Source organism: Legionella sainthelensi (assembly GCF_900637685.1).
Lineage (GTDB): Bacteria > Pseudomonadota > Gammaproteobacteria > Legionellales > Legionellaceae > Legionella > Legionella sainthelensi.
In genome coordinates this window covers 1,819,557-1,934,899 of the sequence record NZ_LR134388.1, presented here as the reverse complement: position 1 = coordinate 1,934,899, position 115,343 = coordinate 1,819,557, and the positions used below count along the sequence as shown (strand labels likewise).

Here is a 115,343-nt window from a genome sequence, read left to right as displayed (position 1 = left end):
TATTGATTTAAGGCATCTTTATAAATATCAGTAATTAATTGTAAGTTTTTTGTATCTGGATTTTTAAGATAAATCATGTCTCCTTTAACAAGCGTCCTTTGTATGTTTAAGGCATTAATGCGATTTTGAACAACAGCAATATTTTGATTGTTAATGAGGAGTTTTGCTTCATAATCAGATGAAGATAAAGGGACTTGCTTAGATCGTTTATCAGACTGATTATTAATATTTTCATAAAGATCAAGTAATTGTCTATTAAGCTTTTCCTTTAAAGTCTTTATTTGTACTAATTTTTGCTCAAGAACAAAATTTGAATGCCAAAACTCTAAATTCTTTATTTCATCAGTCAAAGCAGCTTGATAATCATTTGCCAGTTTTAAATTATCAGTAGTTAGCTGTATCGTTTGTTTATTGATTAAAAGTAAATTTTCTACCCTTGCAACTCGTTCAGGAATCGTTGTGTCTTCTTTAATAATAGGTAATTGCTGAAGGAGTTTTAAACGCTGATTCAAGTAATTTTGTTCTTTATTTTCGTGTTCAAGAAAGCCCTCTAAGCTTTTTATTTTAACATCTATCATTGTAAGTATTGAGGAAACTTGCTTCATTTTAGCCGCGTATTCTTTTCATTTTTAAGAGTTATCGGTTGCGTTGTTTCCTGAATTGCTGTAATTAAATGTGTTTTTTCTTGGGTTAGATATTCAATGAATGAAGTAGGATTCTTTGCAGGTGCTGAAGTAGCAGCCGCATACAATGAACAACCAAAAAACAAAAAAATGCAAAAGTAGCGAATTTTCGACTTATTAACATTATTTGCAAAGCGAGTTGCTTAAAGAAAAAAAACACGTAGCGCATGGAGGAAGGACATCTGTTATTGGTTTTCATCGCCAACAGACATCCTATTCCTAATATGTTATTTAGTTTGCGTAGTTGGAGCAAGTCTTATTCCCAATTCTGTTAGTTGTGCACTACCCGTAGGTGATGGTGCACTCGTTAAAGGACACGATGCCGTTTGAGTTTTAGGAAAAGCAATAACATCTCTAATTGATGTTGAATCGGTTAATAACATAGCTAAACGATCGATGCCAAGCGCAATTCCTCCATGTGGTGGAGCTCCATACTGTAAAGCATCTAGTAAGAAACCAAATTTTTCCTGAGCTTCTTGTTCATTAATTCCCAGTAATTCAAACACTGTTTTTTGTAACTCTGATTGATGAATACGGATGGATCCACCACCAATTTCGTAACCATTAATCACTATATCATAAGCTTTGGCTAACGTATGGGTGGGGTTGGAACGCAAATTATTAGGGTCTAAATTTTTGGGTGAAGTAAAAGGATGATGCATAGGACTTAACTTGTTGCTTTCATAATCCAGTTCGAACATTGGCCAATCAATAACCCATAACAGTTCCCAACCCTCTCTGAGCAACTTTTTATCATGCCCCAATTTAATTCGCAATGCCCCCATAGATTCATTGACAATATGATTTTATCAGCACCAAAGAAAATAACATCACCTGTTTGAGCTTCAGTACGATGCAAAATGGAGTTAACAGCATCTTCTGAAAGAAATTTCAAAATTGGTGACTGCAGTCCTGCCATCCCTTCAGCAAGATTATTTACTTTAATGTAAGCAAGTCCTTTAGCCCCGTAAATAGAAACAAAACGTCCATAGTCATCTAAATCTTTTCTACTTAGCTCGCAACCTCCGGGTAATCTTAAAGCAACAACTCTTGAGTTTGCATCATTAGCTGCGGCTGAAAATACTTTTAAATCAGATTCTTTTACTAAATCCGCTACATCAACAAGCTCTAAAGGATTACGCAAGTCTGGTTTATCACTACCAAAGCGCCTCATTGCCTCATGGTAAGACATTCTGTTTAATTTTTCAGGTAAATCCACATTTAGGATTTGCTTAAATACGGCTTTTAGCAAACCCTCAATAAGATTTAAAATGGACTCTTCATCAATAAAGGCCATTTCGATATCAAGCTGAGTAAATTCAGGTTGTCTATCAGCGCGCAAGTCTTCATCACGAAAACAACGAACAATCTGATAGTATTTATCAAAACCTGAAATCATTAATAATTGTTTGAATAGTTGCGGGGATTGCGGTAACGCATAAAATTGACCAGGGTGCACTCTTGAAGGTACTAAATAATCGCGTGCGCCTTCAGGGGTAGCCTTCGTTAACATGGGGGTTTCAATATCAAGAAAATTTTGCTCGTTAAGATAGGTACGAATACAACTATTTAACTGATGACGCACCATTAACTTATGTTTCATAGCTGGACGTCGCAAATCAATGTAACGGTATTTATAGCGTAAATCTTCATTAACCATCTGAAAATCATCAGGTAAGAATGGAGGTGTGGGTGATTGATTTAGAATTTCCAGCTGCGTACCAACTACCTCAATTTTTCCAGTTGCCATTGATTCATTAATCATACCAGCCGGTCGTTGACGCACAAGCCCCGTCACTTTTACTACGAATTCTGAACGAAGCTTTTCTGCATCTGTAAAAGCCTTTACATTTTCCGGCTCATACACCACTTGCAATAAGCCTGAGCTGTCACGAATATCCAGAAATATTACTCCACCATGGTCACGACGATTATGAATCCAGCCGCATACAATCACTTCTTTCCCTAAACTTAATTCATTAACCTCTAAACAATGGTGTGTACGCATATAAAAATCGCCTATATAAATATTCATTAACTTGTTGCTAGTAATGCTGCACTTGGTGTCGGTGGCATTACTCCTAGTGAAATTATAAATTTTAATGCTTCATCAATACTCATATCTAATTCCACAACATCTCGCTTAGGAATCATCATCAAAAAACCCGAAGTTGGATTAGGTGTAGTAGGTATAAATACAGAAATTAGTGTATCTTTTATTTTATCATTAACTTGGCTATTTGCCGTTCCAGTTTGAAAAGCAATACTCCATAATCCTTTGCGCGGGTATTCAATGATGACCACCTTACGGAAGGCCTCACTGTTTGTTGAGACAACCGCATTAATCACTTGCTTGACTGTTTTATAAATCGAACGAACCAATGGAATTTTTGAAAGAATCGATTCGCCCCAGGCAACAAGTCTTTGACCAAAATAATTGGTAGCAACTACCCCTGTAATGAGCAATATTAATAATGATAAAATAACGCCCAGACCAGGAATATGATGTCCAATCAATTGTTCAGGTTGATACACTTTAGGAATTAAAGCTAATGTATTATCAAGCAAGTCAATAATAAATCGTAACACGCCAATGGTAATAAGTATGGGTAACCATACCACCAATCCAGCAAGCAAATAGCGTCTTAGTGACAGTGTTCTCACTTGGTATCACCATCTTGTGTTGTTTTAGATGCAGTCGTTTCTTTAGCTTGAACTGGGGAAGAAGAGTCATCATTTTTAGCCCCTTCTTGCTTTGATTTACTACTTTTGTTTTTAAAGTCAGTAGCATACCATCCAGTACCCTTCAATTGAAAACCAGCAGCAGAAACCAATTTAATTACAGTATCCTTATAACAAACCGGACATTGTTTAATGGGATCGTCACTGATTTTTTGCATCAAATCAAAATGGTGATGACAACTTGTACATTGATATTCATAAATTGGCATCTAAAGCAACTCCGTTAACTTCATATTACTTAGTTTAACCCACAATTATAGCTAACTCATAAAGAATGAACAATATGTAAACCTTGATAAGGAATCAATTATCAATAGCCTTTTATATTTTTATAAAAATTTTTCGTCGATATAAAAACACAGCTACTAAAAAATTTAAGACAAGAAACGTTAAAGAATAAAACAACCCCGCATTTTTTGGGCTAAAATTACCGAACAAATATTCTGCAATCACTACTCGCACTATATCTTGCGTCCCATCTGGCAATGGTAATAAGAAAAAAGACTGGATTTTTAATAACATCACATGAAAAATAAAAATAAATAATGCATTCATTCCAAGAATCTTAAATGGCAATGACCATTTGTTATATCCTTTGATATCAATAATAAAATAACAGAAACTAAAAACAATAAGTGAAAATCCGCTACACCATAAAACAAAAGAGCTTGTCCATAAATTTTTATTTATCGGAAAGCTGTAACTCCATAACCATGCCGCTAGAAGAAAGAACAAACCCGTTGCAACCATCAGAATACACTTCTTTTGTTTTTGGATCTTCGCCAGCAATAAATTTCCTGCAATGAGACCAGATAGAGTTGTAGCCACAGAAGGAATAGTACTTAAAAGTCCTTCTGGATCAAAATTTCTAAATAATAAGTGTGGCGGAGAAAGAAGTAACTGATCGATATAACCAACCCAATTTCGGGTTATGGTTAATTGATTTATTCCTGCACCTGGCAAATGAATGTCGACCAGAATGTACCAATAGCCTAATAAGATACCCCCAAAAATAAAAATTTGGGTTCTTATTGTTGTATGTAAATAAATAAACGCACATATCAAGTAGCAAAGCGCGATGCGTTGCAAAATACCATAAATTCGTATTGAGGATATATCAATATTTTTAGGAAAAACATTAAGAAAAATACCTAATAAAAACAATATAATAGTACGCTTAAAAATGCTATAATAAACATCTGTTTTGCTTTCTTCTTTTACATGTCTTTTTAGACTAATAACAGTGGTCATTCCTACTATAAATAAAAAACTTGGAAATACAAAATCAGCCAAAGTACAGCCATTCCATTCCGAATGCAGTAAAATAGGATAAGAAATCCTCGTTCCTAAACTATTTACTAAGACCATAAGCGCCATTGTCAAACCACGAAACACATCTAAAGATAAGATTCGTTCGTTTTGCAGCACATGATTACTCATAAAATAATTTTCTTAAAAAGAAAGCATAATAGCAGGATACTAAATTGTCTTCAAACCTCGCACAGGCACATCCATATGGTATACATAATGTTTAATGATCTGCTCTGCTTGCTCACAAGTTAATGGCTTACTGATTGCGCCCTCCATAAAATAATGCTGACAATCATACTTCACTACATCTGCTTCAAAACCTGTTAAGGCAATAATAGGCACATGATGTTCTGTTTCTCTTTCTTTTTGTCGCAACTGCTTTGCTACTATATAACCAGAAGAATCCTCCAAGCCTATATCCATCAGCACCAAATCATACTTTCCCGGCTTGAACAATTTCACAGCATTATCCGCTGAATTTGCAATATCCACCTGACAATTTAGGGCCGTCAATAGTGCCTTTTCAACATTCTGTGCGATAACATTATCTTCCACCATAAGAACTTTAGGCAAATAGTTTGCTGTTGCAGCATGCTCGTTGTTTTGAACATTTTTTATATAATTTTTGTATGTACTTCAATATCGTTACTAGGCGTTAAATTATTGAAAATTACAATCAACCCAATTAGGTCTTTATTACGATTATGCATTGGTATGCGAGAGGATTGAAAATAGTAATTTTTACCTGATCCATCCATTATGGGCTTTTCTTGTACATTGTGTTGTGGAACACCCGAAAAAATGACTTTCATATCATCCAGTTTTAACTCTTTTACTCTATCTTTATCCCAATGGCCAAACTCTTCCATCTGTTGATAAGGGGTGCCATCCAAATCTTTAAGGGTATTTAACCCTAATAATTTTATAAAGTTATTATTACATCCTTTCAAATTACAATCTGTGTCCAACCAATAAACAATATTGGGCATTGAATTAATAATTTCCATGTAGTATTGATGAATGGAATCAATATCCTCTTGTGATTTATTTTTTGCGTAGGAAGACATGCAAATACTCCGATAAATTTAATTTGCATGTAAATTATAGTACAGATTAATTAACGTGAATTTGACACAAAAAAACATTTGTGTGCCTTTTAAATATCGTTGAACGAAAAAATGCACAACATTTGTATAGAATCGGGTTCTAATAGAAAGTCCACTCAAAAAAGAACATTTTTTCACATAGAACTCACATAAGTTACTTTAATTATAAATCATTTTCCAAAATAACCAAAATCGCGACTACACCAGCCCAATGGGGTTGGCCTCTTACTTAATTGAGTCCATATCGTCGCGAAATCAAAATTTTTATTTTCCCAATACTACTTCATTGATTTAAACATTCTTGTGCAGCTATCTTAGGAATAAACGTTATTCCATATTTTCATACTTAACATCCTATTTTTTTAACTACAGAGAGGCTAAACTCAGTGAGTTTGCTATAAAGTAAGGATTCTTTTGAACTGGCTACAGAAAAAAACGGCATTGCCAGCATGATTTTAAACCTGTACTGACTTGCAACGTTCATTCTCTATATTTGTCTTCAGTTGTGGCCCTTCGAAAGAAATAGGATATCTACTAGAACAAGGAGCGTTTATGGATCATTGGCATGCAAAAAAAAGTTTAGCCATTTTAATAGTGACATTATTGTATTCTAACTATTCTTTAGCTGATATTGTCACTCAGTGCACGGCAACAAACACAGGAACTAAGTGTGCTTTTTCTGGAACAGGATCCAACCTGGCAACGTTAATTAGTCAAACTTTAAAAACTTATCCCAACAATTTAACCCTTATAATCAAAGAAAGTAATAATTTATCTCCTATTACCATTTCAAATGCTAATAACATTACCATTCGTTTAGCTGCAAATGTCACTTTAACAGCACCAGTAAGAACAGATACATCCTGGAAAAATCAGAGCGCACTAATCACTGTAGACCAAGTCAATAATTTTGTTCTAAAAGGAGCAAACTCGTCAACCAGTATTATTGATGGTCAAGGAACGACTTGGTGGAATAAAGTGGATACTCGACCAGTACTAGTTGACATAACAGGTACTTCCGGTGTGACTGTTCATTCGATACAGCTTCGTAACTCACCAAAATATAACTTACATTTAGTGAGCACAAATGATATTAATATCAACAACATTGTCATTAATGCCCCTGCGGATTCCCCTAACACTGATGGAGTGAATACTCATAACATCAAGAATATGACAATAGATAGCATTGTGGTCAATAATGGAGATGATGGCATTGCAGTCAATTCTGATACAGGCCCAAGTAGTGATATTAAAATCAATAATGTGACTTTGATTCATGGCCACGGCTTATCTATAGGCAGTCTAGTATACAATCCTGTTTTTGATATGACAGTCACTAATGTGACAATGCAAGATGCTCAGTATGGTTTACGCATTAAAACACGTTGCCCTGGCGAGGATCCTGCAAAATGTTCTCAAACCAAAACAGCGAGTATCTCTAACATATCTTATGAAAATGTAACCATGAGTGGTGTACATTACCCTATATATTTTGATCTTGATTACGGAACAACTGGGCATTTTAGTTATGTTAATTTAAGTAGTATTACTTATAACAATGTAGTATCGACAAACTCAGTACATCCAGCTTCTTTAATTTGCTCTAAAAATAATGGTTGTACTAATCTGCTTTTCAATTCCATTAATATAGATACGAATGGCAATTGCCAAGGTATTAATGGTGGCAGCTATGACAAGGTAGTTCCGTGTCCTTTTAATCACTGAAGTATTGTACACAACCCGGCTCTGAACGTTCTTTACAAAAATGAACCTGATAAATTCTAGGCAGTGAAGAAGCGCAAAAGCTGTCTGCCTAGGATTAAAGCCTTAGAGACAGATGAACTCCACAAAATTTGAATAGATAATAGTTCATCGTTTCTCTTTACTTAAGCTCAGAAATAAATCTCATGGACAAAAACATCAGTGCTAGTATGCGTCGCGAAAATGAATTATCATATTGTTCAATTTTTTTCGTAGAATGCAAAGCGAAAGGTCTACAAAAAACTTAGAATGCTACCTATTATTTTAAAATAGTTATCAATCAATAATCCATTCTATTTGCTTTTTCAAGTCAATTGGTATCTCTGAAAGTTCTTCAAGGTCATAATCCATATATGCATTTTCAGCCGAGCTATTTACTTGATGTTGTAAAATTTTCTTATCACGCTCTTGATGTAACCATAAAATCTGAGGAGTAAATAGATGAAGTATTCCTTCTACCCATTTATCAAGCACTTGCCAATATGGATCATTAATTAAAGTCATTTTATAACGTTTTAGCAAGCGAGCAGTATGTTCAGAACCATACCAAATTTCTGAGGTTACCCATCGATTTACTGTAAATAAACGAATTGGTTGTCCAAATTGATTCATACCAATCGCTACCAAATGCGTCATGGGATTATCGATGTATCTATCCCAATCTGTCAAAGGTGCAGGCTTAATGCTTTTAGGGATATGTTTATAACGTAAAAAACAATGAAAATGACCATGTTCCGTACTTTCGTAATTTTCACGGTGGCAATGATAGAAATATTGCGCTCCAGTTTTATGATCGATGCGATCTCCCTTTGGGTAATGATTCATTCGTTCAAAACGCCGTTTATTTTTTAAGGTGTAATGGAGAATGCTTTTTCCTCTATTAGAGATCATCCATTGTTGTGCTTCTAAAACTTGTTGTGCATAACCTAAATAAGTTTTTTTATGCCATCTACTGAGTTGGGGTAAATTAAATTCCGAGTGAGTCATCATATCTTTACTACATAAGAGAAGACAATATAATGAAGAGGTAGTAGAAACTACCTCTTTACAAAATAAACTACTGATTAGTCACCAGAGCAACCACCGCAGCCTTTGCAACCTTTACAACCTTTGCAACCTTTACAGCCAGTACAACCTTTGCAACCATTGCAACCTTTACAGCCAGTGCAAGAGCTTGAAGTAGCTGGAGTAGAAGCATCTGCATAAGCAACAGAAACTACAGGAGCTGCTAATACAGTTAATAGTGCGGCTACCGCCATTGTTGATTTTTTCATAATTTTTACTTCCTTGATAGTTAATGATTTTTTAACCCAATTAGATATTAGCAAATAAATTAGGATTTTGCTTCTTTTTTTAAGAAAAATTTTGCGTCCTTAATAAGGTTTTTAACAATTTATTCTGCCCCTTACATCTTATATAGATCCAGTTGCTACTTAGAACTATTCAGCCAGAAGACAGGCAAGGGACTCATTGCGAAAACACTATCGTAACAGCACTTCAAACGCTCTCAGGATAAAGCATGCGTTAGAACGCAGAATCAATTACCACCAGCTCCTATATTTTTAAAACTTTCCTTGAGAATTTAGAATAAATTACATTGATATGGATTAAAATTTTATGATAGCTCGTTTTTAGAGGTGAATAAAAGAATTTTATCAAGCATCTTTGTAGGCAAAATCCTTTTTAGTAAAATCATTAAATGAGAAGGAATTGTAACTGGGTATTTTGTTTTAGGCCTTTTAGATTCTATGGCATGGTGCAATTTTTTGATTACTGCATCAGGCTGCCTAGTAAAAATGGAAGCAGTTTTTTTTTGTTTAAATTCCTCTAACATGCGCTCATATTGCTTGCTAAAATAACTATGTTGTTTCTCTATGTAATTCAAAGAATTATCAACACAATTATCCCTAAAACGGCTCTCGATAGGCCCAGGTTCTACAGTAATAACATCAATCCCCGATGATTGTAATTCTAGCCTTAATGTATCGCTGATGCCTTCTACTGCATACTTTGAAGCATTGTATGCACCACGGAAGGGCATACTAATAATACCTAATATTGAACTAATGTTAATGATACGACCATGCCCCTGTTTCCGCATAACAGGAATTGCTAGGTTTGTAAGCTCCACTAATCCGAAAACATTTGTTTCAAACTGAGTACGCAATACTTCACGAGTAATATCCTCCAAAGCACCTGCTTGACCATATCCTGCATTATTGATCAAAACATCTATTCGCCCTTCTGTTTTGGCTAATACCTTTGCAAATGCATTTTGAATCGAAGATGAATCAGAAACATCCAACTGCACGGCTTCAAGTCCAATGTTCAATAGTTTTTCTACATCTTTTTCTTTTCTGCATGAGCCAATTACTCTATGCCCTCTTTTTTTTAAAGCAAACGCAGCATCAAATCCAATACCACTTGAACACCCAGTAATTAGAATTATTTTTTCCTTCATTTATTGATCCGAAATAGTTCATAAAATAATTTATAATCGATAATTCTAAATGGAACAATAGGTTTTGTTGCAATTTGTTGGTGGACTTTACTTTAAAATAATTAAGGTGAAGTTAATAAATATTGCTTAAGTGTAAAATGTAACCAAAGAATCTGTTTCTGCTTTAACTTCTAATGCTAACCTCTGCCTCAATTAATCACGAGGGAGTTATCATGCCTTTTTTTCAAAAGAACACTTACACAACTGCAGTAGAAAAAATTAATGCAGCAAAAAATTTGTTGGTGCAAAAACAACTAGCAGAAGAACAAACAGACTTTTTCTTTGATATGTTGAATGCTCGAATTAATGATTTTGAGACTGCGCTAAAGGAAAAACAGGAATCTTATGAACGAGAACAAATAATAGAGCAATACAACCGTTTCGCTAAAACGCTATTCCAGTGTTTATCCAAACCCCAATCTACTCTTTTTTATACAAACAATTATCATAATCAAAAATATCATCCTGTTGGAATTAATGAGGTAATAAAAAAAGAGCCAATAAAACAAAACATTTCCATTGCAACTGCTGTTTTAGGCGCAGCGCTAATCCTAGCATCTTTAGCTGCCTTTGCATTTAATCCACTTATTGGTGCAATACTTTTACCTTTAGGAATTATGTTATTAGCACCCGCTTGCCTTTACTTATTAACACCAGAGCCACTCAATGCGACGCCTAAAAAGCTTGAAGAGAAAATTATTTTTCAAACAGGCGCAAATTTGATCAATCCATCTGTAAAATTTGAAGAAATGCAAGAGCTTGATGCTTCTGTGGATCCTTTTGATAACCCCGTCTACACTAGGGCAATGTAAAAAGCTCAAGTGAATTTTATAAGATTTCATGGAATTTTCCTAAATTTGAGCTATCATTCAATTTTTGATTTCAGGAGCTTTTTATGAAAGTAGGTCGTGACAGCTTGTCAACAAAATGCGTATTGCAAGTAGATGATAAAACATATCATTATTTTAGTTTAAAAGAAGCTGAGCATAAACATTTTAAAGGCATTAATCGCCTCCCATACTCTCTAAAAGTTCTGCTAGAAAATCTATTACGCTTTGAAGATGACAATACTGTTACTACCAAAGACATTAAAGCCATTGCTGAATGGTTACATCAGAAAACATCTCAGCATGAAATTGCATTTAGACCTGCACGCGTGCTCATGCAGGATTTTACTGGGGTACCCGCGGTAGTAGACCTCGCTGCCATGCGTGCTGCAATTGCGAAAATGGGAGGTAATCCAGATAAAATTTCTCCGCTTTCTCCTGTTGATTTGGTTATTGATCATTCTGTCATGGTAGATAAATTTGGTACTCAGGATGCCCTAACTGTCAATACAGAAATTGAACTAAAACGTAATAAAGAGCGATATGAATTTTTACGTTGGGGACAAAAAGCATTTAATAATTTTCAAGTTGTGCCACCAGGAACAGGTATTTGTCATCAAGTAAACCTTGAGTATCTGGGTAAAACTGTATGGAGCAGCGAGGATAATGGTAACTTATATGCTTATCCTGATACCCTAGTGGGTACTGATTCTCATACGACTATGATTAATGGTCTGGGTATTTTAGGTTGGGGCGTGGGCGGCATCGAAGCGGAAGCAGCAATGTTAGGACAACCTGTATCGATGCTCATACCTGAAGTGATTGGATTTAAATTATCTGGAAAGATGAAAGAAGGGATCACAGCAACTGATCTCGTACTTACAGTAACACAAATGCTTAGAAAAAAAGGTGTGGTTGGCAAGTTTGTTGAATTTTATGGGCCAGGTTTGAGTGATTTACCACTCGCTGATCGAGCAACTATTTCTAATATGGCTCCTGAATATGGAGCAACATGTGGATTTTTCCCAATAGATAAGGAAACGCTTCGTTATCTCGATTTAACTGGACGCGATAAACATACCGTCGCTCTAGTAGAGGCCTATGCTAAAGCTCAAGGCATGTGGTACGACAAAGAGAGCGAAGATCCCGTGTTTACTGATACCTTAGAGCTAGATTTAAGCACTATTGTACCTTCCTTAGCAGGCCCGAAAAGACCTCAGGATAAAGTAACTCTTAGCACATTACCTGTTGAATTTTCTAACTTTCTTAAAGAAGCAGGCAAAGAGGACGAGAAAGATACTTCATTTGCAGTTAAAAATCATGACTTTCAAATGAAACATGGAAATGTAGCCATCGCTGCGATTACTAGTTGCACGAACACCTCCAACCCTAGTGTGCTTATGGCTGCAGGTTTAGTTGCTAAAAAAGCAGTTGAAAAAGGACTTACCCGTAAGCCTTGGGTTAAATCGTCTTTAGCACCAGGCTCCAAAGTGGTTACTGATTATCTCAAACAAGCTGGGTTACAATCTTATTTAGATCAATTGGGTTTTAATTTAGTAGGCTATGGATGCACGACTTGTATCGGTAATTCCGGCCCACTTCCTGATGCAATTTCTCATTGCATCAGTGATCATGATTTGGTTGTTTCTGCTGTCTTATCAGGAAATCGTAATTTTGAAGGACGAGTACATCCTCAAGTTAGAGCAAACTGGTTAGCTTCACCACCTTTAGTTGTTGCTTATGCATTATGCGGAACAACAACGATTGATCTCAGCAAAGAGCCAATAGGCAAAGACAATCATGGTAATGATGTCTATTTGAAAGATATTTGGCCCTCAAATGCAGAAATTGCTGCTGAAGTATCAAAAGTTACAGGCAGTATGTTCCGCAAAGAATATGCCGAAGTATTTCGTGGTGACGAGCATTGGCAAGCAATTAAAACCAGTAGCGGTAAGACTTATGAATGGGATGAGGGCTCGACTTACATCCAACATCCACCATTTTTTGATAACTTACAAGCAAAGCCCGAGCCCATTAAGCCCATTAAAAAGGCTTATGTACTGGCTCTGTTTGGTGATTCGATTACTACTGATCATATCTCCCCCGCTGGCTCAATTAAAGCGAATTCTCCCGCAGGTTTATATTTAAAATCGAAAGGAGTCGATGAAAAAGAATTTAATTCTTATGGTTCCCGACGTGGTAACCATGAAGTGATGATGCGGGGCACTTTTGCCAATATTCGCATTCGTAACGAAATGACTCCTGGCCAAGAAGGAGGAATTACACGTTATATTCCCACAGGCGAAGTGATGCCAATTTATGACGCAGCGATGCTTTATCAGCAACATCATCATGATCTTGTTATCATAGCAGGAAAAGAATACGGTACAGGCTCATCAAGAGATTGGGCTGCAAAAGGCACTAATTTACTCGGGGTCAAAGCAGTAATTACCGAAAGTTTTGAACGCATCCATCGCTCGAATTTAATTGGTATGGGAGTTTTACCTTTACAATTTTGCAATGATACGACACGTAATACTTTGAATCTAAAAGGAGATGAGCGAATTAGTATCGACGTATCTGATTCATTAAAACCTGGTTCAAAGATCTCAGTAACGATAGAGCGGGCGGATGGCCAAGTAGAACAAATTCAAACCCTATGCCGTATCGATACCGCTGATGAATTAGAATACTATAAAAATGGAGGTATTTTACAGTACGTTCTAAGAAATTTATGTGCTTGATGTAAAATTGGGTTGGATTTTAGCTTAGCAGTAATCTGGTTTTTCTAAAAAGAAACTTTGATGTCGAAATACTCAATAAGTATACATCCCTCCTGTAGATATCCCGCAAACACGCGGGATATCAAAACTCTTAAACAGGCATTTGATAAAAACCAACCGATAGTAACTCTACATCCAAGTTATTGGCGGTTTAACCTAAACCGCAATTATTAAGGATTAATCATGAATCACCCCAAAAAGGTTTTAAGCGTCTTCTCTTTGGTAATGATTAACGTAATCGCTGTTGATAGTCTACGCACCCTACCCATCAGTGCTAAATTAGGGCTATCCTTAATCTCTTATTACGTTGTTGCCGCATTCGCTTTTTTTATTCCCGTATCTCTTGTAGCAGCTGAATTAGCAACAGCATTTCCTAATACTGGTGGAATCTATGTGTGGGTTCGTGAAGCGTTTGGCAAACGAGCTGCGTTTATCACTATTTGGCTGCAATGGATATATAATGTAGTTTGGTATCCTACTATACTCGCATTTATAGCAGCTACATTATCTTATTTATTCGCTCCTGAATTAGGAAATAATAAATTTTATTTATTAAGCACCGTGCTCGTATTATTTTGGTTATTCACCATCCTCAATTGTTTCGGGATGAAAATATCTAGCATCATGAGTACTGTTGGAGCAACCGTTGGTACCATATTTCCGATGCTGTTCATTATTGTTCTTGCTGTATTTTGGGGAATGGAGGGGAAGCCCATAGCCGTAGGCTATTCTTCTAATTTATTACCGAACTTTGAATCATTGGGTAATTTATCACTTTTTGCTGTTGTCTTATTTGGTTTACTCGGTATGGAAATGTCTGCTGTACACGCAGAAGAAGTTAAAAACCCTCAACACGATTATCCAAAAGCATTGTTTTATTCAACAATATTGGTTATTTCTACTCTCTCTTTAGGTTCCCTAGCTATTGTTATGGTAGTTCCTAATGCAAATTTAAGTGTCGTATCCGGACTTATTGATGCTTATGCAGTATTTTTTAATGCGTATCATATGCCCTGGATGACTTCTGTGATTGCTGTGTTAATTATTTTAGGTGGACTTAGTGGTGTATCAGCATGGATTATTGGACCAACTAAAGGATTAATGGTCTCTGCACGTGATGGTTCCTTACCCGCCAAGTTTGCAAAAACTAACAAATACGGCGTTCCGACAAACATCCTCTTAGCGCAAGCCATTATTTTTACTATTTTAAGTACTGCTTTTATTTTGTTAGACTCTATCAATGCAGCCTATTGGATGCTCAGCGATTTATGTGCTCAAATGGCATTATTAGTGTATGTCTTCATGTTTGCAGCAGCTATTAAACTAAGATATAGCAAACCACATCAACATCGAACCTATACTATTCCAGGAGGAAACAAAGTCATGTGGCTTGTATCTGGAATAGGTATTTTATGTTGTCTCGTGGCTATTTTGATTGGTTTTGTACCACCCACGCAAATTCCAGTAGGCAATGTAATGGTTTTTGAATCATTCCTCATTGGTGGATTAATTCTATTTGTATTAATTCCATGGTTTTTGGCTAAAAAGCATTGATGATTAAAAATTCATGCTTAATTATTTTAATCTATAATAACCCAGGGAAGTTGCCTGGGTTTAATAGACTAGCCCTCTTGAGAAACCCAATAGCCGTAATTTTCTTAATTCATGCCTAAAGAAAGTAGCCCTCACCTTATAACGACCATTCATATCGTGTTCAACAAGTAGCTAGTAAAAATATCGATCTCCTGATGATGAGTTGTTGTACAAATTTTAAATTATTACTCAAGTAACCTAGCGATGCAACGCATGTTAATTGCATTGAATCATATTTCAAAATTACAAAATCAGAATACCCCCAACACATTCTGATGAGTCACTTTAATTTCCTCATAACCCTGCACTGATTAAATTTAATACAAAAGTATTTCTTTTGAGGAGTGTGTTATGCCTAATATATCTAACAAACCGATTATGATCCTGGCTGTAATCGAACCAGGAACAATGGGGGACTTATCATTTATAGATAAAATGATTGATACTTATCAACGGAATAATAATGATCAATCATTTGTCATTCTACTTAATGATATGGGAGACGAGTCATTAAAGGATAAAAGTCTCGTCCAGGCTTTAAAAAATAAGATTGGTGAAGAAAATGTACGCATTATTCATAGCGAAAGCAAAAGATCTGAAGCAATCGCTCAATCTTGGCAATTAAGAGAAGAAATTGCCAAGATTCAGCCTAAAGGTATTGTTTATGGTCCAATGATAGTTGAAAAAGATTGTGCTGCCTCTAAACGATTAGCAGCTATCAATAATATACCTTTTATTGTTATACCCGAGTATAGCTATAAATATTTTGGTTCTAATTCGATTCCAACTGGGCCTGGACCAGAAGCTAGTGGTATGTTTTTAGGTAACTTTGAAGAAAGCCAAACAATACATGTTGAAGACGAGCAAAAAATTGGAAAGCCATTAATCCAAATGGAAGAGGAAAACCAAATATTTTTTGCTTATCTGAATAATCATGAATCTGGACCTAGAGTAAATCCAGACACATTCAAAAAAGAATTACTAAGTTATTTGTATTTTGTCACCAGTACAATAGTCAATTCAGAGAATCAAAAACCAGCAGAGGTTTTTACTCGAATTACGTCTGACATTTTTGACTCTTATATTAACGAGTTAAAACAAAACAATCCGTATGAGTGTCATTTTAAAATCAAATACAAAGGGGAAACACATAATATTCCCGGTAAAGATGGAATGAATGATAACGTGGTAACAATTAATTTAAACAATCCATTTCCACTTAGAAAAGATACTATGATTACAATGATGCAGGCGTGTAAGCGACAAAAAAATCCTGTTTGCGCGACAGGAGATCAATCCCTTAGCGAAACAATTTCGATAGGAGTACCTTTTTTTTATCAAACCATGCCCTGGAAAAGAGATCTTGCTCTTGATTTAGCTGCAACAGCAAAATCAAATGGACTTGATGGTATAAGTGAAATGAATAAAAAGGGACTTACTTTTAATTGTTTATACGATGCAGATCAATTTGCAAAAAAATACAATGAAAATAAAAATGAATGGGCAACTCAGTATGAAAAATTAAGTAGTTCTATACCTGATTTACATCAAGACCTACCTCAAAGGATTGAAAGTAGCATCCAAAATCACTCCCAATTAGGCTACACCCATAGAAATAGATTTCATGCGTTTCCTGTGGACTCTGAAAAATTTAATGGAGTGTTTAGAGGAGATACACTGAAAGCAAATATATTAGCCGATATTAAAGATAAACTTTTAGGCGCACCAAATGAAGATACCCTAAATATGATAGTCCGTGGATTTAAAGAGTCAAACGAGTATAACATACTAAGAACTGGGCAAAGTGTAAGAACAAGAGTGCTTAATTTAGAAACCAGTTCAATCAAAGAATTCAATAAAATAGTAGAAGAAGCAAAGGAGGCGTTACGATCTAAATCTAATTTATCTATGGAAGGATAAATTAAGTAGTAATAACAGCAATCAATAATATAGAACAAAGAATGTATCGTTCAACCTATGTAGAAAAAGTACATGTTATCTAGAGAGGCCACCGTTGCATAGCCTCTCTAACAAAACTCTGTTTCTGCTTTTTTAAATCTCTGGAGAAGAAAAACTCATTCTAATAGGCAAACATATCAATCACAGATTGATTCCACAAATTGGGTTGTTCAAAGCTAGATAAATGCCCTGCATCAGCTAAAATGACAAGTTGGCTATTTTTAGAAAGAGCATGCATCGCGACACTTTGTTGTGGAGAAATGATCTTATCAAATTCACCTGTTATAATAAGCACAGGTACTGTAGTTGTCGCCAACACGTGCGAAGTCGTTTCACGTAACGCCATACCTCGCAATGCAGAAGCAAGAGCAGTTGGTTTTTGCTGAGTTAAAATATGATAAAGATAAGCTTTAATTTCCTCCGAAGCATTTGGAGAAAGAGACTTTGCCATAAATCCTTTTATTAGACTATCTATCCCGTTTTCTAATACATCAAGAGCCGTAGCTTCTCGCGTAGCTTTCATTTCTTCGCTATCAGCTAGAGTTTGAGTATTGGAAAGCACTAATCCTGCTGTTTTATTTGTATATTTTTGCAGAAATGCAAGAGCAATATAGCCACCCATTGATTCGCCTGCAATAATTGCTTTATCAATGTTTAAGTAATCCAGCAATTGTTTTACTTCATCCGCATATTCACTCATTGAAATTGCCCGTCCATCCCCTCCTGATGATTGGCCAAAGCCCCATAAATCTAAAGTAATAACATGAAAATGTTTTTTTAGCCCTTCCAGTTGGGGTTGCCATAAGCGTTGATCAGTTGGAAATGCATGAATGAGTAGAAGAGGTTTGCCTTGGCCAACTTCGGTGTAGGAAATAAATTGATCAGCATTAGACAGTTTCATTGTTGACGCAAGCAGAGTAGTATTGAAAAAACAAAGACATAGAAGTAAAATTATGTAGCATCGTTTCATCAAAATCACTCCACTAAGCGTTTGTAACTTCCAGTTATTGTGACTATATAGAGAAAAGTATAACCATAGAGGCCTTAGCCTAATTACTAAAATTCAAATTTTACTCATGGCTGGGCCAAGGCCCAACCTGAAACTTATTAATCCGGCAAAGACATTAAGCTTGCATTACCACCCGCAGCGGTAGTATCTACGGTATAAGTTCGTTCATGACAAAGCCTAATTAAATAATTAGGTCCCCCTGCTTTGGGTCCTGTCCCTGATAGTCCCTCTCCTCCAAAAGGTTGTAAGCCTACAACAGCACCTATCATATTGCGGTTCACATAACAATTACCTGCATGGACTCTTTGCCTGATATATTCAACAGTTTCATTAATTCGGCTATGAATTCCTAAAGTTAAACCATAGCCGGTGGCATTGATTTGTTCAATAATGAGATCTAAATCTTTTCTCTTGAATTGAATGACATGCAACACAGGGCCAAATACCTCCTTCTCCAATGCACTTATATGGTCTATTGCAATAGCAGTCGGTGGCATAAAATAGCCTGATTCAAGTGATTCATCTAATGGACATTGATAAATAATTTCAAAACGTTTTTTCATATTATCTACATGATCGCTTAATGTAGATAAAGCGGTTTTATCAATAACGGGTCCCACATCAGTAACTAACCAACGAGGATCACCCACTACTAATTCAGCCATGGCACCTTTTAAAAGTGCTATTGTTCTTGGATAAACTTCCTCTTGTACAAATAACACACGTAGCGCCGAACATCTTTGGCCTGCGCTTCCAAACGCAGAGTTTACCGCATCAACAACTACTTGTTCCAACAGGGCAGAAGAGTCAACAATCATCGCATTTTGTCCCCCGGTTTCAGCAATTAAGGGAATAATTTCCCCACCGCGTGTCGCCAAAGAACGATTGATAAGATGTGCTGTGTCCGTTGATCCAGTAAAGAGAACCGCTTTTATTCTTTTATCCGCCACTAATGCAGCACCAATCGTCTCGCCAGGCCCAGGAAGCAATTGTACTACGCCTTCCGGAACTCCTGCTTGAAGCAGCAATTTAACAGTATATGCAGCAATTAAAGGAGTTTGTTCTGCAGGTTTAGCTATAACGCAATTTCCAGTAGCCAGCGCGGCAACAACTTGGCCTGTAAAAATAGCTAAGGGAAAATTCCATGGGCTAATGCATAATACGGTTCCGCGTGGATGAAGACTTAACTCATTTAACTCACCGGTATAGCCTGATAAGCGTACAGAATGGGTCAATATTTGCTGTGACTGCGCTGCATAATAACGACAAAAATCAATCGCTTCCCGCACCTCAGCGATGCAGTCATTCATTGTTTTACCTGCCTCAAGACACGCTAAAGCCATAAGCTCTGTATCATTTTCTTGCAATAAATCAGCAAAACGATTGAGGCATGCGGCTCTTTCTCGAACAGAGGTACTTGACCATATAGAAAAAGCCTTTGTCGCTTGTGATAAGGCGTACTCTACATCTTCAAGCGTTGCATTTTGAACCGTTCCAATGATATTTTCAATTTGCTGTGGTGACTCTATTTGTTGCTTTTCACCTTTAGAGAGGACACTCCCTGCCACAATAGGCCCTGAAGCCCATTGTTGCAATTTAATTTTTGCCATTTTTTGCTGTAACAAAGTACGTTCAATACGATCAGAAAAATCAAAACCTTTAGAATTTTTTCTAGAGGGTTGAAATATATCTTCTGGCAAAGGAATGTTTTTATTCATTTTATGCAATAAAGACTGAGCTTTTTCAACAGGATCTTCAACTAAAGAATTTATAGGCGCTTTATCATCAACAATACGATTGACAAACGAAGAATTAGCACCATTCTCTAATAGCCTCCTTACTAAATAAGGTAGTAAGTCTTCATGACTTCCTACAGGTGCATAAATACGGCATGGGATACCATAACGCTCCGCGGGTACGATTTGCTGATATAACTCATTCCCCATCCCATGGAGGCATTGAAACTCAAAATCTCGATAATCTCCTGTGATGTTCAAGATCATAGCAACAGAATAAGCATTATGAGTGGCAAACTGTGGGTAAATTGCATCAGTCATAGTTAAAATTTTCTTTGCACAGGCCTGAAAGGAAACATCTGTAAAAACTTTTCGTGTAAACACAGGGTACTCTGCCAATCCTTGCATTTGCGTTTTCTTAATTTCACTATCCCAATATGCACCTTTAATTAAACGCACCATTATACGTCGCTTCTTTCGTCTTGCGAGTGCAGCAATCCAATCTAATACATAAAAGGCTCTTTTTTGATAGGATTGAACTGCTAAGCCGAAGCCATTCCATCCGTCTAAACTTTCATCATCAAAGACACGTTCGATTACATCAAGAGATAGCTCTAAACGCTCAGATTCTTCAGCATCAACCGTTAAAGCAATTCCGTATTCCTTTGCTAAACAAGCCAATGCTAACAGTTTAGGTGTCAATTCAGCCATAACGCGATCGTGTTGACTTTCATTATAACGTGGATGTAATGCGGAAAGTTTGATAGAAATTCCTGGGCGTTTATATACATCGGAGTCTTTTGCGACCTGTTTACCTATAGCCTCTATTGCTCGTTTATAGGCTTCGAAGTAACGCATCGCATCCACAGAAGTAAGTGCTGCTTCACCTAGCATATCGTAAGAATAACGATAACCTTGAGCCTCTTTCTTTTTGGCACGCATGAGCGCTTCATTGATGGTTCGCCCCATCACAAATTGTTTGCTCATAATGCGCATTGCTTTATCTACTGCCTTTCTAACTACAGCCTCACTACTGCGATTAATAAGTTTCATTAATGATTTTGTTAACGTAGTTTGTGCTTTTTCAGGAGTAAGGATCTTTCCAGTTAACATTAATGCCCAGGTTGTTGCATTTACAAAAAATGAATCACTCTGACCAATGTGAGATTTCCAGTCACCGCCAGATAATTTATCTTTAATCAAATTATCAATTGTGGCGCTGTCAGGCACGCGAAGTAATGCTTCAGCAAGACACATCAGTGCAATGCCCTCTTCACTTGATAAAGCATATTGTGTCAAAAATGAATCAATACCAGTACTTTTTTTACGCTCAGTTCGTACTAACTCAACTAATTTAGTTGCACTGTTTCTAATAGCAATCAATTGCTGTTCACCTAGTGTCGCTTTTTCACAAAGCTCTGTTATCAATGATAACTCGTCAACACGATAGGCCTGACTAATGGCAGCTCGTATTCCTTCGGGTAACTGCATGATTTGCTTTTCCAGCATAGTATTCTCCGAAATCAAACTTAGAACTATTCTTTTGACTCTTTCTCTCTAAAACTTAGATGAGATAGGTAGAATCAGGGGTTAGGATAGTTTTAAAAGGAAGAATGAAGTATAGTTTAGTACCCTATAAAATGGAATGCACTTAAACTATTTTTGCTGTAAAAATTACCTTTTTCAGCATGAAATGAAGATAAAGCAACTCATTTTCAGCACAAATTAAGATTTATTTATAATCTAAAAGTACAAATTAATACATGTTTGTTAATTTTTTATACACACAAACAGGTTTAAATTTTTACTTTTAGACTAGTTTTAAGTCAGACTCGGCTTGCAACACCGAATTAAACCTATGAATTGAGTAATATTTCACCCTGATGAACAATTAAGGCCCTTCTAATTTTACAATTACATGATTTGTTAATATAATCACCATTTTTTTGAAGAACAGTAACGGTGAATAAGAAAAACAAAGGAGAAGTATGAATACTTTATTGACTCTAGTCTCAACTTTGATTTTGACCAGTAATATTACAACGAGCACTGCTTCGTTTGCTCAGTCTGAAACTGATATTAATACTAAAGTAGAACACTTAAGCCATAAGGCACCACAGTTAAACAAAAAAGTATTAAAACTTGCTTTAACTGCTTATAAAAATGCGAGCAAAAAAGGTAGTGTTAAAAAGCCTGTATTGACTGTAATTGACTACTCATTACCCTCAAATAAGCAACGTATGTGGATCTTTGATCTTCGTAGAGAACGCCTTCTTTACAATACTTATGTTGCACACGGTAGAAATTCTGGTGTAAATAGAGCAAATCACTTTTCTAATGTCCCTTCCAGCAAACAATCCAGTTTAGGAACTTACATTACAAAAGATACCTATATTGGTAGTAAAGGTTACTCCTTAAACTTACAAGGTTTAGAGAAAGGCATCAACGATAATGCATTAAGTCGACGCGTAGTGATACATGGTGCGTGGTATGTGGAGCCAGACTTTATAAAAAAAGCTGGGCGCGCAGGATTATCTTGGGGCTGTCCAGCAGTCGCACAAACGCTAGCAAAACCAGTAATTAATACCATCAAAAATGGTTCTGTAATTTTTGCTTATTTTCCTGATAGAAAGTTTTTATCGCGTTCTGGCTACTTGGTAGGATAAATAAAGCCAGGGTTCCCACCCTGGCTTCCGCAGTCATCCGTATAAGAACTATAAGTTCTTATTGTCATCCTGACAAAATCACATCCATATGATTGCAATTCCTTTTGTCTGACTTACATCCGTATAAGTCATGTCTTAAATGTAGCAACAGAAAATAGGAAGCGCAAGGCTGTTAAAACTAGAAACGCCTTAATGAGTAACTTGAAACCAAAAGATTAAATTTTAAAAAAAATTTTTAAAACAATCAGTTAGTTTAATATTTATGAAGTTCGACTTAAAATAACGGCAATTGTCTTTAATGAAATTGAGAAATTTCTTACAAGAAATCAAGCAAAAAACTTCCTGTTAATTCTGTAAAAAATAACATACCAATCAATTTCAAAAAGAAATAATCAACGATATACATGTCTAATGCTTGATTCTCTCGAAAGATATGCTAGTTTATTCAGCATCTCGATTTTGCTTTAGAGAAAAATGATGGATAAACAATCGTTAACAACAGTAAAAAAAGACAAGCTCCAAATTATTGACTGGCTTATTGAACATTTTCCCAATGCCTTTTTTAAAAAAGGCAGCCAAATAAAACCCCTAAAGATTGGTATATTTGATGATATCATTGATTTCTATGAGCGGTTGGACTCTCCTCCTTTTAGTAAAAAATCACTTCGTGATGCGTTAAGCTATTACAGCGCCTCCCCTGCTTATTTAAATTGTCAAAAAGAAAATGCTGCACGAATTGACATCTACGGTAATGAAGTTGACGTGGTTACCCAGGAGCAAGCTAAATACGCCTATCAGCGCTATCAAGAACGATATAGCAAAAAGAAAAACTTAGAAAAAAAGAATAAATATACTTTTGTACCCAGGGGGGTTGGCATTTACTACCCCGACGCCGTACTGCTATAAAGTTAAGGAAGAAAGTAGGTTGGGTCGAGACCCAACCTACAATCTGACGCGTATTTTCATTAACTTCAGGGCAGTGCAATGTCACGCTCGGGGAGCAAATGTCGACAGCCCCTTGTATACTCATTCTATTTTGAGCTGCGGTGTTTACATGAAATAAACACCGCTATTGATAACCGGGATAGATGCTGAGACAATTTAAGATGCAGGTATTTATTGAAAGACTTTTACAGGATGTCTTTTTAGATCCCACAGTGAAAAACATTGTCAACAAACCTGATTTTTAATCTAAAATTATTACAAATGGATAATGAAGCAAAGGGATGAATCATGTGTATCAAACTGGCTATTTTTCTCATTTGGACTTTCTCTTATGCTTATGCTACTGATCAATCAACCATTGGAAATTGGACACAAAATTTACTAATAGAAACACTTTCTGCAAGTTATAAAGACACTCCCGAGGAGATCAGCACTGTACAGAAAAACTATCTTCCCTATGCATGGGGCCCAATGCATCAATTTTTACTTGATAAACGCGTTGAAATAAATGAAAAAATGCTAACTTTACATCCAAAGATATTAACCACGCCCCAAATAATAAAAAGCGATAATTGTGAATTAACTCCTTGTTGGCAAGTCATTCAATCGTTTAATATCCCAGAGCTATCACTTAATATTGATTTATCACTGCAAGTCATTCCAGGAAATATCGTTAAAGGCTCTTCCTCCCCTTTTGTTGTTCAAAGCCTCTCAATGATCTTACGTTATTATTGATAACCAAATTATTGCGGAATTTGCACGAGGCCTCATCCTTGTAACGCTAATAAATAATTCACTTTCAAATCAGTTCCCAGGGAAGCTTTTCTTAAAAAAGGGTTATAATCCATTCCTTTCATATCAATTAATTTAAATCCAAACGAACGAGCTATTGCAAGTAATTCGCTGGGTTTTATAAACTTTCCATAATCATGTGTCTGTTTGGGTAATAAATTTAATAAATATTCCGCAGCGATAATTGCACTAACATAAGCTTTGACTGTTCTACTAATCGTGGATAGAAATAAAAAACCCTTTGGTTTAAGCAGCCGTCTGCAATGTTGCAAAACCAGCTCAGGATTCTGTACATGCTCCAGCATTTCCATACAAGTTATTACATCAAAGCGCTGATCGTTATATGCTTCAACAGAAGTACAAAAATAATCAATGTTTAGATGGTTTGTTTTTGCATGCTCTTGCGCAACCAGTATTGTATCAATTTCAGCATCTATACCAGTAACTTTCGCTCCTGAATTCGCCATAGTTTCGCAAAGAATACCACCACCACACCCTACATCTAAAACATTTAAATCCAATAATGGAATATGTTGCTGTATAAAATCAAGACGTATTCCATTAATATCGTGTAATGTTCTCAAAGGGCCTTCAGTATCCCACCATAACTTAGCATGTTGGGCAAACTTATTAATTTCTTCGGGATTCACAGTTGTTTCCGTATTACTCATGGTGTAATAAGTCCAAAGATTTAAAAAAATGAATCACTTGAGGATTCGTAATGAAACTGACATTATAGGGGTGTTCAGCAATAAGACCTACAGGTAATTTATCAAGAGCGGCAGTTTTTGCAATTTTACCTAACAAAATCAATTGGATATCCGGTTTAATTAGGGCTAGCTGAGTAAAAACACTTTGTATAAAAGGCATCCATTTACGTGCATGGTATGGAACCTTCCCTTCACTATAAACTAAGCAGGCGTTGAGTAATAAAATACCTTTTTGCAGCATTTTTTCAAACAATTCATTTGCTGTTTGCACCAATGAATCTTTGTTAATAAGAGCAATACGTGCTTGTGAAGTATCCTCTTTGAGATCGCCACGAGCTTTTAATAACATTTTGATTATATTACGTAAAGAAGTTGCTCTATTAACCGTTTTACTCAGACCATTTAAACTCCATAAACTACCTACCGAATTATCCCAAAATGCATATCCATTCGCCGATTCCTTACGTGGATAAGGCGACTCACCAAGTAAGATATATTGAGTTTTTGTAAGCGGTAAACTGAATGCTGTTAATAATCGCTCTTTTCCTGGCAACCAATTTTCGGTAGTCATAAGCTGGTGTAAATAGTCTTGATCCATGCTTTCTAAAGCATTATTTAGAATCCCCTTCCATTCAGAATGACAATGATGTAAAAAAAATTGATTTTTCACTTTATTATCCAGTAGCGAGGAATCAAAAATCACTTCCATAATGCCCCCTTTTTAATTACAATGATGATTGGTTAAACACTCTTTATGGAAGTCATGAGTACTACAGCAAAACCACGAAGCACCTTCACTAGTGATGCCATCCATAATCGTAACTGTTACGCCTATTTTCTTCAATTAAAACCACTCTTAAATAAAAAAATTAATACTCTATTGCCTGTTTTTACCAAAGTACAATCACTAATGATGCAAGAATATAATGACAACTATCCTTACGGTGATTTATATTCCTCATGTATCGCTTCATTAGAAGAGTTCATCAGCAATAACTCAATTAACAAGATAAAAATTCTGGATGATTTAGTTCAAGCCGTCTATCATAATGACAATCATATTCTTGAAAAACCTTCTGAATGGATAAATGACATAGGTGCAAAAACTCGTCCTCAAAAACCCACAGCGAATAAAATTAAACAAAAAATAAAAGATACATATAATCCGATTAATCAGCGAACACCAAATAATGTTGGTAGCGTCTTTAGCCGTTTGTACTCCTTATTTTCGAAAGATTTTAAACCTCAGTATGAAACGAATCTACCGACAATTAAAAATTACTCTTATAAAAATGGTTTAGATCCCATCGAGTATCGTTTTAGCACCCAAGCTCAACGTCATAATGGCAAAACTAGAGTTAGTCCTCTTTTTAAACGTTGGTTACAGATCAATGCTGAAAAAAGCAGTTCGGCGCAACCAATATGCCATATCTATTTTAATAATCTTGGGCTAGATCGAAGCGATCTGAATATAGCAGGCTCTAAAGAAAGACAGTTTACTCTTGAACTTCATAAACTTGAAAAAAATCCAAGTTATAAAGTTTTGGTGATTACTCTCCCTGCCCATGAAGGTTTAATGGACTCAAACCATTATAAGATAAATAATGATCGGCTACCCATTCTTTCTGTTTTTAATGAGTTTCTTGATGTAGCAAAAGGAAAGCACCATAAAAGCGGTATTTCCGATTTTAAAATAAGTCGTGAAGCACGAAAAAAATTGTTTGGTACCGTTAAAAATGAAGAGCTCATCCTAACACGGTTACTTAAAAAAAGTTTTAAAGCTCAAGGCCTGGAAAAAAATCATTTTATATCTACTGCACAGAAACAAGCTATTTGGTTGCATTTTATCAAATACGAACTAACAAATTATATTATTGGGACAATTCAACCTAATAGTTTCAATTTTTCATGTAAAGACGCTATAGACAGAGGAGCCCTCTCGTCATCCTATTATAATTTGATTCGATCTTTTGAATTAAATACACCTATAACTCGAAAAGAGTTTGAACGTTCTATAGATGCTGCAGCTGCTAGCATCAAAGGGCGAGGAATGAACTTTCATAGGAAAATTATTTGGAATGCATTAAACGTGTATGTTAATGCAAACTACGTCAAGCTACTTGCTCATCCTGAAAAATCGTGGCTGATTTACTGGCGTGATATGAATTGTCCCCATAGTCAGGCTGAAGAACTACTTAAAATCAGGCTCGAACAGACTATGAAACAATTGAAGCAACTACCAGAAGATGAAAAAAGTGAAAACTCCAAAAGACTGGGCTTGCAATTGTTGTCCACAACCCTTAAGTTAAATGAACAAAAAGTTAGTGGCAAACGTCTCTTACTCGAAGTAGTCTCGCGAACCTCGGAGTTAATGCATTTATCCACAAAAAAATCAATAAAAAATTACCAAAACTTAGCAAATGAGCTCAAGATTAACCATCCTGCTTTATATGTGCTTGGTGGTCTCATGGAGTTATTACTCGGTGCAATTTTTTACCTTCCTTCTTTAGGATATTCGCAAAAAATGATTGATCATGGACTGGCTACAGCAAATACTGGCTTTTTTGCATCAGACCGAACAAAATTAAGTGATGAAATGCACCAGTTTTCCTTAATTGAAGCTCATAACTTTAATATTGTATAACTTCAGCCTAGATGCTGAAAATTAGCCTCCAGGTATTGTATTAAATAATTCCAAAAAAACAAATTTTTTACTTGCTTATTCATTCTTTGTGGTTAAAAATAGAATCTACAGGGAGATTATTAAACACAGGGAGTGGTGGGCATGGCTAGTAATGAACTAGAACTTGAAGAAAATTTAAAAAAGGAATCAAATCCGTCTGATAAAAATAGAGTCCTTGTTGAAAAGACATTAGAGCAAATGAATTTTTCAGATGCAGCCAAACAATTATTATTAGATCCAAATAGCCCTACATCAGACATAGATAGCTTGCAAAGTATTGCTCTAACGCAAGAACATTTGACCCAGGTTAAAAAAAGCCTAGGCGCCATTGTAGATAGTTTGCAAGATAATCCCAGCCTTATTTCCCGTGCCGCAAAATTTTGGGGCGAGATCCCCTTATGGCAAAGAATTTTAGGTGGTGTTGCTATATCTGGCCCCACATTTCTCGTAGGGGCTGCTGCACACATTGGTTTTTTGGTAACGATTAGCGGTATAAGTGCCCTAGCCTATACAACCAGTGGTATTATTCTTGATGATCATCATTATCACAGCAAAAGCATTGCGCAAAAATTAAAAGAAGGAATTTTTGGTGTAGCCGAAGTGCTTGAATTAACTATTGGCGCATTAGACTCGATTCGCAAAAAACTAGCGATTGAAGTTGAGCGATTTAAAACTGAAAATGACAGGCTTGCCAAAGAAATTACTCACTTAAATGATGAAGTTGAAACCTTGAGTATGCAGGTCGAATGCTTTCAAAAGACTGAAGCGTTGTTACGAAAACAAAAAACGGATCTTGAAAATATCGCAATAACATTGAAGCAAGATTTAGAAAAAAACAGCAAACTCTTCGAAGCAAATCAATTAGAGCTAGCTAGAGTTAAAGGATGGCATGAAAAAAGCTTGGAACAACTGTCTCAAAAAGCTTCTGAATTATCAGAAGTTAGAAAATCTATGGGGACCGAAGTAGAAAAAGCAAAAAAAATCGCCTCGACTTTAGAGACAACCGTCAAATTTTTGACCAATACAGGAATTAATGACACCAAGCAACGCCAAGTCTTTCAAGAAAAGCTTGATAAGTTTTTATCAGAGCAAACAAATAGTTTTGATGAAATTACAGAACGAATGAGTAATGCTGAAAAAGAACTTTCGGAAGTAAAGTCTGAATTAAAAGAGAGTAATGAGCGATATAAAATATTATTAGACCTCCAGGAAAGACTAATTTGTCGCCTGGAACTTCTTGATCAAAGTGTAGACTCAAGTATCAATCCAGAGCCAACCCCTCAAATTATACAAGCTCCAACTCAAAATCAAGAGCCGGCAAAAACTGGCGGGTTACTCAGTGTTTTTGGATTTATGGCTAAACCCCTATGGCCAAGTAGCGTGCCTAAAATTGACCAGAAGGAACAAGAAATCAGCGAAAATATAGAACCTAATGGAGGAAGAAAATTAACTCAATCGCTATAAAATTGAGGGTTTAATAACAATTAGTTTCCATACCTATGTGTTGCGCTTTATATCTCATTGAAATACTAAAGCCTCTGTCGCTCCTTAGAACCATTCGACCTGAAGAGGGGCAAAAGCCCCGTCGCTAAGGCTCTACGCTAGGCGTTTAGACCTGATATAAGACAGACAATGCGTTGCACTTACTCCATTTATTAGCGCAATTCCCTTGTATCGTAGATCCATGACAGGCAATGGATACAATCACGAGTTACTCTCTTGCAAAGAACCAAACAGATTGTGAACCAGATTAATTTAAGTTATTGTGTATTCTTTAGTTTTAAATCTTATAGCCATGAAAAGCACCTATAAAAAGCTCATAGAAAGAATAACAAATAGCCAAGAAACAATGGTAGAACAACTCCATCAGTTTTGTGAGATCAATTCGAGCACATCCAATTTACCGGGATTGGCACAAATGATGGATGCATTACATGCTGCATATAAACCAATCGCAGACATACTCCAAATACAAAAGTTTTCCCCCATCCCTGTTATTGACATGTCAGGTGATACACAAGTACAAATTAGCGGTGATGCATTATTTATAAGAAAAAGACCTCACTTAAAAAGGCGGGTATTACTCAGTGGACATATGGATACGGTTTATTCTCCAGAAAGCTCATTCCAGAAATTAACTTATATAAATGATAATTGCATTAATGGACCTGGTGTAACCGACATGAAAGGAGGACTTATTGTTATGTTGCATGCCCTATCGGCTTTTGAGCAAGATGAGAGTGCAATAAAGCTAGGATGGGATGTGGTGATCAATGCGGATGAAGAGATTGGATCTCCCGCGTCAAGTGCATTTTTTGATAAATTAGCGACACACTATCAGACCGCATTAGTTTATGAGCCAGCAATGACTGAACACGGCACTTTGGCTAAAAATCGCAAAGGAAGCGGTAAGTTAACTCTCATTGCCTCAGGAAAATCAGCACATGCAGGCCGTGATTTTTCAGCAGGACGTAATGCAATTTGTTATTTAGCCGAAGCGTTATGTGCCATTAATGCACTTAATGGCACACGCGATGGAGTAACCATTAATATCGGTAAAATTGCGGGAGGCCAAGCTCTTAATGTTGTGCCTGATAAAGCTGTGGCCCAATTTGATATCCGCATTAATTTACCTGAAGATGAATTTTGGGTACGAACTGAGTTAGATAAAATCATTCATCAACTCAAACGTCCGGACTACTCTTTAGGTCTCCACGGTGCTTTTGGTAGACCAGTAAAACGTATAAATTCGGGTACAGAACGCTTATTTCATCGCGTGCAACATATAGGAAAAGAACTAGGTATTTCTCTAGATTGGAAAGATAGTGGTGGCTGTTGTGATGGCAACAATCTAGCAAAACACGGAATCCCCGTTTTAGACTCACTTGGAGTTAGAGGAGGTAAGATTCATAGTGAAGAAGAATACATATTATTAGACAGCTTACCAGAACGTAGTGCATTGAGTGCGCTACTTTTACTGGATTTAGCTCAAGGTGGTTTGGAGGATCTAACAAAATGATACTATTTCGAAGCGCTTGTGATAATGATTTAGATGCAATTCATCATTTGGCTGAAGATAGTGGAGTTGGAATCACTACACTTTCTAAAGAAAAAGAAATTTTAAAAAGACGTTTGCGTTGGGCTACTGACTCTTTCAAAAAAGAGATCCAAGAACCAGATAATGAATATTATTTATTTGTATTGGAAAATGAAAACGCAGAAATAGTTGGTGTTTCCGGTATTGAATCGCGTACAGGACATGATACACCTTTTTACTCCTATAAAATCTCCAAACGTACACGTGTCAGTCGCTCATTAAATATTAGAAGTGATTACGAGGTTTTGAGTTTAGTGAATGATAATCAAGGAAGAAGCGAAATTTGTACTTTATTTTTAGAGCCACAGTACAGAAAAAAGCATTACGGGTTATTACTTTCTAAAGCTCGTTTTCTATTTATGGCTCAGCATACTAGGCGCTTTGCCTCTACCGTAATTGCTGACATGCGCGGCATTTCTGATAAAAATGGTATCTCCCCTTTTTGGGAAAACGTAGGGCGGCACTTTTTCCATATGACTTATGCTGAAGCAGATCGTCTCACCATAGCAACAGATAAACAATTCATAGCGGATTTGATGCCACGAAATCCTATATACGTTAAATTGCTCTCACCAGAAGCTCAATCAGTCATTGGCCAACCTCATCCGTCTACTGCAGCAGCCATGAATATCCTGTTAAAAGAAGGTTTTAGATATAACAAATACATTGATATTTTTGATGGCGGCCCTACTCTTGAAGTACCGATCTCGGAAATAAAAACTATAGAGTTAAGTCGCATCGTAACGATTAAGAATATTAGCGATGAAGTGAGCAGTGCTGATTATTTATTGTCTAATACCCAATTAGATTTTCGAGCAACAGTTAATAGTGCTCTGGTTAATAACGAAAATAATACGTGTATTATTAGTAAAAAAACTGCTGAATTATTAAAAGTAACCTGTGGAAATCAGTTACGCATAGCTCCCTTACAATTTGATCATGAGGAATAGGATGTCTAAAACACCAATGATGCAAGGCAAAGGTCAATACATCAATGGACAATGGATAAGAGGTAATGCAACTACTTTGGACTCTATCAATCCAAGTTATGGAACTTTGTTTTGGCAAGGAATGGCGGCTACTGAGCAAGAAATTTCTGTAGCTTGTCATGCAGCACACCAAGCGTTACGCTCCTGGTCAACTCTTAGTGTTGAGCAAAGAGCAAATCATACCCAAAAATTTGCGCAGCAAGTTGAAAACAAGCGCGATCAATTAGCTTACTTAATTGCTTTGGAAACAGGGAAACCAATATGGGAGGCTCAAACTGAAGTTTCTGCGGTCATAGGAAAAATTAATTTATCAATTCAAGCCTATCATGAAAGAACGGGACAAAAAACAAGCCAAACTTCCGAAGCAACCGCTCGTCTTCGTTTTAAACCTCATGGTGTAGTAGTAGTTTTAGGCGCGTTTAATTTCCCTGCCCATCTCAGCAATGGACATATAGTTCCTGCTCTGCTTGCGGGCAATACCATTCTTTATAAACCAAGTGAACTCACACCTGCTGTAGCTGAATTTATCATGCAATGCTGGCATGATAGCGGGCTACCTCCTGGGGTAATTAACTGTTTGCAAGGGGATGCAACTTGTGGAAATGCATTGTTATCCCAAGACATTCAGGGAGTTTATTTCACGGGGAGTTATCAAACTGGTTTACGGATACATCAACAATTTAGCAATAAGCCTGAAGTCATTTTAGCACTTGAGATGGGAGGAAATAATCCTTTAGTGATTGATAAAGTCAATGATTTGACTGCTGCGGTTTATCATACTGTACTCTCTACTTTGATTACTTCCGGTCAACGCTGTACTTGTGCACGTCGAGTCATCATACCTGATTCAATTCAAGGTGATGAGTTTTTAAACTATTTTATTAAAACATGTAGTGCCGTCAACATAGGACCTTTTGATCAACATCCAGAGCCCTTCATGGGTTCCCTAATTGGCCATAAACAAGCAATAAAATACCTAAAAACGCAACAAAAGCTTATTGAATCAGGAGGTAAATCATTATTGTCTATGTCATTACTTGCTGAAAATACTGGTTTACTTTCACCTGGTATTATGGATATGACTCATTACCCTAATCCCCCTGACGAAGAAATTTTTGCACCGTTAGTGCAAATCTATCGCTACAGTCATTTTGAACAGGCAATAGAGATTGCCAATCAAACACGTTATGGCCTAGCAGCAGGATTATTAGGTGATAATGAACGCCATTATCATCAATTTTATCAAGAAGTACGCGCTGGATTAATTAATTGGAATAGGCCGACAACAGGAGCACCAAGCAGTCTTCCGTTTGGTGGAGTTGGTTTAAGTGGAAATCATCGCCCTAGTGCTTATTTTGCAGCTGATTATTGCTCGTACCCCATAGCAAGTATGGAGCAAACTCATTTAACTAAGCCAGACCATATTTTACCTGGTATTGTATTAGAATAAAAAATTATTGATTCTCTTAACTTCACCCGTGAAGAGAAAAAATTGAATATGGGGTATTTAAAATGAATGCTTTTGAATTAAACTTGGACGGATTAGTGGGTCCTACGCACAATTATGCTGGTCTTTCAATTGGAAATATCGCCTCTACTTCTAATGCCCTAAGTGTGTCAAATCCTCAAGCTGCAGCACTCCAAGGATTACAAAAAATGCGCTTGCTTCATGAAATGGGATTAAAACAAGGTTTGTTGCCACCTCATCAGCGCCCTAATCTTGAATTACTTCATCAATTAGGTTTTAACGGCACTCCAAGTGAGCAAATTAATAAAGCGTATAAAACAGCGCCAGAGCTTTTAAGTGCATGTTATTCCGCTTCGAGCATGTGGACTGCTAATGCAGCTACTGTTTCTCCCAGTATAGATACTCAAGATAATAAGCTTCATTTTACAGTAGCAAATCTTATATGCAATTTACACCGCCATCATGAAACTGATTTTTCAAAAAAAATTCTAGAGATTATTTTCTCTAACTCTCGCTATTTTAATCATCATCCAATTTTACCGCGTTCATTGATTACAGGAGATGAAGGTGCTGCAAATCACAGTCGCCTCTGTCAAAGCTATGGGACACCAGGAACTCACCTCTTTGTTTATGGAAAAAAAGCTTTAGGAGTAAACAATATTGGACCAACAAAATATATTGCACGACAAACTAAAGAAGCCTCTGAAGCTATAGCTCGCCAGCATCAACTCTTGCCACAGCAAGTGGTATTTGCTCGCCAAAATCCAGATGCAATTGATCTTGGTGTTTTTCACAATGATGTCATTTCAGTAGCCAATGAATCAGTTTTTCTTGTCCATGAACAAGCGTTTGCGGAACAAGACGCCGTATTAAATGAATTACGTGAAAAAGCTACCTTTCCATTAACGATTATTGAAATATTTCAGGATGAACTTAGCATTCGTGATGCAGTTGAAACTTATTTATTTAACTCACAAATAATTAGTTTAGGCGAGCAAAATTCTATGGTGCTCCTTGCCCCTTATGAGTGCCAAACTAATCTCCGCGCCCATGCCTGTATAGAAAGGATACTCTCTGAGAGCAATAATCCCATCAACTCTGTTCATTTTCTTGATCTGAAGCAAAGTATGAGAAATGGTGGAGGTCCAGCTTGTCTTCGATTACGCGTCCCGATTAATGAGGAAGAACTTCAAGCCATGCATCAGGGAGTTTTAATTAATCATGAATTATTAGATGGTCTCGAAAAATGGGTAGTAAAGCATTATCGTACTGAATTGGCTGCGAACGATTTAGCTGATCCTGACCTGGTCAATGAGGTCTTTTATGCTTTAGACGAATTAACACAAATCCTAAAATTGGGTTCCATCTACCCCTTTCAATTAGAGAAGATACGCTAAATGTGGCAAACAAAGATGGGGACATGCATTTATACCTCTCCTTCTGGTTATAAAGTATATCAAAATTTATTTTATCGATGGTTAACTTTAGGAAGTGATGCATTACAAACAGTAATAAACAGACATTCTCCTCATAAGCCTATTCTATATTACCTTCCTGCCCTAACCCTGATGGCGCGTAACTATCCTGGAACTATCTGTCTTTTAGGACTTGGAGGTGCTGGAATTCCATTGATGTTACACGATAAGCCTTTGGTTGCTGTAGATAATAGCGAAGAAGTTATTGAAATTGCAAAACAGTTTTTTATAACAGATCACTTAAAACACCTAACTATCGTCCATGAAAATGCTATGGACTACGTAGAAAATTGTAAAACAACCTTTTCGCATTTAATTGTTGATCTGTACAATGCGGATCATTTCCCTTCCGAATGTGCTCATGAAGCATTTTTTAGTTCCTGCAAAAAAATAATTACCGAAAATGGTTTTTTTGCGATTAATTTAGCTAATTTAAATGAGCAATATCCTCTTTTTCAGCTGCTTAAAAAGCAGTTTAAAAACACCTTAATTATACCCATAAAAAATAGTGCCAATATGGTCATTTACGCAGTCAAGAGCGACAATATGGAATCATTTATCAATAAAATGGAACAAACAGCCGCATTTAAGCGAATCATTTGGGTCGAATCCTGGGGTTATGTTGGAGATTATAAATAATGTGAATTCGACATAAAAATATTTCTATATGGGAATAAGTTCAATATAAATTTTTTACATCGAATTCACATTAAATAATAACATTACCTCATGCTGGGACTGCTAACATTAAGACAATCCTCTACAGTCTTTAATTGCGCTTCTCTTACCTCTTTTACAGCACTTTTGTAGCGAGAGGCAATAATAACTGCTGGGATAATACCAATAATAGTTGCAGCAAGAGCCACACATGCGTTTCTAGTGAAGGTTGATAAACAGGGTTGTTTTTGTACCTCTTCACGGTACTTTTCATACAACTTTTGTTTTAGATTATCTGGGGAACTTTCTGCTGTTACAATAAATTTTCTGGTTTTTTCCAAGAACATAGCCGGATTATTAAGTAACTTATCAGCTAAAATTGTATTTCTCAACTCTACAAGTTGTTGAGATTTCTCAGGACCTTTTTCTTTTTCATAACGATTAATCAATCCTTGAAAATTACTTTTCGCCACATCCAATGAGTCAAGCTGATGGACAACAGATTTACTACTTAATATATCGGGGGCAAAACTTGCATTTCCAATTTGGCCGTTAAACATGACACAGCAATCCGCGCAAGGATCGGCATGATAAATTCGTTGAATATTATTTTGATTTGTAATACCACTTTTATTTAAGTAATCTACAATTTTTTTTCCTGAATAATTCTCAGGGTTAAATGTAATACCAGGATTATGCACTAATTCCAGGTTATCATTAAAACCCTTATTTCGGCAATATGAAATAAATTGCTCTATATTGTCCTCAGATAATCCACCCCAAAAATGGTGCATCGCAATCTTTGTGATCGCCCCATGATCATCTCTTTCGATCATGGTAAGTGCCTGACAATCCGTCAAACCCTTTGTGTATAATCCTGAAATCCCATCGTCCTTCTTTATAATGACACACGTCGAATCAAATATGGGATTTACATCCATAGACATAGGAACCGACTTAAGACTAAAATCACCTTCCATATTTAAAACCGGAGTTTCCGTATTAGAAAATGACAAACCAGGCAATTGTGTTCCATCTTTTTCTTTAATAAACATTGGCATCGCACTCTCCACTTATTCTCTTTAATAAAATAAATATCTCATGTGGAGATGATGAGAAGATTAGGCTATCTCATCACAATTTGTATAGCCTTTACGCATATCATTCTATTAACTTATTTTTTAAATTTATTGTTGCGAAAATTAAATAAATAGCGCATACAGCAGACACAAAATTAGCAGCAAACAGAAAGAAATCATCGTTTAGTGATTGATAAAGTTAATGATTTGTCTGCTGCCGTCTAACCTATTTATTTGGGCCAACAACAAATTTTCCTTTAAATTGAGATTGGCAAATTTTGAATTACTAATATAGTTGTTACACATAGCATAACAATCCGTACAAGGAGAGGAATGACGAGTTCTTTGATTATTTTCTCGTTAAAATCTTTTTTTGTTATCACATTCCATGAAGTTAAACTATCGCTTTTTAATCTCTCTTGATGGTCAAATAATATTCGCATAGCAGTCTCCACTTATCATCTTTTATAAAATAAATATCTCATATAGAGGTGATAACAAGATTAGTGGAGCTAATCGAACTTTGTATACCCATGATAAAAATCATTTTTATATGCTAAGTTTCAGGATTTATTATCGCGATAAGTGACACAAATAGTACATCCAGAATGCGGAAACATCTAACATTAACAGTTTAAAAAATCATTATGACCAATACCTTTCGATATCGATCTTGACAAGAGCATCATGAGTCATAATAATATTTATTGATTTTTAAATAATCAACATCCTGCAAGGATTGCCGGCCCTAGCTGGAAAAAATATGAATAATAAAAAAGTTATGTTGGCTCTACTCTCTTCATCTATTATTTTTTCTCATAAATCAAATGCTGCCGAATTCCCTATTAAGGGCTTGTCTGCGAGTACTTATTTAGGAGTTTTATCAGGTAAAGCTCAGGAAAATGTTTATTATCCAGGAACAGATAGAAAGTTAAGTCAACTCGATTGGCGTATAAAAAATGCTGCCATACTTAATGGAGAACTAAATTATAATTTTATAGATTGGCTTAGTCTTACTGGTAGAGGCTGGATTACGCTCGCAAAAAATACTGCTGCCATGGATGACTATGACTGGCTTAACCCTTATCAAAAAAACTGGACGCACTGGTCACATCATGAAAATACACATCTTAATTATGCCAATGAGTTTGATCTGAGCCTAAGAGCCTGGTTGCTCCAAAAACAAAATTATAAATTAGGCGTAGCTGCTGGATATCAAAGAAATTCGTTTAGCTGGCAAGCAAATGGAGGATGTTATCAATATGATAATGGAAAAGATATTGGCTGTTTCCCGAGTAATGAACCTGGAATTGGGTACCAACAAAAATTTAGTACGCCTTACGTGGGGCTAACTAGCAAATACTCTATTAGTAATTTTGAATTTAATGCTTTTTTAAAATTTAGCAATTGGGTGTCCGCCCGAGATCATGATGAGCATTATGCCCGTAACTTAACATTCAAAGAATATGGAAATAATCCTAAATATTATGCTGCAACAATTAATTCAGGCTACTTTTTAACAAGAAATGCTAAAGTTTTTATTGAGGCATCCTACGCTCATTACTCTAATACACGAGCTGACAGTGAAATCATAGATAATGACACGGGCCAGCATATTTATGAAAGTGACTCATCTGGTTTATCTAATAAAAACTATATCGTTGCTCTTGGCCTTCAGTATCTTTTTTAGAAAATAAAAGTTATATCCGATTGATTTTATTATCTTTTATATTATTAAGCTGCTCGTATGCTGCTGGGTACGAGCAGGAACTTTTATCACGTAGTTACTGCTCACTTCATAATCTTTTATATTGAAAACAGCAGGGTGTCAATTGTCAATATACCCTAAGCAAAGTTTGGAATAATCTTTTGAACAGCAGATTTAGCCAATAAATATCTTATGTTTAGTATACATTGTTTGCGTTCTTTCGAGGTAGGTACTGTAGCCATTTCCGATTGTTTAGAAAGATAATCATATTGTTTAAAGACATGGAAAGAACTATCTGATGTCCCAGAAAGCTCGCATATAATTTCTTGCATTTCCTCATCACTCACATGCAGCATATCGACGGGCTTTCTTCCTTTATAATCAAGTGCGTCACAATCAGCACCACGCTTTATCAATGCTTTAATCAAGTCGGGACAATCCCCTCTTAAACAGGCAATATGCAATGGAGTCATTCCATTTCTTAAATGAATGCAATTTACTTCAAGAGCTTTTTTATCAAGTAATGCCTCAATAATTGGTTTTTGCGCTAATAAATGTTTTCTAGAATCAACATGATTCCAACCTTTACATAAGGCAAGTAAAATGGGCGTATAACCAAACTCCATACTGTAATCGTTAATATAATCACCATCTTCTATATAATGAAGTGCAGTGTTGGTCCGTGAATTTGCTATATAGTATAAAAGCTCTGTTTGCGAACTTATAAGACCAGCATCTATATTGTCATGTTTAAAACAACGCCTAGGTATCATTAATGAAGAACTACGTATCAACGGTGGATGTACTAGGACCCGGTCATTATAAATCTCACATTCTGGTTGATTGCTATCCACAATACCGTGGAGCCTTATCTTCTTGAAATTTGAATCATAAGTTGTATGGACAATATTTACTTTTTTATGTTCCAATAAATTACAAAAATATAAATAATGCTGATAATCTCTTTTGATAGCTTGATTCAACTTATTCAATGTAGATTTTGGTATGGAATATTCATTAATCTGCCGCATGTAAGGAATCACTTTTTTTATGCGGAGAGCAAACTCCTTTTCATTAAGCGCTTGAGAAAATACATGTAACAATTCAACAGAACGTTGTTCTGCTCTCTCGTTGTATCTAGCCTGAAGTAACTCGCTTTTAATTTCCATTTTTTATTCACCTTAGTAAACAATTAGTTTGATTTAAAAATTTCCGAACTCTTTGATGAATCATATTATGCTCATTGTGGGCACATATTATCCAATTCATTATTTTTATATATCATATTAAACATTCAAATAATTGAATGCTTTCAATAAGTTAATTAATAATCTGCATATCGCGAATTGCTCAAAATAAAAATGGTTCGATTCAAATTTATCAAAAACTCATGATGTATTTTTAGGTTCGTAATTAAAATTTTATCGAATGAATCTTAAGATAAGTTGTCTATAGCACCCTGATTTGGCATAGGGTATACAAATTTGGAATGGTCAGGGTATTTGCTCTAAATCAAAAATGCACTGACAGAATAAACTGCACTTAGGGTAAGCTTGATAAAAAATGCGTGTAAACCAGCAGCAGAATGGAAGGATTAAAAAGAAAGCCCGGTAACAATTCTGCATCCAGGCGACAAAAAAGAAAATCAATACAAACTACAAATAACTATAATCGAATTTCACGATTCCAAGATGACACCTCGGTAGTAAATTCATTAAGTGCATTCATTTCTTTTGATGCCTTAAATAAACCCAACGCAGTGATACCACCAGCGGCAGTACCCATTGCTATGCTTGACGCAGTAACGGCTAGTGCAGCACTATAACCTCCGATAATCCCTGTGACAAAAGCTCCAGGCCCCATCCAACTTCCAAGAAAAAACTTATGCTAAAGCCAATAAATGCAGAGAGAATAGTTACCACTGCAGCAACAGCAACTGAAGTTACAGCTTTAAATACATGCGGATGGTTTCCCTCCAAAATAGTGTTACAATTATTTGTAAAATCGTCAATTGCATCACTTTTGGTTTGTGTAACAACACCAAACTCATCTCCCTTATCTAATATTATTTTTGCTAATTTTTCTAATTCAACTTTTATTAATTGCGCTTTATTCTGTGGCAATTCCTTTAAGCTAACTACTAAATTCTGAACTGCTCTATTCCATAATGATTCATTCAAGCTTTCACAATATTTTGTAATCTCAGCATAAAGTGCATCTACTCCGATACGTTCCTTTGCTGAAGTAATCATACAAGCACTGAACAATTCAATTAGAGAACTTTTTTTAAATGCTTCAATATCAGCATCAGGAGAATCTGACTTTGTTCCTACCAAAATAATGGGTGCATATGGACAAATATCACGAAACAATCGCACCTCATCCTTGATTTGCTTTTCATCTTGTTTCTTAGTTAAATCAATACAAAACAAACCGACTACTGCCCCCATATAGTACGATTGATACAATTTTTTATAAATTTCACTCCCCGAAATATCCCAAAAGTGGAGAATATTTTTCTCATCAATTTTTCGACTTAAAAACTCAATACCCACAGTTGAAAAAGTATTTTCTTCATAATTTTCATTTAAGGCAACCCGATGGCTTAGTTGTGTTTTACCACTACCTTGTTTACCGAACAGCACTATTTTAAATTTTGCCATAATAATCCTCGCACTTAGGTTGCAGTTTAAAATAATTAATGATTAGACTTATAAATTTTATTTTATATATGGAAGAACACCGCCATTTCTAATTCTCATTTATATCTTAAATGCACAAGGAATAAAACAGGGTTTACATATGAGGTAGAAGCACTGGGCATAGCTACACTAGACCCAGTTTCAAGATAGAATAAAATAATTTCTAGAACATAAAAAATACTGGCCAAGGAAAATAAAATATAAAAGTCTACTGATTTAAAATAGGCTTTATAATTTAAACTTCCATCAAGTCTTTTTCTTTTTCAGCTAATAATGCATCAACTTCAAGTATATACTTATCAGTCAATTTTTGAATTGCCTCTGCTGCGCGACGCTCATCATCTTCTGAAATAGATTTGTCTTTAACTAACTCTTTTAATTGAGTATTCGCATCCCGTCTAATATTACGAATAGAAACCTTGCCTTGCTCTCCTTCGTTACGGACCACTTTGATCAATTCTTTTCTGCGTTCTTCTGTCAACGGAGGCATTGGAACACGAATAGCATTACCTGTTGTGGCGGGATTTAAGCCTAAATCAGAGGTTAAAATAGCTTTTTCAATTGCTGATACCATAGATTTTTCCCATGGAGTAACTAATATAGTTCGCGCATCACTCGCTGAAACATTAGCAACTTGACTTAATGGGGTTAAAGTTCCATAGTAATCAACCTGTACGTGGTCAAGCAATCCAACATTCGCCCTACCCGTTCTAATTTTTGACATATCAACCCGCAAAGCTTCAATGGTTTTTTTCATTCGTCTTTCAGAATCTTGGTTAATCTCATTAATCATGATTAGCTCCGACTATAGTTCCTACACGCTCTCCCAATACAATTCTTTTTAATGCATTAGGTGCAGTCATATCAAAAACTTGCAAAGGCATGCCTTGATCCTGGCACAGACAAATAGCAGTAGAGTCCATTACCTCCAAACCTTGGGTCAACACTTCAATATAAGTTAAATAATCATATCGTTTCGCGTTTGGATTTTTTAAAGGGTCCTCGGAATAAACTCCATCTACTTTAGTTGCTTTTAAAACTACATCAGCACCTATTTCTATAGCTCGTAAACAAGCTGCAGTATCTGTTGTAAAAAAAGGATTTCCAGTACCTGCTGCAAAAATAACAACATGGCCAGTACGCAAGTGAGTGATTGCCTTACGCCTATGATAAGAATCAACTACTCCCAGCATAGGGATAGCAGACATAATTCGTGCAGGCATATCAATACGCTCTAAAGCGTCTCTCATTGCCAATGCATTCATTACAGTAGCCAACATCCCCATATGGTCACCAGTAACACGACCAACACCTGCTTGGAAGAGTGCTTTACCACGAAATAAGTTACCACCACCTAACACCAGGCCTACTTCTACGCCCATTTTAATTAATTCTGAAACATCCCTAGCCAATGTATCTAAGACAGAGGGATCGATACCGAATTGTGACTTGCCCATAAGGGCTTCGCCACTGTACTTAAGTAAAATACGTTTATACTTTAATTCAGAGTGACTTTCATTCATCATGTGCGAACCTGAGCCATCACTTCTTCAACAAAATTATCTTCTTTTTTCTCTATACCTTCACCAACTTCATAGCGAATAAAAGAGAGGACTTCTGTATTTTTTTCTTTTAAAAGTTGCCCTACCTTAATATCTGGATTTTTAACGTAAGGTTGCCCTAACAAGCTTACTTCATCAATAAATTTATTGATGCGGCCCTCGATCATTTTATCGATAATATCTTGAGGTTTTCCACTTTCTTTTGCTTGAGCTGTAAAAATCTCGCGCTCATTTTCAATCGCTTCAGCAGACACTTGTTCTCTGCTTACTACAATTGGCTTACTTGCAGCAATATGCATTGCGATATCTTTAGCCAGCTCTTCATTATTGCTTTTTAGAGCTGCCATAACGCCAATTCGTGAGCCATGCAAATAACAACCGATAACACCATTATCACAACTCATACGCTCTAAGCGTCGTAGCTTAATATTTTCACCAATTTTTGCTACTAATTCCTGGCGCGCCTGTTCCACAGAAGTGCTGGAAGTAAAGGGAAGAACAGATAATTCCTCAACAGTACTGACTGAACTATTTAATGCTACTTCTGCAACAGTATTAGCAAAGTTAGTAAAGTTTTCATCACGAGCGACAAAATCAGTCTCACTATTAATTTCTAACATTACAGCAGTACGTCCATCAGCAGAACGAGCAATAATCACAACACCTTCAGCCGCAACTCGATCCGCTTTTTTATCCGCCTTTGCCTGACCTGCTTTGCGCATTTCAGTGATTGCTGCCTCAATATCGCCATTGGTTGCTATTAGAAATTTTTTGCATTCCATCATGCCTGCACCAGTACGCGCACGTAATTCCATGACTAAACTTGCACTAATTGACATTTTTCATTTCTCCGTATAGCAAAAAGGGGGCAAATCAAGGGTTTATACCCCTAGCCCCCCTATATTTTAAATTTAATTATTCGCCTGCTTTTTTTGCATCACTAGCTTGTTCAACTACTTCAACAAACTCAGCATTCGATGAACCCACACCTACGGTGTTACTGCCTTTGGCATCTAAAATCGCATCAGCAACACAACGAACATATATATCTACAGCTCGCATAGAGTCATCATTACCAGGAATAATATAATCGATATTTTTAGGACTATTATTCGTATCAACAATACCAATAACAGGAATTCTTAACCGATGAGCTTCCTCAACAGCAATATGCTCGAATCCAACATCAACAACAAAAAGAGCATCAGGCAAACCACCCATGTTCTCAATACCGCCCAAACCACGCTCTAATTTTTCTAGTTCACGCGTCAGCATTAATGCTTCTTTTTTAATCATGTCATTAAACAATCCTTTTTCTTTCATTTCTTTTAACTCTTTTAAACGAAAGATGGACTGACGTACCGTTTTATAGTTAGTTAACATACCACCTAACCAACGATGATCAACATAAGGCATACCACAGCGTTTCGCATGTTCACGAATGCTTTCTTGAGCGGCTCTTTTTGTGCCTACAAAAAGAATTTTTGCTTTGTTCGATGCTAATCGTCCAACATAGTTTACTACGTCGTTGAGCATCACCATGGTTTTTTCAAGATTAATAATATGTATCTTGTTTCGAGAACCAAATATATATTCACCCATTTCAGGATTCCAAAACCGAGTTCTGTGTCCAAAATGAGCTCCTGCTTCTAGCAATTCACGCATGCTTATATTCATAATCAATCTCCAGGGTTATTCCTCCACATCTCCCATACGAAACCCACAAAGGGACCCTATCATATGTGACGAGACGTGTGTGTATTTAAAGCGCGACATTTATAACATATTAGAGGAGGATCATCAATTAAATTTACTTAAAAATCATTTTTTTTAGATTGTGCTAAGCTTTAATCAAGAGCCATTGATAATTTTATTCCTGGTGACTCTTCCAGTTACTTATTGAACTCAAAATAAAGAATAAAAAATGTATCAATATAACCCAAGATTACATGTTAAAATCTGGCTAAGTAATGATCCAAACGTATTTATGAATTTGGAAAACCAAATTCGTCTTCTTGAAATGCGTGAGAAAAATCCTCATGATACAGTTCACTTAGTCTATGACTCCACATTATTAACACGCGCAGCAGTGCAATCACTTTATGAGTTTAGTAAAGAAAACACTATTAATCTGATTGATGCGCATATGATAAATGACAAACTTGAACTTGAAAATGAAAAAAAATTATTTGGCTTTTATAATGAAGAAATTTCCAATTTAAATTCAGGAGGAAATTTAGGGGTTGCTAGTGATATTTTAAGATGGCTTTCACCAATCTTTAAGCTAGGAACCTATACAGATTTCGATGTCCCCATCGACACCACAAATACTCCTTCGAATATCTCCATAGAAAGCCCCCTATTATTGAATATTGGTAGTTTAAAAATAGGGAAAAAAGAATTCATCCTTGCAAATAATGATTTTGTGGCAATCATTGATGAAGTTGCAGCTAAAAAAGAAATTGAACGTGTTCAAAACGGTCTTTTAGCAACACTGACCCAATATGATACAGATTTTATAGAAAAGACAGAAAAAGAGCTAATGACTGATAGTTTTATCAATCGCTATATTATCAAATTGATGAAAAATCGTTCTGAATCTCTTTATATCTCGAAATCTAAAGAATTTATTTCACCAAATACTCCCAACTCTTCGTTAAAAATTAGAGCTTATATTCACGAAATGATGACTAATAAAGTTGATTATTTAAATTTTAAAAGAATATCGCCTGAAGAATCATCCCAAAATATTATCTATAGATTGAGAAAAGAACTCGAGATGCAATTGAACTTAGTAAAATATCTATTTTTCAGTAAAGAATATTCTTTAATTAAACAGACCCTTGAAGCAAATGATGAGAAGTTTTTAAGCTATTTAATGAAAAAAGAGCATGATCTATACCTAAAATCCATTGTCATTTGTACTACTGGCCCAATACAAATAGCTAATTCACTATTTAATGATTATGTTGTCCCTATAGATAAATTTAGAAGAGAAATTCAGCCCTTATCTTTTAATTACTATGGGTTACAAAATACTTTTCGCTCTCAAAACTCCATTCCATTACATGAAAATGTTTTAGGAATGCTCAAGTTTCTTGGTGTTGAAGATGGTGAATTAAACGACTCATCATGGCTTAATACTGGAAAAGAATTACAAGCATCGCGCATAAAACAGCTCGCTTTGCGCCAGCAAGAACTCGCATCAAGTTTGCCTTTGTCATTTTCTGCATTAAAAAGCAACTTAGAAACACATCTCATTAACTCTTATCACGTTGAAAATGAAATTAATCAAGAAACAATGAAAACGCTTACGCTTATATTAAACTGCTTTCAAGAAAGTGAGTTTGATATTCTTCAGTTTAAAAAAATTTTATTGAGCATCGAACACCAGTCCCAAGACATATATACATATAAATTGATTGAAAATTTAAAAAAGCTGACTCATGAAGCTGTAATATTTAGCATCGCAAAAGGTAAAAAATTAAAATTAGCCCCCCATTCTAGTCAACCCATTCAACCTACATACAATAATATTCGGAGCGTGAAACAATATGTCCACGATCTAATAACTTGGCCAAAATAGAGGAACAAAATAATGAACAAAAAACTTATCTCGTTAGCAGCTTTTACTTTGATAATAACTTTAGGGCAGTCAAGTTTTGCATGTTCTAATGACTCCAAACACTGCAATCACTCTGATAAACTTGCAAAAGAGCTTAATCTTACCCCTGAGCAAGAAGCAAAACTTCAAACTTATAAAGAAAAAGCACAAGCTAACTTTAAAACCAATTATTCACAACTTCGAACACTACGCACTCAAATTAACTCTTTAATTGAATCTGATAAAATTGACGAAACAAAACTGGATTCTTTAATAGATCAAATTGATAAAATAAGAGGCTCCATGTTAAAAACTAAGATTATGATGCAGCATCAGATGTTTACTATTCTGGATGCCAAACAAAAAGCTAAATTTCTTAAATTAAAGAAAAAATGGTATTTAGATCATAATGTCTAACATCAGATAATCCTCTGGATGAGATCTACGGTGTTCCATCGCTTACCCAGAGTCTAGGAATACTGCGCTAAAACAACAAACCTCGCGGACAAGCCGCGAGGTAATCAAAGAAGTAATTAAGAAACAACCTTTTAAGAAAATAGCAATTCGTTGGAAAGTTTAGATTTTTTAATAAACGCATTGCTAAATCCGCCCAAGCTCGGTTTATGATTCGCAAGGTAAATAACACGATTATTTAAATGAATAAAATATCTGATATTTCATGGAAACATTCTCCGTAATATATCATCCTTATTAATAAAATGATGCTTTAACGCTGCGGCTGCATGCATACAGATGGCAGCAATAAGCGCGTATCCTAACCATTGGTGAATCCATTCAAATAATATCCTTTTATTCTCATCTGGGGCAACAAGATTGGGTAAGGTAAATAACCCAAAAAATGATGCGGGTAATCCAGCTGAAGAAGTAATTAACCATCCAGTGATAGGCATAGCAAACATGAATCCATAAAATGCCCAATGCATGCTACGGGCAGCAATTTTTCAAGCCAAGGTAACGCAAGCTCTGGCATTTCATTACTCACACGCCAAATAATTCTAAAAATTGCTAAGAAAAGCACTAAAAAACCATATTCCTTATGCCAACCATAAAATTTTAATTTTTCAGGGCTCCATGGCAGGGGCACCATATACAAACCTAGTGCTAATAGGCCAATTATGAGTAATGCAATAATCCAGTGGAGTACTATAGCAACTATTCCAAATTGTGTTGTGCTGTTTTTTATTTGCATAAACTTAACCTGCTTTTTTATCAAGATAAGCTTCTGCACCGATTTTGATATTTACTGTATCGCTTAAAGCAGGTAAGAAGGCATTGATACCAAAATCTGAACGTTTGATTGAAGTAGTCGCCGTAAATCCAACAGACATTTTATTACTGATTGGGTTCATTCCTTCTTTATTTAAAGTGACTTGCAATATGACAGGTTTACTCACACCGCGTAAAGTTAACGTACCATCAACAGTCGCAGTATCTTTTCCTGTTGGAGTCACTTTGTTACTTACAAAAGTTGCGGTAGGAAATTTTTTTGTATCAAAGAACAATTGACTTTTTAAATGCTCATCAAGTTCTGGGATACCTGTAACCATATCCGCTACATCAATTTTGACATCAACTTTACTTTGACTTGGGTTATCTTGATCCAGAGTGAGCTTGCCCGTTGCATACCACTTTCCATATTGGGTTGAAAAACCAAGATGATCAATGCTCCATAATACATAAGTATGTTTATTGTCTAAGATAAAAGTTTCTGGTACCGCATTAGCTTGAACAGAGCTTATAGAGAATAAGATAAATAATGATAAGTACTTCACTAGTAGTTTCATACTAAAATTCCTTTTTTAATCATAATTAACATTGGTTTAGCAACATAATTTTCTGTATCATTTGAATCAAACTTTACACTGGAAAGTTTATTTTTTTACTGTAAGGCTGCCACCCACAATGCGTTCGCAAATCCCTTTAGGTAACAAAATAAATGCATCTTTTTGCCCATCTTGAGTAGCCGAAGACGCACATGAAGCGGTCGCAGTAGCACAATCATTCATGCCTTTTTTAGCAATTCCATAGCACTTCTCTGTTGTTGTAGTGTCACTACTATCAGCAGCACTGCTTCCAGTTGCAACAAGAATAAAAAAAGCGGTCATTACTGATTGAATGATTTTTTCCTTGGTCATCATGATTTATCCTTAGTGATTTAAATTCTTGTTAACATACAATAGAGAATTTAAATCAACAAGTAGATTTAAGATTATTTTAAAATTCATTGACGGCAAAATAATAATCAGTCGTTTAATTAAGAATATGAGGTTTAACGATATAAAAGGCATTTTTATACCTTTTATATCGATGATGCCGATTAGGCAGTTAAATCACGTGAGCAACGGACTTTGAATTGGTTTAATTTAAAATCATAAAGCTGGAAATTATCTCCACTAGACGAATAATTTTGAAACCATGCATAAAACATCGGCAAATTAGAGTATTCAGTAGCACTCCAGTAATACCCTGAAAAACCACCTATGCCCTTCTCAACTAAATTAGCTTGGATATTTTGTTGAATCGAACCACAGCCACTGCCACAACCGCCATCATGTTTCTCATACCCTAATTCGCAAATAGCCGGCAAATACCAATCTGAATATCCTTCAATATCCATTTTGCAAAGTCCCGCAGCATAATATGCCAACGGATAGGAAGAAACGGGGCTGTAATAATTTAAAACGTGCTTACTATTACATTGTCCATCAGCTCCTCCTCTACAAGGTTTTGAAGATTTTTCATCGATTCCATGAATAGCATAATGCACATCACAGCTGGATCTCCCTAAACCATTAGAGCTCCAAATAATGCCCTCTTTGTAACGCTCGGTCTGATCTGAGCTATTGACTACTTTCCCCCTTATACTGCCATTTCCAATGGTATCATCGATTGAATAAATATACCCACCCTGGTAAATACACCCATAGCCTAATACAAAAACACTCAATTGGGTTGAAAAACCATTATCAGATGTTACGCTTATTTTTCCAGGTAGAGGTTGTGTCCCTGAAGTACAAGGAGTACCCTCTGCACCAGTGCTTGCCACAGAACCAGGAAACACTGTAACCGTACATGAATCGTTAGGTTGAAGTGTCTTCGAACAGGTAGTTGAGATCCTGGTTCCTTGAGGTAACCCAGATGATTCTACTGCAACATTCGTCGCATCAATTGATCCTAGGTTAGTAATGATAAATTGTCGTGATGCCCCAGATAAAGCAGCATTTACATGAGCACAAGAAGGATTAGTAGTCGAACATGCTACTGAGAGTGATAACTGTGATGCATTGGGAGTTAAAGTTGCCTTACCAAAACTTACCTTGACTGCATGACTTGTTGTAATGTTGCTAAGCTGAAAAGTATGTCCTCCTTTTTGTACACGCTTCTCATCAACAAACCAATCACTTACACCATAACCTGCCTCAGGCGTTGCGTTAAACGTTAAAGTGCTTCCCTTTTTAACTTGCTGACCGATATTTGGATTAATTGAGCCATGATCTTCTGCACTGGGTGTTATCAGGTACATTGGGGATGGCTCGGGTTGATTAATTAATTGAATTGAGAGTTGAATTGCAGTCGGTGGTTGACTGCATATAAGAGGAAATAATCGAAAACACAACTCAGGACCTCCTAAAATATCTCCTTTTAATTCGTCTCCTTTAGCTTCTAAAACCAACCTGCATGTTCGCCCTGGTAACAAAAGTATATGAGGCTCACAATCTCCCTTTTCATGATGAACTTGATGAATGCCCGGAATTTCTTTCATAAACATATATTGAGGATCTTTTATTGCTGTATTTTTTACTATGTATTCAATTCTTTTTATTTCAGTTGGTGCTAGGGTAATATTTGTGTGTGTTAAGGGAGTAAACTCTATATTTAGCCTCGTAGCACCTTTTGCTTGAGCTGATACTGAAATAAAAAAAGATGCAGCTACAAAGATTGCCTTGTTAATTAAATTCATTCTTCAACCTCCTAAAAAGCAAGATACATTAGATTTGAAGTCATAAATGTCGCAATTAATAGCCAACGCTTCGTTTCGCTTAAATTTATACGTAAAATAACTAATTAATTGCAACAAAGGGAACTATTTAAAAGTTGAAACAAGGAGAGTTGTCTCGAATGTCCTCTTCCTGACTTAGTGATATCTCATCACACTCCATATGCTGGATTCGCTTAGAGGTTTTAGAAAAGAATGAGACTAGACTTGTCTCATTCTCGTATTCCAGACTATGACGGCTATAAGATTTAAATTCAGCCAAGCAGGCAAAAGATTTGTATGCAGCTGTAAGCATTGCACCAATAATAGTTACTCCCACTGCAACACCTAATATTGGTTGAACGATGAGTATGGGCAAGGCAATACCAAAAACCGCTGCATATAAGGTGGTTGCTGTAGCTGCCCAGAATAATGACTCTGCTGCTTTTGCAACATCATGAAAAATAACGTTTCTTTTTCTAGAATTTATATCACGGCTGATTTGCTTTAATGCCATATCAGGACTGAGTTTCGAATTTTTAATTTGGGTTAGATTATCTACCAATAGCTCATAGCTAGAGGCAATTTGTTCAATAGTTTTTGTACGGGTTGCTTTCCGATAAGATGTATTATAATACTGCTCTATTGCTTGGATCGTTTGGGACATCAGTTGATGAGTCTTCATATAATCCTGAAATAAGGTACGTAACTTTCTGTCACACCTCTTTAAACGTTTTTCTATATCACTATTATACACAACCATTTCCAATTCCTTATGTTATATGTTAACTCAAAATTACATTTTCAATGGACAAAGGTAATTTGTTTCTATATGTAACATATATTTCATCAAATTGTCATTATTTTTTATTAACTTGGTAAAATAATTACATAAATATCTGAATTAATTCAATTATTTTATAGTGAGTTAAGTAGGCAACGTCTCTAATGAATACATGAGAGCACCCAAAATCTCTTAGGCCATCATAAATTTAACGTCACATTTTATTATTTATTCACATCCGACTCAGGCCAAAAATGAATCTGTAGGCGATTGCTTTCAAAAGGAACCGTTGCTAATATAGGAGAGTCTAGTTTATGAATGAGAGTATTAATGTTTTCGGATAATGCTTGCATATTGGGATCGATACAATTAGCAATCCATCCGATACATTCAATTTTATGAGCATTTAAAGCAGCTTCAGTAAGCAAGGCATGGTTAATACAACCTAATTTTATTCCCACAACAAAAACAACAGGAATTCGAGTGAGTTTTAACCAATCAATCCAGGTTTCATTGTTGTTCAAAGGAACCATCAATCCTCCAGCACCTTCGATAAATAATTGTTCAATGCCTTCTAAGTGTAAATTAAGACAATAGTCTGCTATTTCAGTTATTGATAAACACACTCCATCCTTTTCAGCAGCAATATGCGGGGATACAGGCAATTTAAATCGCCAGGGATTAATAAGCTCTAAGTCAAACTTGGTGTTTTTTTGTAATAATTGAGCATCATGACTAATTAATTGATCTTGAATTTCGATACATCCACTTGCGATTGGTTTTATTGCGGCTGCATTTAAAAAATAATCGACTAAACGTGCGGTAACGTATGTTTTACCGCAATCTGTATCAGTACCTGTAATAAAATAACGTCTCATTTAATAAACTCTCTAATTTCGTTTACGAATAAATCCATATGAGATAAAAAAGGCATGTGTGCAGCTCGATTAAAAAGCATGTACTTGAACTCTGGATACTCCCTTTGCATAAAGCGCATGGTTTTAACTGGGACAATAGGATCAAGTCGACCAAACATAAAATATGCAGGTTTAGTAAACTGTTTTAATTCCTCGCGAAAATCCCAAGTTTCTAAAATATTAAGACCAAATCTCAATCCTTCTAAAGAAGGAAGCTTATCAGGTAGGTATTGTGATTTTGTCTGCGTGGCTAACCCATGAAGATCAAGAAACTCACTTAATGTCTTATAGGGATCATCTACTATTTTTTGATAAAATCCCTGGAAAACCTCTTGAGAAATACCTGGCCATGGATCATCAAGCAAAAATTGCGGTGATGATGAAACGCTGATAAAAAAATCTACTCTTTCAGATTCTTCTAGTGCTAAATGCATCGCATAGAGTCCCCCCATAGACCAACCGACTAAAGCAAATTTTTCCGGTAATTGAGTGAGTAAATCTCTTTTGAAAAGCGGCCAATCCATGATTGGACTATGTCCAAATCCGGGTAAGTCGACAAGTATTAATTGATAATATGGATTGAGTTTTGGAAGCAATGCGAACCAAACCTGGCTATCAAATCCCCATCCATGAAAAAAAACAAGAGGGAATCCATCACCATATTTATGGATGTTTATATTCATAAATTCTACTTAGCTTATCAAAAAAGTCATAAATCTGTTCTGCTGTATGATTGTAATTTAAAATAACTCGCAATCCAGATTCTTTAGTGCTAACAGTGGGTTTCCTTATCGCACAACAACTAATACCTTGTTTTTTAAGTTCATTTGCATAATACAATGCTAAATGTGGGCATCCTAATTGCAGTCTTTGAATCGGGCTGGTTGAGTCTGCCCAATTAAGTGGTGACTGTTTAATAAGACTTCGAAATAAAGCAATTAATTGCTTTAATTTTATTCTTCTATCTTCAGCAAGAACCATAATTTCTAAGGATTTGAGTAGACCATAGCTTAAAGCAGGACTAACGGCAGTTGAATAAATAATCGAACGTCCCGCTTGTAATAAAGCATAAATCCAATCTGCTTTTCCAGCAACAATAGCTCCTTGGGCAGCAAAGGCTTTTCCTAAAGGAATTATTCTCAATGGAACTTCTTTTTGAGTTAACCCATGAGAAACAACAGCACCTTTGCCCTGATGACCTAAAATGCCAAAGGAATGGGCTTCATCAACTATGAGCATACTTTGACTCTCACTACAAAAAGAAGAAATATCGGCCAACGGAGCTAATTGGCCACTCATGCTAAAAATTCCTTCGGTGATTACAATACTGCCAGCAAAATCGCTCGTACATTTACGCCTTAAATCATCTATATTATTATGAAAATAACGTACATAGTTTACTTGTGCCAAAGTTAATCCATCATAAATTGAAGCATGGATTTCTTTATCAATAAAACAATGTACTTTTAGCTGGCCCAATAAAGCGGTAACAGCAAGATTTGCAGCATACCCCGAAGAAAATAAGAGACAATCATCTACTGCTAAAAGATTAGCAAACGCTTCTTCAACCGCGCGATGAGTGCTATGGTAGCCACTAAGTAACATGGAACCACCACTACCGCTTGGATACAGGGCATATCCAAGTTGGTATGCTTCAGAAATTCGTTTGTCATTTGTTAATGATAAATAATCATTGCTGTCAAAATGTATTAATGGGGAGTTCTTGGAGATCACTCGTGTTCTTAATAACCCTTTAGCAGCTAACTGATTTGTATAATCTCTAATTTTATTGCTTACAAGCATTTATACCATCTCAGAAAGACCCAGTTTACTAAAAAGAACCTTATCTTTAGCCCGCTGAGGATTATCTTCTGTTAACAACTTATCACCGATAAAAACTGAATTTGCACCAGCAAAATAACAAAGTGCCTGCAATTCATCATTCATTTCAGTTCTTCCAGCCGTCAATCGAATAACACTGTTGGGCATTATTATTCGTGCAGTAGCAATTGTTCGAACCAACTCAATACCCTCAACCTGCTTTGAGTGAGCTAAAGGTGTTCCTTCTACAGGAATTAGACGATTTATTGGCACACTTTCTGGTGGTGTTTCCATATTAGCAAGAGTTAATAGAAATTCTATACGGTCTTCTCGTGTTTCACCTAAACCCAAAATTCCTCCGCAACAAACACCAATTCCTGCTGTTCGAACATGATTTAACGTTTCCAAGCGATCACTAAACTTACGTGTAGTCACTACTTTCTCATAATACGACGGTGAAGTATCAATATTATGGTTATAAAAATCTAAACCTGCCTCTTTTAAGCTAGATGCTTGCTCTGGGGTTAACATACCTAAAGTCATGCAAGTTTCTAAGCCTAAGCTTTTTACGCCCTTGATCATTTCCTGCAACTCATTCATAGCCTTATCAGGAGGGCAACGCCAGGCAGCCCCCATACAAAAACGTTTAGCTCCACCGTCTTTAGCCTCTTGTGCACGTTTTAGTACTTCAGCAACTGACATGAGTTTTTCTTTTTCAACATGGGTTTTATGATGTCCGCTTTGGGAACAATAACCACAATCCTCAGGACAAGCACCAGTTTTAATACTCAATAAAGTAGCAAATTGTAATGAATTAGGCTTATGATGCTCTCTATGCAGCATGTGAGCATGATACAACAAATCATTAAATGGTTGCTCATAAATCGCCGTAATTTCAGATATTGACCAGTGCTTCTTAATTTGAGTCACAATTATACCCCTCTGATATTCTTATTTTATTTATGAAGTGAACATGATAAAGTTCGCATCACGCTTGTCAACCAAAATTTTGTAAATGGTCAACACTCAGCAATTAATTAATCGCGACTTAAAACATGTTTGGCATCCTTGTGCGCAAATGAAAGATTTTGAAATTTGTCCTCCCCTGATTGTTGAAAAAGCTCAAGGATGTTACCTATATACCGATAAGGGGCCATTAATCGATGCAATTTCAAGCTGGTGGTGTAAATCTTTAGGGCATGCTCATCCCAATGTAATTGCGTCAATAACTGATCAACTTCATCGGTTTGAACATGTTATTGCTGCAAATACCACACATCCTTTATTGGTTGAACTAGCAGAAGAATTAGCCAATATTACTCAAAAGCAACATGTTTTCTTTGCGAGTGATGGGGCTAGTGCTGTTGAGATCGCTATGAAATTAGCTATTCATGCAAATCAAATCAAAGGTTTTGCCAACAAAAATCAATTTATCGCATTAAAAAATGGATATCATGGAGAAACACTAGGAACTATGAGCATTAGTGACCTAGGAATCTATAAAGCACCTTACACCTCATTTAATTTAAAATGCCATTTTCTTGACAATATTCCCTATGTTACAGGGAAAACAGATCCATTATGGGCGAATTGTGAAACGTATTGGCCCTCTATAGAAAAGCAATTGGAATCAATAGAAGATAATGTCTGTGCACTAATTGTTGAACCAATAATCCAAGGCGCAGGTGGGATGTTATGCTATAGCCAAGATTTCCTAAAAAAAATAGCGCTATGGGCTAAAAAGAGGAACATTTATCTTATTACTGACGAAATAATGACAGGAATAGGCCGGACTGGTGAATGGCTTGCGACCAATCATGCTGAAATTCAAGCAGATATTATTTGCTTATCTAAAGGATTAACTTCGGGCTCAATACCTCTAAGCTGCGTTATGATCGACCATTCTATTTTTGAGCTCTTTTATGCAGATTATTCAAGTGGTAAATCATTTTTACATTCTCATACCTATAGTGGTAATTCACTTGCTGTAAGTGCTGCTTTGGCAACAATTAGAACCATACGTGAGGAAAAATTAATCACGCATGTGCAAAATATAAGCGAATATATGCTGACAGCCCTAACTGAAGTTGCTCAGCTTTGTGGTAAATTAACAAATATTCGTGGAATAGGTGCTGTAGTCGCAGCAGATCTTGAAGATTCGACGCACCACAGAGTCGGGAATAGAGTTTATCAGCAAGCATTAAGCCATGGCGCTTTGATACGACCGATAGGAAATACCCTTTATTGGCTTCCCCCATTAAATACAAGTCACGAAATAATTGGGAAATTAGCCGAAATCACACTAAAATCTATAAAGGGAGCATATGCGATACCTTAAACATGCGAGAATCACTCAAAAATTTATTATTTTTAATCTATAGACAATTTAAATTGCTATGGATACTGTTGGCAATTTTTTCTTTTTTTATTCTTTCTTATATTAATTGGTATAATAACGACATCCAATCATCGATTTTAGCCTCCAAGGTAGCGAATAAGCTTACGAATGATATAGATAATTTTATTAATAGCATATTTAGGGATATAAATAAGTTACTTATAGATAAAAAACTGCTCATCACAAACAAAGAGATGATTATCTCTTCCCTACAGCATATCAATATAAACCATCCCCGAGTTTCCGGGATAGCTATTTGGGATCCAATTAATCAAATTGTATATTCTACATTGCCGCACAATAAAAGTTTTCTATTAAATATTGATCCAAACCATGTCTTTGTTGGTCCAATCACTTCAGCGTGGTTTGTCCATCCCATTTATGTGATACAAAGAAAAATTGATCATTTTCAAGCTGAAGTCATTATCATGACGTCCATACTTGAAAATATATTAAGCTCTCCGGAATACAGTAACTACTCTATAGTTTTACATGATGAAAATCGAAAAAAAGCTATTATAACAATGGAGCAAAAAGAAAAGTTCCCCTGGCTCGACAATATACTTCTTCAAATCAAATCTCTTTTATTTCCACAACTAGTTGTTTCTAAACGACTAAATAGCATTAGTGGTATTGTGATCACTGTCGTTGAAAATAGGCAAAATATAATTCGTAGTTTTTGGTACAAAGAGATTTTACTTGCTCTTGATATCTTAGTGCTTTCAATTTTGCTATATTTTGTAAGCAAAAAAACTTTCAACAAATATTATTCTTTGCATGGAGCCATTAAGAAAGCGATTAAAAAAGAGCAATTTTATCCTGTTTATCAGCCTTTATTTGATGGAAAAAAAAATGTCTATTCTGGAGCAGAAGTTCTTTTAAGATGGAAATATTATCACGATACAATCATAATGCCCGATCTTTTTATTCAAGAAGCCGAAAATACAGGCTTAATTGTTCCTATAACATTACAAATTGTTGAAACCGTATTTAAAGAAACTAAAGAGATTCTCTATGATTTCTCTTCATTTCATTTAGCATTTAATCTATGTGCTTATCATTTCACTGATCCGCTTTTTTTGATCAATTTTATAAATTAGTTGATCAATATTCTATTTCACCTAACCAAATATTATTAGAAATTACTGAGCGCTATTTGCTTGATGTAAATGATAAGTCTTTTATTAAAAAAATGTTAGAGCTTCGGGAAGCAGGCTATTCTTTAGCTATAGATGATTATGGGACAGGTCACTCAAGCATTAGCTATTTACAATATTATCCTTTCAATTTTATAAAAATTGATAAAATATTTATTCAGGCTATAGGAACAAAGGCGATTACAGAAACTTTGAATGATGCCATTATTAACTTAGCAAAAAAAATAAATTTAACTATTATTGCAGAGGGTGTAGAAACTAAGGAGCAAGTTAATTATTTATTGGAAAATGATGTGCATTTTTTACAAGGATGGCATTTTTCGAAAGCACTTTCAATTGACCAATTGACTAACTTATTAAAAGGAGAAAAAAAATGAATCGGTATATAACTTGCTGTTTTCTAATGCTATGTGGCACATCGATTTCATGCTTTGCAGCCCCCGTCGATCTAAGCGGGAATTATTGGGAATGCAAAACCGATGATGCGACAAATACCTTTTGGACATCCAAAAATATTTATCAGAAAATTGCCCTGAATTTTTCTTACGCTAAATGCAAAAAAAATAGCAAAATGCCTGCTACTTGTCGAACAAGCAAAGCTAACTGCGAAAATTTCATCGCAGGAGTTAATGTCATGCCAAAGTGGGAATGCACTGCATTTGATAGAGAAGCATTTGTTTGGACAAGCAACCGATATCCACATCGTGAAGATGCCGCTTTAGCAGCTCAAGCCTATTGCAAACAAAAAAGTCCTGTACCAGATACATGTTATATTAATTTAGTAACCTGTTTGAATAAGCAGGGACTTTGATAAATGGTTTATTGCATTGGATTAACAGGTGATATAGCAAGTGGTAAAACCACTGTTGCAACCCTTTTCTCTCAATTGGGTATAGAAGTGATCTCCGCGGACAAAATATCGCGAGAACTGACCCAAAAAGAGAAACACATCTACAAAAAAATTGTCGCACATTTTGGAACTAAAATTCTAAACCCAGATAAAGAGCTAAACCGCAGCCAATTAAGAGAAATTATTTTTTCAAATCCAAAAGAACGTGAGTGGCTCGAACAACTTTTACATCCACTTATTCGTCAAGAAATTAAAGAAAAAGTCGATGCGTGTACAACACCGTATTGTATTGTGGAAATACCTTTGCTTATTACAAAGCATAATTACCCCTACATCGATAGAGTATTACTCATCACCACCCCAACAGAAACTCAACTATCACGGGTAATGCAACGAGATAAATGCAGTAAGGAGCAAGCTCAGGCTATTTTATCAGCCCAGCCTAATATGAGCCTACGTCTAAAAAATGCTGATGATGTAGTAGTTAATGATTTGGAAATTGAAGATCTGACAACAACGATAAATAATTTACATCGTCAGTATCTTCAATTGTCAAAAGTTATCTGAATCATGGAGTAACTTTTAAAGAGTCATCTTCAACAACCTCTGGTCTAGACTCGCTGTCGCGCAAATTTTGAATCATTGCTCTAGTATTTTGATAAAACTCTTTTGGTGTTTCACCTGTTCGGCTCATGCATAAATACTCTTTTTTATGAACTGACTCATTAATTATATTCTGTACATTAGTTAATGTGGTATCCCATGTTTGCTTAAAATCTTGAGCATTTTTAATTTCCTTTAGAATTTTAATCATTTCTTTAGGTATCGTATTATGAATTCCACTACTGCTTGAAATTTTTACTGCACTGAAAAAATTATTTTTCCATTGGGTATGCATAATGTCTTTTTGGATGTCCTTTAAAACCTCTTTTGCGATTATTTCTTGAGATAAAAAGGGAATTTGACGCATTTTAAGGTTAAGTACCTCGAATAATTGCTTTTGAAATTCGTCTTTTACTTCTTGACATTCATTAGACGTTTTTAAACTATTTAAAATTATTTCAGCAGGTAGGGTACGAAAGAGCGTTTCATAAAGGTATGCATTGTCTTCGGCCGAATTAGTTTTTGCTCTTCTTGGCGCATGAACGAATTGATAGTGCTCAGCCTCAGCAGGCTCCTTATATCCTGCATCATCATCAATCAAAATAATACTATCGGGTGCTATGTTGAATTTTTTTCCATATAGCTCTAATATCGCATTTTTAGATTGTTCGGTGTTGTGCCCCCGAAGTTGTTTGCCTATTTCTCGGGCAATATCTTCCTCAAGATAAGGCCTTTTCGATCCAAGAAAATGATTAAGAGCCTGATACATGGTAGATACATAGTTTCCATAAAACGGATGATTGTCTGCCATTTGAATACGCTGTGAACCAATAACTGGCAGAATATTGTTTTGATATAAAATCTCCAATGTTAATTTTAAAAAATTCTTATTGGGTACACAAAAATCTTTTGGATCATCTCCCAAATCTAATTCTGGACTTCGGTTATGTCCAGGAAAAATATTCTGTGTACCGCCTGCTGCATTTATAGGTCCATCAACATCGAACACAACAATTTTGCTGGGTTTTTTCATATTTTTTCTCCTATCACATAGAATTTATTTTAACCAAAAAAGACATTTTAAATCCAATTTGATAATTTCATTTGTGATATAAGATTTATAAATAATTCATTGATTTCAAGACGCTGGTGTTAGGCTCACCGTAAAAATTTTCATTTAACACCTTGAAAATTTAGAGTACTTCGATTTCAAATTGACTTACAGGATTAATTTAGAATTACTCATCAACGACATTTTCTCTCGAAAAGTCTTTATGAGAAATGGTGGTGTATCATCGTGATTATCTCTTGATTGGCTGCAGGAAAATTTTGAGAATTCAACTCCTGAAGGTTAACCCATTTCATCCCTAACTGATTTTCCCTACATGAAGGTTCACCAGAAAAATGGGTTACCAGAAAAACGATCAATGTTACCGTCTTATCTGGATACTGATGCTTTACTTCACCTAATAGCTGATATTGGTGCACATCCAGATCAATTTCCTCTTTGATTTCTCTAATCAGTGCAAGTTCAGAAGTCTCATTTTCTTCTAGTTTACCACCTGGAAACTCCCAACATCCTCCATGAGAAGCATGAATAGGACGCTGGGTTATCAAGAAGCGTTGTTGTTTATCAATAATAACTGCTACTGCAACCGTTATTTTCACACTAAACTTCCATGGCACGCTTTAAACTTCTTACCCGATCCACAAGGACAGGGATCATTTCGCCCAATTTTTTTCTCCTGACGCTTATAGGTTTGAGCTTTATCATTTTCTTCATCAGCATCACTAAAGTCACTGTGCTGTAAACTCATTTTACTCACTTGCTCTGCACGTCGTTGTTCTTCAACAGCATTGACATCTGCAGCAGTCTGAACCTCCACAGAGGAAATGAGTCGAATTACATCATACTTCAAATTATCAAGCATTGTAGAAAATAAAGTGAATGCCTCTTTTTTATACTCTTGTTTTGGATCTTTTTGCGCATAACCACGCAAGTGGATACCTTGACGTAATTGATCCATTGCAGCAAGGTGTTCACGCCATTGATTGTCCAGAGTTTGCAAAATAACAGACTTTTCAAACTGCGATATTGTCTCTCTTCCAGCCTGGCTTACTTTTTCGTTATAATGTTTTGCTGCTAAATCAAGAATTTTTTCTTTGATTTGCTCCGGTTGGATATGATGATCTTCCTCAATCCATTCCAATACAGGAATTTTAAGTTTAAATTCATCTGCTAAAACATCACTTAAAGACTTAGGCTCCCATTGATCTTCTAAACTTTGTGGAGGGATATATGTGTCAACGAGATTGGAGATTACTTCTTCCCTCATCATATTTACCGTCTCTTCTGTATCTGTCATTTCCATGATTGAAGCACGCTGGGTATAAATGACTTGTCGTTGATCATTAGCCACATTGTCATAATCTAAAAGCTGTTTTCTTACATCAAAATGATGCCCTTCCAGTTTACGCTGTGCATTCTCAATTGCTTTTGTTACTAAATTATGCTCGATGGGCTCTCCAGGCTGCATTCCTAATCGCCGCATCATTGAAGCAACACGTTCAGAAGCAAATATTCGCATTAAATTATCTTCAAGTGATAAGTAAAAACGGCTGCTTCCGACATCACCTTGACGACCCGAGCGACCTCTCAGCTGGTTATCAATTCGTCGTGACTCATGACGTTCAGATCCAATGATCCTTAATCCACCTGCCGCAATAACCTCATCATGACGTTGCTTCCATAATTTCTTCACCGCTTCTTTTTCTTCTTCGGTAGCAGACTCTGGTAATTGTGCTAAATCTGCAGCTAAACTTCCACCTAAAACAATATCTGTTCCCCGGCCAGCCATATTTGTTGCAATAGTCACAGTTCCTGGTCGGCCTGCTTCAGCAATAATTTGTGCTTCTTTTTCATGAAACTTGGCATTTAAAACTTGATGCTTGATATTTTGCTTTTTTAATAGTTGGCTCAAAAACTCAGAGGCCTCGATAGACACAGTACCCACTAAAACAGGTTGCTTACGGGCAGCACAATCGCGGATATCAGTAATAACCGCTTGAAACTTATCTTTTTGGGTTAAATAAACTAAGTCAGGTTCATCTTTTCGTACCATTGGCTTATTTGTTGGGATAACCACTACATCAAGATTATAAATCTGCTGCAGTTCAAAAGCTTCCGTATCCGCTGTCCCAGTCATTCCCGATAATTTATTGTACATTCTGAAAAAATTCTGGAATGTAATAGAAGCAAGAGTTTGGTTTTCATTTTGAATAGAAACATTTTCTTTTGCTTCAACAGCCTGGTGTAATCCTTCAGACCATCTTCGACCTGGCATAGTGCGACCCGTGTGTTCATCCACAATGATGACCTGGTTATCTTTCACAATATAGTCGATGTCACGATGAAACATAGCATGAGCTTTTAATGCCGCATTAACATGATGCATTAGCATAATATTGCTCGCATGATATAAGCTCTCACCATGATCGAGCAATTTTGCTTTAACAAGTAACTCTTCTATGTGTTGATGGCCTGCATCGGTAAGATGAGCTTGTTTTTGTTTTTCATCAACCGTATAGTCGCCCTCCCCACCCTCTTCCTGTTTTTTTAAATGAGGAATTAAGGTATTAATTTTAATATAGAGTTCTGAACTGTCTTCAGCAGCACCAGAGATTATCAAAGGGGTACGCGCCTCATCAATAAGAATTGAGTCTACCTCGTCTATTATCGCAAAATTAAGCTCTCTTTGTACTTTATCTTCAAGACTAAATGCCATGTTGTCACGCAAATAATCAAAACCATATTCATTATTGGTTCCATAAACAATATCGCATCGATAAGCTTCTTGTTTTGCAGCATGAGACATGTCAGGATAAATAACTCCTACAGATAAACCTAAAAACTCAAATATAGGTTTCATCCATTGGCTGTCGCGTTTGGCAAGATAATCATTAACCGTGACTATATGAACACCTTTTTCAGAAATCGCGTTTAAATATGCAGGAAGTGTAGCAACCAATGTTTTACCTTCCCCAGTCCGCATTTCAGCAACATTACCTTCATGCAACACCATGCCACCAATTAACTGCACATCAAAATGACGCAATCCCAAAGTTCGTACTGAGACCTCTCTCACAGTAGCAAAAGCTTCCGCCAACAATTCATCAAGGGTTTCTCCCTCAGCAAAACGTGCTTTAAAATGCTGGGTTTTTGCAGCTAGCTCAGCATCGGTTAAGGTTTGCATTTGCGCTTCAAACGCATTAATTGCCATTACTGCCTTTTCCATACGCCGTAATGTACGCTCATTTCGGCTTCCAAACATTTTCTTAATCAACGCATTCAGCATGGCCTAAATAATCCTCTGGAGATTTCAAATAACAAATTTGTTAATGTACTAAAAATTCGAAAAAAATACTATGAATACCTTTAATTTAAGTGAATATTGAATGTTTATTTTCAATTTCTAACAAGTACTGGCTTAATTGTTCAAACAAGTGGATATTCTTAGTTTGCAAAATTTCCATTAATTTTCTTTTCCATTGACTCGCCCCAGGTAAGCCAAAACTTAGATTAAATATGGGCTTAATCAGCAAACTAAGAGATGCTCCTTGATAAAACTCATTCAGCAAATACTCTACATAATCATTAAATACTTGACTACGGGATCTATTAGGTACTTCAGGATAGAGTCCATGATGTATTGCTGCGATCTGAAATGGATTATCACAAGCCAAGCGCCCAAGCATCACTCCATCTACATAGGACAGATGCTCTTTAATTTCATTTAAATTCAATATATTGCCATTAATTACAATGGGGATATCGGGAATTTCTTTTTTCAAGCGATAAACATAATCGTAATGAACAGGAGGAATGGTTCGGTTTTGCTTTGGGTTTAAACCTTGCAACCAAGCTTTACGAGCATGCACAATTATCTTTTGTGCACCTGCTTCAATTAATTGATGTACAAAATTACTAAAAAATTCATAGCTGTCTTGGTGGTCTATTCCTATTCGTGTCTTTGCAGTAACAGGTATATTTACTGCCTCTCTCATTGCACGAATACAATCCCCTACTTTTTCTGGTTCTTTCATTAAACATGCACCAAAATTTCCAGCCTGAACTTTGTCACTAGGACAACCTAAATTAATGTTGACTTCATCATAACCTTCTTGGGCTGCTCGTCTGGCACACTCAGCTAAAAGAGTTGGTTCAGAACCGCCTAGTTGCAATGCAATAGGATGTTCCTTTTTATTAAATTGCAATGAGCGGATAGGATTATTGCATACAGCCCCTGTAGTTTGCATTTCCGTATACAAAAGCGCATTAGGTGCAAGCATACGCATCAATACCCGAAAATGTCCGTAAGTCCAGTCAATCATCGGCGCTATAGCTAAAGAAGAAAATAAAATCTGGGACACTATTATATTTAATTAAAAACCATGATTATAACCGATCTTTCAATTTGGTACAAAATTAGGGTGGGGGTCATCGTTTTAGTCTCGGAGATTATTAGATTGCTTAAGTCTCCGCAATTTAAATTGCACTTTTAGATTTCTAGAAAACATCCCTAAATTTTAATAAGCGCTAAAGTGTGTCATAGAATTTATTAATTAGTTCATTCACGCGTGCTTTGGAAACAGGGCACCTGGGTATAACAAGGTACTCAATAAAGCACACCAATTAATTGAAGAACATGATATCTTATCTCTCGCAGAAAATGGGATTAGCCAAATATTAGATGCGTTAAAGAAAATACCTACAGAAAACGAACTGAACACTCTGGAACAAACTTTTCTAAAGAATGAGAACCAAACCCTTCAGAAATTATTAGAGAAAAGTCTTAGCGCAGATATTAATGCGCAAAATAAGTACTCATCTAGACTGTAAAACGTAATAATGTAGAAGCTGTTTCTCTCTTGCTGCAACAGAATCATAAAGAGGCATCTTACTCACTAAAAACCAGTAAGGTCAAACAGGGCTAAAGGCAAGTCCTTAAGAAAATTTACGGGTTGCATTAATCCTTAATATCCAAGAATATATAACATTAGTGCAAACATCGTGCTTCCTTATATAACCTAAAGCAGACAGAATGTCTCTTGCACTGATGTTTTTCAATTTTGTAACAAAAATTATTTTATACAAGCTGAGGCTCGCTTTGCCGTCTCTTGGATTTTGTGAACATAGTAACAAGGATGCATATGAAAAACGCAAAATTATCACAGCGTCGTCTCTTTGTTTTAGATATTGATGAAAATCTCGCAAGCATTCAATTGGATGAAGATGAGCCACACAATTTATCAAAAAGTGCTGAACGATCTTTAAGCCAAAGCGCCTTGGGTATAATCGATAAACCAGAATTGACTCCTGGGTTATTATGGAAAAAAGCAACAGCATTTAGAAGACTTGAATGGAAAACATTTTTTGAAGAAATTATTACCATCAATGAACGCTATAAGAAGCAATCAAATGATGACATTCCATTGATTTCTATTATTTTTTTAACGAATGCCACTTATGATGGTGAAAAATTTATTAACAATGTTTTTAAACACTTTTTTGGCGAAAAAGTGACAAGCCAATTAGTTCCTGATCTTAGTGGATTTTACAATAGACAGAATCAATTACAGGAAATTAAGTATCTTGATAAAAGTGATTACCTGGAATATCTATTTCCTCATTTACAAAATAAATTCGCACTTATTAATCGATCACAAATCGCATTGATTGATGATTCGCAAATAAATATTTATGGTGCTAAAGAATATGGTTTTTCTGCAATTTACCATCCTTCTAATCCAAACCAAAGGCCATCGTTTTTCACTTTTACCCAACATGGTTCTGCGGTGTTTGAAGAGATGCATCGAATTCTAAAAGAAGCTGATGATTTTGTCGCAGAACAAGAATGTACTGTAATTCATCAATAAAAAATTTATTAAATAATGTGAATTCTGAAGCAAAATAGGATTTTAAAGGGTTCCAACATAACATATTAGACAACACTCGCAGGATGATTGACACTATTCATTACCTGAATTAACAATTGTAACCGTGTACGCCCTTGAAAAAAATTAATATCCAATTTATATGCGGCATGAATATATTTTACTCGGTAATTTGGCCACAGTTTGAGATCTATATTAAAAGCAATCGCATCAAACTGCTGCTTACTTTGCGTTTCAATTAAGGTCATTTTTAAATGATTTTTTCCTACTAAACGCTGCTCAAGAACCTCAAAAATATTATCAAAAATAGGCTCAGCAAATTGTTGCCCCCATGGACCAGCCTGCTGTATTAATTGGGCGACCTCAAGAGTCAATTCGTTGGGTTGCAATGGGCCATCAGTGAGTATTTCGCCTTCGCATTGAGATAAATCAACATGCCGCCCCACTTCTAAAACAAATGCCTCACGAAAAGCCCTAAGAGAGTTGGGATGAATGCTTAAACCAGCAGCCATAGCATGCCCCCCAAATTTCTTAATGAGGCCAGGATGATCCTTATCTATTGCAGCGAGTACATCTCTAATATTTAAATCTGAAATAGACCGTGCTGAACCTTTTAATTCATCGTCACTTACTGCAGCAAAAGCAATAACTGGACGGTGATAGCGCTCTTTCATCCGTCCGGCCAAAATACCAATCACTCCTTGATGCCAGGTTTTATCAAAAAGACATAAAGCAATAGGTAAATGAGTACTGTTATAATCAGCATCCAGGGCAAGTTTTTCCAAAACAAGCAGCGCTTGCTCTTTCATTTCGACTTCAATTTGTTTTCTTTCTTCATTGAGTTCATCTAATTGCTGGCAATATTTTCTTGCTTGTTGCTCATCCGTGCTAATTAAGCATTCTATTCCCAAAGCCATATCATCTAATCTTCCAGCAGCATTGAGCCTTGGCGCAATAGCGAACCCTAAATCAGACTCTCTTAATCGTGCATATTCACGCCCCGATACTTCAATTAAGGCTTTAATTCCCACACGACCTAGACCTTGGCGTATTCTTGCCATTCCTTGGTTGACCATAATGCGATTGTTTTGATCAAGTCCAACTACATCAGCAACAGTCCCTAAAGCAACTAAATCCAAAAAACTTGCCATGTTCGGCTCAGCAATATTCATTTTTTGAAACCAATTGGTATTCACCAAATGTCTGCGAAGAGCCAACATGACATAAAAAATAACTCCAACTCCGGCAATGGATTTACTGGGAAATTGGCAACCCGGTTGATTAGGATTCACAATCGCGCAAGCATTAGGAATGCTTTCCGCTGACAAATGATGATCGGTGATTAAAACATCTATGCCTAATTGATTCGCCCTTTCAACCCCATCAAAACTAGCAATGCCATTATCTACAGTAATAATAAGAGCGGGTTTCCACTTGTTAGCCACATCGACGATTTGAGGAGTTAAGCCATAGCCAAACTCAAACCTGTTAGGCACTAAATAATCAATAAACTGGGCACCCATAGCACGTAAAGCAGTAATAGCAAGTGCGGTTGAAGTCGCCCCATCGGCATCAAAATCACCAATAATTATAATACGCTGCTGTTCGCGTAAAGCGGTTTCTAATCGCAAACATGCAGCATCAATTCCCTTTAACGTATCAAAAGGTAATAAAGCTTGTAATTGCTTATCCAATTGTGATATTTCGGTTATGCCTCGAGAAGCAAAAATCCTCTTAAGGACTTCAGGCAAATTAGGGATGCTGAGTGAGTGTTTTGGTTGCACACGCTGTTTAATAAGCATGGATAAGTTTTCTCCACAAATGAACAAGCCAACCACCAGAAAATTGGATATATGCCGCATTATTCCAATACCAATGGACTGTCATTTTTTTTAGTTCTTCTTGATGCAGTTCACTGAGCATAGAATACTCGGTGAGCAATAAAATTTTATAGTCCTTAAGTGCTAACGAAGGGTGATACAAACTCACGTTTGCCCCACAAATTTTTGCCCATGGTAAAAATTGTTCATCAGCACAAATAGCAATCGTTTTTTTATCCTTAAGTTGAGCATTTCCCCAAACCCATAATCCATTAATTAAAGAATGATTAGGTCTAGACGCAAAAAGCATTTGGCATTCAGTTAAAAACTTTTGCCAATACATTGTAGTATCTAATTGTGCTAATTCAGGCATCAATGATTGATTCAATAGATGCTGCACTGGCTTAGAGCGCAATAAATGCTTTTTATCATTATAAAACAACCATGTTTCTGGATTATGATAATGAAGAAGTTTACCTTCCTCAGCAAGATATTGCGACAATAATTCGAACCATAATTTAGCATCGCTCTCTTGAATGTGTAGATCTTTACCACAACCCGTAATCATGGCGTCATTATGGGTTGCTATCCAATGAACGGGACTCAAAACAAGCCACTCACCTTCTAGGTGATGGTACTGTCTTAACAGATCAGCAAAAGGAGGATCAGATGGATCATAATCAAGGCACCGTAAAAAATTAAGTAGTGCATTTCCTTCTGACGTTAATAATGTCGCACGCTCTGGAATAACATTACATTCAGAATCAATCACTACATACATACTTTTGGGGCCTTAGTCAGTCCATCTTTTTTAAATAATGCTTTTATATTTCTTAATGCTTGACGCATACGATCTTTATTTTCTATGAGCCCAAAACGAACATAACCATCTCCTTGTTGACCAAATCCTATTCCAGGTGATACAGCAACATGTGCTTCTTGCAATAAGTACTTACTAAACTCAAGTGAACCCATGTGCTTATAATGTGAAGGAATAGGTGCCCAAACAAACATAGTGGCTTTAGGACGCTCTACTGTCCAGCCCAGTTCATTTAAACCATCACAAAGAATATTACGACGTTTCTCGTAAAGATCTCTAATCTCTCGCACACATTCGTCAGAACCTTCTAATGCGGCAATTGCGGCAACTTGGATTGGTGTAAACGTGCCATAATCTAAATAAGATTTAATTCGAGTAAGTGCTGCAACAAGCTCTTCATTGCCACAAGCAAAGCCGACACGCCAACCTGGCATATTATAAGATTTAGACATTGAATAGGTTTCAATTGCGATATCGGCAGCACCAGGAACTTGTAATATTGAAGGTGCTTTGTAGCCATCAAATACAATATCCGCATAAGCTAAATCATGAATCACCCAAATTTCATGCTTTTTTGCTAAATCGACTATTTGCTCAAAAAAAGCATAATCAACACAATGAGTGCTTGGATTAGCAGGAAAATTAATCACCAAAGCTTTAGGCTTAGGTAAACTTCTATTGATTGTGTCTTCCACAGATGCTAAAAATTGTGTTTCGTTTATGAGTGGAATTTGTTTTACATTGGCCCCTGCAATAATAAATCCATAAGTATGAATAGGGTATGCTGGATCAGGTACTAAAATCGTATCACCAGGGCCACTAATCGCCAATGCTAAATGAGCTAATCCTTCTTTTGAGCCAATAGTTGCCAGTATCTGCGTTTCGCTATTTAAATGTACATTATAATTACGTGCATACCAGGATGCCATTGCTCGCCTTAGTCGCGGAATTCCTTTAGACATTGAGTATCGGTGAGTATCTGGCCGTTGCACTGCTTCAATCAATTTATTCACTATATGGGGAGGTGTTGGTTGATCAGGGTTTCCCATTCCAAAATCAATGATATCCTCTCCACGCGCTCGTGCTTCTGTTTTTAATTGCGTTAATGTGTTAAAAACATAGGGCGGTAAGCGGTTAATTCGTGGAAATTGATTCATAATATCTACCTCTGTAGTATACTCACAGCTACTGTAACTCAATCAACCTTCCAAAACCATGAATATCAATTTAGAAGAATCAGAACTACATGCAGTGCAAGCTTATAGTAATAACAAAATTCAGATTAATTCCATTATTTACGAGAAAAGTTTCATTGTTTCTAAAACAGAAATCATCAGTGAGCTATCCATTAAAAATATCCAAGAGCTTGATGAAGTCTACATGAACTTATTAACGCAATTCAAACCGGAAATTATAATCATTGGCCATGAAAATACCGGAAAACTGCCTCCTCTGTCAATTATGAAACAACTTGCTCAACAACGAATTGGGCTTGAATCGATGTCAATCGGTGCAGCCTGTCGCACTTACAATGTTTTATTAAGCGAACACAGGGCTGTTGTAGCAAGCTTTATTTTTTGAATACGGCCTTGAGGAAGTTATTCGAAACACGGTTTACTGAGTGACTAATGCCCCTATAACCATTCTGCGAAATCGATAGTCGTTTTTTTTCCAACCTTCTCATAATTTTTTTCAATCCAAAGACTGGCTTCCTGTCTTCCTAGGTCCCTCATAGCCACTAAAAACTCCCAATCCGGGGTATAAACAGTTGATAAGGGAAAATCACGCAAGTCTTCATCAGCACGAATACAATGCATAAATATCTTTTTATAGCCCTTTTCGTATTCTTTTTTCAATTGTCCTTGAGTGATCAAACTGCTCACAAAAGCCACGGCTCGCATTTCACGCATTAAAGAAGAATTAAAAGACACTTCTCTTACCCGAGAATCAATTTCTGCTGGAGTTTTTGGAATATTGTTACGGACGATTGGGACTGTATGAAAAATCAAAATATCTCTACAGCTTGTTTGGTATATTAAGGGGAAAATAGCTGGGTTACCGAGATAACCCCCATCCCAATAAAACTCTCCATTGACTTCAATTGATTGATATAATTGGGGTAAACACGCGGAAGCTAAAAGAGTATCTATAGATAACTCGTTATTATCAAAAATACGTATTTTACCGGTTTGAACGTTAGTAGCGCATATAAAAAGCTTAATAGCACTTTTATTTTTGATTTGCTCTACATCAATTATCTTTTCTAAAACATTTCGAATAGGATGAAAATTAAAAGGATTAAATTGATAAGGAGAAAAAAGACTCGCTATTGAATTAAATAAATAAAAATTAAGAGGTGCCTTTAAAAAAGGTTCTATAAAGTAATCAAAAGGAGTTTTTGCTGTGATACCAAACACTTTCCCATAATCACTCATCGCATGCCAAAAATCATACAATGATTGCCTGGCCCCCTCTTCCCTTCCCTGCAAAAAACCATATGCAAGGACAGCTGCATTCATGCTGCCCGCGCTTGTTGCTGAAATACCTTCTATTGTAAACAATTTTGATTCAAGAAATTTATCCAATAAACCCCAAGTAAAAGCGCCATGAGCACCGCCGCCTTGAAGAGCAAGATTTATTTTTTTTCTTTTAGGCATTTCAATCTCCCTATCAATAGCATAAATCTCTCTCTGTCCTAAAGTTCATGCATGCTATCGAATCATTATCTCGGACTATTCGGCCAAGAAATACTGCCATTGACTTAAGGAATCTACTTTTAATTCTACGTCCCAAGACATGTTAGCACGATCCGGAATCCCTTAGTATAATTGAATCTCTCGGACACACTCGGGACATCAATTAAGGGCATCAAGTCAATGCAGTGAACAACATTCTCTCCGCTTCGTTCTATAATCTAACTCAAGTAATCCTCTACTACAGTACCATAAGGTAACGTTAAATCCGTAATAAAATGGACTACTGATACAATTTTTTTAACAGGTAACTCTGCAATAGGAGCCAATGCATGAGGATGGAGTTCCAAACTACCTGGACCAGTCCAGGCACCCTTGACCGTTACATCCTCTAAATAGGTTCGGGTCAATTGATTCACTTGAGGAGTGCCATCAACACCTGGTATATTTTTTAAAAGAAAGGTAGGTTTTTTCAATGAATCCAATACAGTATTTTGATCGATTTCATGATGTTTGTATCCCATAGTTGCTGTAGCAATACGCAAACTACCATAATCTAACAAACCAATAAGCACATCCTCTTCGACAAATAATTTAGGTTTCGCTAGTTTTTTAGGAAAGCCCCAAATTTCTCGACCTCCTGCAATAGGTGCATGACAATCAAGAAACATAGAGATAGTAAAGCCCCCTTCCTCTCCTTTATAGCGGACGGGAATCACTTGCCCCGATTCTGTGTAGTCCCCAAAGCCAGTCGAATCAGGCATCCTGATAAATTCAAACTTAACAAAAGGTTCAAGTAGCTCTAGACCGGGGGGCAGAATATCCTCAAGCAATTCAGGAAAAGTTTCATAGGTAATAATAAAAAACTCGCGGTTAATAAACCGGTAAGGCCCTGCAGGATACGTTCTGATCCAACGTGGCGCAGGCATAGTAAACTCATTGACCATCTTTGACTTTTTCATTGATTTTCTTCCTTTAACGTTTTTTCCCTAACCAAAGTATAATGCTATCTGAGATATTTTATATTTTTAATTCAACTATTTGTTGTTATCAGGGTTACAACTTATCTGCGACACTAAAAAAATTCAAGACAGAATAAACACCTTAACAGACGAACAAGCCGTGGTATTCATCCGTTTCATACCTCAACCCATCATTACCGTGCTATAAATATTTCGTAGTGAAACTCTAAAATCTGATAAACAAACGTAAGAAAAACTTAATGTTATTCATCATACAATGTACCTAAAGACGTTTCAAATTTAGGTTTATTCACATGTTAAAAATCAAAGAAGTCATCTTTTCCAGTAAAACGTCCGGGGAAACTGATTTATCCCTTCATAGGATTACAAATGGAAATCGACCACTTATTATAGATTCAGGGCAATATGATCCTCATCGAGCTAATAGAATGTTAAGCTATATATCAAACTTGATGCAATCGACAGAAATAGAACATTCAAAAAATGTACGAGAAAATAAAGCATTGGGGGATAACAGCGAATTAATTACGCGTGTATCCCTGGATGAATTTAGTTTTTATACTAAAGATAGGCCGCTAACTCTAGAGGAGTATAAGTACCTCATTAGCGAAGTTCATAAACTTGCAAAAAACTTACCCTCAAATATCCATTTTCAGCTGGCCACATTTCCTGTCTACTGGCCTAATGGTGTAGTACAAAATTGTAGTTTGTATGTCCAATCCCCCAAACAAGCTGGTCAAGAACCATTAATTCACCATATGTCAAAAACGAACTCTTCTCACATCGATTTTCAATACGGTTATATGAATAAAGGAATACCATGTCCAATTCCGCTAGCAGGTGATCGACAAGATCTTGATAAAAGGTGCGAACCAGGCCAGGACTGCGATCCCAATTTTCTTTTGCAAGGTACCGGGGTAGCGCTTTATGATATCAATCAGTATAAAAATGCGCTTCGAATCACCTCGGCTAATGGACAAATGGCTCTTCAAGTCGTCGATATATGTCTAGATCATGCTTATGGCATAGGAAAACAACACTTAAGCAGCTTAATTTCTCAATTGGGACAACATCAAGAGCATGTTCCTGTTATTGCGAATCACGTAATTAGCTCTAAATCAATTGAGCAGGTTGATGCTCATGCGGCTGCGACAGTAACCCATGCCGATGTTTTAAAAGGAAAAGTTGGGAAACTCAAACCAATTGTTGCGAAACAAGCGGTTGCAATTGGGGTTGGGGGATTTGGGGCAAACGTTCAATACAATATATATCAATCTAAAGCAGTTGGTTTTTTATCGGGAAATGACTTTGATCAGGCGATACAATATAATTTCCAAGGCCGACCTGTAAATGTAAATCTACTTTACGGCGGTACAACCATGTTGCACGAAATTGTTACAAGTATAAGTTCTAATACTGATTTGAAAAGAACTATTGAGCGTATTCAAACGTTACAAAAGTATGGCCTATCAATTGATATTCGTAACGATCAAGGATTTACCGTACGAGAAATAATTTGTAGACAAACGTCCAATGCGCTCAATCTAAAAGACGATACCCTTGCGCTTATAAATTTGCAAATGGCCAATCAGCTTGGTATCACTCAAGCGGAAATCATCGCCTACAGTACAAAACCATCCTCTCTCGTTCGCCCCAAAAAAGAAGGAGAAAATAAACCATACGCGCAACATACTACATCAATGGTTGCAAAACCAACTGAACCAGTCACACCAGCCGCCGTAGCAAAATCTCATTCTCAAGATCAAGAGCTAGCACGAGCAATCTACCTCGCATGTGACAACGCGGGAATAACCTCTGCAGAGAGGCGAGAGATACTTTATTCAAAGCATTTCTCACAAGAATTTCAAAATATCGTTACCCAATTTATCACCTATGATCTATCAAAAGATAATAAACATGTAATAGATGGTGCACGAAAATTAATTAAGGAACTCACAGAAAATGGGGTTCGACGAGGTGAAAATCCAGCCATTAGGAAAAATATGATTCAAGTGCTTCAAACATGTATTGATGAATTTGAAGCTAAAGCCACAAACGCTATAATCAACAAACTCCATGAGAACAATGGGGCTGATGTACATGCTATTTTAAATATTTTATGCAACCATCCCCAAATTATGAGTAAAATTTACCCACACCCATATATTGCTACGCCACTTAACGTTTCTACCCAACTCACCCTGGCAGAACAAACTATTATATTTCTTCTAACGCATCATCGACAAAATTTCTCCATGCTAAGTAAAGGAATACAAATAACGCTAGAGATGCTCGATAAAATAGTAAGCATATACCCAGAGAGCACTAAAAATACGATTAAAATTTTATTATTGGAAGAGATGATTAATCAAGAAAAAGCAGCACTACAACCAACGAGTAAGGTTAATGCAGATAACAGTCAAGCGTTCGATAAATTCATTTCTAAAACAATTATAGAATATAAAATAAAAAATAAGGTTGAGCTTCTACATGCAAAACAAACCATAGAAAACCAATTATTTGACTATTACTTGGGGAGAATAAAAGCAGATCAGCTTTCAGAGATAAATGGATTACGACAAAAGTTTATCGATGGTACTTTTCCCAAACAAGCAATTCTTGAAGCGTTCAAAGATACCCCTGATTTCCAAAGAAAAATAATAAGACATGAACTGATATTACAGACAGAAAAGGATATAGCTGCATTAAGATTGGAGCTAGCGTTTAAGGAACGACTGAAGGAAGCTCAGGGCAAAGAAATGCCTAAACAGGAGGATAAAATTATCCGACCAAGGTAAACCACGTGCTTTGAGAAACAAAATGATAGAGCCTTCTCTTGCTGCAAAAAAAGCCTAAGGATTAAGAACAGTACTTTTCTGAAGTACAAGTTAATCAAATTTGATTTACAAAATAACGCCATTTAGAATTAAAATTATTAGGTACATCAACATCAATGGAGTGAAAATCCATGAATAAGCGTAAGCTACAAAATACTGCTGTGATTACAGCAGCTGTGAGCGCTTCACTTCTTTCTATCTACACAAATACTGACTGGTTTTCTGCAGAACATGGGCATGTAGAACTTGAAAGATGCTATGAAATAGTACGTGCAGGTAAAAATGATTGTGCAACCTCGAAACATTCTTGCGCATCACAAGCAATAAAAAATAATGACCCAGAAGAATTTATCATGTTGCCTAAAGGGTTGTGTGAGCGAATCCTTGGAGGTAAAAGTGCTTAAATATGATCAGTTACCGGCCCGTGTTAAAAATGAGATACAAGCACAACAGTATCAAAGCGAGTTACTGGTAGGAGGAGTACAGTTGGGTGTAGTAGTACTGTTGGTGATTATTAACTGCTTCACTCCTGTAGGATATACCCCAAATGCGCCCGTACATTCCGCTTCATTAGGTTTATCACTATTTGCTATTTTAATAGTAACCAGATTATGGTTTGCCTACACAGATCAATTAACACATTTAGTGCTTGGATTATCAATAATCATAGAAATGTTATTATTGCTATTTGTTATCTGGACCTATTATTTACAATATCAAACCTCCCCAACAATTAATTTAAAAAATACCCATATTAATTATGTTTACATTTTAATTGCTCTACGTGCTCTACGCTTTGAGCCAGAATGGGTACTACTGTCTGGTTTAACCGCAGTGATTGGCTGGAGCGTTATTGTTTGGCAAACTTTAGCGAGCACAGGGATGAACGTGATTACTTGGGATTATGTTACCTATGCCTCTACACGAAGTGTCTATTTAGGGTCTGTCTTTGACATACTTTTATCCATTCTGTTAGTTACTATTATCCTATTTTTAGTGCTCGATCGTGCTAAAAAAACATTATTCCAGGCAGTAGAGCAAACTAGTGCAGCAAAAGATTTAGCACGTTTTTTTGATACGGGCGTTGTCAAAAAAATAACCTGCTCTGATTCTTTATTGCAAGCCGGTTACGGCGAAATCCGGCAAGCTGCGATAATGTTTACGGACATGCGAGGTTTTACTAAAGCATCAAATACCCTATCACCCAGCAGTTTAATTAAGTTGCTCGGAGAATATCAGCGTATTCTTGTGCCCATTATCCAAAAACATAATGGAAGTATTGATAAATTTATGGGCGATGGAATTATGGCAAGCTTTGGTGCAGTCACCCCTTCTCATACTTATGCAGCAGATGCGCTAAAGGCAGCAGATGAGATACTCTCTGTGTTGTCTTCCTGGAATGAAAAAAGACAAAATGAAAAAGAAATTCTTATTGATGTTGGTATAGGGCTTGCAATAGGTGAAATTGTTTTTGGGGTTATAGGAAACGCTGATAGGCTTGAATATACTGTAATTGGAGAAACAGCAAATTTGGCCGCAAAATTGGAAAAACATAATAAAATAGAACATTCAAAAGGATTAACCACGGCATTTTCTTTAATAGAGGCTTTAAAGCAAGGCTATAAAAAAGGAGAAGACATCGTTGAACTTAAAGCAAGAATTGTAGCTGGGGTGAATCAACCTATGGACTTAGTGGTTCTTGGAAAGTAGGCATTTAATAGGTGTTAGAAGTACACTTAATTTTCCACAGCAAGTGATTTTCTCGAATAAATTGCAACGCTGTATGTAAATTAAAATCTGGATTTGTTTCGCAAACAGCTTCATAAGCATGAATTAATGAAAGACAATTTTGGAGGGACATAAAAAATCGAAACATGTCTTGAGAGATCCAGTGAATAATCACACGATGATATTGTCTCGAAATAATTATATAGCACTCGACTGACTGTAAGTTGATCTTTTGTTTTTCATCCGGCCTCTCAATCAATTCCACAATTTCTTTTAATGAATAAGGTGATGAAAATAAGTACACGGAGGGATTAAAAATCAAGTACATTTTTTCTGCAAATTCCAACTCTTTTGACCATTTTAAACAGTTAATGCGTTTAAAGTGTGGCGCACGATAACTCATATGCTTCAACCAGTCCAATTTTGCTATATCAGGCAAATAAACAAGATGCTTAATTGGCTCAACGCTTTGTAAAAAATGAGGAAAATTTGCTCCCCAATCATCCAGACAGTTAGTTAAAGGTAGGTTTTTTTCTTCTCGACAAAAAATAGCCGCTAAATTATTTGCACATTCTTTCCCAACTAATTTCCAAACAGCAGGAAAGGTTATTTCTAAAGCACGAGATAGATTTTGAAGAATATTATTTCTGTATATGTTGAATCGAAACTCAGGAGCTATTGTACTCTCACGAATGTTTTTCATAAATTCAATCTCATTTGGATTGAATATTGCTTTTGCAAAATCATTCTGTATTTGTTTCATCGTTGACATAATTGGCTGACTTTTTTGCTTCATTCAATAAAATCTCCAAAGCGGGTATCTCCCTATCCCATTCCATCAAAGTCGGAACCACACCAATATTACTTATAACATAACGATATAAATCCCAGACCTCTTGGCAAACATAATTATCATGTGTATCTAAAAGCACATGATTACTATCCTGTATATATACTGAATGCCCTGCCACATGAATTTCTTTTATCGCCTTTTTTGGAAGAGATTGAATGTATTCATAAGGTTCCCAATTATGATTAAAACAAGAAACATAAAGGTTATTTACATCCAATAAAATGTGCACACCTGTACGTTTCGCTAATTCAGCTAAAAACTCAGCCTCTGAATAGCACGAGGTTTGGTACTCAAAGTAAGAGGAAGGGTTTTCAATTAACAAAGTTCTTTGTAAATAGTTTTGAGCTGCGTCAATATTGTTAACAACAGCCATTAAGTTTTCTTCATTATAAGGAACAGGTAGTAAATCAGGAAGATAAAATCGTCCAGTATTACTCCATGTTAAATGATCCGAAACCAAAACAGGCTCAAATTGATTGATTAGTTTTTTAATTCTCTTTAAATGATTCTTGCAGACACTCTGCGCAGATCCCAGAGACAAACCAACTCCATGAAAACTTATGGGGTAGAGCTCACGAATGGAGAATAGAATATCATGCAGTGGCCCACCATCAATCATAAAGTTTTCTGTATGAACCTCAAACCAGTCTATTTTAGGTTTTTCCTTAAGAACCTGATGATAGTGAGGCTCTCTTAAACCAATACCTATTTGATCACCACGTATGCGCATTATTTTTAAAATTGAGTTTCTTGATTAATTAGGATAACCGTTCTATATTTCCATTACTATAATTTATATTTTAAACAAAGAGTTATAAGCTAATCACTTATACAAATATATTTACAACATCCAAACAAATAACATGATTAAAAAGGAAATAGTATCATGAGCATTAAAACTACTATAGCGAAGTCTTTTCTGTCTGCAGGATTAGCTTGGTTCTTACCAATTGCAGCGAATGCAACGGTACCTCAATGGGAAATCGTCCCTGATGAAAGTCAATTAACCTTCACGGCTACTCAAAACGGAGCGCCAGTAACAGGTCAATTTAAAACCTTTAGTGGTACTATTTTAGTCGATCCTAACGACTTAAAACACAGCAGTATAGACATTATTGTTGATATTAACTCAATAAGTGCTTCTTATTCTGAACTAAAGAGTACTTTGCTGACTCCAGATTGGTTTAATCCCAAAGTTTTTCCGAAAGCTGAATTTAAATCAAGTCAAATCGAAAAAACTGGAGATAATACATATAAGGCCGTAGGTACGCTTACTATCCGTGATAAAACTGAGCCAGTAACTTTAAATTTCACAGGGGATCAATCCGACCCAAATAAGGGAATTGTTACAGGAAATACGGTCATTAAAAGAACTCAATTTGGTGTTGGCCAAGGAGACTGGTCAAAAACCAATGAAATCAAAGATGAAGTAACAGTCAACTTTAAAGTAGTCGGTGTTAAAAAATAAAATGGTATGTGGTCATTCTCAGCGCACTATTATTGCATCATATTAATTGCAAGTTGGGCCCTAACCCAACACAATAAAGTGAAAGCAATATATTGCGCTCCCTCTTTAATTTCTATTTTATAATTGTCTTCGTGCTTCCAAAATATTAGGTATTTGTTCAAGTTTTGTTAATAACCGAGATAAACTACTTAGACCATCTACATCAACAGTGAGAGTGATATAAGCCATGTTTTCTTGTTTATTGCTTTGAGTCTGCAATGCATAAACGTGAGCTTTTTCATTTGCTAATAAGGAAGTAATGTCTTTAAGCAATTCAGAACGATCAAAAGCTTTAATAAGAATATCCACTACATAATTCTCACGAGTAGCACTTCCCCAACTTACTTGTAAGAAACGCTGTTTTTGTCGCTCGCTGGCATGAATAATATTAGGACAATCTTGTCGATGCACTGATACCCCCCGTCCTATAGTAATATATCCCACTACCGCATCGCCTGGAACAGGTTGGCAGCATCGTGCCATAAAGGTTAACAAATTACCTACACCCTCAATGCGTAAATCGCTTCCAGTGACTTCGGGTTTTGAGTGTGGTTTGACAAATCGCTCTAAATTAAGTTCAGATGGCGTAGGAGGCGTAATTTTGCTAATAATTTGCCCTATTTTAATATCGCCACGACCTAAGTTTGCGTAAAGATCATCCAGTTTTTTGAAATGCAACATCGGAACAACTTCATTTAATTTATCCGATTTTATTCCTAAAGATTTTAACTCTTTATCTAATAGCTCACGTCCCTCTTGAACATTCCGGTCGTAATCTTGCATTTTAAACCAATGTAACACTTTGGCTTTTGCTCTAGAGGTTTTTAAATAATTTAAGTGGGGATTAATCCAATCACGGGAGGGTTTAATTTGTTTTCCAGTTAACACCTCTACTCGATCACCTGTTTTCAATTGATATGTTAAGGGTACTATATGACCATTGATTCGTGCACCACGACATCGATGTCCTAAATCACTGTGCACATGATAAGCGAAGTCCAAAGGAGTAACACCATGAGGTAAATCAAGAACATCTCCGTCAGGGGTAAAAACGTACACCCTATCCTCAAGAAATTCAGTAGTACTGCTTTCAGGAACCCCTTTATTACTTGCCATTTCACGATGCCAAGCCAATACATCGCGCAGCCATTCAATTTTACGTTCATGACTTTCTTTGGGCTTACCGCCACCCTCTTTATATTTCCAGTGCGCAGCTACACCCATTTCTGCTAAATCATGCATAAGGAACGTTCTGATTTGGACTTCGAAAACTCTGCCTTCTGGCCCCTGAACCGCTGTATGTAATGATTGATACCCATTAGGTTTAGGATTAGTGATGTAATCATCAAACTCTGCAGAAATTTGCTTCCAAAGTGTATGCACCATACCTAATACTTCATAACATTGAGGTTTGGTGTCAACAAGCACACGTACCGCTGTAGCATCATAAATTTCATCTAGAGATACATTCTTGCGTGTCATTTTTTTGTAAATGCTATGAATATGTTTCGAGCGACCATAAACTGCAAAATGATCTATTCCACTTGCTTTGATCTGTTCATTCAACTGAGCAACAATAGCATCAACAAAGCTATCTCGTTCCAGCCGTTTTGCTTTCAGACCTTTTGCAATCGCCTTATAATCGTCCGGATGTAAATAACGAAACGCAAGATCCTCCATTTCCCATTTAATTGCTCCTATTCCAAGCCGATTGGCCAAAGGAGCATAGATTTCCATTGCCTCAGTAGCTAATTGTTTACGTAATTCTTCAGATAAATGCGAGGCTGTTCTCAATACACATAAACGCTCAGCAAGTTTAATCAACACCGCTCGAACATCATCAACCATTGCTAATAACATTTTACGGATGTTATCAATTTGTTGTTTATTTTGTGGATATTTGTTCAAAGCTTGGAAACTGTGCATAGCACTCATACGTTCTATGCCTTTTACCAACTTTGCAATATTAGGTCCTAATTGCTCAGCAACATCATCAACTGATAAATCCGCATAGTGTACGTTTTCAAAAATAATGGCCGCCGCAAGTGTCTCTTGATCCACCTCAAGATCTGCAAGCAGATCAGCCATAGAGAGGCCTTGTTGCAAACAAGATTGGCCCGTTTCTGTTGCATGTTCTTGTCCGGCTAATTGACTTAATGTACATGCAGCACGAATGAGCTCAAGACTATCCAAATAGCCTTTTGCACCTAACTGATGAAGCCATAAACCTACATCAATGCTACCATCGGCACATAATGGAATAGTATCCTTTACTCTAACCATAAATTTTACCCTTTCTCAAACATCGCAATTGATTCAACATGAGCTGTATGAGGAAACATATCCATTACTCCTGCTTTTATCAATACATAACCTTTTTGATTTATTAAAATATCTGTATCTCGTGCCAATGTAATAGGATTGCATGATACGTAAACGATACGCTCTGGATTGAGCAGATCTATTTGTTTCACAATTTCAAGTGCCCCAGATCGAGGAGGATCAATCAATACTTTATTACATGACTGCTGCACTAACTTCTTTACTTCATTGATATCATCTAAATTAGCAGCATAAAAATCCACATTTGAAAGATTATTTATTTTGGCATTCATAAATGCTCTTTCAACCATAGTTTTACTACCTTCTACGCCAAGCACTTTGGAGCAAAATTTAGCCATTGGAAGTGAAAAATTACCCAACCCACAGAATAAGTCTAGCACTATATCCGTACTTTTTAATTCCATTAGTTCTGATGCAAGAGCTACCATAGAACGATTTAACGTTGAATTAATTTGCGTGAAATCAGTTGGATGAAATAAGAATGAAATTTGAAAGTCCGGTAAGTGATAACTTAAATATTCATTAGAATTAGGAGGATAAAAGCAATAAACGCTATCTGGACCGCTAGGTTGGAGATAAATTTTATAATGATATTCTTCAGCAAATTTTTTAATTTTAATCTCATCTTCAGCAGTTAATGGCGTCAAGTTTCGAAAAATAAGAGCAACTTCATCATCTCCTGCTGCAACTTCAATTTGTGCAATGCAATATTTATCGCCCATAGAATCTAACAAGTGCCTTAAAGACAAAATGTCTGCATCAAGTTTTGCATTTAAAACAGGGCACTGAGTAATTTCAGTAATATACCTGGGGTTATTACGTTCTCTAAACCCAATCATTGTGGCCTGCTTTTTTTCTACATAACGCACACTGAGTCTTGCTTTATTTCTATAATTCCAATAACTAGCAACTAAAGGTGATAAAACGGTTTGTGGCCTAGTATGACCATATCGTGATAATAAATCCAACAATTGATCTTGTTTGAAATGGATTTGTTCCTCTTGATTCAGATGCTGTAACGAGCAACCGCCACACATTGCATAGTGAGGGCATCTAGGGGTAACACGAAGAGATGATGGCTCAAGAATTTTTAGTAGGAAACCGTCATCAAAATCTTTTTTTATCCTCGTGTACTGGAACTCAACTAATTCATTAGGCAATGCCCCTTGAATAAAAGTCGCTTTACCATCAATACGTGCAATTCCCTTTCCATCATGGCTTAAATTATCAATTCGAGCAGTTTGCACAACTGGATTTGTTTTGGACTTTGCTCTTCTCATCAAAATAATCTCTTTAATAAAACTTTTAACTTCTTGAAAAAAGTATCTAAAAAAGCAGACCGATGTTTATAGCAAGTACAGATGAAACTGCTATTTACTTGATCATGATCGTTACTAGATAGATCGCTTTTTCAAAATATAACAGGTTATCATAGGCATCGACTATTTGTCATGATAATTTGCCATAACAAAATTCACAATGCATAACATCATGACAATCTTCTTTAGAGTCAATCCATTAGCCTTATCTACCATAAATTAAGTTATAAAACTCACCCAAAGAGGGGTTATCTAACAATTTTTATTTGGTTAAACTTGTATCATTCTAGGAATGGGCTTATTTATCAACTAATTCACTGGTCTATTCACAGTGTTATCCACAGTTTTTGTGGATAACATCTAAATAATATCGCTATGCTAAAATATGAAAAATTCAATATAAACAAGATGATTTGGGGTTATTATTTGCAATAATGAATATATTGAAAATGATGGAGATTTAAAAGTTATCCACAGGAACGTGTAAAGTGAACTGCTTTTGTGGGCTGGGTATTTTATATAAAGTAAATATAAAAAAATAGTCTTGACATCATTTTTTTATATTTTTTTGGTATGAGACAGCACTTCTATAAATGCAACATCTTTTTCAGCAAAATCGCATCTTCAACATTATTATTGTCTGTATAATATGCTGGCTTTATTTCAGCCTGTTCAAATCCCATACTTTGATAAAGACTCAAAGCAATTTTATTGCTAGGTCGTACCTCAAGAACTACATATTCAATATGGGATAATTGGATCAATGAATTAAGTACATTTTGTAGAAACTTGCGTCCATATCCTTGCGATTGAAAAGACTTTGCAATACAAAAATTTAAAATATGAGAACAATTATTACTGATCCTGGAAATTAGATAGCCAACAATAACCGGGTTATCAGCAACATGTGTTTCAAATACACGACAATCGTAGCCTACACGCACACAATCTCTTAAGATATCTCGACTCCAAGGGGCAATATGGACATTTTTTTCAATTGCATAAACAGCATCTATATCTGATTCAGTCATGCTACGAATATTAAATGCCATCCCCTGTTCCTCCTAAGAAAATAAATTGCTCGCCTGGGTGAAACATTTTCAACCAAGCGGTGCAAAATGAGAAAGTTTCTAAGACGCGCCATCCGTATTTTTTTTCTTTTTGGGCAAATAAAGATCTGTAATTGTTCCTTCAAATGCCTCCGCTGCTTGAGCAACAGTTTCAGAAAGTGTTGGATGAGGGTGGATAGTTAAAGCAATGTCCTCAACGTCACAACACATTTCAATGGCTAAAGAGGTTTCAGCAATCAAATCTCCTGCATTAATACCAACAATTCCAGCCCCTAATATTCGTTTCGTATCAGGACAAAATAGTAACTTTGTCATGCCCTCTTCGCGCCCCATACTCAGTGCTCGACCACTGGCTGCCCAGGGAAAAGTAGCTTTTTCATAACGAATATTTTTTTCTTTAGCTTCCTTTTCAGTAAGTCCAGTCCATGCAAGCTCAGGATCCGTGTACGCAACGCTAGCAATACACTTAGGATCAAAGTAATGTTTTTTACCTGCAATAACTTCTGCGGCAATTTTTCCTTCTGGAATGGCCTTATGTGCTAACATCGGCTGACCTACGACATCACCTATAGCGAAAATATGCGAAACATTGGTTCTTTGTTGATTATCTACGTTGATAAATCCTCGTTCATCAACTTTAATTCCTGCTTTTTCTGCATCAATTGCCCCACCATTAGGTTTTCTGCCTACTGATACAAGAACTTGTTGGAAACAAAGTGGCTTATCTGTTGCATGCTGACCTTCCATAGAAACATAAATACCGTCTTTTTTTGCCTCTACCGCAGTTACTTTTGTTTTTAAAAGGAACTTAACACCCTTTTTTTGCATTCGCTTTTGTAGAACACTGACTAAATCAGCATCAGCCCCAGGAATAAGTTGATCCATAAATTCAACTACAGTCACGTCAACTCCTAAAGAGGAATAAACTGTAGCCATTTCTAAACCAATGATACCCCCACCTAACACCAATAAACTACCTTTAATATCTGCAAGTTCTAATGCTCCAGTGGAACTAAAGATTCGTTTGTCTTCGGGAATAAATGGCAAGTTGATGGATTCAGAACCAACAGCAATAATCGCATTTTCGAATTCGACGTCAACAGCTCCATCCTTGGTGCTAACCGTCACTTGATGAGTACCCGAAAATTTACCAACTCCAGTGATGACTTCCACTTTGCGTTGTTTTGATAACGCTTTTAAGCCGCCTGTCAATTTAGAAACTACTGAGTTCTTCCAAGCAACAATTTTTTTATTATCAAGCTTAGGCTTGCCAAAACTAACACCCTGCTCAGACATTTCATGAGCCTCTTCGACAACCTTAGCTATATGTAGTAAGGCCTTAGAGGGAATACAACCAACATTTAAACAGACACCACCAAGCGACTCATAACGCTCTACCAACACTACTTTTTTTCCTAAATCTGCAGCTCTGAATGCTGCCGTATATCCACCAGGACCACTTCCTAATACGATCACATCTGTTTTTATTTGATTAGCCATTACAAGCCTCTTAAATTAGATATTATTAAAATCATTCACACTTTATCATTAAGGATATTTCTGCTTGTTAATTACAGATTTCCCCCGAAAACTACAGTAAAATTCGTCTTATATCACTTAAGCAATCACTAATAAAACGAGTAAAACGGGCTGCTTCAGCCCCATCAATAACTCGGTGATCATAAGAAAGTGATAAAGGTAACATTAATTTTGGTTGGAATGTACCATTTTCATACACAGGTTTTATCTCTGAGCGAGATAAGCCTAGAATAGCAACTTCTGGACTGTTCACTATAGGGGTAAAAGATGTGCCACCAATTCCTCCCAGACTAGAAATAGTAAAACATCCTCCTGACATATCTGTTGGCATTAAACCTTTATCGCGAGCTTTTGTGCTCAAACGAGTCATTTCAATTGCAATTTCTGCAACACTTAATTGATCCACATTTTTAATTACAGGTACCACTAAACCATTTGGTGTTTCTACTGCAATTCCTATGTTACAATATTTTTTATAAATAAGATTTGCGCCTGAAGCATCTAAGGATGCATTAAACTGAGGAAATTCTTTTAAGGCTTTACTTACTACAGCACAAACAAATGCTAACAGGGTGAGCCTATAGCCTTTCTCTTTGGCTTTTTCTGCCTCAGATTTTCTAAATGCTTCAACTTCAGTGATGTCTGCTGAATCAAACTGCGTTACATGAGGTATGGTTACCCAAGAACGATGAACATTAGTTCCTGTAAGTTTTTTAATTTTATTTAGTGGCTTGGTTTCAATTTCACCAAACTGAGAGAAATCAATAGCTGGACTCGGCGGGATACCAAAAGTTCCAGTACTCGGTTGTGCACTTAGTCTTGCTTTTACATAAGCTTGGACATCTTCTTTAGTAATACGTGCCTTACGGCCACTGCCCTGTATTTCAGTTAAATCGACACCAAATTCGCGTGCTAATCGTCTTACAGCAGGGCCTGCTGCTACAATTTTTGCTGACTCTGAACTTTCTGAAATAGTTTGAGTGGACTTGGATATTTCAGGAGCAGTTGCAGATTGCTGAGAAGTAGAGATTGTTTCCTTTTCTGTTTTAGTTTCATTTAGGATAACTGCTTCGGTATCAGTTTCTACTGTAGCTATTAAAATTTCATCGCCTTCTGAAACCTTATCACCTACTTGCACGCTCAGTTTAGTAATTTTTCCCGTTACTGGAGAAGGGATCTCCATACTCGCCTTATCGGATTCTAATGTAATCAAAGGCATATCTTTTTCTATTTGGTCTCCAAGCTTGACCATAACCTCAATCACATCAACCTGAGTAGCACCGCCGATGTCAGGAACCTTAACCTTTTGTTCGGAGCTTGCTGGTTTGTCATTTGATTTATTTTCTTGTTCCTTTTTCGTCTGAGATTGCTTTTCTTCTTTAGTATTTGAGTCTATTTTTTCGGTAGCTGGCGATTTGGTTGGCTGAGCTATTTCGGTTTCATTTTCAACAGTAGCCAATAAAATCACATCACCTTTCGATATTTTATCGCCTACATTAACACTCAGCTTAGTCACTTTTCCAGCAATCGGAGATGGGATCTCCATGCTGGCTTTATCGGATTCCAAGGTAATTAGAGGAGTATCTACTGCTATTTGATCTCCTACCTGAACCATAATTTCAATCACATCAACCTGTGTAGCGCCGCCAATATCAGGAATTTTAACTTCTATTTCTTTTGACATTTCTTTCCTCAAATTTAGCCTGGGCAGGAATACAGCGATCACCCAGGGCAGATTGTTAATGCATCAGAACTCATGGATAAGGGTCTTGCCCACATCCAATTATTTAATTCAATTCTAATGATTAACCGGATTTAATTTATCAGGATTAATGTTATAGCGTTTCATTGCGTCCACAACTTTAGATTTATCAAGGTCTCCCTCAGCAACTAAAGCATTCAAAGCTGACAAAACGATAAATTTAGCGTCAACCTCAAAAAAATGACGCAATTGTTGACGCGTGTCACTTCTTCCATAGCCATCAGTTCCCAAAGTGACATAATGATTCGGAACAAAAGGACGAATTTGATCAGCGTAAATTCGCATATAGTCAGTCGCTGCAATTACTGGACCAGGTCTATCTTTTAATTGTTCTGCAACATAACATTTTTGCTCTTTTTCTTGGGGGTGCATCACGTTATAACGCTCTACAGCTAAGCCATCTCTTCTTAACTCATTAAAGCTCGTCACACTCCAAACGTCAGAAGTAACAGAATAATCTTCTTTCAGCATTCTCGCAGCTTCAAGAACTTCACGTAGAATTGTTCCACTACCCATGAGTTGTACGTGATGTTTCGATTTTTTCTTACTTGTTTGCAGCAAATACATTCCTTTTATAATACCCTCTTCTACTCCTTCAGGCATATCTGGATGCGTGTAATTTTCATTCATTACAGTAATGTAATAGAAAATGTTTTCCTGCCTTTCATACATACGATGCAATCCATTTTGAATGATTACTGCAAGCTCATATGCATAAGTAGGATCATACGAAACACAATTAGGAATAGTAGAAGCATACAAGTGGCTATGACCATCTTGATGTTGTAGACCTTCGCCAGCAAGGGTGGTACGTCCCGCAGTACCGCCAAGTAAAAATCCTCTGGCTTGTATATCTCCAGCTGCCCACGCTAAATCGCCAATACGTTGAAAACCAAACATGGAATAATAAATATAAAAAGGAATCATCGCCAATTTATTTGTACTATACGATGTTGCTGCGGCGATCCACGAGCAAAACGCACCCGCCTCATTAATTCCTTCCTCTAAGATTTGTCCATCCCGCGCCTCACGGTAAAACATGACTTGCTCATGATCTACAGGAGTGTAAAGTTGACCCACAGGCGAATAAATACCTATTTGTCTGAATAATCCTTCCATACCAAAAGTCCTACACTCATCTGGAACAATGGGTACGATTCGAGAGTTAATTTCTTTATTTTTTAACAAAATAGAAAGAATGCGAACAAAAGCCATAGTTGTAGAAATTTCCCTATCTCCAAGCCCTTTGGTAATTGAAGAAAAATCTTCTAAAGACGGGATTGTAAGGGAGTCTACTTCAGTAGAACGTGCTGGCAAATAGCCACCTAAAAGTTCTCTTTGCTTTTTAATATACTTAATTTCCGGGCTATCGTCTGCAGGTTTGTAAAAAGGAATATCTGCAATTTTATCATCACTGACGGGAATGCTAAATCGATCTCTAAATATTTTCAGTTGATCTACGGTCATCTTTTTTTGTTGGTGAGTAATGTTTTGTCCTTCGCCAGCAGCTCCCATGCCATAACCTTTTATTGTTTTTGCTAAGATAACCGTTGGAGTTCCTTTATGTTCAACTGCTTTGGCATAAGCGGCATAAACTTTTTGTGAATCATGGCCCCCTCTATTTAAGCGCCAAATTTCTTCGTCCGAATAATTTTCAACCATTTTCTTTAGCTCTGGATAATGATTAAAAAAATGTTGTCTTACATAAGCACCATTATTTGCCTTATAAGCTTGATAATCTCCATCTACACATTCTTCCATGCGCTTTTGCAACCAACCGTCCTTATCACGAGCTAATAGTGGATCCCATCGACCTCCCCATATAACCTTGATTACATTCCAACCTGCACCACGGAATAATCCTTCCAGCTCTTGAATAATTTTGCCATTACCTCGCACAGGGCCGTCTAAACGTTGCAAATTACAGTTTATAACAAAGATAAGATTATCTAATTTTTCCCGCGCTGCAATACTTAAAGCGCCTACAGATTCGGGCTCATCCATCTCTCCATCACCAAGAAAAGCCCATACTTTTCTATTTTCTGCTTTTATGAGTCCCCTATTTTCAAGATATTTTAAAAATCTAGCTTGGTAAATAGCTTGTAAAGGCCCCAAACCCATTGACACAGTAGGGAATTGCCAAAACTCTCCCATGAGCCACGGATGAGGATAAGAGGATAAACCATCAACCTCAACTTCTTGCCTGAATTTACTTAATTGTTTCTCTGTAAGGCGTCCTTCTAAAAATGCTCGCGCATATATCCCAGGAGCAGAATGACCCTGTATATATATTAAATCGCCACAATTTTCATTATTAGACCCTTTAAAAAAGTGATTAAATCCTGTTTCATACAAAGTGGAAGATGATGCATAAGACGCAATATGTCCACCGAGTTCTGCTGCATATTTACCAGCACGTAATACCATAGCTACAGCATTCCAACGGATTAAAGCACTAATTCGTTTAGCAAGACCCTCATCAGGAGGTATTTGCTTTTCTTCATGGGGCTTAATGGTATTTCTGTAAGGTGTATTAATTGAGCTTGATAAATTTACGCCTTCTGTATTTGCTTTATTGAGCAGCTGTTTTAAAAGAAATGCCCCTCTTTCCGGACCATCATTGATCAATACAGCTTGCAGGGCATCCAGCCATTCACGTGTTTCTATAGGATCCAAATCTAAATTATTTTCATTTGCCATGAAAGTGTTCCCCGAAATCTATTAAATACAATTAGGTACAGTTTGTAATTTTTTTGGAATTACTCCAGCACAACTTTGCTTACAAACGGTTAAGTCAGATAAGCAGTCACAAGTTACTTTGCGGCATTGTAGTGGATCGCGATAAGAATTCAACTCACGCATCACTTTTTTACCTTCAGCTTTTCTTTCATGCACATACTTTTCAAAGTCGCTAGCCGCGGAAGTTTGAGAGGCAGTAGAACAAGCTGGGCAATTATCAATACAATTTTTTCTACAAAATTCAAAATGTTGCATACAAGTCATGTTGCATTGTGCAACTTCTCGCTCTTTTAGTACATTTTGCTTCATTCCTTGACAACCCAAAAGGCTAAGCAACACAACACAATAGAATAATCGCCAAAAAAAACCCATATGAATATCCGTTATAAGCTACATCCAAGAAAACAATGTAAATAAAGCGATAAGAACTAACATAACAATAATTGCATGTTCCACTAAACTTTCAGCTGCGGGCATGGATATTTCTTCCATGTCATTGCTTTTAACCGCTTGCATCCCACAATCGCGTAACATCTCAGAATTGATTTCTGGCTTTGCAAAAAGAAAACGAGTAAATATAGAGATACCTCGTTGAAAGTTTCCCACAAGCAAAAAGAGGATTACTGTAAGCCGTGCAGGTATCCATTCAAGCAAATCTGTAACTTCATTTGCTTGTTCATGAACTGTATTAAATTCTCTACATAAAGTAATCAAGCGATAAGCCAATGCCCCAATCGGACCTGCAACAATGAACCAAAATACAAGAGAGAATAACTGCCTGTTTACACTGATAAAATAATCTGCCACTAATTCTTGATCACTTTTAACCTCTGAATGAGTTATTGGATAAAATATATTTTGCGGCCCAAGACAATAGAAAAAAATTAATATACTTAAAATCAACCCCATTAAACCAAAAAATACCTGGTGCAGTAATAAGTAGATAATTAATGCCAACAGCAATAGAGGAATTACTATCAAAGCCAACAGTGCCCAAGGATTAGCAAAAAAACTATTCTTATCCGCACTACTTTTTATTTTTTGGTAATAACTAGTAAACCAATAAAATCGTTGGTAAGAGGCTGAATGAATCAGGAATCGTTCACAGGACAGACATAAAAGTATAACTAATAATTTCATTATTTAATCCTTACGCATTTTATCAGATAAGGCTATGGGAGTTGGGTATTTCAAAACAACAAAATACGATGAAACAATAAACGTTAAAATAGTCGTTGCTTGGATCAAATTCGATGCTTTATCGGAAATGAGCTGTGTACTCAATGCAATGCTTGCTACTAGCAATGAGAATTCACTCGCTTGTCCTAATCGAACTCCAACTTCTTTTGCAACCTGTTTTTTTTCACCGGACTTGTTAAGCAGAAAATAAAACAAAGTAGGCTTAATGAGTAAAATTAAAGCAGATAATATCAAAGCAGGCATAACAATTTGCTTGGCTAAATCAAAATTAAAAGTTGCTCCAATTGAAAAAAAGAACATGACTAAAAAAAAGTCTCTTAACGGCTTTAAGCTTTCTGCAATAAAAAGAGAAATGGGACTAGCAGCTAATGCTACTCCAGCAATAAAAGCACCTATATCTTCTGACAAACCTATTTTTTGGGCAAGAACGGACAAACCAAGACACCAACCAATAGACAATAGAAATACATACTCTTGAGTTCTATCAAAGCGAGCAAGTAAGCGTATTAAAACATATTTCTCAACCGCAAAAGCAAACAGACAAAGTGCGGGTAGAGCGATACCAACTAGCATAATATCATCAAATGAAAGGCCACTTCTTTGTTGGGCGCCATTAATCAAGATTAATACAATTATTGCAATAACATCTTGCATCAATAGCACACTGATCATGACTTCGCCTGTGTGTTGGTGATGTAAAATAGTAGTCGGCAATAATTTTAAGCCGATAATTGTACTCGAGAACATCATCGAGCCGCCTAAAATCCATGACTCTGTCACAGTTAATCCAAAGAATCGCCCTATCCAATAAGCAGTTACTGCAAAAAGCACTGAGCTAACTAAAGCAATCCAAGTTACTTTTTTCAACATATGAATTAAATTTTGTGGTTGTAAGTGTAATCCAAGCAGAAATAGAAGAAATACAATACCAACGTCACCAATTTGTTTCACAATACTTATGTCAGATACAAGCTTCATCCCCCAAGGTCCAAGCATCGCTCCAAGTAGAATATAAGCAACTAATAAAGATTGTTTGGTATAAAGAACCAACGTAGATAAAAATGCAGCGCCTGCGAAAATTAAAAAAATGGTATAAAACACAGAACCATCATGCATTGATCAAGTACCTTATTTATGTTAATTAGCCCAAAAAGTTTAGAAAATATTACCATGTACCCAAAAGAAACAAGACATTAACGCCCACACCTACTTTATTTCATCCAGACTACACCACCCATTATAACAATATAGGTACCTTGAAATATAGACGCAATAATTTTATCTATTTATCCGCAAATTAGCTATCTCTATATTCCATTATTCGATTATTCAATTAAATCAAAACTGAAAATGAGCCTCTAACTCCATTAAGTGCTAATTTATGCTTTAAACTGTCCGCTGTATTTTTGTCCCAAATGGTCCTACCCTAACAATATAGCTTCGACGATAACGCTCTATAGAAACAGGCGATGATGTAATACGAACCAATTTTTCTTTTAAGCGCTTTGCAGAAGCCTCAGTTGTAAAAGCTCCTGCTTGTATGTAATAACGAGCCTGTCCAGGTCCTGCCAATGTTTCTATTTCAACATTTGCAGTTCCCTTAGGAAAAACTCCAAGTTTTAATGCCGCTGCATATGATAAATCAATAATCCGATTGGAATGAAAAGGACCACGATCATTTACTTTAACTACAGCCTCTTTACCATTATCTAAATTTTTCACTTTTATATAAGTAGGTAAAGGCAATGTCTTATGAGCGGCAGACATAACATACATGTTATAAGGCTCACCGCTTGAAGTTCTTTGTTTATGGAATTTTGTCCCATACCAAGAAGCAACTCCGCGTGTTTTATACCCTGAAGAATTTCTCATCACCTGGTAGGAACGTCCATCAACGGAATATTCACTGGGATTTCCATATCGACTTAAAGGCTCTTTTGTCGGAACAGGTTCTTTAAAACTAATTTTTTTCTGCTTTACTGGTGCCCCATCCTGATATTGTGTATATCGATTTGATTTATTTTTATAGCGATTATAAATCGAAGTATTCATGCTCTGAGATGTCTGTGGTGTGGCTTTTTTTCCGCCGGAGGATGCTGTATTAAGAGACTGATTTGTAGTTTGACATCCTGTTAATAGAATTGTCATAGCAATAAGTATCTTTCGCATATTTACCATTTAGAATTATTATTATTTTTGGTTAATATACCTAAATATGACTTAATTTCGAAGAATTATTTTCAAGAGAAAAAAATTTCATTATTTTTCACATGTCCTTTTGTTGCATGGAAAAGGGTGTGGTACCATATGCACATTTTTGTAATTACATTAGGCAATAACATGACAAGAACAACGTCTATTCTTTTAACTACATTGTTTATTATCACTTTATTTGTGCAGTCAACTCATTCTATGGCTGATGAAGGTACATTACCAACAAAACCGACAACAAATTTAGACAGACCCTCTCCTACAGTCACCAATAAGCCCTTAGTTACTCCTGCTGCCCCTATTCTTAATGCCAAAGCCTATATATTAATTGATGTTAACAGTGGGAAAATTATTGCTGAAAAGAACAGTGAAGAACGATTGCCTCCCGCAAGTTTAACTAAGATGATGACTTTGTATGTTGTCTCGAATGCTCTTCATCATGAGCAAATTCATCTCAATGATAATGTTAGAGTAAGCCGTGAAGCATGGAAAATTGGCGGTTCACGAATGTTTATTAAAGAAGGACAACAAGTGCCTGTAGAAGATTTGCTTAAAGGAATTATTGTTGACTCTGGAAATGATGCATGCGTCGCTATGGCGGAACATGTTGGTGGAACTGAAAACTCCTTTACAGATCTCATGAACCAACAAGCCCAGAATTTAGGGATGAAAAACAGTCACTTTACTGACAGCACTGGTTTGCCCGATCCTAACCTCTATACCACAGCTAAAGATTTAGCAATTCTTGGAAGAGCATTAATTATTGATTTTCCTCAGTATTATGAGTGGTATAAGCAAAAATGGTTTACCTACAATGGTATTCGCCAACCCAATAGAAATAGATTGTTATGGCGTGATAATCAAGTCGATGGTATAAAAACAGGTCATACAAACGACGCAGGTTTTTGTTTAGTATCCTCAGCAAAACGCGACAATATGCGCTTATTAGCTGTTGTTTTAGGTGAACCTACTGACTCCTCTCGTGCAGATGATAGTGAGAAACTCCTGAACTATGGTTTTAGATTTTTTGAAACACACCAACTTTACAAATCCGGACAATCAATTACAGAATTACCTCTTTACAAAGGGCAAATAGACAAAGTAGCTGTGGGTCTAAATGAAGACCAGTACATCACAATCCCAACCGGACAATATCAACGTCTCAATGTGACAACTAAAATTCCCTCCTATCTTGAAGCTCCAATTAAAAAAGGAGATAAAATAGGTGACTTAGTTGTTCAATTTGATAATAATGTTGTATCTACTCAAACTCTTTATGCGCTGCAAGATGTAGAGTCTGGAGGCTTTTTTACTCGAACCAAAGATTCTATTCGTTTGCTCTTTAAAGGATGGTTTGGTTCCTAAGGTTTATACAGGATGACTAAAGAAACATTCATTGATTTTCCCTGTTACTTTCCTATCAAAATAATAGGGAATAATTCAACTTTATTTCTGGAGGAAATTAGACAGATAACCCTGACCCATTTCCCTGAGACAACTCAAGATGCATTGACACATAAAATGAGTAAAAACTCTAATTATTTGGCGATCACCGTTTCAGTATTTGTGGAAAATCAAGAGAGTCTTGATGCATTTTATCGAGCACTTACTCAGCATCCTGAAGTAAAGATGGTTTTATAATGAAAATACGACAGCTAGGTATTCAAAATTATGATGATGTTTGGCTGCAAATGAAAGAATTTACGCAGAGCCGCCAAACCAACACTGAAGATGAGCTTTGGCTGCTCGAGCATTTTTCTATATATACTCAAGGCCAAGCAGGAAAGCCAGAACATATCTTAAATCCTGCCAACATACCTATAATACAATCTGATCGTGGAGGACAAGTAACTTATCATGGACCAGGTCAACTAGTAGCCTACGTTTTAATGGATCTAAGAAGAAAAAATCTAGGGATCAGATCCTTAGTAAGCAAATTAGAACAAATTTTAATTCTTGTTCTGGAACAATACGAAATTGAAGGATCGATTCGATGTGGGGCCCCCGGAGTCTACGTTAAAGAACAAAAAATTGCATCTATAGGTTTAAGAGTGAAAAATGGTTGTACTTATCATGGAATTGCACTTAATGTAAATATGAATTTAAAACCATTTTTAGGTATTAATCCTTGCGGGTTTGAAAAAATGGAAATGACACAAATAAGTCATTTTTATCCTAAGGTGCAATTAGATGAGGTCAATCAACGTTTTGTGCAATTTTTTTTACAACAATTCTATTCTTAACGCCGCATGAACTTGTTCGTAGACTATGTACAACCACTTACAGACTGGTTGCAACAAAACCCTCACTGGTCTTTATTTATAACCTTTCTTATTTCACTAACTGAGTCATTAGCTATCATAGGAAGTATAGTACCTGGCAGTGTTACCATGACTGCTATAGGAATTCTCGCAGGTTCAGGAATCATGCGTGTCGATCTTACTTTATTAGCGGCTATTTTGGGTGCAGTAGCAGGTGATAGTTTAAGCTATGCGTTAGGTTACTATTACAGCGAGCAGTTAATTGATATGTGGCCATTTAAAAAATATCCCAAATGGCTACAATATGGTAAAGATTTTTTTAAGGCCCATGGAGGAAAGAGTGTCTTGGTAGGCCGTTTTGTAGGGCCTTTACGCTCCATAATTCCGGTAATTGCTGGCATATTGCATATGAAGCAATGGCATTTTTTAGTTGCAAATGTTTTATCTGCAATAGGCTGGTCTCTTTTATACGTAATGCCCGGAGTCGTTCTTGGTGCTGCAAGTCATGAGTTATCAACGGAAAACGCCACGCACTTATTTTTATTAATTCTTATACTTCTTGCCGGAATTTGGCTTATCAGCTTAATATTTAAGTGGCTAATAAAGCAATTAAATTCTTTCTTGAAATTGTCACTACATAATTTATGGCTAAAATTTAAAAATAATTCATTATTAGCTTCTGTATATCAAGCACTCACTCCGAAAAATGAAAAAGACCACTACCCTACTGCATCCTTAGTACTTATTGCTTTTTTTTGCATCATCAGTTTTACTATTCTTCTAGGTTTGACAATTAAGACATCGTGGCTTTCTTATATCAATTTGCCAATTTATTTATTTTTTCAAAGTTTTAATACAACAACACTCAAAGTCTTTTTTATTTTTTGTACTCAACTTACTAGCACAATAACCATTGTCAGCTTTTTCATTATTAGTACCTGCTGGTTTATTTATCAGAAGAAAATTTCTACATTAATTTATCTATTAAGCCTTATTACATTTAATTGTCTTCTCATATTGCTATTGAAATTTTTTGTATATGTACCAAGGCCTACTGGGATTTTAGTAGTTATGCCTGATAGCTCATTTCCAGCAATAAATATTGAAATCGCTACGGCATTATACGGATTCATCTTATTTTATATAAAAAGTACCTATGATCTATTTACGAATGTCTTAAAGTCTATAATGTATGCTCTCTTAGGCTTAAGTGGTTTAGGAGCCATTTATTTAGGAGATTATTGGTTCACAGATATTATTGCATCGTATTTTGCAGGGGCAGCAATTTGCCTTGTGCATTGCCTGGTTTATAGAAAAGCAAACTTTAACCTTAAAAAAGCATCATTTTCAGTATTGGTATTCTCACCTTTTTTGATAAGTATTCTTTTATTTTCATTTTTATCTACCTCTTATCATTTTAAAACATTATCTTATAACCACACCTCTTATCATCAACAATATACCTTAAGTGAAAAGGCATGGTGGCAACAAAAAAAACCTATATTGCCAATTTACCAATTAAGTAGAATTGGAAAAAGGATAAGTTTGCTTAATTTACAATATGCTGGTGATTTATATTTATTTCAACATAGTCTAGAAGATCATGGATGGGAGTCTCATTTGGATTCATTTTTTCCAATCTATTAATGCATATGAATAAAGAACCGAACCGTGTTAAATTACCATTATTAACTCAACTTTATGAAAATAAACCACCTGTATTAATAATGACCTATACTGAGAAAAAATCTGATTTAATTTTAGAATTGAGAATATGGGAGTCTAATTATACTTTATTGAATTCAAATAAACCTCTATGGATCGGTAGTATTCATTCATCGAAATCAGTTTCTAAACAAAAAAACATGAGTTCTTTTAAAGAACTTATTGATCCTCTTCATTATATAGTTAAAACCGAGGAAACTTTTGCTGTGAAACAAATCTTGCTTCCCAAAGAGACAGTTAAAACAACACGATATCCTGTACAACCAAGAATTATTCTTATTAAACAGAAAAATCTATCCTCCAATTAAACCAAGGTAACTTAACTATACACGAATTAAAAATACTGCTATAACTATATGTTTTTAAGAATAAATATAAGGTTTTGTTGCCCTACAATACCATCGAGCATGTTCAGAACGTAGGTAATCGAAACCAATTGTCAACAAATCCTAATTTTAAGAGTATCTCTTGAATGTATATCATTGCAAAATTGATTCAAAATTTTTTTCCATTAATTGCTTTAATACTCCTAATCATTGGAATAAAAAAGAATGCCATCTATTACATGATTTCAGCTCTTTGGCTAAGCCTTATAGCGATGTTGATTCATCTCCAATTCTCAGGTAATCAAATCTTTGGCACTTATTTTAACTATTATAATGCAGCGATATATTCTTCAAATTTACTCATATTGTTAATTACCTTAATTTATGTTATTTCGCATTTAAGTTCCGGAAGTACTTTAAAATCTGTATATAGCTTTGTTAATGCATTCTTAGTTGTGATCGCACTTTTAAGCATTATTAATCTTTGGATGAATGCTTTTTTTATTGAAAATAAAATGCAGGGAACACCTATAATACAAGTTGCACTTATTAATAAACCCGATTATTGCACTAGTAAGTATGTATTTTATAAAGTTAATCTTGATAGTTCTATCATGTATCTCTGTCCCAATTATTATGGTTTAATACCATCTGTAGGACGTTTAGCAGTAAGCCCTGATTTTATTGCTGCGCAATTACCGTTATCGATTAAAAATCAAATATTATTAAAACACAAACAAAAGTGAAAAGAGGTTCAGTAGTAAATGTGCGACTTAGCTTTGATAACGAGGGAAGTTAAATTGTTCTTTGGATTATTATTTGATACCATGTCGAAAATTTATCATTTTAATATTCACATGAAGAGAGTATATGCTCTTATTATGATAGTAGTTAGCTTGAATAGCTATGCTATGGCACCTAAACTTAATTGGGATCAGGCTGTTGATCGTGCTGTACAACGCTATGGTTTAAGAGTTGAACCGCAGTTAAAATCCTATTTTTCTAAGGCGGGGGTTAGTTATCCTCCTCGCGAAGTAGCGCTGCTTGCGTTTAAATCCGAAAGAAAGGTAGAACTTTGGGCAAAAAACTCTAAGCAATCTTGGAAACATATTCATGATTACCCACTAACAGGGTTCAGTGGGCGATTAGGGCCTAAATTACGTGAAAATGACAAACAAATCCCTGAAGGTGTGTATCGATTAGTTAATTTTAATCCTTTTAGCAGCATGCATCTCTCAATGATGATCAATTATCCCAATAATTTTGATAGACAAAAAGGTTATCAAGATGGAAGAAAACAATTAGGAAATAATATTTTTATCCATGGCAAAAATTTATCAGTGGGTTGTTTGGCTGTTGGTGATCTCGCAATTGATCAACTATTTATTTTAGCAAGACGTGTTGGTTTAAATAATATTCAAGTGATTATTGCTCCCAATGATCTTCGCAAGAAAAAACCCTCTACCACGACATTTGCTCAACCAAGATGGCTTCCCGAATTATATAAACATATTGCGGAATCTTTAAAACCGTTTGGTAAAAACAATTACACTGCTTAGACCAAATGTTAAGCTATTTTGCGATAGAGTATTCCTCGGGGTATACGTATCTCTTGGAGAAAGCATAAAAAATTTTTCATCATGTTCGCGAAAATAGATCCCCGCTTGCGCGAGGACAATTACAAACTCCTGCAATAGCAGTGAGAACTTTAGGCCGCTAAGCTTTAGGTAAAGAAGCCAATAACTCTGATACCTCTTTAGGTGTTAATTCATAATGCTGTCCTCGAGATAGATATCGCGGCATGGTAATCTTTCCATAGCGAATTCGAATCAAACGGCTTACTTCGACACCTTGGGATTCCCATAGACGTCGCACCTCTCTGTTGCGGCCTTCATTTAAAGTTACATGATACCAACTATTTGCACCTTCCCCACCACGAAACTCTAAACGAGTAAATTTTGCCATTCCATCATCTAACTCAACGCCTTTAATTAAATTATTTAAAGCTTCCTGAGAAACCTGTCCATGGACTCTAACAGCATATTCCCGCTCAAATCCATATCTAGGATGCATTAGTTGATTAGCGAGTTCACCGGAGTTAGTAAAAACTAGTAATCCCGAAGTATTTAAATCCAAACGCCCTACTTGTACCCAACGACCTTGTCTTAAATGAGGTAAGTGATCAAAAACTGTTTTCTCAAACTTGGGATCATGGCGACTTGAAATTTCTCCTACTGGCTTATGATATAGCAAAATTCGTACATTATTTTTAACTTTTAGGGGATTAGGGATCAATTTCCCTTTTACAGTAATTTTATCCTCTGCACTCGCTGAGTCACCCAATTTCACTGGTTTTCCGTTAACCTGGACCCACCCATTTTCAATCCAGCGCTCCATTTCACGCCGAGAACCAAGACCTGCTTGACTTAATATCTTTTGTAACCTATCGCTGCTCATTCGGTAATATACTCTTCTTCATTAGGGTTGTTATGTAAGCTCAATGTTTCCATAACCTCTGGCAAGGCTGGAAGCTCGTTTAAATAGTGTAAATTAAAATAATTGAGAAACTCTCTTGTCGTAGTATAAACAGCAGGCTTGCCTGCTACATTTTTATAACCAGAAATACGAATCCATTCTCTTTCCAATAAAGTTTTTATAATTTGGCTATTTACTGCTACTCCACGAAACTCTTCGATATCTGCTCGAGTTACTGGTTGCTTGTACGCGATAATTGCTAATGTTTCAAGCAAAGCTCGTGAATACTTTATTGGTTTTTCTATTTGTAATCTCGCCACCCAATTACTGTATTCTTTTTTTGTTTGGATTCTGAAACCTGTAGCAACTTGAACCAGTTCAAAAGATCGTAACGAATAATCTTCTTTTAGTTCGTTAATAATGGTTATTAGATGCTCTTTGGATGGTCTTTGCCATTCGTCAAAAGTGTCTAACAAGCGCTCTACGGATAAAGGTTCATTAGAGCTTAGAATTAATGCTTCAATGATATTTTTTAATAGCTTATTATCCATTATATTATGCTGCCTGTAATAATATGGAAGCGAAAGCTTCATTTTGAGTGATAACAATTAAGGATTGTCTCGACAGCTCTAAAATAGCTAATAAGGAAACAATAAGCCCCATTCTTCCTTCATCCAAAGTAAATAACTGTTTAAACTCCAAAACTTGATATTCTTGAAGCATGAGCAAGACACTACTCATACGCTCACGAACAGATAATGCTTCACGAGAAATTTGATGATGGCTCACTTGCTCCTCTCTTTTCATTAAAGCAATCATTGCATCAACTAAATCATCTAATTCAACTTCAGGATGGACGATGATTCGCTCAAGTTCGGTTGGAGCCACTTGGATTAAAAAATAATCGCGTTCTTGTCGTGGAAGTGCATTAAGCAATTCGGCAGCGCATTTTATTTGCTCATACGCTTGTAATCTCCTCACTAAGGCCATACGTGGGTCTTCGCCCTCTTCATCGTCACCTTTTGGAGGAGCTGGCAATAAGAGTCGAGACTTAATTTCAGCGAGCATTGCTGCCATCAATAAATAGTCGGCGGCAAGCTCCAATCTCCGACATTCCATCAATTGAATGTAATGCAAATATTGCTTTGTAATACTCATAATTGGAATATCCAATATATCAATATTTTGCTTCCGAATCAGATATAACAGTAAATCAAGGGGGCCACTAAACGAATCCAGTAATACCTCAAGCGCATCGGGTGGAATGTATAAATCATCAGGTAGTTCAGTCAGTTCTTTACCTGCAACTACAGCTTTAATTTCAGGCTTTGATAATTCAATGTCCATTCTAATACTATTTTATGATTTTTTTGTCCTGAGGCATCGCTTTTTAATAATCAAGTCCCATCACTTCTCTAACGGTACTCAAATTTTTACAAGCAACCTCTCGTGCTGATTCACTTCCTTCAGAAACGATTCGTTTTACTGAGCCTAAATCAGATTCGTATTCAGTAATTGCTTCTTGAATGGGTTTTAGCTCATTATTAATACTATCAACAACAGGTCTTTTACATTCAATACAACCGATTCCAGCAGTACGACATCCTATTTGAACCCAATTTTTAACCTCTTCATTGGAATATATTTTGTGAAATTGCCAAACTGGACATTTTTCCGGCTCACCCGGATCGGTTCGTTTTACTCGCGCCGGATCTGTCGGCATAGTTAACACTTTCTTTTCTACTTGGTCAGGAGGCTCTCTTAGCATAATAGTGTTATGATAGGACTTGGACATTTTTTGTCCATCAAGACCCGGCATTTTAGCCGTTTCGGTAAGTAATGGATGAGGCTCAGGTAAAATAATTTTACCACTCCCTTCTAAATACCCCAATAAGCGTTCTTTATCACCAATAGATAAATTAGACTGATCTTCCAAAAGTGCTTGGGCTGTTTTAATTGCCTCATGATTACCAAGCTCTTGAAATTGTCTGCGTAACTCACTATAAAATTTACTGTTCTTCTTACCCATTTTTTTTATAGCTTCAGCTGCTAATTCTTCAAAATTGGGTTCTTTACCATAAAGATAGTTAAATCGGCGAGCAATTTCGCGAGTGAGCTCTATGTGAGAGACTTGATCTTCACCAACAGGAACATAATCTGCATGATAAATCAAAACATCAGCACTTTGTAATAAGGGATAACCTAAAAAACCGTAGGTTGCTAAATCTTTTTCCTTTAATTTTTCCTGTTGATCTTTAAAAGTAGGAACTCTTTCCAACCATCCCAAAGGAGTGATCATGGATAAAAGCAAATGCAACTCCGCATGTTCGGGAACCCAAGATTGGATAAAAATTCGTGATAGTCCGGGATTAACACCACAAGCTAACCAATCAACAATCATATCCCAAAGATGCTTTTCTATAAATCTAGGTTCATCATATTGAGTCGTTAATCCATGCCAATCCGCAGCAAAAAAGAAGCAATCATATTGATGTTGTAAGTTGATCCAATTTTTTATTACCCCATGGTAGTGTCCAAGATGTAATCTTCCACTGACACGCATTCCAGAAACAACTCGTTTATTGGAACTAAATAATACTGACATCAATAGCCTCTTTTAATGATTTATTTAACATAACTCTCAACTTTCCCAGAGTTTTTCATAAGCGTATACCACAAGTACTTCTGCCCTGTTTTTAACTTAAATATTGGTTCGCACACATACGTGAGACTGTTCACGAAAAAGTTGAAAATCACCTCAATTTATTTAAAGGGCTCCGGATCACCTTTACCCTCTCTTATTATCACTGGATAATCGCCGGTCAAATCAACTACAGTTGTCGGTTCTTGACCACACTGCCCCCCATCAATTACTAAATCAATTTGATTTCCCAAAAGATCTCGAATTGCTTCGGGTTCGCTTAATGGTGCTTTAGCACCTGGCAGAATTAACGTAGTACTCATTAAAGGTGCTTCCAGACACTCTAACAATGCAAGTGTAATTACATTATCTGGTACACGTAAACCCAAAGTTTTTCTTTTAGGGTGAAGCATAAGCCGAGGCACTTCATGTGTGGCATTAAGAATAAAAGTATAGGCGCCAGGAGTAAATGCTTTTAATAATCTAAATATAGGATTCGATACTCGAGCGTAAATACCCAGTTGAGAAAGATCACGACAAACAAGAGTCATGTTGTGATTCTTATCTAATTGTCGTAATCTGCGTATACGCTCAAGTGCTGATTTATTACCTAAACCACAACCCAATGCATAACCAGAATCGGTTGGATAAACAATAATACCACCGTCTTCAATTATATTTACGGCCTTTCGCAACAAGCGTGCTTGAGGATTATCAGGATGTAATGCAAAAAACTGACTCATAAAGTCCCCTGTTCAATGTTCCATTCATGCCAAATAGGCGTACAATTTGCTGGTAGCTGTTTCTGGCCACCGAGATTTACACGAGAATGGCTATCATTATGATAGTCTGATCCAGAAGAAGCCAATAAATGAAACCGCAAACTGGTTGCGGCCATTTCATTAACTTCATTAAGTGTCATTTCTCCAGATACCACTTCTATACCGACACCACCAGCCTCTTTAAATTCGTTAATTAACTCATGCAATTTAGATCGCGTCAATCCGTATTTAAGTGGATGAGCAATCACTGCTTGGCCACCCGCTGCATTAATGCCCTCTACTGCTTCTTGGACAGTTAACCACAATGTAGGGACATAGGCTTTTTTACCTCTTCCTAAATATTGCTTAAATGCTGAAGCAAGATCTCGAGCTTTCCCTTCATTCACTAAAAGTTGAGCAAAATGAGGCCGACCTACACGAGTATGTCCGGCTAATTCACAAGCCTTGGAATAAGCATCGTTAATACCTAACGAATTTAGCACCGAGCCTATTTGCTGCGCACGATTCACTCGGCTTTGATTTTGACGCTGAATAAGCTCAAGTAGGCTTGTCGTATGCTGAATTTGGTAACCTAAAATATGAAGCTCATGTTTTTTCCAACGTACACTGATTTCTATGCCATTAATTATCTTTATTGAGGTATTAGCAGCCGCCTGTAGTAACTCAGGATAACCAGCTACCGTGTCATGATCAGTAAGTGACAAACACCGAAGCTTTTGATTTTTCGCTTTTTGGATCAATGCTCCTGGAGTTAAGGCCCCATCAGAAAAATTACTATGGCAATGAAGATCGATCATGAATGTATGTTATATAACAAAAAAATGATTGTATCATAAATCTTGCAGAAGATGAGTGTTCTGCACTATTCTTGTGTGCCTATACTTCACCTTATTAAAAATAGAATAAAATGGAAGTAAGAGGAAAGCCACTTCCCACCCAGTGCGAGATCTCTGGATATTGGTACAACACTATCATTTTATAAAGATACTTCGCTAAATTGAGCGATGAGAATTTGGGTGATAAGGTATAAAAAATACTATACTGATAATATATAAATTACTGGTTGAGGAAAATCCGAAGATAATGATTCATAACGTCCATCATGTTAAGTTATGCCGTAAATCAATTGCTGCTCGAAATGACAAACAAGCTAATTTTCTTGATGCAATTGATCGTTTTGCAGTAACTTTCGCAGTTGGCCCAGCAGGCACTGGAAAAACTTATTTAGCAGTTTCTAAAGCGATACAATCCTTTGAAAAGGGTGAAGTGCACAGGCTGATTTTTGTCAGACCCGCCGTAGAGGCAGGTGAAAAATTAGGCTTTCTACCAGGAGATTTAGTAGAAAAAGTACTTCCTTATTTAAGACCCATATACGATGCGTTGTATGAAATGATTGGTTTTAAAGAAACCCAAAAACTAATTCAAACCGATACTATCGAAGTTTTACCTTTAGCATTTATGCGTGGGCGTACTCTTAACGAATCATTTATTATTCTTGATGAAGCGCAAAATACTACCATCATGCAAATGAAAATGTTTTTAACGCGTATAGGTTTTGGTTCAAAAGCAGTCATAACTGGAGACATGACACAAGTAGATTTGCCCAAAGGTATTGATTCTGGACTTGCTCATGCAGTAGGATTATTCAAAAATATACCTGATATTAGTATTCATACTTTCACAAGTCGTGAGGTTGTGCGACATCCGTTAGTCTCTAAAATTGTTGATTGCTATGACAATGCATCATCTGGAAAAACTAAATGAACTATTATATCGATATACAAAATGCGACTGGCGAGCCTCTTCCTATCAGTGATGATCAATTGACTCGTTTGGCATTGCTTACGTTGAGAGATTACAAAAAAGAAGCAGAGCTTACAATCCGGCTGGTTACTTCGGAAGAAATGATCGACTTAAATCACACATACAGGAAACAGAATAAGACTACTAATGTATTAGCATTCCCATGTACCTTACCTCCAGAGGTACAATTAGAGTGCTCTCTTTTGGGGGACGTGATTATTTGCCCACAAGTATTATTTGATGAAAGTAAACAACTAAATAAAACTTTAGAATCACATTGGGCTTTAATCGTAATTCATGGAATACTGCATTTATTAGGCTATGATCATATTAAGGATGATGATGCAGCCATTATGCAATCTATTGAAATTAAATTATTAACTGAGCTTGGCTTTGCTAATCCTTATGACGCAGAGGGTAATCAACTTGAATAAAGAGGAAGACAGTAGTTCATGGTTTTCTCGGTTTAAACAGTTTTTACAGGGTGAACCACAAAATCAAGAAGAACTGGTTAGTTTATTAAGAGACGCACATATTCGCTCTCTTATTAGTTCTGAAACATTGGCAATGATAGAAGGTGCTATTTCATTCTCGAAAATGCGAGTACGAGATATTATGCTCCCAAAAAATCAGATGGTATGCATAAAGCAAAATGATCCATTGGAAGACATTATAAAAGCGGTCACGCAAACGGGGCACTCAAGATTTCCTGTCCTTGATGAAAATTCTGATGAAATTATTGGAATATTGCATGCCAAAGATTTGTTACCCTATCAATCCTCTAATCTAGACTCTTTTGATTTGCTTGATATATGTCGTCAAGCGACTTTTGTTCCTGAAAGCAGGCGTCTGGACAGTTTACTCAGTGAATTTCGCCGTAACAAAAATCATATGGCTATAGTAGTCGATGAGTACGGAGAAGTTTCAGGTTTTGTTACAATCGAAGACATTATTGAACAAATAATTGGTGATATTGAAGATGAGTTTGATATCGATGAAGATGCTTATCTTAAAGTACATGAAGACAATCATTATATCGTCAAAGCACACATGCCTATCGAGGAATTTAATGAACAACTTAACGCTCATTTTAGCGATGAATTTTATGATACTATCGGTGGGATAGTAATGAATAGTTTAGGCCATTTGCCTACACGAGGTGAAACAATTACTATTGATTCTTTTGAATTTAAAATTATTAATGCAGATTCCAGACGTATTAAACTGATGGAATGTATTGATAAACGTAAGGCATAATGAATATGAATGGTAATATTCTCATAATAGACGATGATACAGAGCTAACCGATTTATTGTCACAGTACCTGGAACCAGAAGGCTATCACGCTGTTTGTGTTCATGATGGTGAAAATGGTGTAAAAAAGGCATTAAATCAACCTTTCGATGCAGTTATTCTCGACGTAATGCTCCCTAAATTAAATGGATTTGAAGTATTAAAATCCATTCGAGAACATTTAGAAACTCCTGTGTTAATGTTAACGGCCCGAGGAGACGATATTGATAGGATTGTTGGTCTCGAAATTGGTGCAGATGATTATTTACCCAAGCCCTGCAATCCACGAGAATTAGTAGCTCGCCTAAGAGCCATTTTAAGACGTACACAAAAAATCCCAGCCTCAAAACCCGTTATTGAACAACATAACATAGTTGTTGACTGTTCCAAACGGCATGTGACTATGGCAGGCCATTATCTTGAGCTTACTAATGCCGAATTTAATATCCTGGAAATGTTAATCAAATCACCAGGACAAGCTTTTTCAAAGGAAGAACTGACAGAATATGCACTTGGAAGAAAATATACTGCGTATGATCGGAGCATCGATGTCCACATCAGTAACTTAAGAAATAAATTAGGTGATAATCCTCAAGGAGAGCCCATAGTTAAAACAGTACGTGGATTTGGATATATGTTTAATGCGTAGTTTGTATTGGAAGATTTTTATCTCATTTTGGCTAGCAATTATCCTAATCATTTTTACCACAGCCTGGATTATTAGCCATATAGTACATAAATCATCACTACCCGCCCAAGAACAATTGTTTATGGATAGTTATGCTAATGCAGCGGTTGCAACTTATGAATCAGGCCAGCAAGCGGCTCTATTAAAATGGCTGAATAAAATCGGTATTTCCCGCCATATGTCTATTTATTTACTCACCAGTACTGGTGAGATTATAGGGACTCATGCGGCTCCAGAAAACGTAAAAAAGGTTGCTGAAAACTTACTTCAAGATCAATTAAGTGAAGGTATTTTAAAATCAGAAAAACTTATTGTAAGTCATGAAATTTTATCAACATCTGGAAAATTTTATCGACTCGCAGCAGTCAGTGAAAAGCCCATTTATCACTTTGTTGGTGTGCCATGGGCTGGTCTCACCATTCGACTCATTTTAGCAATTTTTATTAGTGGCCTTATTTGCTATTTATTATCACGCTACTTAACACAGCCACTACGATCATTAGGAATGGCAGCTAAATCAATAGCAAAAGGTCAGCTAAATACCCGAGTTGGGCATTTAAGAGGACATAATAAAGATGAAATTGCTCAGCTTAGCGCTGAATTTGATCGTATGGCGGAACAAGTAGAAACATTAGTCAAATCGAAAGAAAGATTATTACAAGATATTTCCCACGAATTACGTTCACCCCTGGCGCGATTACAAATTGCGCTTGAGCTTGGACGCAAAAAAACCAACCATTTGGCGGATGGTGAATTTAATCGTATGGAACTTGAATGTTCGAGGTTAAATGTCTTAATTACAGAAATATTAGATTTTGCTCGTCTGGAAAAGTCAACAACTGATCTTAATTTCAATGAGGTGGATCTTACTGCTCTTTTATTGAATATAATAAATGATGCAAATTTTGAATTTGGTAACGAGTTCCCTCGTGTCATAGCAGGAGTTATTGAACCATGTCACTTATTCCTTGATGAACGTTTAATTCATAGAGCAATAGAAAATGTAGTTCGTAATGCCCTACACTATTCTCCTGCGACTGAACAGGTTACTGTTTCGTTAAAGCGTAGCGAAACCCTGGAACATATATACATTGATATTAGTGATAAAGGGCCTGGCGTTCCTGCAGATCAACTAAATCGAATATTTAATCCGTTTTATCGAGTTGATACTTCAAGAACTAAAAAAACAGGTGGTTATGGTTTAGGATTAGCCATAGCGTCTCGTGCTATTCAGCTCCATCATGGTGAAATTGTAGCATCAAATAATCCTGACCGCGGTTTATTAGTACGAATTATACTTAGTACGTGCCATCAAGAAACCTGATTATAGGATAAAGCAAAAACAACTGCCGCTACCTCTGCGTTTTTTGTTAGAAAAAATAAAAATCACTTGTAGAATTAAACTGTTTTTCTCTGTCTAATTAAGTTACAATGTGGCAGCTTAAAGAAATACTGGAACTTCTGTATTATGACTGTGGCTCAAAAATTAGAAAAAACAAGTGGTATATTTTTTTTCTTAGGATTTCTGCTTTCAAAGCTTCAGTATCTTCCATTTCCATTAGTATCTGCTATTTTCAGGTTTCTTTCATTAGGGATCTATTCTCTAGCCTATGGTTCTTGGTCCATTGCCTGTCTTCTTCATCCAGATCACAAAGAACATCACCATAAATGGTATGGTTTTGCCCAGATTAAAGAGCAATTCCTCTTTTCATCATTTATAGGATTAATCGCTACTGGACTCAGTGTAGCTGCTGTTTTTGTACCCGTTCTCTTTCCACCAGCAGCTTGGCTTTTCCTTATTGGTAATGTGCTTTGGACCATTGGTGAATACCATAAATTAAAAAATCCACCAAAAATAATGAAGATGTTTCTTATACCCAACAAAGAAATTATTTATATTATGCAATAACATCATGCGCAATAAGCTTAGTCTCAGCGGTTGCCGCTACCTTGATTGTTGCCTTTCCTCCTTTAATGATACCAATTACTATTTTTTCACTTCTTCTTTACACAGGCCTAGGCGCACTCGCGTTTGAATATTGGTTGCACAGTAAAAGTTCGGAAAATATGTCATCCTTTAAAGGTAGCTATAAGCAAATGAACGATTCATTCGGCCCAACAGATTCTCCTAAGCAGTCTAATTCTCTAGAGCCGAGATTTACTAAGAGTATTTTTAATAAGCCCGAAGATAAAATATCTGAAATCGCACTAACCACCATCAATAGCTATGAAAAAAGTAGCAATGAGTATGATTTGCAAATCCATACTTCTTCTTTATAATAAAAAATCTTAAGATTTGATTGAGATTGATATGGATCCTACAGTTACGAAAATGATTTCTTGTGCTTATAAAGCGCTTACTCATTCTTACTCACCCTATTCCAAATTTAGTGTCGCTAGCTGTATCTGTACTGATAAAGATACTTTATACACAGGCGTCAATGTCGAAAATAGCTCTTATGGATTGTCAACGTGTGCTGAGGCTTCAGCTATTTCTGCAATGATCTCTGCGGGAGAAACAAATATTAAGAGTATCGTTGTTCTTGCTGGAACCAATTTATTGTGTCCTCCGTGCGGTGCATGCAGACAAAGAATTCATGAGTTTTCCACCATAGACACCATCGTTCATCTTTGCAGTAAAGATTCAATATTACGTAGCATGAAAATGAGCGAACTTCTGCCCCTTGCTTTTGATTTTAACCCTTAATTAATAGGAATATTTGTATGATAAATACTGCCACAAAGCAGAATTATGCTCTTTTAGCAGCAAACTATATAAAAAAATTATACCCTTCATTTAAACCAACTGTGGCTATAGTGTTAGGCTCAGGATTAGGAAAGTTTGCTGATGAATTGCAAGATGCAGCACGCATCAGTTATGAGGATCTCCCAGGTTTTCCCAAAATTACGGTACAAGGACATGGTGGTAATTTAATTCTTGGCTACTGGAATGGTGTAGGTGTTATTTGTTTGCAAGGAAGAGCACATACCTATGAAGGCCTAGAAAATTATGAAACAGTAAAAACCTATGTCCGCACCATGAAGCTCTTAGGGTGTACTCATTTTATTGGAACTAATGCTTCTGGCTCACTCAGAGAAGATGTTGGTCCAGGTGAATTAATGCTTATTTCAGACCATATTAATTTACAACCAAGCAATCCTCTTATTGGTCCTAATGATGATGAATTTGGCCCAAGATTCTACCCTTTAGATAATGCCTACGATCAAACTATGCGCTCGAAGTTACTAGCCATTGCCGCAGAAAACTCAATCAAACTGACTGAGGGCGTTTATATTTCCGTCTTAGGGCCACACTATGAAACTGCCGCAGAAATTAGAGCATTTAAAATTTGGGGAGCTGATGCTGTAGGAATGTCTACTGTCCCAGAAGTGTTAGTTGCGAATCATTGTGGTATGCATGTTGCAGTAATTGCGATGATTACAAACTATGCTACAGGTCTATCCAAAACAGCACATAGTCATGAGTCAGTCGTTGCAATGGCAGAAAGTGCTGCAGCAAAGCTTAATTTTATTATAAAACAGTACATTGCAGGTTTAAAGTGACGGTAGAAAATCATTTAAATAAGGTCATGGAAAAACTACTTGACCATTTTCCGAAGCAATTCATTACAGTCGAGCAACTGATTCATTCTATAGATCTTACTCTACTCGATGAACATGCGACTACTGAGGCATTAGCTCAATTAAAGCAGGATGCCCAACAAAATCAGGTTGCTGCCCTATGCATTTATTTGCAACATGTACCTGAGATTATGCCACAGAACAACATTAGCACCGCAACAGTAATTAATTTTCCCCAGGGAATGGAACCACTAGATGTTTCACTGGCAGCAATAGAAAAAGCAGCACTCTTAGGGGTCACTGAAATTGACTATGTTCTTCCCTACTCCATGTATCTTGGAGGTCAAACACAAAAGGCACTTCAACAATGCCATGCAATTGCCCAATTATGCAAACAGCAGAAACTTGCTTTAAAGATAATTTTAGAAAGTGGAACATTTTCTAGCATCCAAGCTATTTATACGATTAGCAGAGAGCTCATTGATTTAGAATGTGACTTCATTAAAACATCCACGGGAAAAATCACACAAGGAGCCTCCATATCCGACGCAATGGCCATTTTAAGCGCAATTAAAGATGCAAATGCCTCTTGTGGAATTAAAATTTCTGGTGGCATAAAAAAACCACAACAAGCCTTTCATTATGCAGTGCTTGCAGAATTAATGATTGATAAACCAATCAATAAAAACTGGTTTCGTATTGGTGCTAGTAGTTTATTAGGTGAACTGTTAAAAACTCATTAAATCTCAGTTATACTTCGTACGCTCGAAAACATAATTAACAGTCGTGACATTGATAACTGTTCAGGATAGAGTCATTACTTAAATAAGGAATATAAAGTTATTCTAGTTCACTTTTCAACTGGAGTTTAATCTATGCAAAGAAACAAACTATTTTTTAAATCACTTCTCGTTATACTTTTTGGTCTCGTGTTATCAAGTTGTAATAACACGCTACCACCTGGTGAATACGATACAAATGAAGTAGGTAAAGTAAAAAAAGTTATTCCAGGAACCATTATATCTAAACGCCCTGTTCATTTACGTAATACAGCTAGTATGAATAACAGTACAAACAATAATCTCGTCGATAGCGGATATAGTCAAACACGTGGCGTTGAGTACGTTATTAAATTAAACTCCGGAGGAATCATCTCTGTAGTACAATCAGAAGATTTAAAGCTCAAAAATAAACAAAAAATTCTGGTCATTTATGGCAAACATACTCGTGTTGTTGCCGATAATGGCAGTGAGATTTTTTAAATTTCCAGGGTTATTTTCTTTACTTATATTTTTTCGTGTATACTGGTATTTACACAGTATATACGAAAACCAAAGATTGCTTTAACGACCGTGATGAAGATTATTGCGCACATATTTGATAAAAACACCATCAGTGTGACTCTATATTAAAACTAAAACGCGCTATTATCCTCCATGTACTACAAATTGCATGGAATATTTTATGGTAGAAAAGCTGACAACCCCTCAGGTCATTAACTCAATACGCAAAAAACGTTTATATGTACTATATATTAAATAATACGACTTATTAATGGTATTATCATGCCTTACACTAAGAAAGTAGTAGATAAAGAAGGGGCTATTGCTGAAGCAGTAAGTGTGGAAATTGCTAAGAAAGCGGGAATGAGTCATCCTGCGTTTGATAATCCTGAAGCAAGTATAGCGCCCAAGCCAGAGCGAGAAAAACCTGATCAATGGAGTGTTACGTTACCTCAGTATAATATGGAGTCGCTATTATCTGACAAATTATGGCGTGGTGAACTTCCGATGACCAATAAGCAATTTCTAGCTTCCTTAGGAGAAGTAATTGCCTTTAATTGGTATATCGGGCAAGGAGACTTAGGTATGACGAATGTTTCCATATCAGGTAATAAATGCTACCCATTTGATTTTGACTGCTGTTTCCAGCACATACAAAGCGAACAGTCTTTTGCAAAAATGAGAGAACCAGGCTTTGAGCCAACTAATTGGGAAAATTTAGGAACACCTGACGAAATTATCAAAGGCGCAATAAACAATTTAATTGCATCTGCTAACGTTGTAGGAATGGGCGATAGTTTCAAATATTTACTTAATGCGGAGCATCTTAATGTAATTCGAGCAGGATTCAACGGTCAACTTGGTAAAATGGCTAAGCTGGACTCGTCTGAAATTATTGATAAATATGTTCCAGAGCCGCAACGAGATACATACAAAGAATATTTATCAAATAAAAATCAACAAATACAGCAAATGATTCCCAAAGAACCAAAACAACAAGAGGTGAAAAAACCCTTCACGGGCTGGGAAGCATGTAGAGAAGCATCTAGTAATCTTTTTTCGGCTATTTTTAGATTTATAGTTCGCAATCTTCACTTATCGAAAGAACCAGTTAAAAATGAAGAAACACGTGAAAATAGATTTAATATTGAATAAACCAAACGGCAAACCCCAGGTTATATTAGTTAAGGGCTATGAGTGGCAACAACTCTATCAAGGATATATGCTATGAATCAGTCATCCGCAGAACTAGAACAAAACCAAAAAGATCTAACTATCTGTGCTAATCTCAATCGAGAGGTAGTACCGAATATTATAAAAGATCTACATGACATTCAAAATATTGATAAAGTTTTTTCAGATGATCCCAATTATGCACAATTAATAAACCGATTTTCGTCCTTAATTACAACTGATATTTTTGAACCTAAAAGCGATTATATTGTTTGGTATCAACAGACATTTGCAGACGCACTAAACTCATTTACGGAACTGGTGAAAAAATTAAATAACAATACTAAGAGCAGTCTCATAAAAAAAATGACTAATAAGGCTACGGTTACCGATAATAATCTTCTTTTGGCAGTAGGGGCAATACTAGAAGATACATACAAAATACAAAAAAAATCAATAGCATTATTTCTTAGAGGATCTTCGAAAAAGTATTACCGCTTGTGTCACTCCTAGTTTAGAAAGTTGGGGCTGATAATCCAAAATCACTATTAAATGCCCGCCCCAACGGCCAACCACATCAAAGCCCCATAATAAACACTGACAATAAAGGCTTTAAAACAATTTTGAGGTTCTCGATTATAAATCAGCTTTTGCTGATAAATTAAAATTAAACTGGCCGGCAACCATAATAGATAAAACAATACATTTACTTGGTTAATAATAGCCCAGAGTAACCATAAACTATGAAATAAACCTTGTAATAAACCAATAATTAACCGATCATAACTTGCAAAATAAATCGCTGTAGATTTCACACCTATTCGCAAATCATCTATTTTATCCGTCATTGCATACATAGTATCGTATGCCAAAATCCAGGCAAAATTAATAAGAAATAACAGAAAAAATTCACTATTTAAAGATACATTAGAAGCCACAAATGCCATAGGTATTCCCATTGAGAATGCAAATCCAAGCACTAATTGTGGTGCATTTAGAAAACGTTTACAAAAAGGATAAATAAATGAGATGAAAAGAGCGATCACTCCTAAATAAAAGCAATTTTTAGGCAGCTGAACTAATATATATAATGCGATTAAAAGCAACAAAGCTAATAAAATGAATGCTTCCGTCAAGCTTACTTCGCCAGCGGTTAATGGGCGAAATTGAGTTCTCATGACATGTTTATCGATATTTCTGTCCGCAACATCATTCATGATGCAACCTGCAGCACGCATTAATACGGTACCACACACAAAAAAAGCTAAAAGTCTAAAATTAGGCATCCCTTTATTAGCAAGCCATAATGCCCAAGCAGTTGGAAACCAAAGTAGTAAAATTCCTATTGGTTTATCAAAACGCATTAAACGCCAATATGCGCTCCACTTCATAAAACAAACTCTAACTCAGGAAGCATTATTTCTGCTATATAAAAAGATTCGCGTTGTTGAAAAGAAAATTCGCTCAGTCGCACCCAGAGAATACCCTCAACAGTATTAATATTCTTTTTCACCCAATAAAACTCGATACAATGAGGATCAATTGCATAATTTATTCCATTGATACGCTGTACTTTATTATTTCCAAAGATCAAGTTTTTTATTGATTCATTTTTTAAACGGTCAAAAAACGAAGGCTCAAGCTCGTAACATTTCTCAGGAATAATACTTCGCGCAAACCAATAAGAAACCCCGTGGCTTTTCATTATAATGTCGCGCTTGAAAATACAGTCGTCTTGAATTTGTAGGACATTTTGATCCCACCAATCTGGATTTACCCACTGTTGGGAAATTAGTTCAAGCTGTGCTTCGCCCTTGATTTTTTGCAGCATCTCAGTTAACGAAGATTGATAATTAAGCCACTTTTTAAGATTTTCAGGGCTTTGTGCATTAATTACAAAAATAGAATGAGTATTGATAGGCATGGACTTTGATTATTTACAAAATATATTTCAGTATGATCTTACAAAATTACTGCTTTAGGGACAAGTTATTACTTACTCTTATTCTACCTAATCTATTTAAAGTAAGTGTAATTTGTTCATGAGTATTATTATTTATTAAACTAAAGTGTCCATTACACATAGCGTGACTTGGATTATTGGAAAAAACAATTTTATTATTGGAGCTAACCCCTATCCAATGTAAACTCCAGCGCGGATGACTCCATTGCCATTGATAAATTAATTCCACCTGATTTGTTTGTTTATTCAGGAAATTCAAAGTCATGCCTTTAGACCAATTCAATGAAACATC

General features: G+C 36.2%; 100 protein-coding genes and 7 pseudogenes (2 of these 107 cut by a window edge). 48 read left to right on the top strand and 59 right to left on the bottom strand.

The annotated features are described in order from the left end of the window. The 6 genes and pseudogenes from EL220_RS08525 to EL220_RS19775 form a co-directional block, all read right to left on the bottom strand. A pseudogene (locus EL220_RS08525) lies at positions 1 to 775 on the bottom strand (mechanosensitive ion channel family protein); it reaches 2,107 nt to the left of the window's first position. Between the two features lie 135 nt (positions 776 to 910). Next, positions 911 to 2,691: pseudogene (gene aspS, locus EL220_RS08520) on the bottom strand (aspartate--tRNA ligase). Between the two features lie 26 nt (positions 2,692 to 2,717). Further along, positions 2,718 to 3,347: a DUF502 domain-containing protein gene (locus EL220_RS08515; RefSeq protein WP_027270009.1), complete on the bottom strand. Its 630-nt coding sequence runs from the start codon at positions 3,345 to 3,347 to the stop codon at positions 2,718 to 2,720. Then, positions 3,344 to 3,634 carry an FmdB family zinc ribbon protein gene (locus EL220_RS08510; protein ID WP_027270008.1) on the bottom strand — a complete coding sequence of 97 codons (291 nt, stop codon included), beginning with the start codon at positions 3,632 to 3,634 and terminating at the stop codon, positions 3,344 to 3,346. Before EL220_RS08510 ends, EL220_RS08515 begins: the two co-directional genes overlap by 4 nt. A gap of 112 nt (positions 3,635 to 3,746) precedes the next feature. Continuing rightward, the gene (locus tag EL220_RS08505) at positions 3,747 to 4,865 is read right to left on the bottom strand and encodes an acyltransferase family protein (protein ID WP_027270007.1); all 1,119 of its coding nucleotides are present in this window, start codon (positions 4,863 to 4,865) and stop codon (positions 3,747 to 3,749) included. 39 nt (positions 4,866 to 4,904) lie between these two features. Then, positions 4,905 to 5,803 (bottom strand): annotated as a pseudogene (locus EL220_RS19775) (response regulator). A gap of 591 nt (positions 5,804 to 6,394) precedes the next feature. On the opposite strand from EL220_RS19775, the gene EL220_RS08495 reads away from it, so the two are divergent. Further along, a complete protein-coding gene (locus EL220_RS08495; protein WP_232002708.1) occupies positions 6,395 to 7,570 on the top strand; it encodes a glycosyl hydrolase family 28 protein in 1,176 nt (391 codons plus the stop codon). Positions 7,571 to 7,882: 312 nt separating this feature from the next. Here EL220_RS08495 and EL220_RS08490 read toward each other — a convergent pair whose 3' ends face one another. From EL220_RS08490 to EL220_RS08480, 3 genes are all read right to left on the bottom strand, one after another. Further along, entirely contained in the window at positions 7,883 to 8,596 is a 714-nt protein-coding gene (locus EL220_RS08490; protein WP_027270004.1) for a DUF6969 family protein, read from the bottom strand. A gap of 74 nt (positions 8,597 to 8,670) precedes the next feature. Continuing rightward, positions 8,671 to 8,880 (bottom strand): hypothetical protein, encoded by a 210-nt coding sequence (locus tag EL220_RS08485; RefSeq protein WP_027270003.1) that lies wholly within the window; start codon positions 8,878 to 8,880, stop codon positions 8,671 to 8,673. Between the two features lie 341 nt (positions 8,881 to 9,221). After that, on the bottom strand, positions 9,222 to 10,067 hold the full coding sequence (locus tag EL220_RS08480; RefSeq protein ID WP_027270002.1) for an SDR family NAD(P)-dependent oxidoreductase: 846 nt from the start codon (positions 10,065 to 10,067) through the stop codon (positions 9,222 to 9,224). 212 nt (positions 10,068 to 10,279) lie between these two features. On the opposite strand from EL220_RS08480, the gene EL220_RS08475 reads away from it, so the two are divergent. The 4 genes from EL220_RS08475 (at position 10,280) to EL220_RS08460 (ending at position 17,229) form a co-directional block, all read left to right on the top strand. Next, positions 10,280 to 10,918, top strand: a complete 639-nt coding sequence (locus EL220_RS08475; protein WP_027270001.1) for a lpg1689 family Dot/Icm T4SS effector — start codon at positions 10,280 to 10,282, stop codon at positions 10,916 to 10,918. An 83-nt stretch (positions 10,919 to 11,001) separates the two neighbouring features. Then, on the top strand, positions 11,002 to 13,677 hold the full coding sequence (gene acnA / locus EL220_RS08470; protein WP_027270000.1) for an aconitate hydratase AcnA: 2,676 nt from the start codon (positions 11,002 to 11,004) through the stop codon (positions 13,675 to 13,677). 222 nt (positions 13,678 to 13,899) lie between these two features. Beyond that, positions 13,900 to 15,270, top strand: a complete 1,371-nt coding sequence (locus EL220_RS08465) for an APC family permease (protein ID WP_027269999.1) — start codon at positions 13,900 to 13,902, stop codon at positions 15,268 to 15,270. 390 nt (positions 15,271 to 15,660) lie between these two features. After that, positions 15,661 to 17,229, top strand: coding sequence for a hypothetical protein (locus EL220_RS08460; protein WP_027269998.1), 1,569 nt, complete (start codon positions 15,661 to 15,663; stop codon positions 17,227 to 17,229). A 160-nt stretch (positions 17,230 to 17,389) separates the two neighbouring features. Here EL220_RS08460 and EL220_RS08455 read toward each other — a convergent pair whose 3' ends face one another. Together EL220_RS08455 and putA are read right to left on the bottom strand one after the other, a co-directional pair. After that, positions 17,390 to 18,238: an alpha/beta fold hydrolase gene (locus EL220_RS08455; RefSeq protein ID WP_027269997.1), complete on the bottom strand. Its 849-nt coding sequence runs from the start codon at positions 18,236 to 18,238 to the stop codon at positions 17,390 to 17,392. A 137-nt stretch (positions 18,239 to 18,375) separates the two neighbouring features. Continuing rightward, positions 18,376 to 21,522 carry a bifunctional proline dehydrogenase/L-glutamate gamma-semialdehyde dehydrogenase PutA gene (putA, locus tag EL220_RS08450; protein ID WP_027269996.1) on the bottom strand — a complete coding sequence of 1,049 codons (3,147 nt, stop codon included), beginning with the start codon at positions 21,520 to 21,522 and terminating at the stop codon, positions 18,376 to 18,378. 479 nt (positions 21,523 to 22,001) lie between these two features. On the opposite strand from putA, the gene EL220_RS08445 reads away from it, so the two are divergent. The 3 genes from EL220_RS08445 (at position 22,002) to EL220_RS08435 (ending at position 24,359) form a co-directional block, all read left to right on the top strand. After that, on the top strand, positions 22,002 to 22,679 hold the full coding sequence (locus tag EL220_RS08445) for a murein L,D-transpeptidase catalytic domain family protein (protein WP_027269995.1): 678 nt from the start codon (positions 22,002 to 22,004) through the stop codon (positions 22,677 to 22,679). Positions 22,680 to 23,156: 477 nt separating this feature from the next. Continuing rightward, positions 23,157 to 23,585, top strand: a complete 429-nt coding sequence (locus tag EL220_RS08440) for a ProQ/FINO family protein (protein ID WP_128130979.1) — start codon at positions 23,157 to 23,159, stop codon at positions 23,583 to 23,585. A 327-nt stretch (positions 23,586 to 23,912) separates the two neighbouring features. Further along, the gene (locus EL220_RS08435; RefSeq protein ID WP_027269993.1) at positions 23,913 to 24,359 is read left to right on the top strand and encodes a hypothetical protein; all 447 of its coding nucleotides are present in this window, start codon (positions 23,913 to 23,915) and stop codon (positions 24,357 to 24,359) included. 32 nt (positions 24,360 to 24,391) lie between these two features. Here the strand turns inward: EL220_RS08435 and ubiG are convergent, their stop codons facing one another. Further along, positions 24,392 to 25,087, bottom strand: a complete 696-nt coding sequence (gene ubiG / locus EL220_RS08430) for a bifunctional 2-polyprenyl-6-hydroxyphenol methylase/3-demethylubiquinol 3-O-methyltransferase UbiG (RefSeq protein ID WP_027269992.1) — start codon at positions 25,085 to 25,087, stop codon at positions 24,392 to 24,394. Further along, complete coding sequence (locus EL220_RS08425) at positions 25,080 to 25,835, bottom strand: uracil-DNA glycosylase family protein (RefSeq protein WP_035905676.1); 756 nt, start codon at positions 25,833 to 25,835, stop codon at positions 25,080 to 25,082. The genes ubiG and EL220_RS08425 overlap by 8 nt, the downstream gene beginning before the upstream one ends. 54 nt (positions 25,836 to 25,889) lie before the next feature. Between EL220_RS08425 and EL220_RS08420 the strand changes: the two genes are divergently transcribed. From EL220_RS08420 to EL220_RS08390, 7 genes are all read left to right on the top strand, one after another. Beyond that, positions 25,890 to 27,770 carry a hypothetical protein gene (locus tag EL220_RS08420; RefSeq protein WP_081779037.1) on the top strand — a complete coding sequence of 627 codons (1,881 nt, stop codon included), beginning with the start codon at positions 25,890 to 25,892 and terminating at the stop codon, positions 27,768 to 27,770. A gap of 141 nt (positions 27,771 to 27,911) precedes the next feature. Next, entirely contained in the window at positions 27,912 to 29,273 is a 1,362-nt protein-coding gene (locus EL220_RS08415) for a LegC2/C7 family Dot/Icm T4SS effector (RefSeq protein ID WP_027269989.1), read from the top strand. A 331-nt stretch (positions 29,274 to 29,604) separates the two neighbouring features. Beyond that, positions 29,605 to 30,828 carry a hydrolase gene (locus EL220_RS08410; protein ID WP_027269988.1) on the top strand — a complete coding sequence of 408 codons (1,224 nt, stop codon included), beginning with the start codon at positions 29,605 to 29,607 and terminating at the stop codon, positions 30,826 to 30,828. Further along, positions 30,825 to 31,856, top strand: coding sequence for an arginine N-succinyltransferase (locus EL220_RS08405; RefSeq protein ID WP_027269987.1), 1,032 nt, complete (start codon positions 30,825 to 30,827; stop codon positions 31,854 to 31,856). Before EL220_RS08410 ends, EL220_RS08405 begins: the two co-directional genes overlap by 4 nt. Position 31,857: 1 nt before the next feature. Next, complete coding sequence (gene astD, locus EL220_RS08400) at positions 31,858 to 33,345, top strand: succinylglutamate-semialdehyde dehydrogenase (RefSeq protein WP_027269986.1); 1,488 nt, start codon at positions 31,858 to 31,860, stop codon at positions 33,343 to 33,345. Between the two features lie 62 nt (positions 33,346 to 33,407). Next, positions 33,408 to 34,760: an N-succinylarginine dihydrolase gene (astB, locus tag EL220_RS08395; protein WP_027269985.1), complete on the top strand. Its 1,353-nt coding sequence runs from the start codon at positions 33,408 to 33,410 to the stop codon at positions 34,758 to 34,760. Then, positions 34,761 to 35,477 carry a spermidine synthase gene (locus tag EL220_RS08390; RefSeq protein WP_027269984.1) on the top strand — a complete coding sequence of 239 codons (717 nt, stop codon included), beginning with the start codon at positions 34,761 to 34,763 and terminating at the stop codon, positions 35,475 to 35,477. It abuts the gene before it with no gap. Positions 35,478 to 35,560: 83 nt separating this feature from the next. On the opposite strand, the gene EL220_RS08385 is transcribed toward EL220_RS08390, so the two are convergent. Then, complete coding sequence (locus tag EL220_RS08385; RefSeq protein ID WP_027269983.1) at positions 35,561 to 36,556, bottom strand: hypothetical protein; 996 nt, start codon at positions 36,554 to 36,556, stop codon at positions 35,561 to 35,563. Positions 36,557 to 37,337: 781 nt separating this feature from the next. Here EL220_RS08385 and EL220_RS08380 point away from each other — a divergent pair. Next, positions 37,338 to 38,264: an omptin family outer membrane protease gene (locus EL220_RS08380; protein ID WP_027269981.1), complete on the top strand. Its 927-nt coding sequence runs from the start codon at positions 37,338 to 37,340 to the stop codon at positions 38,262 to 38,264. Positions 38,265 to 38,419: 155 nt separating this feature from the next. Here EL220_RS08380 and EL220_RS08375 read toward each other — a convergent pair whose 3' ends face one another. After that, positions 38,420 to 39,451, bottom strand: a complete 1,032-nt coding sequence (locus EL220_RS08375) for an ankyrin repeat domain-containing protein (protein WP_027269980.1) — start codon at positions 39,449 to 39,451, stop codon at positions 38,420 to 38,422. A gap of 416 nt (positions 39,452 to 39,867) precedes the next feature. Between EL220_RS08375 and EL220_RS18855 the strand changes: the two genes are divergently transcribed. Next, on the top strand, positions 39,868 to 40,107 hold the full coding sequence (locus EL220_RS18855) for a hypothetical protein (protein ID WP_232002707.1): 240 nt from the start codon (positions 39,868 to 39,870) through the stop codon (positions 40,105 to 40,107). Here the strand turns inward: EL220_RS18855 and EL220_RS08370 are convergent. The 5 genes from EL220_RS08370 to rpsB form a co-directional block, all read right to left on the bottom strand. Continuing rightward, entirely contained in the window at positions 40,091 to 40,945 is an 855-nt protein-coding gene (locus tag EL220_RS08370) for a Rab family GTPase (RefSeq protein WP_232002706.1), read from the bottom strand. The genes EL220_RS18855 and EL220_RS08370 overlap by 17 nt on opposite strands. Before the next feature lie 274 nt (positions 40,946 to 41,219). Further along, the gene (frr, locus tag EL220_RS08365; RefSeq protein ID WP_027269978.1) at positions 41,220 to 41,777 is read right to left on the bottom strand and encodes a ribosome recycling factor; all 558 of its coding nucleotides are present in this window, start codon (positions 41,775 to 41,777) and stop codon (positions 41,220 to 41,222) included. Beyond that, positions 41,770 to 42,510 (bottom strand): UMP kinase, encoded by a 741-nt coding sequence (pyrH, locus tag EL220_RS08360; protein ID WP_027269977.1) that lies wholly within the window; start codon positions 42,508 to 42,510, stop codon positions 41,770 to 41,772. The genes frr and pyrH overlap by 8 nt, the downstream gene beginning before the upstream one ends. Beyond that, positions 42,507 to 43,385, bottom strand: coding sequence for a translation elongation factor Ts (gene tsf, locus EL220_RS08355; RefSeq protein WP_027269976.1), 879 nt, complete (start codon positions 43,383 to 43,385; stop codon positions 42,507 to 42,509). The genes pyrH and tsf overlap by 4 nt, the downstream gene beginning before the upstream one ends. 76 nt (positions 43,386 to 43,461) lie before the next feature. Continuing rightward, positions 43,462 to 44,226: a 30S ribosomal protein S2 gene (rpsB, locus tag EL220_RS08350; RefSeq protein WP_035905704.1), complete on the bottom strand. Its 765-nt coding sequence runs from the start codon at positions 44,224 to 44,226 to the stop codon at positions 43,462 to 43,464. 244 nt (positions 44,227 to 44,470) lie between these two features. Here rpsB and EL220_RS08345 point away from each other — a divergent pair, with 244 nt between their 5' ends. Both EL220_RS08345 and EL220_RS08340 read left to right on the top strand, forming a co-directional pair. Further along, positions 44,471 to 46,132, top strand: a complete 1,662-nt coding sequence (locus EL220_RS08345; RefSeq protein ID WP_027269974.1) for a glycosyltransferase family 88 protein — start codon at positions 44,471 to 44,473, stop codon at positions 46,130 to 46,132. Positions 46,133 to 46,144: 12 nt separating this feature from the next. Continuing rightward, a complete protein-coding gene (locus EL220_RS08340) occupies positions 46,145 to 46,567 on the top strand; it encodes a Spy/CpxP family protein refolding chaperone (RefSeq protein WP_027269973.1) in 423 nt (140 codons plus the stop codon). A gap of 260 nt (positions 46,568 to 46,827) precedes the next feature. On the opposite strand, the pseudogene EL220_RS19650 reads toward EL220_RS08340, so the two are convergent. The 9 genes and pseudogenes from EL220_RS19650 to bioB form a co-directional block, all read right to left on the bottom strand. Next, positions 46,828 to 47,360: pseudogene (locus EL220_RS19650) on the bottom strand (cytochrome b). Between the two features lie 4 nt (positions 47,361 to 47,364). Next, on the bottom strand, positions 47,365 to 47,955 hold the full coding sequence (locus EL220_RS08330) for a YceI family protein (protein WP_027269971.1): 591 nt from the start codon (positions 47,953 to 47,955) through the stop codon (positions 47,365 to 47,367). 87 nt (positions 47,956 to 48,042) lie between these two features. Then, positions 48,043 to 48,309: a BufA1 family periplasmic bufferin-type metallophore gene (locus tag EL220_RS08325; protein ID WP_027269970.1), complete on the bottom strand. Its 267-nt coding sequence runs from the start codon at positions 48,307 to 48,309 to the stop codon at positions 48,043 to 48,045. Between the two features lie 179 nt (positions 48,310 to 48,488). After that, on the bottom strand, positions 48,489 to 50,132 hold the full coding sequence (locus tag EL220_RS08320) for an InlB B-repeat-containing protein (RefSeq protein ID WP_027269969.1): 1,644 nt from the start codon (positions 50,130 to 50,132) through the stop codon (positions 48,489 to 48,491). 127 nt (positions 50,133 to 50,259) lie between these two features. Continuing rightward, positions 50,260 to 50,910, bottom strand: coding sequence for a DUF5638 domain-containing protein (locus tag EL220_RS08315; RefSeq protein WP_027269968.1), 651 nt, complete (start codon positions 50,908 to 50,910; stop codon positions 50,260 to 50,262). Positions 50,911 to 51,155: 245 nt separating this feature from the next. Further along, positions 51,156 to 51,809 (bottom strand): dethiobiotin synthase, encoded by a 654-nt coding sequence (gene bioD, locus EL220_RS08310; RefSeq protein WP_027269967.1) that lies wholly within the window; start codon positions 51,807 to 51,809, stop codon positions 51,156 to 51,158. Continuing rightward, entirely contained in the window at positions 51,806 to 52,531 is a 726-nt protein-coding gene (locus tag EL220_RS08305) for an alpha/beta fold hydrolase (protein WP_027269966.1), read from the bottom strand. Before EL220_RS08305 ends, bioD begins: the two co-directional genes overlap by 4 nt. Then, positions 52,512 to 53,651, bottom strand: a complete 1,140-nt coding sequence (locus EL220_RS08300; RefSeq protein ID WP_027269965.1) for an aminotransferase class I/II-fold pyridoxal phosphate-dependent enzyme — start codon at positions 53,649 to 53,651, stop codon at positions 52,512 to 52,514. The genes EL220_RS08305 and EL220_RS08300 overlap by 20 nt, the downstream gene beginning before the upstream one ends. Next, positions 53,652 to 54,599 (bottom strand): biotin synthase BioB, encoded by a 948-nt coding sequence (bioB, locus tag EL220_RS08295; RefSeq protein WP_027269964.1) that lies wholly within the window; start codon positions 54,597 to 54,599, stop codon positions 53,652 to 53,654. Positions 54,600 to 54,684: 85 nt separating this feature from the next. On the opposite strand from bioB, the gene bioA reads away from it, so the two are divergent. The 4 genes and pseudogenes from bioA to coaE all read left to right on the top strand — a co-directional run bounded on the left by bioA (position 54,685) and on the right by coaE (position 58,641). Beyond that, positions 54,685 to 56,007 (top strand): adenosylmethionine--8-amino-7-oxononanoate transaminase, encoded by a 1,323-nt coding sequence (gene bioA / locus EL220_RS08290; RefSeq protein WP_027269963.1) that lies wholly within the window; start codon positions 54,685 to 54,687, stop codon positions 56,005 to 56,007. Between the two features lie 2 nt (positions 56,008 to 56,009). Continuing rightward, a pseudogene (locus EL220_RS08285) lies at positions 56,010 to 57,601 on the top strand (EAL domain-containing protein). Then, the gene (locus EL220_RS08280) at positions 57,598 to 58,035 is read left to right on the top strand and encodes a hypothetical protein (RefSeq protein ID WP_027269961.1); all 438 of its coding nucleotides are present in this window, start codon (positions 57,598 to 57,600) and stop codon (positions 58,033 to 58,035) included. Before EL220_RS08285 ends, EL220_RS08280 begins: the two are co-directional and overlap by 4 nt. 3 nt (positions 58,036 to 58,038) lie before the next feature. Further along, a complete protein-coding gene (gene coaE, locus EL220_RS08275) occupies positions 58,039 to 58,641 on the top strand; it encodes a dephospho-CoA kinase (RefSeq protein WP_027269960.1) in 603 nt (200 codons plus the stop codon). 1 nt (position 58,642) lies between these two features. On the opposite strand, the gene EL220_RS08270 is transcribed toward coaE, so the two are convergent. From EL220_RS08270 to dusA, 4 genes are all read right to left on the bottom strand, one after another. Continuing rightward, on the bottom strand, positions 58,643 to 59,710 hold the full coding sequence (locus tag EL220_RS08270; RefSeq protein WP_027269959.1) for a hypothetical protein: 1,068 nt from the start codon (positions 59,708 to 59,710) through the stop codon (positions 58,643 to 58,645). A gap of 239 nt (positions 59,711 to 59,949) precedes the next feature. After that, the gene (mutT, locus tag EL220_RS08265; RefSeq protein ID WP_035905670.1) at positions 59,950 to 60,345 is read right to left on the bottom strand and encodes an 8-oxo-dGTP diphosphatase MutT; all 396 of its coding nucleotides are present in this window, start codon (positions 60,343 to 60,345) and stop codon (positions 59,950 to 59,952) included. Then, on the bottom strand, positions 60,342 to 63,032 hold the full coding sequence (gene secA, locus EL220_RS08260) for a preprotein translocase subunit SecA (protein WP_027269957.1): 2,691 nt from the start codon (positions 63,030 to 63,032) through the stop codon (positions 60,342 to 60,344). The genes mutT and secA overlap by 4 nt, the downstream gene beginning before the upstream one ends. Before the next feature lie 85 nt (positions 63,033 to 63,117). Next, positions 63,118 to 64,107 (bottom strand): tRNA dihydrouridine(20/20a) synthase DusA, encoded by a 990-nt coding sequence (dusA, locus tag EL220_RS08255; protein WP_027269956.1) that lies wholly within the window; start codon positions 64,105 to 64,107, stop codon positions 63,118 to 63,120. Between the two features lie 780 nt (positions 64,108 to 64,887). On the opposite strand from dusA, the gene EL220_RS08245 reads away from it, so the two are divergent. Continuing rightward, the gene (locus tag EL220_RS08245) at positions 64,888 to 65,613 is read left to right on the top strand and encodes a hypothetical protein (RefSeq protein WP_027269955.1); all 726 of its coding nucleotides are present in this window, start codon (positions 64,888 to 64,890) and stop codon (positions 65,611 to 65,613) included. A 65-nt stretch (positions 65,614 to 65,678) separates the two neighbouring features. Here the strand turns inward: EL220_RS08245 and recJ are convergent, their stop codons facing one another. From recJ to alaC, 3 genes are read right to left on the bottom strand one after another with little or no spacing between them, the layout of a single operon-like run. Then, positions 65,679 to 67,433, bottom strand: a complete 1,755-nt coding sequence (gene recJ / locus EL220_RS08240; protein ID WP_027269954.1) for a single-stranded-DNA-specific exonuclease RecJ — start codon at positions 67,431 to 67,433, stop codon at positions 65,679 to 65,681. Beyond that, entirely contained in the window at positions 67,423 to 68,232 is an 810-nt protein-coding gene (locus tag EL220_RS08235) for a hypothetical protein (protein WP_027269953.1), read from the bottom strand. The genes recJ and EL220_RS08235 overlap by 11 nt, the downstream gene beginning before the upstream one ends. Then, on the bottom strand, positions 68,223 to 69,428 hold the full coding sequence (gene alaC / locus EL220_RS08230) for an alanine transaminase (protein ID WP_027269952.1): 1,206 nt from the start codon (positions 69,426 to 69,428) through the stop codon (positions 68,223 to 68,225). Before alaC ends, EL220_RS08235 begins: the two co-directional genes overlap by 10 nt. Positions 69,429 to 69,486: 58 nt before the next feature. Here alaC and EL220_RS08225 point away from each other — a divergent pair, with 58 nt between their 5' ends. Continuing rightward, positions 69,487 to 69,852, top strand: a complete 366-nt coding sequence (locus tag EL220_RS08225; RefSeq protein ID WP_027269951.1) for an Mth938-like domain-containing protein — start codon at positions 69,487 to 69,489, stop codon at positions 69,850 to 69,852. 53 nt (positions 69,853 to 69,905) lie between these two features. Here the strand turns inward: EL220_RS08225 and EL220_RS08220 are convergent, their stop codons facing one another. Both EL220_RS08220 and EL220_RS08215 read right to left on the bottom strand, forming a co-directional pair. Then, positions 69,906 to 70,928 (bottom strand): patatin-like phospholipase family protein, encoded by a 1,023-nt coding sequence (locus tag EL220_RS08220; RefSeq protein WP_027269950.1) that lies wholly within the window; start codon positions 70,926 to 70,928, stop codon positions 69,906 to 69,908. A gap of 257 nt (positions 70,929 to 71,185) precedes the next feature. Further along, the gene (locus tag EL220_RS08215) at positions 71,186 to 71,926 is read right to left on the bottom strand and encodes an acetoacetate decarboxylase (protein WP_027269949.1); all 741 of its coding nucleotides are present in this window, start codon (positions 71,924 to 71,926) and stop codon (positions 71,186 to 71,188) included. 314 nt (positions 71,927 to 72,240) lie between these two features. Between EL220_RS08215 and EL220_RS08210 the strand changes: the two genes are divergently transcribed. The 3 genes from EL220_RS08210 (at position 72,241) to EL220_RS08200 (ending at position 76,494) form a co-directional block, all read left to right on the top strand. Continuing rightward, positions 72,241 to 74,745 (top strand): hypothetical protein, encoded by a 2,505-nt coding sequence (locus EL220_RS08210; protein ID WP_027269948.1) that lies wholly within the window; start codon positions 72,241 to 72,243, stop codon positions 74,743 to 74,745. A gap of 170 nt (positions 74,746 to 74,915) precedes the next feature. Then, on the top strand, positions 74,916 to 75,188 hold the full coding sequence (locus tag EL220_RS08205) for a BufA1 family periplasmic bufferin-type metallophore (protein WP_027269947.1): 273 nt from the start codon (positions 74,916 to 74,918) through the stop codon (positions 75,186 to 75,188). Then, entirely contained in the window at positions 75,181 to 76,494 is a 1,314-nt protein-coding gene (locus EL220_RS08200) for an adenylate/guanylate cyclase domain-containing protein (RefSeq protein ID WP_027269946.1), read from the top strand. Before EL220_RS08205 ends, EL220_RS08200 begins: the two co-directional genes overlap by 8 nt. A gap of 4 nt (positions 76,495 to 76,498) precedes the next feature. Here EL220_RS08200 and EL220_RS08195 read toward each other — a convergent pair whose 3' ends face one another. Beyond that, positions 76,499 to 77,308, bottom strand: a complete 810-nt coding sequence (locus EL220_RS08195; RefSeq protein WP_051544699.1) for an HvfC/BufC N-terminal domain-containing protein — start codon at positions 77,306 to 77,308, stop codon at positions 76,499 to 76,501. Continuing rightward, the gene (bufB, locus tag EL220_RS08190) at positions 77,256 to 78,095 is read right to left on the bottom strand and encodes an MNIO family bufferin maturase (RefSeq protein ID WP_035905664.1); all 840 of its coding nucleotides are present in this window, start codon (positions 78,093 to 78,095) and stop codon (positions 77,256 to 77,258) included. Before bufB ends, EL220_RS08195 begins: the two co-directional genes overlap by 53 nt. 156 nt (positions 78,096 to 78,251) lie before the next feature. Between bufB and EL220_RS08185 the strand changes: the two genes are divergently transcribed. Further along, positions 78,252 to 78,833: a YceI family protein gene (locus tag EL220_RS08185; RefSeq protein WP_035905661.1), complete on the top strand. Its 582-nt coding sequence runs from the start codon at positions 78,252 to 78,254 to the stop codon at positions 78,831 to 78,833. 117 nt (positions 78,834 to 78,950) lie between these two features. Here EL220_RS08185 and relA read toward each other — a convergent pair whose 3' ends face one another. The 10 genes and pseudogenes from relA to EL220_RS19545 form a co-directional block, all read right to left on the bottom strand. Then, complete coding sequence (gene relA / locus EL220_RS08180) at positions 78,951 to 81,155, bottom strand: GTP diphosphokinase (protein ID WP_027269942.1); 2,205 nt, start codon at positions 81,153 to 81,155, stop codon at positions 78,951 to 78,953. A 5-nt stretch (positions 81,156 to 81,160) separates the two neighbouring features. Then, positions 81,161 to 82,495 (bottom strand): 23S rRNA (uracil(1939)-C(5))-methyltransferase RlmD, encoded by a 1,335-nt coding sequence (rlmD, locus tag EL220_RS08175; protein WP_027269941.1) that lies wholly within the window; start codon positions 82,493 to 82,495, stop codon positions 81,161 to 81,163. 626 nt (positions 82,496 to 83,121) lie between these two features. Continuing rightward, positions 83,122 to 83,586, bottom strand: coding sequence for a ribosomal protein S18-alanine N-acetyltransferase (gene rimI, locus EL220_RS08170; RefSeq protein ID WP_027269940.1), 465 nt, complete (start codon positions 83,584 to 83,586; stop codon positions 83,122 to 83,124). A 78-nt stretch (positions 83,587 to 83,664) separates the two neighbouring features. Continuing rightward, positions 83,665 to 85,104, bottom strand: coding sequence for a dihydrolipoyl dehydrogenase (lpdA, locus tag EL220_RS08165; protein WP_027269939.1), 1,440 nt, complete (start codon positions 85,102 to 85,104; stop codon positions 83,665 to 83,667). A gap of 91 nt (positions 85,105 to 85,195) precedes the next feature. Further along, positions 85,196 to 86,827 carry a dihydrolipoyllysine-residue acetyltransferase gene (gene aceF, locus EL220_RS08160; protein ID WP_027269938.1) on the bottom strand — a complete coding sequence of 544 codons (1,632 nt, stop codon included), beginning with the start codon at positions 86,825 to 86,827 and terminating at the stop codon, positions 85,196 to 85,198. Between the two features lie 114 nt (positions 86,828 to 86,941). Continuing rightward, positions 86,942 to 89,605, bottom strand: a complete 2,664-nt coding sequence (gene aceE, locus EL220_RS08155; protein WP_027269937.1) for a pyruvate dehydrogenase (acetyl-transferring), homodimeric type — start codon at positions 89,603 to 89,605, stop codon at positions 86,942 to 86,944. 21 nt (positions 89,606 to 89,626) lie between these two features. Next, positions 89,627 to 90,016, bottom strand: a complete 390-nt coding sequence (locus EL220_RS08150; protein WP_027269936.1) for a hypothetical protein — start codon at positions 90,014 to 90,016, stop codon at positions 89,627 to 89,629. A gap of 18 nt (positions 90,017 to 90,034) precedes the next feature. After that, positions 90,035 to 90,784, bottom strand: a complete 750-nt coding sequence (gene ampE, locus EL220_RS08145) for a regulatory signaling modulator protein AmpE (RefSeq protein ID WP_027269935.1) — start codon at positions 90,782 to 90,784, stop codon at positions 90,035 to 90,037. Between the two features lie 3 nt (positions 90,785 to 90,787). Next, complete coding sequence (locus EL220_RS08140) at positions 90,788 to 91,960, bottom strand: cation:proton antiporter (RefSeq protein WP_027269934.1); 1,173 nt, start codon at positions 91,958 to 91,960, stop codon at positions 90,788 to 90,790. Positions 91,961 to 92,177: 217 nt separating this feature from the next. Beyond that, positions 92,178 to 93,013: pseudogene (locus tag EL220_RS19545) on the bottom strand (septal ring lytic transglycosylase RlpA family protein). Between the two features lie 171 nt (positions 93,014 to 93,184). On the opposite strand from EL220_RS19545, the gene EL220_RS08130 reads away from it, so the two are divergent. From EL220_RS08130 to EL220_RS08105, 6 genes and pseudogenes are all read left to right on the top strand, one after another. After that, a complete protein-coding gene (locus EL220_RS08130) occupies positions 93,185 to 94,420 on the top strand; it encodes a D-alanyl-D-alanine carboxypeptidase family protein (RefSeq protein ID WP_027269932.1) in 1,236 nt (411 codons plus the stop codon). Positions 94,421 to 94,432: 12 nt separating this feature from the next. After that, positions 94,433 to 94,696 (top strand): HP0495 family protein, encoded by a 264-nt coding sequence (locus EL220_RS08125; RefSeq protein WP_027269931.1) that lies wholly within the window; start codon positions 94,433 to 94,435, stop codon positions 94,694 to 94,696. After that, entirely contained in the window at positions 94,696 to 95,298 is a 603-nt protein-coding gene (gene lipB, locus EL220_RS08120; protein ID WP_027269930.1) for a lipoyl(octanoyl) transferase LipB, read from the top strand. The genes EL220_RS08125 and lipB overlap by 1 nt, the downstream gene beginning before the upstream one ends. Positions 95,299 to 95,304: 6 nt before the next feature. Continuing rightward, positions 95,305 to 97,349: pseudogene (locus EL220_RS08115) on the top strand (VTT domain-containing protein). A gap of 164 nt (positions 97,350 to 97,513) precedes the next feature. Continuing rightward, complete coding sequence (locus tag EL220_RS08110) at positions 97,514 to 98,113, top strand: hypothetical protein (protein WP_027269928.1); 600 nt, start codon at positions 97,514 to 97,516, stop codon at positions 98,111 to 98,113. Between the two features lie 135 nt (positions 98,114 to 98,248). Further along, on the top strand, positions 98,249 to 98,926 hold the full coding sequence (locus tag EL220_RS08105; RefSeq protein WP_414092921.1) for a L,D-transpeptidase family protein: 678 nt from the start codon (positions 98,249 to 98,251) through the stop codon (positions 98,924 to 98,926). A 157-nt stretch (positions 98,927 to 99,083) separates the two neighbouring features. On the opposite strand, the gene rluB is transcribed toward EL220_RS08105, so the two are convergent. The 6 genes from rluB to EL220_RS08075 all read right to left on the bottom strand — a co-directional run bounded on the left by rluB (position 99,084) and on the right by EL220_RS08075 (position 104,062). Then, positions 99,084 to 99,824 carry a 23S rRNA pseudouridine(2605) synthase RluB gene (gene rluB / locus EL220_RS08100; protein ID WP_027269926.1) on the bottom strand — a complete coding sequence of 247 codons (741 nt, stop codon included), beginning with the start codon at positions 99,822 to 99,824 and terminating at the stop codon, positions 99,084 to 99,086. Next, complete coding sequence (scpB, locus tag EL220_RS08095; RefSeq protein ID WP_027269925.1) at positions 99,821 to 100,393, bottom strand: SMC-Scp complex subunit ScpB; 573 nt, start codon at positions 100,391 to 100,393, stop codon at positions 99,821 to 99,823. The genes rluB and scpB overlap by 4 nt, the downstream gene beginning before the upstream one ends. A gap of 4 nt (positions 100,394 to 100,397) precedes the next feature. Then, on the bottom strand, positions 100,398 to 101,189 hold the full coding sequence (locus EL220_RS08090; RefSeq protein ID WP_027269924.1) for a segregation and condensation protein A: 792 nt from the start codon (positions 101,187 to 101,189) through the stop codon (positions 100,398 to 100,400). A 43-nt stretch (positions 101,190 to 101,232) separates the two neighbouring features. Further along, positions 101,233 to 102,447 carry a tryptophan--tRNA ligase gene (locus EL220_RS08085; RefSeq protein ID WP_027269923.1) on the bottom strand — a complete coding sequence of 405 codons (1,215 nt, stop codon included), beginning with the start codon at positions 102,445 to 102,447 and terminating at the stop codon, positions 101,233 to 101,235. A 158-nt stretch (positions 102,448 to 102,605) separates the two neighbouring features. After that, positions 102,606 to 103,226 (bottom strand): L-threonylcarbamoyladenylate synthase, encoded by a 621-nt coding sequence (locus EL220_RS08080; RefSeq protein WP_027269922.1) that lies wholly within the window; start codon positions 103,224 to 103,226, stop codon positions 102,606 to 102,608. After that, positions 103,223 to 104,062, bottom strand: coding sequence for a PHP domain-containing protein (locus EL220_RS08075; protein WP_027269921.1), 840 nt, complete (start codon positions 104,060 to 104,062; stop codon positions 103,223 to 103,225). The genes EL220_RS08080 and EL220_RS08075 overlap by 4 nt, the downstream gene beginning before the upstream one ends. Positions 104,063 to 104,348: 286 nt before the next feature. Between EL220_RS08075 and EL220_RS08070 the strand changes: the two genes are divergently transcribed. From EL220_RS08070 to EL220_RS08015, 13 genes are all read left to right on the top strand, one after another. Next, a complete protein-coding gene (locus tag EL220_RS08070; RefSeq protein ID WP_115709144.1) occupies positions 104,349 to 105,029 on the top strand; it encodes a PhoH family protein in 681 nt (226 codons plus the stop codon). Continuing rightward, a complete protein-coding gene (ybeY, locus tag EL220_RS08065; protein ID WP_027269920.1) occupies positions 105,026 to 105,502 on the top strand; it encodes an rRNA maturation RNase YbeY in 477 nt (158 codons plus the stop codon). Before EL220_RS08070 ends, ybeY begins: the two co-directional genes overlap by 4 nt. Further along, positions 105,474 to 106,325 carry an HlyC/CorC family transporter gene (locus EL220_RS08060; protein ID WP_081779036.1) on the top strand — a complete coding sequence of 284 codons (852 nt, stop codon included), beginning with the start codon at positions 105,474 to 105,476 and terminating at the stop codon, positions 106,323 to 106,325. The genes ybeY and EL220_RS08060 overlap by 29 nt, the downstream gene beginning before the upstream one ends. A 5-nt stretch (positions 106,326 to 106,330) precedes the next feature. Beyond that, entirely contained in the window at positions 106,331 to 107,011 is a 681-nt protein-coding gene (cpxR, locus tag EL220_RS08055) for a two-component system response regulator CpxR (RefSeq protein ID WP_027269918.1), read from the top strand. Continuing rightward, positions 107,004 to 108,374 carry a two-component system sensor histidine kinase CpxA gene (gene cpxA / locus EL220_RS08050; protein ID WP_027269917.1) on the top strand — a complete coding sequence of 457 codons (1,371 nt, stop codon included), beginning with the start codon at positions 107,004 to 107,006 and terminating at the stop codon, positions 108,372 to 108,374. Before cpxR ends, cpxA begins: the two co-directional genes overlap by 8 nt. Positions 108,375 to 108,518: 144 nt before the next feature. Then, complete coding sequence (locus tag EL220_RS18835) at positions 108,519 to 108,959, top strand: hypothetical protein (RefSeq protein ID WP_232002703.1); 441 nt, start codon at positions 108,519 to 108,521, stop codon at positions 108,957 to 108,959. A gap of 188 nt (positions 108,960 to 109,147) precedes the next feature. Next, on the top strand, positions 109,148 to 109,330 hold the full coding sequence (locus tag EL220_RS18830) for a hypothetical protein (RefSeq protein WP_232002702.1): 183 nt from the start codon (positions 109,148 to 109,150) through the stop codon (positions 109,328 to 109,330). Between the two features lie 31 nt (positions 109,331 to 109,361). Then, positions 109,362 to 109,757 (top strand): cytidine deaminase, encoded by a 396-nt coding sequence (cdd, locus tag EL220_RS08040; RefSeq protein ID WP_027269915.1) that lies wholly within the window; start codon positions 109,362 to 109,364, stop codon positions 109,755 to 109,757. Positions 109,758 to 109,774: 17 nt separating this feature from the next. Further along, positions 109,775 to 110,614, top strand: coding sequence for a purine-nucleoside phosphorylase (locus EL220_RS08035; protein ID WP_027269914.1), 840 nt, complete (start codon positions 109,775 to 109,777; stop codon positions 110,612 to 110,614). After that, on the top strand, positions 110,611 to 111,375 hold the full coding sequence (locus EL220_RS08030; RefSeq protein ID WP_027269913.1) for a deoxyribose-phosphate aldolase: 765 nt from the start codon (positions 110,611 to 110,613) through the stop codon (positions 111,373 to 111,375). The genes EL220_RS08035 and EL220_RS08030 overlap by 4 nt, the downstream gene beginning before the upstream one ends. 132 nt (positions 111,376 to 111,507) lie before the next feature. Further along, complete coding sequence (locus EL220_RS08025) at positions 111,508 to 111,894, top strand: hypothetical protein (protein WP_027269912.1); 387 nt, start codon at positions 111,508 to 111,510, stop codon at positions 111,892 to 111,894. 303 nt (positions 111,895 to 112,197) lie between these two features. Continuing rightward, entirely contained in the window at positions 112,198 to 113,070 is an 873-nt protein-coding gene (locus tag EL220_RS08020) for a hypothetical protein (RefSeq protein WP_027269911.1), read from the top strand. Positions 113,071 to 113,142: 72 nt separating this feature from the next. Then, a complete protein-coding gene (locus EL220_RS08015) occupies positions 113,143 to 113,601 on the top strand; it encodes a hypothetical protein (protein ID WP_128130855.1) in 459 nt (152 codons plus the stop codon). 35 nt (positions 113,602 to 113,636) lie between these two features. Here EL220_RS08015 and ubiA read toward each other — a convergent pair whose 3' ends face one another. The 3 genes in view from ubiA to EL220_RS08000 are tightly spaced (at most 46 nt apart) and all read right to left on the bottom strand, a layout consistent with a single transcriptional unit that may run on beyond the window. Continuing rightward, entirely contained in the window at positions 113,637 to 114,479 is an 843-nt protein-coding gene (gene ubiA / locus EL220_RS08010) for a 4-hydroxybenzoate octaprenyltransferase (protein WP_027269909.1), read from the bottom strand. Further along, positions 114,476 to 115,012 (bottom strand): chorismate--pyruvate lyase family protein, encoded by a 537-nt coding sequence (locus tag EL220_RS08005; RefSeq protein WP_027269908.1) that lies wholly within the window; start codon positions 115,010 to 115,012, stop codon positions 114,476 to 114,478. The genes ubiA and EL220_RS08005 overlap by 4 nt, the downstream gene beginning before the upstream one ends. Before the next feature lie 46 nt (positions 115,013 to 115,058). Then, positions 115,059 to 115,343 carry the 3' portion of a pilus assembly protein gene (locus EL220_RS08000; protein ID WP_232002701.1) on the bottom strand. The gene runs 36 nt beyond the window's last position, so 285 of the gene's 321 nt are visible here — the last part of the coding sequence; its start codon lies beyond the right edge, outside the window; the stop codon is at positions 115,059 to 115,061.

What these genes read in the sequence shown, in the direction of transcription:
- EL220_RS08410 (WP_027269988.1), top strand. Translation starts at nt 29,605, where the DNA reads ATGAAAAGCACCTATAAAAAGCTCATAGAAAGAATAACAAATAGCCAA.
- EL220_RS08130 (WP_027269932.1), top strand. Translation starts at nt 93,185, where the DNA reads ATGACAAGAACAACGTCTATTCTTTTAACTACATTGTTTATTATCACT.
- EL220_RS08330 (WP_027269971.1), bottom strand. Translation starts at nt 47,955, where the DNA reads ATGAAACTACTAGTGAAGTACTTATCATTATTTATCTTATTCTCTATA.
- EL220_RS08465 (WP_027269999.1), top strand. Translation starts at nt 13,900, where the DNA reads ATGAATCACCCCAAAAAGGTTTTAAGCGTCTTCTCTTTGGTAATGATT.
- bioD (WP_027269967.1), bottom strand. Translation starts at nt 51,809, where the DNA reads ATGAGACGTTATTTTATTACAGGTACTGATACAGATTGCGGTAAAACA.
- EL220_RS08345 (WP_027269974.1), top strand. Translation starts at nt 44,471, where the DNA reads ATGTATCAATATAACCCAAGATTACATGTTAAAATCTGGCTAAGTAAT.
- EL220_RS08325 (WP_027269970.1), bottom strand. Translation starts at nt 48,309, where the DNA reads ATGATGACCAAGGAAAAAATCATTCAATCAGTAATGACCGCTTTTTTT.
- EL220_RS08110 (WP_027269928.1), top strand. Translation starts at nt 97,514, where the DNA reads ATGTATATCATTGCAAAATTGATTCAAAATTTTTTTCCATTAATTGCT.
- EL220_RS18835 (WP_232002703.1), top strand. Translation starts at nt 108,519, where the DNA reads ATGACTGTGGCTCAAAAATTAGAAAAAACAAGTGGTATATTTTTTTTC.
- EL220_RS08020 (WP_027269911.1), top strand. Translation starts at nt 112,198, where the DNA reads ATGCCTTACACTAAGAAAGTAGTAGATAAAGAAGGGGCTATTGCTGAA.
- cdd (WP_027269915.1), top strand. Translation starts at nt 109,362, where the DNA reads ATGGATCCTACAGTTACGAAAATGATTTCTTGTGCTTATAAAGCGCTT.
- EL220_RS08455 (WP_027269997.1), bottom strand. Translation starts at nt 18,238, where the DNA reads ATGAAACGATGCTACATAATTTTACTTCTATGTCTTTGTTTTTTCAAT.
- EL220_RS08225 (WP_027269951.1), top strand. Translation starts at nt 69,487, where the DNA reads ATGAATATCAATTTAGAAGAATCAGAACTACATGCAGTGCAAGCTTAT.
- EL220_RS08485 (WP_027270003.1), bottom strand. Translation starts at nt 8,880, where the DNA reads ATGAAAAAATCAACAATGGCGGTAGCCGCACTATTAACTGTATTAGCA.
- EL220_RS08305 (WP_027269966.1), bottom strand. Translation starts at nt 52,531, where the DNA reads ATGAATATAAACATCCATAAATATGGTGATGGATTCCCTCTTGTTTTT.
- EL220_RS08405 (WP_027269987.1), top strand. Translation starts at nt 30,825, where the DNA reads ATGATACTATTTCGAAGCGCTTGTGATAATGATTTAGATGCAATTCAT.
- EL220_RS08370 (WP_232002706.1), bottom strand. Translation starts at nt 40,945, where the DNA reads ATGGCAAAATTTAAAATAGTGCTGTTCGGTAAACAAGGTAGTGGTAAA.
- EL220_RS08385 (WP_027269983.1), bottom strand. Translation starts at nt 36,556, where the DNA reads ATGCCAATGTTTATTAAAGAAAAAGATGGAACACAATTGCCTGGTTTG.
- rluB (WP_027269926.1), bottom strand. Translation starts at nt 99,824, where the DNA reads ATGAGCAGCGATAGGTTACAAAAGATATTAAGTCAAGCAGGTCTTGGT.
- scpB (WP_027269925.1), bottom strand. Translation starts at nt 100,393, where the DNA reads ATGGATAATAAGCTATTAAAAAATATCATTGAAGCATTAATTCTAAGC.
- astB (WP_027269985.1), top strand. Translation starts at nt 33,408, where the DNA reads ATGAATGCTTTTGAATTAAACTTGGACGGATTAGTGGGTCCTACGCAC.
- EL220_RS18855 (WP_232002707.1), top strand. Translation starts at nt 39,868, where the DNA reads ATGGAAGGATTAAAAAGAAAGCCCGGTAACAATTCTGCATCCAGGCGA.
- EL220_RS08215 (WP_027269949.1), bottom strand. Translation starts at nt 71,926, where the DNA reads ATGAAAAAGTCAAAGATGGTCAATGAGTTTACTATGCCTGCGCCACGT.
- EL220_RS18830 (WP_232002702.1), top strand. Translation starts at nt 109,148, where the DNA reads ATGAACGATTCATTCGGCCCAACAGATTCTCCTAAGCAGTCTAATTCT.
- EL220_RS08375 (WP_027269980.1), bottom strand. Translation starts at nt 39,451, where the DNA reads ATGGAAATTAAAAGCGAGTTACTTCAGGCTAGATACAACGAGAGAGCA.
- EL220_RS08495 (WP_232002708.1), top strand. Translation starts at nt 6,395, where the DNA reads ATGGATCATTGGCATGCAAAAAAAAGTTTAGCCATTTTAATAGTGACA.
- cpxA (WP_027269917.1), top strand. Translation starts at nt 107,004, where the DNA reads ATGCGTAGTTTGTATTGGAAGATTTTTATCTCATTTTGGCTAGCAATT.
- coaE (WP_027269960.1), top strand. Translation starts at nt 58,039, where the DNA reads ATGGTTTATTGCATTGGATTAACAGGTGATATAGCAAGTGGTAAAACC.
- aceF (WP_027269938.1), bottom strand. Translation starts at nt 86,827, where the DNA reads ATGTCAAAAGAAATAGAAGTTAAAATTCCTGATATTGGCGGCGCTACA.
- EL220_RS08210 (WP_027269948.1), top strand. Translation starts at nt 72,241, where the DNA reads ATGTTAAAAATCAAAGAAGTCATCTTTTCCAGTAAAACGTCCGGGGAA.
- EL220_RS08415 (WP_027269989.1), top strand. Translation starts at nt 27,912, where the DNA reads ATGGCTAGTAATGAACTAGAACTTGAAGAAAATTTAAAAAAGGAATCA.
- EL220_RS08340 (WP_027269973.1), top strand. Translation starts at nt 46,145, where the DNA reads ATGAACAAAAAACTTATCTCGTTAGCAGCTTTTACTTTGATAATAACT.
- EL220_RS08505 (WP_027270007.1), bottom strand. Translation starts at nt 4,865, where the DNA reads ATGAGTAATCATGTGCTGCAAAACGAACGAATCTTATCTTTAGATGTG.
- EL220_RS08435 (WP_027269993.1), top strand. Translation starts at nt 23,913, where the DNA reads ATGTGTATCAAACTGGCTATTTTTCTCATTTGGACTTTCTCTTATGCT.
- EL220_RS08235 (WP_027269953.1), bottom strand. Translation starts at nt 68,232, where the DNA reads ATGTATGTAGTGATTGATTCTGAATGTAATGTTATTCCAGAGCGTGCG.
- EL220_RS08300 (WP_027269965.1), bottom strand. Translation starts at nt 53,651, where the DNA reads ATGCTTGTAAGCAATAAAATTAGAGATTATACAAATCAGTTAGCTGCT.
- EL220_RS08185 (WP_035905661.1), top strand. Translation starts at nt 78,252, where the DNA reads ATGAGCATTAAAACTACTATAGCGAAGTCTTTTCTGTCTGCAGGATTA.
- EL220_RS08425 (WP_035905676.1), bottom strand. Translation starts at nt 25,835, where the DNA reads ATGGAAGTGATTTTTGATTCCTCGCTACTGGATAATAAAGTGAAAAAT.
- EL220_RS08005 (WP_027269908.1), bottom strand. Translation starts at nt 115,012, where the DNA reads ATGCCTATCAATACTCATTCTATTTTTGTAATTAATGCACAAAGCCCT.
- EL220_RS08380 (WP_027269981.1), top strand. Translation starts at nt 37,338, where the DNA reads ATGAATAATAAAAAAGTTATGTTGGCTCTACTCTCTTCATCTATTATT.
- EL220_RS08390 (WP_027269984.1), top strand. Translation starts at nt 34,761, where the DNA reads ATGTGGCAAACAAAGATGGGGACATGCATTTATACCTCTCCTTCTGGT.
- secA (WP_027269957.1), bottom strand. Translation starts at nt 63,032, where the DNA reads ATGCTGAATGCGTTGATTAAGAAAATGTTTGGAAGCCGAAATGAGCGT.
- recJ (WP_027269954.1), bottom strand. Translation starts at nt 67,433, where the DNA reads ATGCTTATTAAACAGCGTGTGCAACCAAAACACTCACTCAGCATCCCT.
- EL220_RS08140 (WP_027269934.1), bottom strand. Translation starts at nt 91,960, where the DNA reads ATGCATGATGGTTCTGTGTTTTATACCATTTTTTTAATTTTCGCAGGC.
- rimI (WP_027269940.1), bottom strand. Translation starts at nt 83,586, where the DNA reads ATGGCATTTAATATTCGTAGCATGACTGAATCAGATATAGATGCTGTT.
- EL220_RS08280 (WP_027269961.1), top strand. Translation starts at nt 57,598, where the DNA reads ATGAATCGGTATATAACTTGCTGTTTTCTAATGCTATGTGGCACATCG.
- lipB (WP_027269930.1), top strand. Translation starts at nt 94,696, where the DNA reads ATGAAAATACGACAGCTAGGTATTCAAAATTATGATGATGTTTGGCTG.
- EL220_RS08075 (WP_027269921.1), bottom strand. Translation starts at nt 104,062, where the DNA reads ATGATCGATCTTCATTGCCATAGTAATTTTTCTGATGGGGCCTTAACT.
- ubiG (WP_027269992.1), bottom strand. Translation starts at nt 25,087, where the DNA reads ATGAGTAATACGGAAACAACTGTGAATCCCGAAGAAATTAATAAGTTT.
- EL220_RS08035 (WP_027269914.1), top strand. Translation starts at nt 109,775, where the DNA reads ATGATAAATACTGCCACAAAGCAGAATTATGCTCTTTTAGCAGCAAAC.
- ampE (WP_027269935.1), bottom strand. Translation starts at nt 90,784, where the DNA reads ATGAAATTATTAGTTATACTTTTATGTCTGTCCTGTGAACGATTCCTG.
- EL220_RS08085 (WP_027269923.1), bottom strand. Translation starts at nt 102,447, where the DNA reads ATGTCAGTATTATTTAGTTCCAATAAACGAGTTGTTTCTGGAATGCGT.
- EL220_RS08320 (WP_027269969.1), bottom strand. Translation starts at nt 50,132, where the DNA reads ATGAATTTAATTAACAAGGCAATCTTTGTAGCTGCATCTTTTTTTATT.
- EL220_RS08315 (WP_027269968.1), bottom strand. Translation starts at nt 50,910, where the DNA reads ATGGTTGTGTATAATAGTGATATAGAAAAACGTTTAAAGAGGTGTGAC.
- alaC (WP_027269952.1), bottom strand. Translation starts at nt 69,428, where the DNA reads ATGAATCAATTTCCACGAATTAACCGCTTACCGCCCTATGTTTTTAAC.
- aceE (WP_027269937.1), bottom strand. Translation starts at nt 89,605, where the DNA reads ATGGCAAATGAAAATAATTTAGATTTGGATCCTATAGAAACACGTGAA.
- EL220_RS08510 (WP_027270008.1), bottom strand. Translation starts at nt 3,634, where the DNA reads ATGCCAATTTATGAATATCAATGTACAAGTTGTCATCACCATTTTGAT.
- ybeY (WP_027269920.1), top strand. Translation starts at nt 105,026, where the DNA reads ATGAACTATTATATCGATATACAAAATGCGACTGGCGAGCCTCTTCCT.
- EL220_RS08205 (WP_027269947.1), top strand. Translation starts at nt 74,916, where the DNA reads ATGAATAAGCGTAAGCTACAAAATACTGCTGTGATTACAGCAGCTGTG.
- EL220_RS08270 (WP_027269959.1), bottom strand. Translation starts at nt 59,710, where the DNA reads ATGAAAAAACCCAGCAAAATTGTTGTGTTCGATGTTGATGGACCTATA.
- putA (WP_027269996.1), bottom strand. Translation starts at nt 21,522, where the DNA reads ATGCTGGAAAAGCAAATCATGCAGTTACCCGAAGGAATACGAGCTGCC.
- EL220_RS08090 (WP_027269924.1), bottom strand. Translation starts at nt 101,189, where the DNA reads ATGGACATTGAATTATCAAAGCCTGAAATTAAAGCTGTAGTTGCAGGT.
- EL220_RS08025 (WP_027269912.1), top strand. Translation starts at nt 111,508, where the DNA reads ATGCAAAGAAACAAACTATTTTTTAAATCACTTCTCGTTATACTTTTT.
- EL220_RS08480 (WP_027270002.1), bottom strand. Translation starts at nt 10,067, where the DNA reads ATGAAGGAAAAAATAATTCTAATTACTGGGTGTTCAAGTGGTATTGGA.
- rlmD (WP_027269941.1), bottom strand. Translation starts at nt 82,495, where the DNA reads ATGAGAAGAGCAAAGTCCAAAACAAATCCAGTTGTGCAAACTGCTCGA.
- EL220_RS08440 (WP_128130979.1), top strand. Translation starts at nt 23,157, where the DNA reads ATGGATAAACAATCGTTAACAACAGTAAAAAAAGACAAGCTCCAAATT.
- frr (WP_027269978.1), bottom strand. Translation starts at nt 41,777, where the DNA reads ATGATTAATGAGATTAACCAAGATTCTGAAAGACGAATGAAAAAAACC.
- bioA (WP_027269963.1), top strand. Translation starts at nt 54,685, where the DNA reads ATGGTCAACACTCAGCAATTAATTAATCGCGACTTAAAACATGTTTGG.
- EL220_RS08420 (WP_081779037.1), top strand. Translation starts at nt 25,890, where the DNA reads ATGAGTACTACAGCAAAACCACGAAGCACCTTCACTAGTGATGCCATC.
- EL220_RS08070 (WP_115709144.1), top strand. Translation starts at nt 104,349, where the DNA reads ATGATTCATAACGTCCATCATGTTAAGTTATGCCGTAAATCAATTGCT.
- tsf (WP_027269976.1), bottom strand. Translation starts at nt 43,385, where the DNA reads ATGTCAATTAGTGCAAGTTTAGTCATGGAATTACGTGCGCGTACTGGT.
- EL220_RS08150 (WP_027269936.1), bottom strand. Translation starts at nt 90,016, where the DNA reads ATGGGTTTTTTTTGGCGATTATTCTATTGTGTTGTGTTGCTTAGCCTT.
- EL220_RS08445 (WP_027269995.1), top strand. Translation starts at nt 22,002, where the DNA reads ATGAATACTTTATTGACTCTAGTCTCAACTTTGATTTTGACCAGTAAT.
- EL220_RS08060 (WP_081779036.1), top strand. Translation starts at nt 105,474, where the DNA reads ATGACGCAGAGGGTAATCAACTTGAATAAAGAGGAAGACAGTAGTTCA.
- EL220_RS08105 (WP_414092921.1), top strand. Translation starts at nt 98,249, where the DNA reads ATGATAGTAGTTAGCTTGAATAGCTATGCTATGGCACCTAAACTTAAT.
- ubiA (WP_027269909.1), bottom strand. Translation starts at nt 114,479, where the DNA reads ATGAAGTGGAGCGCATATTGGCGTTTAATGCGTTTTGATAAACCAATA.
- relA (WP_027269942.1), bottom strand. Translation starts at nt 81,155, where the DNA reads ATGGTTAGAGTAAAGGATACTATTCCATTATGTGCCGATGGTAGCATT.
- EL220_RS08220 (WP_027269950.1), bottom strand. Translation starts at nt 70,928, where the DNA reads ATGCCTAAAAGAAAAAAAATAAATCTTGCTCTTCAAGGCGGCGGTGCT.
- pyrH (WP_027269977.1), bottom strand. Translation starts at nt 42,510, where the DNA reads ATGATGAATGAAAGTCACTCTGAATTAAAGTATAAACGTATTTTACTT.
- cpxR (WP_027269918.1), top strand. Translation starts at nt 106,331, where the DNA reads ATGAATGGTAATATTCTCATAATAGACGATGATACAGAGCTAACCGAT.
- astD (WP_027269986.1), top strand. Translation starts at nt 31,858, where the DNA reads ATGTCTAAAACACCAATGATGCAAGGCAAAGGTCAATACATCAATGGA.
- EL220_RS08080 (WP_027269922.1), bottom strand. Translation starts at nt 103,226, where the DNA reads ATGAGTCAGTTTTTTGCATTACATCCTGATAATCCTCAAGCACGCTTG.
- EL220_RS08475 (WP_027270001.1), top strand. Translation starts at nt 10,280, where the DNA reads ATGCCTTTTTTTCAAAAGAACACTTACACAACTGCAGTAGAAAAAATT.
- lpdA (WP_027269939.1), bottom strand. Translation starts at nt 85,104, where the DNA reads ATGGCTAATCAAATAAAAACAGATGTGATCGTATTAGGAAGTGGTCCT.
- acnA (WP_027270000.1), top strand. Translation starts at nt 11,002, where the DNA reads ATGAAAGTAGGTCGTGACAGCTTGTCAACAAAATGCGTATTGCAAGTA.
- EL220_RS08490 (WP_027270004.1), bottom strand. Translation starts at nt 8,596, where the DNA reads ATGATGACTCACTCGGAATTTAATTTACCCCAACTCAGTAGATGGCAT.
- EL220_RS08245 (WP_027269955.1), top strand. Translation starts at nt 64,888, where the DNA reads ATGAAAAACGCAAAATTATCACAGCGTCGTCTCTTTGTTTTAGATATT.
- bufB (WP_035905664.1), bottom strand. Translation starts at nt 78,095, where the DNA reads ATGCGCATACGTGGTGATCAAATAGGTATTGGTTTAAGAGAGCCTCAC.
- EL220_RS08015 (WP_128130855.1), top strand. Translation starts at nt 113,143, where the DNA reads ATGAATCAGTCATCCGCAGAACTAGAACAAAACCAAAAAGATCTAACT.
- EL220_RS08460 (WP_027269998.1), top strand. Translation starts at nt 15,661, where the DNA reads ATGCCTAATATATCTAACAAACCGATTATGATCCTGGCTGTAATCGAA.
- EL220_RS08125 (WP_027269931.1), top strand. Translation starts at nt 94,433, where the DNA reads ATGACTAAAGAAACATTCATTGATTTTCCCTGTTACTTTCCTATCAAA.
- EL220_RS08195 (WP_051544699.1), bottom strand. Translation starts at nt 77,308, where the DNA reads ATGAAGCAAAAAAGTCAGCCAATTATGTCAACGATGAAACAAATACAG.